The sequence below is a fragment of the Marinobacter flavimaris genome (assembly GCF_045057155.1).
Taxonomy (GTDB): domain Bacteria; phylum Pseudomonadota; class Gammaproteobacteria; order Pseudomonadales; family Oleiphilaceae; genus Marinobacter; species Marinobacter manganoxydans.
Genome location: NZ_CP171359.1, coordinates 740,147 through 855,489, shown reverse-complemented (window position 1 = coordinate 855,489; position 115,343 = coordinate 740,147). Strand labels below are relative to the sequence as shown.

98 protein-coding genes, 5 tRNA genes, 3 rRNA genes and 1 other RNA gene (2 of these 107 running past the window's edge) are annotated in these 115,343 nt (G+C 57.5%); 39 read left to right on the top strand and 68 right to left on the bottom strand.

Translation table 11 applies throughout. From position 1 onward, the window contains the following. The 3 genes from oadA to dbpA form a co-directional block, all read right to left on the bottom strand. On the bottom strand, positions 1 to 944 hold the 5' portion of the coding sequence (gene oadA / locus ACGK9W_RS04080) for a sodium-extruding oxaloacetate decarboxylase subunit alpha (protein WP_053114930.1). It extends 844 nt beyond the left edge of the window; only the first 944 of its 1,788 coding nucleotides appear in the window; its start codon is at positions 942 to 944; its stop codon lies off the left edge, out of view. 41 nt (positions 945 to 985) lie between these two features. Continuing rightward, complete coding sequence (locus tag ACGK9W_RS04075; protein WP_008172126.1) at positions 986 to 1,237, bottom strand: OadG family protein; 252 nt, start codon at positions 1,235 to 1,237, stop codon at positions 986 to 988. A 223-nt stretch (positions 1,238 to 1,460) separates the two neighbouring features. Beyond that, entirely contained in the window at positions 1,461 to 2,834 is a 1,374-nt protein-coding gene (dbpA, locus tag ACGK9W_RS04070; protein ID WP_008172127.1) for an ATP-dependent RNA helicase DbpA, read from the bottom strand. A gap of 106 nt (positions 2,835 to 2,940) precedes the next feature. Between dbpA and ACGK9W_RS04065 the strand changes: the two genes are divergently transcribed. Together ACGK9W_RS04065 and ACGK9W_RS04060 are read left to right on the top strand one after the other, a co-directional pair. Next, entirely contained in the window at positions 2,941 to 3,477 is a 537-nt protein-coding gene (locus ACGK9W_RS04065; RefSeq protein ID WP_008172128.1) for a DUF2058 domain-containing protein, read from the top strand. A 133-nt stretch (positions 3,478 to 3,610) separates the two neighbouring features. After that, a complete protein-coding gene (locus ACGK9W_RS04060; RefSeq protein ID WP_053114929.1) occupies positions 3,611 to 4,027 on the top strand; it encodes a hypothetical protein in 417 nt (138 codons plus the stop codon). A gap of 85 nt (positions 4,028 to 4,112) precedes the next feature. On the opposite strand, the gene ACGK9W_RS04055 is transcribed toward ACGK9W_RS04060, so the two are convergent. After that, positions 4,113 to 5,771, bottom strand: coding sequence for a choice-of-anchor F family protein (locus ACGK9W_RS04055; protein ID WP_405419150.1), 1,659 nt, complete (start codon positions 5,769 to 5,771; stop codon positions 4,113 to 4,115). A gap of 681 nt (positions 5,772 to 6,452) precedes the next feature. Between ACGK9W_RS04055 and ACGK9W_RS04050 the strand changes: the two genes are divergently transcribed. Beyond that, the gene (locus ACGK9W_RS04050) at positions 6,453 to 8,309 is read left to right on the top strand and encodes a methyl-accepting chemotaxis protein (protein WP_053114927.1); all 1,857 of its coding nucleotides are present in this window, start codon (positions 6,453 to 6,455) and stop codon (positions 8,307 to 8,309) included. Positions 8,310 to 8,325: 16 nt separating this feature from the next. On the opposite strand, the gene ACGK9W_RS04045 is transcribed toward ACGK9W_RS04050, so the two are convergent. The 9 genes from ACGK9W_RS04045 to alaS form a co-directional block, all read right to left on the bottom strand. After that, positions 8,326 to 8,835 carry a BCAM0308 family protein gene (locus tag ACGK9W_RS04045; protein ID WP_053114926.1) on the bottom strand — a complete coding sequence of 170 codons (510 nt, stop codon included), beginning with the start codon at positions 8,833 to 8,835 and terminating at the stop codon, positions 8,326 to 8,328. Between the two features lie 37 nt (positions 8,836 to 8,872). After that, entirely contained in the window at positions 8,873 to 9,064 is a 192-nt protein-coding gene (locus ACGK9W_RS04040) for an SPOR domain-containing protein (RefSeq protein WP_053114925.1), read from the bottom strand. A gap of 172 nt (positions 9,065 to 9,236) precedes the next feature. Further along, positions 9,237 to 9,379: non-coding RNA, RtT sRNA (locus ACGK9W_RS04035), on the bottom strand. A 49-nt stretch (positions 9,380 to 9,428) separates the two neighbouring features. Continuing rightward, a tRNA-Arg gene (locus ACGK9W_RS04030) sits at positions 9,429 to 9,505 on the bottom strand. A gap of 25 nt (positions 9,506 to 9,530) precedes the next feature. Further along, positions 9,531 to 9,607, bottom strand: a tRNA-Arg gene (locus ACGK9W_RS04025). Between the two features lie 63 nt (positions 9,608 to 9,670). Further along, positions 9,671 to 9,760, bottom strand: a tRNA-Ser gene (locus ACGK9W_RS04020). Positions 9,761 to 9,886: 126 nt separating this feature from the next. Next, positions 9,887 to 10,084: a carbon storage regulator CsrA gene (gene csrA / locus ACGK9W_RS04015; protein WP_008172808.1), complete on the bottom strand. Its 198-nt coding sequence runs from the start codon at positions 10,082 to 10,084 to the stop codon at positions 9,887 to 9,889. A gap of 189 nt (positions 10,085 to 10,273) precedes the next feature. Next, positions 10,274 to 11,512, bottom strand: a complete 1,239-nt coding sequence (locus tag ACGK9W_RS04010; RefSeq protein WP_014576751.1) for an aspartate kinase — start codon at positions 11,510 to 11,512, stop codon at positions 10,274 to 10,276. A gap of 105 nt (positions 11,513 to 11,617) precedes the next feature. Continuing rightward, a complete protein-coding gene (gene alaS, locus ACGK9W_RS04005) occupies positions 11,618 to 14,248 on the bottom strand; it encodes an alanine--tRNA ligase (protein WP_405419144.1) in 2,631 nt (876 codons plus the stop codon). 141 nt (positions 14,249 to 14,389) lie between these two features. On the opposite strand from alaS, the gene ACGK9W_RS04000 reads away from it, so the two are divergent. Next, the gene (locus ACGK9W_RS04000; protein ID WP_008172814.1) at positions 14,390 to 14,929 is read left to right on the top strand and encodes an RDD family protein; all 540 of its coding nucleotides are present in this window, start codon (positions 14,390 to 14,392) and stop codon (positions 14,927 to 14,929) included. A 29-nt stretch (positions 14,930 to 14,958) separates the two neighbouring features. Here ACGK9W_RS04000 and lptG read toward each other — a convergent pair whose 3' ends face one another. Beyond that, positions 14,959 to 16,020 (bottom strand): LPS export ABC transporter permease LptG, encoded by a 1,062-nt coding sequence (gene lptG, locus ACGK9W_RS03995; RefSeq protein WP_062784951.1) that lies wholly within the window; start codon positions 16,018 to 16,020, stop codon positions 14,959 to 14,961. After that, entirely contained in the window at positions 16,007 to 17,116 is a 1,110-nt protein-coding gene (gene lptF, locus ACGK9W_RS03990; RefSeq protein WP_405419141.1) for an LPS export ABC transporter permease LptF, read from the bottom strand. Before lptF ends, lptG begins: the two co-directional genes overlap by 14 nt. 242 nt (positions 17,117 to 17,358) lie before the next feature. Here lptF and ACGK9W_RS03985 point away from each other — a divergent pair, with 242 nt between their 5' ends. The 5 genes from ACGK9W_RS03985 (at position 17,359) to ACGK9W_RS03965 (ending at position 23,757) form a co-directional block, all read left to right on the top strand. Beyond that, on the top strand, positions 17,359 to 18,852 hold the full coding sequence (locus tag ACGK9W_RS03985; protein WP_405419138.1) for a leucyl aminopeptidase: 1,494 nt from the start codon (positions 17,359 to 17,361) through the stop codon (positions 18,850 to 18,852). Further along, on the top strand, positions 18,839 to 19,351 hold the full coding sequence (locus tag ACGK9W_RS03980) for a DNA polymerase III subunit chi (protein WP_053114924.1): 513 nt from the start codon (positions 18,839 to 18,841) through the stop codon (positions 19,349 to 19,351). Before ACGK9W_RS03985 ends, ACGK9W_RS03980 begins: the two co-directional genes overlap by 14 nt. 83 nt (positions 19,352 to 19,434) lie before the next feature. Continuing rightward, on the top strand, positions 19,435 to 22,287 hold the full coding sequence (locus tag ACGK9W_RS03975; RefSeq protein WP_273017865.1) for a valine--tRNA ligase: 2,853 nt from the start codon (positions 19,435 to 19,437) through the stop codon (positions 22,285 to 22,287). 5 nt (positions 22,288 to 22,292) lie between these two features. Then, positions 22,293 to 23,186, top strand: a complete 894-nt coding sequence (locus ACGK9W_RS03970; RefSeq protein ID WP_053114922.1) for a ketopantoate reductase family protein — start codon at positions 22,293 to 22,295, stop codon at positions 23,184 to 23,186. A gap of 13 nt (positions 23,187 to 23,199) precedes the next feature. After that, positions 23,200 to 23,757 (top strand): cob(I)yrinic acid a,c-diamide adenosyltransferase, encoded by a 558-nt coding sequence (locus ACGK9W_RS03965; RefSeq protein ID WP_014576743.1) that lies wholly within the window; start codon positions 23,200 to 23,202, stop codon positions 23,755 to 23,757. A gap of 46 nt (positions 23,758 to 23,803) precedes the next feature. On the opposite strand, the gene ACGK9W_RS03960 is transcribed toward ACGK9W_RS03965, so the two are convergent. The 4 genes from ACGK9W_RS03960 to ACGK9W_RS03945 all read right to left on the bottom strand — a co-directional run bounded on the left by ACGK9W_RS03960 (position 23,804) and on the right by ACGK9W_RS03945 (position 29,836). After that, entirely contained in the window at positions 23,804 to 25,834 is a 2,031-nt protein-coding gene (locus ACGK9W_RS03960; protein ID WP_405419130.1) for a methyl-accepting chemotaxis protein, read from the bottom strand. 120 nt (positions 25,835 to 25,954) lie between these two features. Then, entirely contained in the window at positions 25,955 to 26,842 is an 888-nt protein-coding gene (locus tag ACGK9W_RS03955; protein WP_008172824.1) for a hypothetical protein, read from the bottom strand. Continuing rightward, complete coding sequence (gene ampD / locus ACGK9W_RS03950; RefSeq protein ID WP_228732831.1) at positions 26,843 to 27,424, bottom strand: 1,6-anhydro-N-acetylmuramyl-L-alanine amidase AmpD; 582 nt, start codon at positions 27,422 to 27,424, stop codon at positions 26,843 to 26,845. A gap of 114 nt (positions 27,425 to 27,538) precedes the next feature. After that, positions 27,539 to 29,836, bottom strand: coding sequence for a DUF1631 domain-containing protein (locus tag ACGK9W_RS03945; RefSeq protein WP_405419127.1), 2,298 nt, complete (start codon positions 29,834 to 29,836; stop codon positions 27,539 to 27,541). Positions 29,837 to 30,059: 223 nt separating this feature from the next. Between ACGK9W_RS03945 and nadC the strand changes: the two genes are divergently transcribed. Then, positions 30,060 to 30,899, top strand: coding sequence for a carboxylating nicotinate-nucleotide diphosphorylase (gene nadC / locus ACGK9W_RS03940; RefSeq protein WP_219119829.1), 840 nt, complete (start codon positions 30,060 to 30,062; stop codon positions 30,897 to 30,899). Here nadC and ACGK9W_RS03935 read toward each other — a convergent pair whose 3' ends face one another. The 5 genes from ACGK9W_RS03935 to ACGK9W_RS03915 are packed head-to-tail and all read right to left on the bottom strand — an operon-like array spanning position 30,900 to position 34,660. Next, positions 30,900 to 31,235 carry a YqcC family protein gene (locus ACGK9W_RS03935; RefSeq protein ID WP_008172829.1) on the bottom strand — a complete coding sequence of 112 codons (336 nt, stop codon included), beginning with the start codon at positions 31,233 to 31,235 and terminating at the stop codon, positions 30,900 to 30,902. Positions 31,236 to 31,247: 12 nt separating this feature from the next. Continuing rightward, positions 31,248 to 32,045 (bottom strand): ParA family protein, encoded by a 798-nt coding sequence (locus ACGK9W_RS03930; protein ID WP_008172831.1) that lies wholly within the window; start codon positions 32,043 to 32,045, stop codon positions 31,248 to 31,250. 60 nt (positions 32,046 to 32,105) lie between these two features. Continuing rightward, the gene (gene hda, locus ACGK9W_RS03925; RefSeq protein WP_062784873.1) at positions 32,106 to 32,804 is read right to left on the bottom strand and encodes a DnaA regulatory inactivator Hda; all 699 of its coding nucleotides are present in this window, start codon (positions 32,802 to 32,804) and stop codon (positions 32,106 to 32,108) included. Continuing rightward, complete coding sequence (locus ACGK9W_RS03920) at positions 32,801 to 33,361, bottom strand: CDP-alcohol phosphatidyltransferase family protein (protein WP_169702144.1); 561 nt, start codon at positions 33,359 to 33,361, stop codon at positions 32,801 to 32,803. The genes hda and ACGK9W_RS03920 overlap by 4 nt, the downstream gene beginning before the upstream one ends. Before the next feature lie 21 nt (positions 33,362 to 33,382). Further along, positions 33,383 to 34,660, bottom strand: a complete 1,278-nt coding sequence (locus ACGK9W_RS03915) for a DUF2066 domain-containing protein (RefSeq protein ID WP_405419120.1) — start codon at positions 34,658 to 34,660, stop codon at positions 33,383 to 33,385. 219 nt (positions 34,661 to 34,879) lie between these two features. On the opposite strand from ACGK9W_RS03915, the gene purM reads away from it, so the two are divergent. The 3 genes from purM (at position 34,880) to ACGK9W_RS03900 (ending at position 37,428) form a co-directional block, all read left to right on the top strand. Beyond that, positions 34,880 to 35,944 carry a phosphoribosylformylglycinamidine cyclo-ligase gene (purM, locus tag ACGK9W_RS03910; protein WP_092031940.1) on the top strand — a complete coding sequence of 355 codons (1,065 nt, stop codon included), beginning with the start codon at positions 34,880 to 34,882 and terminating at the stop codon, positions 35,942 to 35,944. Next, on the top strand, positions 35,941 to 36,603 hold the full coding sequence (purN, locus tag ACGK9W_RS03905) for a phosphoribosylglycinamide formyltransferase (RefSeq protein WP_014576731.1): 663 nt from the start codon (positions 35,941 to 35,943) through the stop codon (positions 36,601 to 36,603). Before purM ends, purN begins: the two co-directional genes overlap by 4 nt. A 90-nt stretch (positions 36,604 to 36,693) precedes the next feature. Further along, positions 36,694 to 37,428: a DUF3108 domain-containing protein gene (locus ACGK9W_RS03900; RefSeq protein WP_008172842.1), complete on the top strand. Its 735-nt coding sequence runs from the start codon at positions 36,694 to 36,696 to the stop codon at positions 37,426 to 37,428. Here ACGK9W_RS03900 and ACGK9W_RS03895 read toward each other — a convergent pair. The 4 genes from ACGK9W_RS03895 to apbC all read right to left on the bottom strand — a co-directional run bounded on the left by ACGK9W_RS03895 (position 37,425) and on the right by apbC (position 41,320). Beyond that, positions 37,425 to 38,702, bottom strand: coding sequence for a valine--pyruvate transaminase (locus ACGK9W_RS03895; protein ID WP_053114916.1), 1,278 nt, complete (start codon positions 38,700 to 38,702; stop codon positions 37,425 to 37,427). The two genes, ACGK9W_RS03900 and ACGK9W_RS03895, sit on opposite strands and share 4 nt — an antisense overlap. Positions 38,703 to 38,776: 74 nt before the next feature. Next, positions 38,777 to 39,376, bottom strand: coding sequence for a YjaG family protein (locus ACGK9W_RS03890; RefSeq protein WP_008172846.1), 600 nt, complete (start codon positions 39,374 to 39,376; stop codon positions 38,777 to 38,779). Further along, positions 39,373 to 39,939 carry a dCTP deaminase gene (dcd, locus tag ACGK9W_RS03885; protein WP_008172848.1) on the bottom strand — a complete coding sequence of 189 codons (567 nt, stop codon included), beginning with the start codon at positions 39,937 to 39,939 and terminating at the stop codon, positions 39,373 to 39,375. The genes ACGK9W_RS03890 and dcd overlap by 4 nt, the downstream gene beginning before the upstream one ends. A gap of 280 nt (positions 39,940 to 40,219) precedes the next feature. After that, positions 40,220 to 41,320 carry an iron-sulfur cluster carrier protein ApbC gene (gene apbC, locus ACGK9W_RS03880; protein ID WP_053114915.1) on the bottom strand — a complete coding sequence of 367 codons (1,101 nt, stop codon included), beginning with the start codon at positions 41,318 to 41,320 and terminating at the stop codon, positions 40,220 to 40,222. A 198-nt stretch (positions 41,321 to 41,518) separates the two neighbouring features. Here apbC and metG point away from each other — a divergent pair, with 198 nt between their 5' ends. From metG to nth, 8 genes are read left to right on the top strand one after another with little or no spacing between them, the layout of a single operon-like run. Next, entirely contained in the window at positions 41,519 to 43,549 is a 2,031-nt protein-coding gene (metG, locus tag ACGK9W_RS03875) for a methionine--tRNA ligase (protein WP_405419114.1), read from the top strand. A gap of 45 nt (positions 43,550 to 43,594) precedes the next feature. Beyond that, on the top strand, positions 43,595 to 44,176 hold the full coding sequence (gene rsxA / locus ACGK9W_RS03870) for an electron transport complex subunit RsxA (RefSeq protein ID WP_014576726.1): 582 nt from the start codon (positions 43,595 to 43,597) through the stop codon (positions 44,174 to 44,176). Positions 44,177 to 44,205: 29 nt separating this feature from the next. Beyond that, positions 44,206 to 44,784, top strand: a complete 579-nt coding sequence (gene rsxB / locus ACGK9W_RS03865) for an electron transport complex subunit RsxB (protein WP_405419112.1) — start codon at positions 44,206 to 44,208, stop codon at positions 44,782 to 44,784. Next, a complete protein-coding gene (gene rsxC / locus ACGK9W_RS03860) occupies positions 44,784 to 46,613 on the top strand; it encodes an electron transport complex subunit RsxC (RefSeq protein WP_405419110.1) in 1,830 nt (609 codons plus the stop codon). The genes rsxB and rsxC overlap by 1 nt, the downstream gene beginning before the upstream one ends. A 21-nt stretch (positions 46,614 to 46,634) precedes the next feature. After that, positions 46,635 to 47,684, top strand: a complete 1,050-nt coding sequence (rsxD, locus tag ACGK9W_RS03855) for an electron transport complex subunit RsxD (protein ID WP_053114912.1) — start codon at positions 46,635 to 46,637, stop codon at positions 47,682 to 47,684. Positions 47,685 to 47,686: 2 nt separating this feature from the next. Beyond that, complete coding sequence (gene rsxG / locus ACGK9W_RS03850) at positions 47,687 to 48,388, top strand: electron transport complex subunit RsxG (RefSeq protein WP_014576722.1); 702 nt, start codon at positions 47,687 to 47,689, stop codon at positions 48,386 to 48,388. A 2-nt stretch (positions 48,389 to 48,390) separates the two neighbouring features. Beyond that, positions 48,391 to 49,107 carry an electron transport complex subunit E gene (locus ACGK9W_RS03845; RefSeq protein WP_008172865.1) on the top strand — a complete coding sequence of 239 codons (717 nt, stop codon included), beginning with the start codon at positions 48,391 to 48,393 and terminating at the stop codon, positions 49,105 to 49,107. 28 nt (positions 49,108 to 49,135) lie between these two features. Further along, the gene (gene nth, locus ACGK9W_RS03840; RefSeq protein WP_008172868.1) at positions 49,136 to 49,774 is read left to right on the top strand and encodes an endonuclease III; all 639 of its coding nucleotides are present in this window, start codon (positions 49,136 to 49,138) and stop codon (positions 49,772 to 49,774) included. A 60-nt stretch (positions 49,775 to 49,834) separates the two neighbouring features. Here nth and ACGK9W_RS03835 read toward each other — a convergent pair whose 3' ends face one another. The 17 genes from ACGK9W_RS03835 to ACGK9W_RS03755 form a co-directional block, all read right to left on the bottom strand. Further along, complete coding sequence (locus ACGK9W_RS03835; protein ID WP_338355055.1) at positions 49,835 to 50,410, bottom strand: chalcone isomerase family protein; 576 nt, start codon at positions 50,408 to 50,410, stop codon at positions 49,835 to 49,837. A gap of 204 nt (positions 50,411 to 50,614) precedes the next feature. After that, the gene (rpoS, locus tag ACGK9W_RS03830) at positions 50,615 to 51,610 is read right to left on the bottom strand and encodes an RNA polymerase sigma factor RpoS (protein WP_008172872.1); all 996 of its coding nucleotides are present in this window, start codon (positions 51,608 to 51,610) and stop codon (positions 50,615 to 50,617) included. 205 nt (positions 51,611 to 51,815) lie between these two features. After that, positions 51,816 to 52,706 carry a peptidoglycan DD-metalloendopeptidase family protein gene (locus tag ACGK9W_RS03825; protein WP_405419107.1) on the bottom strand — a complete coding sequence of 297 codons (891 nt, stop codon included), beginning with the start codon at positions 52,704 to 52,706 and terminating at the stop codon, positions 51,816 to 51,818. Positions 52,707 to 52,916: 210 nt separating this feature from the next. After that, entirely contained in the window at positions 52,917 to 53,906 is a 990-nt protein-coding gene (locus ACGK9W_RS03820; RefSeq protein WP_405419105.1) for a DUF368 domain-containing protein, read from the bottom strand. Positions 53,907 to 53,908: 2 nt separating this feature from the next. After that, positions 53,909 to 54,565, bottom strand: coding sequence for a protein-L-isoaspartate(D-aspartate) O-methyltransferase (locus ACGK9W_RS03815; RefSeq protein ID WP_014576717.1), 657 nt, complete (start codon positions 54,563 to 54,565; stop codon positions 53,909 to 53,911). Continuing rightward, positions 54,562 to 55,332, bottom strand: a complete 771-nt coding sequence (surE, locus tag ACGK9W_RS03810) for a 5'/3'-nucleotidase SurE (protein ID WP_008172880.1) — start codon at positions 55,330 to 55,332, stop codon at positions 54,562 to 54,564. Before surE ends, ACGK9W_RS03815 begins: the two co-directional genes overlap by 4 nt. An 11-nt stretch (positions 55,333 to 55,343) precedes the next feature. Then, on the bottom strand, positions 55,344 to 56,393 hold the full coding sequence (gene truD, locus ACGK9W_RS03805; RefSeq protein WP_092031911.1) for a tRNA pseudouridine(13) synthase TruD: 1,050 nt from the start codon (positions 56,391 to 56,393) through the stop codon (positions 55,344 to 55,346). Beyond that, the gene (gene ispF / locus ACGK9W_RS03800; RefSeq protein ID WP_008172883.1) at positions 56,390 to 56,869 is read right to left on the bottom strand and encodes a 2-C-methyl-D-erythritol 2,4-cyclodiphosphate synthase; all 480 of its coding nucleotides are present in this window, start codon (positions 56,867 to 56,869) and stop codon (positions 56,390 to 56,392) included. The genes truD and ispF overlap by 4 nt, the downstream gene beginning before the upstream one ends. A gap of 26 nt (positions 56,870 to 56,895) precedes the next feature. Next, positions 56,896 to 57,597 (bottom strand): 2-C-methyl-D-erythritol 4-phosphate cytidylyltransferase, encoded by a 702-nt coding sequence (gene ispD / locus ACGK9W_RS03795; RefSeq protein WP_062784901.1) that lies wholly within the window; start codon positions 57,595 to 57,597, stop codon positions 56,896 to 56,898. 6 nt (positions 57,598 to 57,603) lie between these two features. Then, positions 57,604 to 57,876, bottom strand: a complete 273-nt coding sequence (locus tag ACGK9W_RS03790; protein WP_008172887.1) for a septum formation initiator family protein — start codon at positions 57,874 to 57,876, stop codon at positions 57,604 to 57,606. A gap of 205 nt (positions 57,877 to 58,081) precedes the next feature. Further along, positions 58,082 to 59,377 (bottom strand): phosphopyruvate hydratase, encoded by a 1,296-nt coding sequence (eno, locus tag ACGK9W_RS03785; RefSeq protein WP_008172888.1) that lies wholly within the window; start codon positions 59,375 to 59,377, stop codon positions 58,082 to 58,084. Between the two features lie 124 nt (positions 59,378 to 59,501). Beyond that, positions 59,502 to 60,347 (bottom strand): 3-deoxy-8-phosphooctulonate synthase, encoded by an 846-nt coding sequence (kdsA, locus tag ACGK9W_RS03780; RefSeq protein ID WP_008172890.1) that lies wholly within the window; start codon positions 60,345 to 60,347, stop codon positions 59,502 to 59,504. A gap of 2 nt (positions 60,348 to 60,349) precedes the next feature. Beyond that, entirely contained in the window at positions 60,350 to 61,978 is a 1,629-nt protein-coding gene (locus ACGK9W_RS03775; protein ID WP_008172892.1) for a CTP synthase, read from the bottom strand. An 87-nt stretch (positions 61,979 to 62,065) separates the two neighbouring features. After that, complete coding sequence (tilS, locus tag ACGK9W_RS03770) at positions 62,066 to 63,415, bottom strand: tRNA lysidine(34) synthetase TilS (protein ID WP_288365775.1); 1,350 nt, start codon at positions 63,413 to 63,415, stop codon at positions 62,066 to 62,068. Further along, positions 63,399 to 64,352 (bottom strand): acetyl-CoA carboxylase carboxyl transferase subunit alpha, encoded by a 954-nt coding sequence (gene accA, locus ACGK9W_RS03765; RefSeq protein WP_008172897.1) that lies wholly within the window; start codon positions 64,350 to 64,352, stop codon positions 63,399 to 63,401. Before accA ends, tilS begins: the two co-directional genes overlap by 17 nt. A gap of 139 nt (positions 64,353 to 64,491) precedes the next feature. After that, positions 64,492 to 67,974 carry a DNA polymerase III subunit alpha gene (gene dnaE, locus ACGK9W_RS03760; RefSeq protein ID WP_053114905.1) on the bottom strand — a complete coding sequence of 1,161 codons (3,483 nt, stop codon included), beginning with the start codon at positions 67,972 to 67,974 and terminating at the stop codon, positions 64,492 to 64,494. A 45-nt stretch (positions 67,975 to 68,019) separates the two neighbouring features. Continuing rightward, complete coding sequence (locus tag ACGK9W_RS03755; RefSeq protein WP_008172901.1) at positions 68,020 to 68,487, bottom strand: TlpA disulfide reductase family protein; 468 nt, start codon at positions 68,485 to 68,487, stop codon at positions 68,020 to 68,022. Positions 68,488 to 68,555: 68 nt separating this feature from the next. Between ACGK9W_RS03755 and arsC the strand changes: the two genes are divergently transcribed. Genes arsC through ACGK9W_RS03735 form a run of 4 tightly spaced genes read left to right on the top strand, consistent with a single transcriptional unit; the run spans position 68,556 to position 71,825 of the window. Beyond that, positions 68,556 to 68,909 carry an arsenate reductase (glutaredoxin) gene (gene arsC, locus ACGK9W_RS03750; RefSeq protein ID WP_008172904.1) on the top strand — a complete coding sequence of 118 codons (354 nt, stop codon included), beginning with the start codon at positions 68,556 to 68,558 and terminating at the stop codon, positions 68,907 to 68,909. Between the two features lie 43 nt (positions 68,910 to 68,952). Continuing rightward, positions 68,953 to 69,558, top strand: a complete 606-nt coding sequence (gene wrbA / locus ACGK9W_RS03745) for an NAD(P)H:quinone oxidoreductase (protein WP_008172906.1) — start codon at positions 68,953 to 68,955, stop codon at positions 69,556 to 69,558. Positions 69,559 to 69,615: 57 nt separating this feature from the next. Next, positions 69,616 to 69,987, top strand: a complete 372-nt coding sequence (locus tag ACGK9W_RS03740) for a DUF2069 domain-containing protein (protein ID WP_008172908.1) — start codon at positions 69,616 to 69,618, stop codon at positions 69,985 to 69,987. 20 nt (positions 69,988 to 70,007) lie between these two features. After that, positions 70,008 to 71,825: a GspE/PulE family protein gene (locus ACGK9W_RS03735; RefSeq protein WP_288365776.1), complete on the top strand. Its 1,818-nt coding sequence runs from the start codon at positions 70,008 to 70,010 to the stop codon at positions 71,823 to 71,825. 7 nt (positions 71,826 to 71,832) lie between these two features. Here ACGK9W_RS03735 and ACGK9W_RS03730 read toward each other — a convergent pair whose 3' ends face one another. From ACGK9W_RS03730 to smrA, 9 genes are all read right to left on the bottom strand, one after another. Next, the gene (locus tag ACGK9W_RS03730; protein WP_108019089.1) at positions 71,833 to 72,888 is read right to left on the bottom strand and encodes a DUF3080 domain-containing protein; all 1,056 of its coding nucleotides are present in this window, start codon (positions 72,886 to 72,888) and stop codon (positions 71,833 to 71,835) included. A 36-nt stretch (positions 72,889 to 72,924) separates the two neighbouring features. Beyond that, positions 72,925 to 73,617, bottom strand: a complete 693-nt coding sequence (mtnC, locus tag ACGK9W_RS03725; RefSeq protein WP_219119814.1) for an acireductone synthase — start codon at positions 73,615 to 73,617, stop codon at positions 72,925 to 72,927. Then, the gene (locus tag ACGK9W_RS03720) at positions 73,614 to 74,174 is read right to left on the bottom strand and encodes an acireductone dioxygenase (RefSeq protein WP_008172914.1); all 561 of its coding nucleotides are present in this window, start codon (positions 74,172 to 74,174) and stop codon (positions 73,614 to 73,616) included. Before ACGK9W_RS03720 ends, mtnC begins: the two co-directional genes overlap by 4 nt. Beyond that, positions 74,171 to 74,797 carry a methylthioribulose 1-phosphate dehydratase gene (locus ACGK9W_RS03715; RefSeq protein WP_405419097.1) on the bottom strand — a complete coding sequence of 209 codons (627 nt, stop codon included), beginning with the start codon at positions 74,795 to 74,797 and terminating at the stop codon, positions 74,171 to 74,173. Before ACGK9W_RS03715 ends, ACGK9W_RS03720 begins: the two co-directional genes overlap by 4 nt. A 49-nt stretch (positions 74,798 to 74,846) precedes the next feature. Beyond that, positions 74,847 to 75,842: an XdhC family protein gene (locus ACGK9W_RS03710; RefSeq protein ID WP_405419095.1), complete on the bottom strand. Its 996-nt coding sequence runs from the start codon at positions 75,840 to 75,842 to the stop codon at positions 74,847 to 74,849. Continuing rightward, positions 75,835 to 78,039, bottom strand: a complete 2,205-nt coding sequence (locus tag ACGK9W_RS03705; RefSeq protein ID WP_405419093.1) for a molybdopterin cofactor-binding domain-containing protein — start codon at positions 78,037 to 78,039, stop codon at positions 75,835 to 75,837. The genes ACGK9W_RS03710 and ACGK9W_RS03705 overlap by 8 nt, the downstream gene beginning before the upstream one ends. Position 78,040: 1 nt before the next feature. Further along, complete coding sequence (locus ACGK9W_RS03700) at positions 78,041 to 78,526, bottom strand: (2Fe-2S)-binding protein (RefSeq protein ID WP_053114899.1); 486 nt, start codon at positions 78,524 to 78,526, stop codon at positions 78,041 to 78,043. 80 nt (positions 78,527 to 78,606) lie between these two features. Further along, positions 78,607 to 78,798 (bottom strand): membrane lipoprotein lipid attachment site-containing protein, encoded by a 192-nt coding sequence (locus tag ACGK9W_RS03695; RefSeq protein ID WP_008172919.1) that lies wholly within the window; start codon positions 78,796 to 78,798, stop codon positions 78,607 to 78,609. Positions 78,799 to 78,861: 63 nt separating this feature from the next. Then, positions 78,862 to 79,443: a DNA endonuclease SmrA gene (smrA, locus tag ACGK9W_RS03690; protein WP_008172920.1), complete on the bottom strand. Its 582-nt coding sequence runs from the start codon at positions 79,441 to 79,443 to the stop codon at positions 78,862 to 78,864. A 170-nt stretch (positions 79,444 to 79,613) separates the two neighbouring features. On the opposite strand from smrA, the gene ACGK9W_RS03685 reads away from it, so the two are divergent. From ACGK9W_RS03685 to ACGK9W_RS03650, 8 genes are all read left to right on the top strand, one after another. Beyond that, on the top strand, positions 79,614 to 81,530 hold the full coding sequence (locus tag ACGK9W_RS03685) for a putative nucleotidyltransferase substrate binding domain-containing protein (protein ID WP_014576697.1): 1,917 nt from the start codon (positions 79,614 to 79,616) through the stop codon (positions 81,528 to 81,530). A 16-nt stretch (positions 81,531 to 81,546) separates the two neighbouring features. After that, the gene (locus ACGK9W_RS03680; protein WP_008172922.1) at positions 81,547 to 82,254 is read left to right on the top strand and encodes a PolC-type DNA polymerase III; all 708 of its coding nucleotides are present in this window, start codon (positions 81,547 to 81,549) and stop codon (positions 82,252 to 82,254) included. 213 nt (positions 82,255 to 82,467) lie between these two features. Then, the gene (locus ACGK9W_RS03675) at positions 82,468 to 82,734 is read left to right on the top strand and encodes a DUF4212 domain-containing protein (RefSeq protein ID WP_008172923.1); all 267 of its coding nucleotides are present in this window, start codon (positions 82,468 to 82,470) and stop codon (positions 82,732 to 82,734) included. Between the two features lie 6 nt (positions 82,735 to 82,740). Then, a complete protein-coding gene (locus ACGK9W_RS03670) occupies positions 82,741 to 84,507 on the top strand; it encodes a sodium:solute symporter family protein (protein ID WP_092031935.1) in 1,767 nt (588 codons plus the stop codon). 97 nt (positions 84,508 to 84,604) lie between these two features. Further along, positions 84,605 to 85,111: a hypothetical protein gene (locus ACGK9W_RS03665; protein WP_405419089.1), complete on the top strand. Its 507-nt coding sequence runs from the start codon at positions 84,605 to 84,607 to the stop codon at positions 85,109 to 85,111. A 53-nt stretch (positions 85,112 to 85,164) separates the two neighbouring features. Then, a complete protein-coding gene (locus ACGK9W_RS03660) occupies positions 85,165 to 88,683 on the top strand; it encodes a PAS domain-containing hybrid sensor histidine kinase/response regulator (RefSeq protein ID WP_008172926.1) in 3,519 nt (1,172 codons plus the stop codon). Continuing rightward, on the top strand, positions 88,680 to 90,317 hold the full coding sequence (locus tag ACGK9W_RS03655) for a tetratricopeptide repeat protein (protein WP_405419086.1): 1,638 nt from the start codon (positions 88,680 to 88,682) through the stop codon (positions 90,315 to 90,317). The genes ACGK9W_RS03660 and ACGK9W_RS03655 overlap by 4 nt, the downstream gene beginning before the upstream one ends. Then, positions 90,314 to 90,994 (top strand): sensor histidine kinase KdpD, encoded by a 681-nt coding sequence (locus ACGK9W_RS03650; RefSeq protein WP_008172928.1) that lies wholly within the window; start codon positions 90,314 to 90,316, stop codon positions 90,992 to 90,994. The genes ACGK9W_RS03655 and ACGK9W_RS03650 overlap by 4 nt, the downstream gene beginning before the upstream one ends. A gap of 67 nt (positions 90,995 to 91,061) precedes the next feature. Here ACGK9W_RS03650 and rrf read toward each other — a convergent pair. From rrf to ACGK9W_RS03600, 10 genes are all read right to left on the bottom strand, one after another. Continuing rightward, positions 91,062 to 91,176 (bottom strand): 5S ribosomal RNA (gene rrf, locus ACGK9W_RS03645). A gap of 99 nt (positions 91,177 to 91,275) precedes the next feature. After that, positions 91,276 to 94,167: ribosomal RNA gene (locus tag ACGK9W_RS03640) — 23S ribosomal RNA — on the bottom strand. Positions 94,168 to 94,500: 333 nt separating this feature from the next. Beyond that, positions 94,501 to 94,576 (bottom strand) — tRNA-Ala (locus tag ACGK9W_RS03635). Between the two features lie 122 nt (positions 94,577 to 94,698). Continuing rightward, a tRNA-Ile gene (locus tag ACGK9W_RS03630) sits at positions 94,699 to 94,775 on the bottom strand. Positions 94,776 to 94,866: 91 nt separating this feature from the next. After that, positions 94,867 to 96,406 (bottom strand): 16S ribosomal RNA (locus ACGK9W_RS03625). Together the 16S, 23S and 5S rRNA genes with 2 tRNA genes alongside form the textbook arrangement of a ribosomal RNA operon. 201 nt (positions 96,407 to 96,607) lie before the next feature. Then, the gene (locus tag ACGK9W_RS03620; protein ID WP_405419084.1) at positions 96,608 to 96,814 is read right to left on the bottom strand and encodes a hypothetical protein; all 207 of its coding nucleotides are present in this window, start codon (positions 96,812 to 96,814) and stop codon (positions 96,608 to 96,610) included. 105 nt (positions 96,815 to 96,919) lie between these two features. After that, positions 96,920 to 98,110, bottom strand: a complete 1,191-nt coding sequence (purT, locus tag ACGK9W_RS03615; protein WP_008171482.1) for a formate-dependent phosphoribosylglycinamide formyltransferase — start codon at positions 98,108 to 98,110, stop codon at positions 96,920 to 96,922. Between the two features lie 18 nt (positions 98,111 to 98,128). Continuing rightward, complete coding sequence (locus tag ACGK9W_RS03610) at positions 98,129 to 98,317, bottom strand: DUF1289 domain-containing protein (RefSeq protein ID WP_008171481.1); 189 nt, start codon at positions 98,315 to 98,317, stop codon at positions 98,129 to 98,131. Continuing rightward, positions 98,314 to 98,847, bottom strand: coding sequence for a gamma carbonic anhydrase family protein (locus ACGK9W_RS03605; protein ID WP_008171478.1), 534 nt, complete (start codon positions 98,845 to 98,847; stop codon positions 98,314 to 98,316). The genes ACGK9W_RS03610 and ACGK9W_RS03605 overlap by 4 nt, the downstream gene beginning before the upstream one ends. Positions 98,848 to 98,849: 2 nt before the next feature. After that, positions 98,850 to 99,437: a CoA pyrophosphatase gene (locus tag ACGK9W_RS03600; RefSeq protein ID WP_008171474.1), complete on the bottom strand. Its 588-nt coding sequence runs from the start codon at positions 99,435 to 99,437 to the stop codon at positions 98,850 to 98,852. 97 nt (positions 99,438 to 99,534) lie between these two features. On the opposite strand from ACGK9W_RS03600, the gene ACGK9W_RS03595 reads away from it, so the two are divergent. Continuing rightward, positions 99,535 to 100,086, top strand: a complete 552-nt coding sequence (locus ACGK9W_RS03595; RefSeq protein ID WP_008171471.1) for an NUDIX hydrolase — start codon at positions 99,535 to 99,537, stop codon at positions 100,084 to 100,086. A 9-nt stretch (positions 100,087 to 100,095) separates the two neighbouring features. Here the strand turns inward: ACGK9W_RS03595 and ACGK9W_RS03590 are convergent, their stop codons facing one another. Beyond that, complete coding sequence (locus ACGK9W_RS03590) at positions 100,096 to 100,407, bottom strand: YqfO family protein (RefSeq protein ID WP_053114894.1); 312 nt, start codon at positions 100,405 to 100,407, stop codon at positions 100,096 to 100,098. A 416-nt stretch (positions 100,408 to 100,823) separates the two neighbouring features. After that, the gene (gene purL, locus ACGK9W_RS03585; protein ID WP_288365852.1) at positions 100,824 to 104,729 is read right to left on the bottom strand and encodes a phosphoribosylformylglycinamidine synthase; all 3,906 of its coding nucleotides are present in this window, start codon (positions 104,727 to 104,729) and stop codon (positions 100,824 to 100,826) included. Positions 104,730 to 105,004: 275 nt separating this feature from the next. Here purL and mltF point away from each other — a divergent pair, with 275 nt between their 5' ends. Beyond that, on the top strand, positions 105,005 to 106,525 hold the full coding sequence (gene mltF, locus ACGK9W_RS03580) for a membrane-bound lytic murein transglycosylase MltF (RefSeq protein WP_104272199.1): 1,521 nt from the start codon (positions 105,005 to 105,007) through the stop codon (positions 106,523 to 106,525). A 19-nt stretch (positions 106,526 to 106,544) separates the two neighbouring features. Here mltF and ACGK9W_RS03575 read toward each other — a convergent pair whose 3' ends face one another. After that, entirely contained in the window at positions 106,545 to 107,015 is a 471-nt protein-coding gene (locus ACGK9W_RS03575; RefSeq protein ID WP_053114891.1) for a regulatory protein RecX, read from the bottom strand. Between the two features lie 178 nt (positions 107,016 to 107,193). Between ACGK9W_RS03575 and ACGK9W_RS03570 the strand changes: the two genes are divergently transcribed. Continuing rightward, complete coding sequence (locus ACGK9W_RS03570) at positions 107,194 to 109,659, top strand: DUF349 domain-containing protein (RefSeq protein ID WP_273155976.1); 2,466 nt, start codon at positions 107,194 to 107,196, stop codon at positions 109,657 to 109,659. A 13-nt stretch (positions 109,660 to 109,672) separates the two neighbouring features. On the opposite strand, the gene ACGK9W_RS03565 is transcribed toward ACGK9W_RS03570, so the two are convergent. Then, a complete protein-coding gene (locus ACGK9W_RS03565) occupies positions 109,673 to 109,936 on the bottom strand; it encodes a late competence development ComFB family protein (RefSeq protein ID WP_008171465.1) in 264 nt (87 codons plus the stop codon). 188 nt (positions 109,937 to 110,124) lie between these two features. Here ACGK9W_RS03565 and ACGK9W_RS03560 point away from each other — a divergent pair, with 188 nt between their 5' ends. The 3 genes from ACGK9W_RS03560 to ACGK9W_RS03550 all read left to right on the top strand — a co-directional run. Beyond that, a complete protein-coding gene (locus tag ACGK9W_RS03560) occupies positions 110,125 to 111,333 on the top strand; it encodes an acetyl-CoA C-acetyltransferase (protein WP_092034067.1) in 1,209 nt (402 codons plus the stop codon). A gap of 29 nt (positions 111,334 to 111,362) precedes the next feature. Beyond that, complete coding sequence (locus ACGK9W_RS03555) at positions 111,363 to 113,513, top strand: 3-hydroxyacyl-CoA dehydrogenase NAD-binding domain-containing protein (RefSeq protein WP_008171463.1); 2,151 nt, start codon at positions 111,363 to 111,365, stop codon at positions 113,511 to 113,513. 248 nt (positions 113,514 to 113,761) lie between these two features. Further along, positions 113,762 to 115,343 carry the 5' portion of a carboxy terminal-processing peptidase gene (locus ACGK9W_RS03550; RefSeq protein WP_104272204.1) on the top strand. Its footprint extends 602 nt past the window's final position, so only the first 1,582 of its 2,184 coding nucleotides appear in the window; its start codon is at positions 113,762 to 113,764; its stop codon lies off the right edge, out of view.

The following is a 115,343-nucleotide window of genomic DNA, read 5'->3' as shown; positions in this document are numbered from 1 at the left end:
TGCTCACGCAGCTGGTTTTCCATGTTGGTGAGCATGCCACCTGGTACCTGGGCAATCAGGATGCGGGAATCGGTCCCACGCAGGCTGCCTTCGAATTTCGCGTACTTCTTGCGCACCTGGCGGAAGTAGCTGGCGATTTCTTCCAGCAGGTTGAGGTCCAGGCCGGTGTCACGGTCAGTGCCCTCCAGAATCGCAACGACGGCTTCTGTGGGCGAGTGACCGTAGGTCATGCTCATGGAGGAAATGGCCGTATCCACGTTATCGATACCGGCCTCCGCAGCCTTGATGGCGGTAGCGGTCGACATGCCGGTGGTGGCGTGACACTGCATGTGGATCGGAATATCCAGCTCTTTCTTCAGACGGCTGACCAGATCATAGGCCACGTACGGCTTGAGGATACCGGCCATGTCCTTGATCGCAATGGAGTCCGCACCCATGTCGGCAACTTCTTTCGCCAGCTCTACCCACATCTCGATGGTGTGCACCGGGCTGGTGGTGTAGGCAATGGTGCCCTGGGCATGCTTGCCGGTCTTGCGAACGGCCTTAATGGCACGATCCAGGTTACGGGGATCGTTCATCGCATCGAAAATACGGAATACGTCAACGCCATTTTCAGCGGCACGTTCACAGAAACGGTCCACCACATCATCCGCATAATGACGATAGCCCAGCAGGTTCTGACCGCGCAGCAGCATCTGCTGCTGGGTGTTGGGCATGGCTTTTTTCAGCTCGCGGATGCGCTCCCAGGGATCTTCGCCCAGGTAGCGAATGCAGGAATCAAAGGTAGCGCCGCCCCAGGATTCCAGGGACCAGAAACCGACCTTGTCGAGTTTCTCGGCAATTGGCAGCATGTCATCCAGCCGCATACGGGTGGCAAGCAGGGACTGGTGGGCGTCACGCAGGATAACGTCCGTAATCCCCAGCGGTTTCTTTGTGTCAGTCATCGTGTCAGCCTTCTGTTTAAAGGTTCTAGTCTTTTACCGGTTCACTTCTTGTGGCGGGACCGGAATTGTGCAATCGCCTTCTTGATGGCCTCGGCGGTGTCAGGGTCAACCGACGCGGGCGCCTTCGGCTTGGCACGTGGCGTTTTGGCCGGGGTTGCCGGCTCTGGCGGCGCAAACCGTCCTATGAGCTTGGACATGAGGAGTGTCGCGAACACCAGAATAATGAGGAACACGAATACAAACCCCATTCCGGCAATCATCAGATCGACGGCTTGTGACATCAGGTCATTCATATCGAACAGCTACCTGTATTGATTTATATTTCTCCCGATCTGTGCCCGGACTGACCAGTTAGACTAAGGTCTAACACGCTTCCGCGACAATTCGGGGGGCAAAATCCTGCGTAATTTACCGTTTTCAGGGTGCCCGGGCAACCTGAATGCAAAAATCTATACGGGGTTTCCGAGCGTCGCGGCCCGAAAAGACACGCATTTATACAGACGAAGCAATTCTCATTCAGGCATATCGAACGCGTATTTTCCGCCCCTTGACCTTGCCACTTTCGAGCCTGGCCAATGCCTTAGCTGCAAGCGACTTCTCTACCGCGACAAAACACTGATGATCAAACAGATCAATCTTGCCGACAGCTTTGCCAGGCAGGCCTGCTTCGCCCGTCAGGGCACCCAGGACATCGCCGGGACGAACCTTGTCTTTGCGACCACCGGCAATGCACAGGGTCTTCATGGCGGGCACGACCGGTTTCAGCGGCGTCGCCAGGAGTTTCTCTGTGTCTCCCCATGTCACGCTGCGGCCTCTTTCGGACTCGATGCGGGTAATCTTGTGCCCCTGGGCCGGCGTGCAGAAGGTAACAGCATGACCCCGCTCCCCTGCCCGGCCGGTGCGCCCGATCCGATGGGTATGCACTTCGGGATCCCGCGCGGGCTCGGCGTTGATAACCAGGGGCAGAGACTTTATGTCGAGGCCACGGGCAGCCACGTCGGTGGCAACCAGGATGGAGCAGCTCTGATTGCCAAACCGCACGAGCACGCTGTCTCGATCCCGTTGCTCCAGATCGCCATGCAAAGGCAGCGCAGAGAAACCCCGCTCACCAAGTTCCGCCGCCATGTCGTCACACTGCTGTTTGGTGGTGCAGAAAACGATGCAGGACTCGGGCTGACGCTCGGAAAGCAGCGCTACGATGGCATCCGATTTGGAATGTGGCGACACTTCGTAGAACAGCTCTTCAATGTCCGGGTTGTCACCGGCTTCCTCGGCCCGAACGTCTACCGGGCTTTTCTGGTACTGCTTGCTCAATTCACGGATGGGCGCCGGCCAGGTCGCCGAAAACATCATGGTCTGGCGTGATGGCGGAGTCTGGGACAGGATGTCTTCCATCGCTTCCTGAAAACCCATATCCAGCATTCGGTCCGCCTCATCAAGCACCACGGTTTTAAGCCGCGCCAGCGAGAGGGTCTGCTTGCGCAGGTGGTCCTGAATCCTGCCCGGGGTACCCACAACAATATGAGCGCCATGGCTCAGGGACCCGATCTGGGGGCCGATGGCAACACCACCACACAGAGTCAGCACCTTGATATTGTCCCGGGCCCGCGCCAGCTCACGGATAGCTTTGGCGACCTGGTCTGCCAGCTCACGGGTCGGGCACAGCACGAGCGCCTGAACCGCGAACAGTCGGGGATTGAGCCGCTCAACCAGGCTGATGCCAAACGCCGCCGTTTTTCCGCTACCGGTTTTGGCCATGGCAATGATGTCTTTTCCCGCCAGCCCCGGCGCAATGGCCTTCGCCTGAATCTCCGTGGGTTGGGCAAACCCCAGCTGGTTAAGGTTCGAGCACATGGCGGTAGACAGGCCAAAGTCGTTAAAAGAAGACATAGAAGAAAATCCCGGATTCAGCGGAAGCTGGTTATGAAGGCAATAATGAGGGCGTATACTAGGCCGAAATGATACCAGAATATGCAACGAAAGAACGGAGTTACTGATGGCATCCCTGCAGGATCAATTGCTGAAGGCCGGCCTTGCCGACGAGAAAAAAGCCAAGGCCATTCGCAGCGAAAAACGGAAGAAAAGAAAGCAGCAACCCAAGGGTGCTGTGGAAGTTAACGAGGCCGAGACCCGTGCACGTCAGGCCCGTGAGGAAAAAGCAGAGCGGGATCGCCAACTCAACCTGGAGCGTCAGCGCGCTGCCGAAAAGAAAGCCATCCAGGCCCAGATCCGGCAACTGGTAGAAACCAACCGGCTGGACCGGAGCCGCGGCGAAACCTCCTATCAGTTTGTTCATGACAAGAAGATCAAGAAGCTCTTCGTAGACGACACTATGGTCGATCAGCTATCCCGCGGCCGCCTGGCAATTGTTTTCGTGAACGATAACTACGAGATTGTGGCGGAAGGTGTTGCCCGAAAAATCATGGAGCGGGATGAGAGCGCCGTGGTGGTACTTCATGATCGCAAACAGGACGATGCAGGTGAGGATGATCCTTACGCAGGCTACGAAATCCCTGATGATCTGATGTGGTAACGCACTAATCAACCGCAGATCCACCCTTTTGGTCCTACATGCACCCGGGAAATACATAGGTACTACTCATAACCCCAAAACTTCTGACTTGACCTATACTTTAGTTATATCCATAGAACGAAGGGGATTAACTATGAGACTGAAAAAATCATTGAGCTTGATTGCTGGCGCCACGTTACTGGCGTCTTTGGCCAGTATGCCGGTTGCCGCCCAATCGGACGACCAGGTTTTCGGACGGGAACTGATGACCCAGCAAGAGCTGCAACAGCACCGGGAAACCATGCGCAACCTGAACACCGACGCCGAGCGTGCGAAGTACCGCCAGCTCCACCATGAACGGATGATGGAACGAGCCAGAGAGCGTGGCGTTGAGCTCAGGAACGGCATGGGACAGGGTTCCGGAAAAGGCATGGGTAAAGGCCAAGGCATGGGCCAGGGTATGGGGCAGAAAAACGGCCAGGGTATGGGCCAGCAAAATGGACAGGGCGCCGGGGGTGGCGGTAACGGCAAGAACCAGCAGTATAAGATGAAAGGCTCAAACAGCCAGTAGTCGGACATTGCTGTTCAGGGCCACAAAAAAATCGGGGCTGATTGTCAGCCCCGATTTTTATTTGCGCCTTTTACCTCGAGATTATTCAGGCATTGCGTAGACGCTTACGCGCCCACAAGCCGCCCATCGCCATCAGCACCAGGCCCGGCAGAACCGGATCGAACGGAGCACCTGGTTTGCCTGCGGTGCAACCAAAGATGGTACCGCCGCCACTACTGGACGCTGCAGTGGGCTCTTCAGGCTCGGGTTCAACCGGAGTATCTGGAATCATCGGATCATCAACTGCACCATTCAGACCGGTAACCCTGAACGTGAAGCTACAAGTCGTACTCACACCATCACCGGTACAGGTTGGCCAATTGGCAGCCGCGCCCACTGAAATTGTGGGGTTGATATTGACGTTGGCGAGATCTTCAATCGGGCCTTGAACATAACCGGCAACGCGTTCATATGCCGCTTCATCAGCCAGAATCGTCGCGTTTACAGCCTCAACAGTTTCGAACGAACCGTCTGCCAACTCATACAACCCATCCTCACCCTCATCAGACCTCCATGTAGCGTAGAGGGAGCCGTCTGAAGTATTGAGCACTTTCGGAGGTTGATTAGCCCACTCGGCGAAGGCATCAATGGCTACAGCCTCGCCATCGATCAGGACTTTGAAACCCTCGCCCGTATTGTTGTAATCGGCAACATACAGGCCAGCAGCAGAAGACTGATTCAATGAAATTGCATCAGGTACAGTATCTTGGGCATCCCCCTCACCCAAGGTATCCACAATTGGCCCTACATCGTCGGCTACGCTCGGGTCGAAGTTAATGCTGTTGGGATCCCATCGATCAGCGAGAGTATCTACCGTATTGTCGCCATTGGCATCTACCTCAACTGTCGTACTAAAGACTTTTTCATAAGTCTGCCAATCCGGCGCGGAAGCCGTTCCGGCGTTATAAGCCAGAAGGATCGAGTCGTTGGCCGGATTACCATCGTGATCAATAAACCATCCCGTGGGCGTTTCGCTCAGCGTCCGCCAATCACCAAACAAAGAACTGTACTGCGTGGCAATGGTGCCATTGGTTTCAAGCACATCTCCATCATCAGCCGTAGCAAGCGATTCAGTAAATGGAGCAACCTCGGTGCTGAAGAAAGGCAATCCCTCAACTTTACTACCGCCGAAAAGGCCGCCGGGGTACTTACCAACAGGCCCGATACTCAGTTTAGCGCCATCTGCAAAGCCGAAACCCAGACCATCACCAACAGATGAACGCATAAACTCGCTTCCAACCCCAAAACCGAGCTCGAAACGGATCGCATTCAAATCACCGCCAACCGAATTGGAGGCGTCGGTAAGATTGGAAAACTTGCCAATCACCCGATAGAGACTTACCGAATCATCGGCTGACACATCGACAACAATGTCGATGGGACCATTGGTTTCGGTTGTTTTAAGCTTGAAACGCTTTCCGGAATCAGGCGGGGCTGTACAGTTGTCGCCGGGGGCACGATCGGGCTGAGCCATCAGGCAACCGGCAAAATCGTATGTCTGCAGGGCGGTGAACGGCTCGTTATAGACCTTGATCCCCAACCCTACATTGCCAAAATCGTTAACCGGATCGAGCCACCCAAAGCTGGCAGTTCCCTCTGTATCGGTATACACCAAGGTTTTACCTTCAACCGGTGGAACCGCAAGGTTTTCTTCGTTCACTCCCTCCATCGTTGCCGCAACAGCCACACACGGCAGGCCAATCATGGAACAAAACACGGCGCTAGCAAGTCGATGTCTCGCAAAATCATTTTTTTAGTAGTCATAATGCTTTCCCTAATGCAGTTCAGAAAATCCAAAACATAGAGCAGTTCAAGATTACCGTTCATTCACAATCGTAAAGCACAAAAACCGATAAGCAAATGCTTTTTAGTTACAACTAGTAGAACAATCTAGCACGAACAGTTCTCATGCTTTTGCCAGAAGCGCAAAGCTGCAACATCGCGATCGGCCGTATACCCAGCCATGAGGCGCCCACGAACAGGAATCTCAAGACAATTACCTGTGAAAGAAAACTCCATTACACCGCTCGCAGTTGCAGCCAGTCGTTCCTGTCTAGCCACCGAATCGATAGGTGTGACTTTTTGTCGCACCCTCAAAGCCGAGCAGACCTGAATACCAATCAGGCAGTGTTCACCTTCGAGTCCTTGTAGGCTCACTGCTTAATGATTTTATATTTCGGAGAATTGCTGCATTTCCGTATCAAATAAACTCGTCCAGAAACTATCTGTTACGGTATGCCTCTGGATTCTTTTGATAAAAGCGGCCTTAATAGCTGCAAATAAAAGATTCCAAATTTCCTCGGTGTATCAATTTCGTTTGCTGCCTCGCGCTAAAAATGAGGCAAAACCACGCTTTGATGCTGCCCTCAAGCAAGTAAGGAAAACCATGACAGTCTCGAGCTTCCTCACCAACATGACCATCCGGACCAGATTGGCTGGCGGCTTTGCGGTTCTCCTGCTGCTGACCATCGTAGTGGGATTGGTAGGTGATCGGGCCCTGGAGAGCTATGGCCAACGTTCGAACATTGTTGCCATGCTCGGGCAGGTAAACACCAACCTGACCGAAGCCCGGGTTGAGGAGAAGAACTTTCTGCTGACCGGTGAGGCGCAGGCTGTTGCCCGGACTCAGGCCCAGGGCGACCGGGTTCTGGAGCTGACCAATGAGATCAAGCCGCTGCTCGCAGTCGCCAAGGATATTGAAACCTTGGGCCAGATCCAGGCAGACGTAAAACAATACCAGCGGCTCATGGGCGAGGTTGAAACCAACATTGGTGAACGGGAGGCAGCGCTCGAGCGCCTTGAAACCAGTGCCCGCATCTTCGGATCTTCTTTGAAGGCCCACAGCTCTCTGTTCTTCGCTTCAGCCATTTTCGAGGATATGCGTCGCTCTGAACGCAAGTTCCTGATCGAACATGATGACGCCAGCGTCAAGGCTTATCTCGATGATGCGAAAAGAGTCCAGGGCCCGCTGAAATCAGCGGCGATCACGACCGAGGAAAAAGACCAGATCAATGCTGCGCTGAAGACCTATGTCAATGAATTTCAAACGGTCGTGGATCTCACCAACTCCGGAAAACAGCTGTCGGATGATATGGTCAGCACAGCTCGCAGTGCCATCGAATCGGCAAATAACCTTCGGGCACTTCAGACTGAGAAAATGGAGGCTGATCGTGAGCAGGCTTCCTGGTTGATCTTCGGCGCGACCGGTATCGCCCTTATTCTTGGCATCCTGATGGCCCTACTCATTACCCGCGCCATCGTCTCCCCTGTTAACCAGGCAGTGAGCATCGCCTCCGAGGTGGCTTCTGGCAACCTGACCGTGGATATCAAGGCCAGCGGTACCAACGAGATCGGACGACTGATGGCTGCCCTGGCTACCATGGTGACCAGCCTCCGGGAATTGGTAAGAAGTATTGAGTCGGGGGCCTCCAATATTGCAGCCTCGGCAGAAGAACTCTCAACTGTTACCAGCCAGACCAGCGATGGCATCAATCGTCAGAAGCAGGAAACCGATCAGGTTGCTACCGCCATGAACGAAATGACCGCAACCGTTGGTGAGATCGCCCGCAGCGCCGAACAGGCCTTTTCCGTGGCCGCCGATGCGGCCAGCCAGGCCAGCGACGGTGAGCGGGAAGTCCGCGCGACCGTAGATCAGGTCAACAATCTGGCACGGGAAGTCAGCCAGAGCATGGAGACCATCCAGGGACTCCAGAAAGAAACCGCGAACATCGGCACCGTTCTGGATGTGATCAAATCCGTCGCCGAGCAGACCAACCTGCTGGCGCTGAACGCCGCTATCGAGGCAGCGCGGGCTGGTGAGCAGGGTCGCGGCTTTGCCGTGGTGGCCGACGAGGTGCGCTCTCTCGCACAGCGGACACAATCATCGGCCCAGGAAATCGAGACTCTGGTAACGTCACTTCAGAACAGCGCCGGTGACTCGGTGTCCGCGATGGAGTCCAGCACCACCATGGCCTCGAACACCCTTGAACGTGCCACGGCAACCGGAACGACCATTGAGCGCATTGCCCGTGCTGTAGAGGAGATCAAACAGTACAACAGTCAGATTGCCACAGCTTCCGAACAACAGACTTCGGTGGCCGAGGAAATCAACCAGAACATTACCAGCATTCGGGATGTTACGGATCAGTCCGCCGCCTCATCGAACCAGACCGCCAGCTCGAGCAGCGAACTGGCAAGGCTGGGCAGCGACCTGCAGAACCTTGTTTCACGTTTCAGGCTGTAATTGAACAGCCTGCTGCCTAATCATCCCGATTCCAGTACACCCGAACGAGGTTCGATTCCTTGGTGTACTGGATGTCCAGATTACCGTCGTACGCTCGCTCAATAGCCTCCCCGGTGCCCCGGGGTAGATGCAGATCGGTGAATTTCACCACCAGCTCTCCCTCTGGACCGTCTTCCACACTCATAAGACGTTTCATCGGGTGCTCGAGCTTTTCTTCCTCGACCTTGTTGTGGATGAGTTTCAGGATTGCATCTCGATGCTTACCCAGAAAGCCCCCGGAGAGAGTCAGTATTCCAGCTGGCATATTATCCCGGATTCGCTCACAAGCCGGACACATAAGCTCGTTAAGCTCGCCTGCGGGTGGCGTTGCCCACTGCCAGCGCCCTTTATGGAAAGCTGCACCGCACTCGGAGCATATCGCTGGCTCCTTGGGCTTGGATCTGGCTACGTATGGATCGTGAATCTCTTCTTTGAGAAGCCGGTCATCCCGTCCGTGGCCAGCTGCAACACTGTCTTTGCCGCTCATGCCCTCACTCCTTTCCCTGATGACGGAATCTGGTCGTTCATTGCAGCCCGTGACGGTCAAAAATTTCCCTGACCTCACGTTCGGTCTCTGCAGGCACGATGACCTTGACCAGCTTGGCGTCTTCGTCGATGTAGATGTTATCCCGGGGAATGCCGGTCGCAATCAAGTCATCCCAGGTATTCTTGGCCTGGTCGCGATCCCGATAGGCGCCGTTTACTGTTTTGCTCATGAGTGAAACCTCCTGTTTGATTTCGATTTCCTTACATCTGAAAGAATAGGCAGGGAGGGTGGAGCTGTGCAAATATTGATCAACCGGAAATTGACGGAGAGCAAGACTGGAAGGCTAAAGCAAAACGCCCCAGCCTGTGGGGTGCACAAACTGAGGCGCTTTGGACTTTATTTGGCACGGCTGGGAGGATTATTCGGGCCTTTGGCCCTCACCCCTTCGGGGTCGCCGTCGCATTGCTCCGGCGTTCCTCAACCCACTGCGTGGGTTTCGGTCGAACCTCTTATCGGTTCAAATCCTCCCAGCTATACAAAGCAAAACGCCTCAGCCTGTGAGGTTCACAAACTGAGGCGTCTTGATCTTAATATGGCGCGGCTGGGAGGATTCGAACCTCCGACCGCCTGGTTCGTAGCCAGGTACTCTATCCAGCTGAGCTACAGCCGCTTAAAACTTGTGGCAGGTTGATCGATGGCGCGGCTGGGAGGATTCGAACCTCCGACCGCCTGGTTCGTAGCCAGGTACTCTATCCAGCTGAGCTACAGCCGCACATTGATCACTTGCTGTGGTTGAGTGCTACTTCAACCTGTCTCTCTTTCCTCAAAAAGGAAATGGCGGAGAGGGAGGGATTCGAACCCTCGGTACGATTGCTCGTACGGTTCCTTAGCAGGGAACTGGTTTCAGCCACTCACCCACCTCTCCTTGAGAACGGGGCGTATACTACCATAATTTTTCTGTTTTCATAGGGTTGACACGAGATTTTTCGGGCCCGTTTCCCCACACCATCAAAAAAGCCGTTCAGGTTTCCCTTGAACGGCTTTCTGACTCTCAGCTGTTGCCGGGCTCGGGCTCTTCAGAGCCTTTTTCCGACTGAATCCGCTGGTAGATTTCTTCACGGTGTACCGCGACTTCTTTCGGGGCATTGACGCCAATGCGCACCTGATTGCCTTTCACTCCCAGGACGGTGACGGTGATATCGTCGCCGACCATCAGAGTTTCGCCCACGCGGCGAGTCAAAATCAACATATCCCTTACTCCCTATCCAGAGCTACCTGTTCCGATAAATGGTTTTTTGATCTATTTATTGCTTTTATAGTGGGATCACTTACTGATCTGTAGACGCACATTCCCTTATACGGTGCACGTTTGTCATAGGCTCAGTATATGACGCCCTTTTTTCGGAGGCCCCGCAGACCGACCTTTTATCTGCGGTTTTCAGGCCTCTTCCGATACCGCGGGCTTGTCCAGTTCAAATGCACTGTGAAGTGCGCGAACCGCAAGCTCAAGGTATTTCTCGTCGATCACCACGGAAATCTTGATTTCTGATGTGGAGATCATCTGGATATTGATTCCCTCGTTGGACAGCGCCTCGAACATCTGAGTGGCCACACCAGCGTGAGAACGCATACCGACACCCACGATACTGACTTTGGCAATCTTGCTGTCACCGGCCACTTCACGAGCACCCAGTTCGTCTGCAACACGCTGAAGCACTTCTTTCGCACGCTTGAAATCATTGCGATGGACGGTGAACGTGAAGGCTGTGCGGTTATCCTCACCCACGTTCTGCACGATCATATCCACTTCGATATTGGCGTCACTCACCGGCTTCAGAATACGCAGCGCGCTGCCCGGGGTATCCGGTACGCCGGCAATGGTCAGTTTGGCTTCATCACGGTTAAAAGCGATGCCGGAAACAACCGGTTGTTCCATGGCGTTTTCATCCTCAAGAGTAATCAGGGTGCCCTCGCCTTCCTGGAAGCTGGAAAGAACCCTTAATGGAACGTTGTATTTACCTGCAAATTCTACAGAGCGGATCTGGAGCACTTTCGAACCCAGACTCGCCATTTCAAGCATTTCCTCGAACGTAATCCGTTCAAGCCTGCGCGCAGTGTCGACAACCCTTGGGTCGGTTGTGTAGACACCGTCAACGTCAGTGTAGATCTGGCATTCGTCTGCCCTGAGCGCTGCCGCCAGAGCCACCGCTGTGGTATCGGAGCCGCCACGCCCGAGCGTAGTGATGTTTCCACTCTCGTCTATGCCCTGGAATCCGGCAACCACAACCACTCGACCAGCATCCAGATCTTCGCGCATGCGCTGCTCATCGATCTGTTTGATCCGCGCCTTGGTATGGCTGCTGTCGGTCAGGATGCGCACCTGAGAACCGGTGTAGGACCGTGCTTCACAGCCGAGCTTCTGCAGCGCCATGGACAGGAGCGCAATGGTTACCTGCTCACCGGTGGATACCAGCACATCCATCTCACGCGGTGTCGGCTCCTCCATGATGTTGTTGGCCAGGGCGATCAGCCGGTTGGTTTCACCGCTCATGGCGGAAACCACGACAACAACATCATGACCTTCCTTCCGAAAACGGCTCACCTTCTCGGCTACCGCTTCAATACGCTCGGTTGTTCCAACCGATGTGCCACCAAATTTCTGAACCAACAGAGCCATTATTTTCCCAATATCCGAAACGGGGACTCACAGCGGAGTGACACTCCGCCACTTAGAAGAAACGGGCGGGATTATAAACCCCAGCCCGCCGACAAAAACAGTTGCTTAAGCGATATTTTTCTCGACCCAGCCGGCAACACCCGCCAGGGCATCCTCCAGCTTGGATGGATCGTTGCCACCACCCTGAGCCATGTCGGGTCGCCCCCCGCCCTTGCCATCGACCTGCGCGGCCAGATGCTTCATGAGGTCCCCGGCCTTGATCCGGCCCGTGGCCGATTTTGTAACACCGGCAACCAGGGTCACCTTGCCATCTTCCACGCTGGCAAGAACCACAACGCCCTCGCCCAGCTTGTTCTTCAGCTGATCGGCCGTCTCCATCAGGGCCTTGCGGTCAGCACCTTCCAACTCGGAAGCCACCACCTTGAGCCCGCCGACGTCGACAGCGGTGCTGGCCAGATCGGTACCGGCCGAGGAAGCAAGTTTTGCCTTCAGCGCGTCCACTTCCTTCTCAAGCTGACGGTTCCGGTCAATCGTCTGCTGGACCTTTTCAATGACCGACTCGCGGGAGCCTTTCACCAGACGGGCCGCCTCGCGAAGGGTACGCTCGGTGCCGTCGATCCAGTCCAGCGCGCCCATGCCGGTAACGGCTTCGATACGACGGACGCCGGATGAGATGCCACTTTCGGAGGTAATACGGAAAAGACCAATGTCACCGGTACGGGAAACGTGCGTACCACCACACAGTTCAACGGAGTAATTGTCGGTACCCATGCTGAGTACCCGAACCACATCCCCGTACTTTTCCCCGAACAGCGCCATGGCACCCTTTTCCTGGGCCTTTTCCATGTCGGTAATTTCGGTCTGGACCGGGCTGTTTTCCAGGATCTGCTCGTTCACCTGGCGCTCAATCTCGCGAAGCTGCTCCGGAGTAACGGCCTCGAAATGGGAGAAATCGAAACGCAGTTTATCCGGGTCCACCAGTGAACCTTTCTGGCTAACGTGCTCACCCAGTACCTTGCGCAGGGCCGCGTGCAGTAGGTGCGTAGCGGAGTGGTTACGCTTGGTTCGCTCGCGACGGGCGTGATCAATCCGCGCATCGACTTCCAGCCCCGGAAACAGCTCGCCCTCGATCAGGGTGCCAAGGTGCAGGTGGTTATCCCCCTCCTTGCGGGTATCCGTTACCTTGAACCGGCCGCCGCTCCAGGTCAGCAGACCAGTATCGCCGACCTGGCCACCAGACTCGGCATAGAACGGCGTACGTTCGAGCACCACAACGGCCTCATCACCGGCTTCGGCGGTCTTTTCCTCGCCGTTCACGATGACTGCACGGATTTTCTCGTGGCCGTCAATGTGCTCGTAACCGGTGAACTCGGTCTTGCCCTCGAGCTGTAGGCCCGCGGCGTTGTAGTCGATGCCGAATTTGCTGGCTGCCCGGGCGCGCTCGCGCTGACCTTCCATCGCCTTCTCATAACCTTCGTAATCCAGCGTCAGGCCTCGTTCGCGAGCGATGTCGTTGGTCAGGTCGACCGGGAAACCATAGGTGTCATAAAGCGTGAAGATTGTCTCGCCCGGAATCTCGGCACCCTTGAGTTCGGCAATGTCCTGCTCAAGCAGACGCAAACCCTTGTCCAGCGTCTTGGCAAACTGCTCCTCTTCCTGCAGCAGAACCTTTTCAATCTGTTTGCGGCTGCTGACCAGCTGCGGGAAGGCCTCGCCCATCAGCTCGCACAGTGCACCGGTGAGTTTGTAGAAAAACGGCCCGGTTGCACCCAGCTTGTTGCCATGGCGTGCCGCGCGGCGAATGATACGGCGCAGCACAAAACCGCGCCCCTCGTTTGAGGGCATGACGCCGTCCGCGATCAGGAAGGCGCAGGAACGGATGTGGTCCGCGACCACACGCAAAGATGCTTCCGTGGTTGCGGCACCGCCCAGAATCTGTGAGGCGGCTGCCAGCAAATCCTGGAACAGATCAATTTCATAGTTGCTGTGAACACCCTGCAGAACCGCCGTGATGCGCTCCAGACCCATGCCAGTGTCAACAGACGGCTTGGGCAGCTTCAACATCTCACCGTCAGCGGTGCGGTTGTACTGCATGAACACCACGTTCCAGATTTCGATGTAGCGGTCACCGTCCTCTTCCGGTGATCCGGGGGGACCACCAGCAACATCCGGGCCGTGATCGTAGAAGATTTCGGTGCAGGGACCGCAGGGACCGGTGTCCCCCATCTGCCAGAAGTTGTCTGAGGCGTAACGGCCGCCTTTGTTATCGCCGATACGGACGATACGGTCTGCCGGCACGCCGATTTCCTTGTTCCAGATGTCGAAGGCTTCGTCATCTTCCGCGTAAACGGTAACCCAGAGTTTCTCCTGAGGCAGGTTCAGCCAGTTCTCGCCGGTCAGGAATGTCCAGGCGTAGTTGATGGCTTCCCGCTTGAAGTAATCACCGAAGCTGAAGTTGCCCAGCATCTCGAAGAAGGTGTGGTGACGGGCGGTGTAACCGACGTTTTCGAGGTCGTTGTGCTTGCCGCCAGCGCGGACACATTTCTGGGACGAGGTTGCCCGGGTGTAGTCGCGCTCTTCACGACCCAGGAACAGGTCCTTGAACTGGTTCATTCCCGCATTCGTAAACAACAATGTGGGGTCGTCCGCAGGTACCAGCGAACTACTTGGAACAATGGTGTGACCTTGCTGCTTGAAATAATCGAGGAATGCCTGTCGCAACTCTGCGGTTTTCATAGCCCTTTGATACCTTTCCAGAAACCCGGCGGAAATGCCGCCCGGTCCGCGATTGAATACGGATACTTACATGCTTGTGCAAATCCGCTACTCTAGCACACGCCGAGAACAGGAAAAACGTGAAACATCACAGGAGATTCCATGCCCCGACGCTTCCATGACGCCGAGGAACTATTCCCACCAGCCACCGCCCTCAAACGTGCCCTTGCCATTATTTACGACGGTTTGATCAGCATTGCCGTGCTGCTTGTCGCTACCTGGGGATACACCATGGTGGCTGGCTGGATCACCGGCTGGGACAGGTACGAACAGATGGCCGAGGCAGGCCAGCTTTCCGGGGACCCGGGGCTGACGTTCACGTTGTTCCTGATCCTTTACCTGTTCTTTGCCTATTTCTGGACGCGCATTGGCCAGACCCTGGGGATGCAGGTCTGGCGGATTCGAATTGAAAACATTGATGGTACTTCGGTGAGCTGGAGCAAGGCGCTCAGGCGTTACGTGACGGCGGCGGCTGTGATCTTCCTGACACTTCTGGGCAGCTACTACCTCGGAGCTGCCACCCTGTTTCTGGGCATCCCGGCTATTGTTGCGCTGTTCTATCCGATCAATGGTCTGTCCATTACCGACCGCCTCTCTGACAGCGTGGTTGTATCCATACCCAAAGAAGCGACCAAAAAGTAATGGTTTAGCCGGTGGGATAGCAGGGCTGGTCAACCAGCCCGCCGCATCAGGATGCCACCAGCCACGGCGCTTACCGCGATGGGCACCAGCACCGCAAGCATTGGGTTGAACCCGTATACAAGGCTCATTGGCCCAAGAAAATCCTGCATATATTTGAACAGAAGCCCCACCAACAGCCCGGTAAACACCCGGAATCCCATGGTTACCGAGCGCAACGGCCCAAAGATGAAGGATATTGCCACCAGCACCATGACCGCCGTTCCCAGAGGCATGAGCGCCTTCTTCCAGAACGCCAGCCAATAGCGGGAGGCGTTGAGGCTTTGCTCGCCAAGATAGGTGGCGTATGTGTAGAGTCCGGTCATCGAAAGATTCTCAGGCTTCACGATCAACACGCTGAGAACGCCGGGCGAGAGGCCGGTTTCCCAGCGCAGGGTCCGGTCGTCAACGCGTACTGTCCGATCATCCTCGAAGCTCGTGGTGCGAACATTCTCCAGCAACCAGTGGTCGCCCTGATAAATCGCTCGCTCCGCAAAACTTGCGGCCAGCAGCTGCCGATCATCATCAAACTGGAAACGCGACACTCCATGCAGGACGCCATTCGGTTGCACGGCATTCAGATGGATGTATGAATCCCCTTCCTTGTGCCAGACCCCCGAAGCCGACGCCACGTTGCTACCGGCGCCCAATGCCACCGCCTTGTAACTCTGGGCCACGCGCTCGGCAGGCGGAGCCAGATATTCGCCTATCAATACACCCATAACCACGATAACCAGCGCCGGCTTCATTGCGGACCAGACAATACGCTTGAGCGATACGCCGGCAGCCCGTACAACCGTCAACTCCGAGGAACTGGCCATAGAACCCAGGCCCACCAGGCAGCCCATGAAGGCACCCAGCGGCAGATAATCGTAGATTCGTCTTGGCAGGGTCAGAAAGACATACCAGAGTGCGTCCAGGATCTGGTAGTTGTTGCGGATGTCATCCAGTTCGGCGATGAACGCAAAAATGAGATCAAGGGACAACACCACCATCATCACGAGGAACATCGCACCGCCAACCGTGCGCATTACATACCCGTCAATCTTGCGCACGAGCACCCCCATCCCGAATCAGGCGCCGGCGGTACAACCACGCTGGGCCGAACTGAAGCCATAGCCCGAAGCCGAGGAACAACGCGTGGACCCAGAGCATGCCCAGCCATTCCGGGACCTTGCCGGCCGCCAGCCAGTCCCGGGCGACAATGAGCAGCCCGAGATAAGTAATGTAGACAAGCATTGCCGGTAACAGATGAAAGAACCGGCCCTGGCGTGGATTCACGCGGCTCAGCCTCACTGCCAGCAACGTCACAATTGGCACGATGAGCGGCAGCGAAAAACGCCAGTGCAGCAACGCACGATCTTCCAGGCGGTCTGACTGCATCAGGCTCCAGGTACTGGCGCCCTCTTCCCGCTGCTTGGTGCCAGCCTCGCCGCCCTCAATCTTCAGACCGTAGGCTTCGAAATCGATCACATTGTAATTCAGCTGGCCCGCGGCGCCCTCAAAGCGACCGCCGTTTTCCAGAATGAGAAAACGGCTGCCGGTTTCCGGATCGATCAGCTGGGAGCCGGAATCTGCGGTTATGATCGTCAGGCCACGCCCGTCCGGCGCGTACTCGGCGATAAAAACGCCCTGCAACTGGCGCTTGTCTTCACTCAAAGCCTCGGTATAGGTCACCCGTCCGCCAGAGGAAAAATCCTGGAAGCGCCCGGGCGCAAGCATTTCAAACTCGGTTGCCTTTCGTTGTTCGTTCAGAATTTCCTGAACCTGATTCATTCCCCAGGGCGACACGTAAAGACTCATGGCGCCAACAATAATCATCACCGGAAGACTGCCCAGAAGAGTTTTAGCCAACAAGGCCTTGTCGCTGACACCGCAGGCAAACAACACAGTCATCTCGCTTTCGAGGTACATGCGACCGTAGGCGAGCAGAATGCCAATAAAAAGACCCAGGGGCAGAATCAGCTCAAGAAAACCCGGAAACCGAAAGGCCATGATCTCCAGCAGCACACCGGCCGAAATGCTGCCCTGGGCCGCACTGTCGAGATATTTCAGGAAACGGCCACTCATGAACACCAGCAGCAGGATGCCCGAAACGGCAACCATGCTGATCATGATCTGGCGTATGAGGTAACGGAAAATGATGCTCAAATCGGTCTCTCTGGCGGTATCCGCTGAAACGTGGAGGTCGCTGGGAACTGCGCGTATTCTATGTAACCTTGGTGCCGAATGACAGAGTAGCGGTATTACACCGGCATAAAGGCACAGACAGGCACGGAAGCGGCGCCAATCGCTTGATAATTTCCCCGCAAGCCCCAATGCTAGACTAGATCACAATCAAGAACGATTCCCGCCGCCGGCGGGAGCCTCGTGAACAATCAACAGGAGTTGCCATGAATTTCAGCCTGAGCAGTAAAGCCATCGCCAGCACCAAAGCAGACTGTCTCGTAGTTGGCTTGCCTGAGAAAGGCACCTGGCCCGATTCGACGAATCAGGCCGATGAGGCTCTGGGCGGGATGATCAAGACACTCCAGAAGGCCGGTGACCTGTCCGGCAAGAATGCCACGACGCTGACCATTCCTCTGGCTGATCAGCCCTGGACTCGCCTGCTTGTGGTTGGCACTGGCAAGGATGAAGATCGCAACCCTGCCAACTACCGTAAAGCGTTGGTCGCGATGATGACCGCGCTCAAGGACGGTCCGTCCAAAAGCGTCGCGATCGCCCTCGCAGATACCCCTGTAACCGGCGAAGAAGCAGTGAGTTCTGAAGCAGCCCGTGTCAGTCTGATTGGCCGGACCCTTGAAGATCAGCTTTACACCTTCAGCGACTTCAAGAGCGAAAAACCCGCCGCCCGGAAGCTCAACAAAGCTATTGTGCATGCCTCCAGTGCCGGCAAGGCCCTCAAGGATGCCTTCAACCTCGGTCTGGCCACCGGCCGTGGTATGAATCTCACCCGGGATCTGGGCAACACGCCGCCCAACATCTGCCACCCGGAATGGCTGGCTCAGCAAGCCAAGAAGCTGGCCAAGGATTACGACTGCATCAAGACCGAAGTGCTTGACGAAAAGCAGATGGAAAAGATGGGCATGAACACCATCCTGGCCGTGGGCAAAGGCAGCACCCAACCGCCGCGACTGATCGTGATGGAATACCGTGGTGGCAAGGCCAAGGACAAGCCCCACGTACTTGTGGGCAAAGGTATCACCTTCGACACCGGCGGTATCAGCCTCAAGCCCGGCGAGGGCATGGATGAAATGAAGTACGACATGGGCGGCTCCGCCAGTGTCTTCGGCGCCATGAAAGTGCTCGCCGAAACCCAACCCAAGATCAACGTGGTGGCTGTGATTGCCGCAGCAGAGAACATGCCGGATGGCGGCGCTTCCCGCCCTGGCGACATCGTGACCACGCTCTCCGGCATGACTGTTGAAATCCTCAACACCGACGCCGAGGGGCGCCTGGTATTGTGCGATGCCCTCACCTACGTGAAGAAGTTTGACCCGGCCGCCGTCATCGATCTGGCGACCCTGACCGGCGCCTGCATCATTGCACTTGGCAATCACGCCACCGGCCTGCTGGCCAACAACGATGAACTGGCCAACGAGCTTCTTGCTGCCGGCGAGCGTGCCGGTGACCGGGCATGGCGCCTGCCGCTCTGGGACGAATACCAGAGCCAGCTCGACAGCAACTTTGCCGACATGGCCAACATCGGTGGCCGCCCTGCAGGGACCATAACAGCGGCCTGTTTCCTTTCCCGCTTTGCCAAGGACTATCGCTGGGCGCACCTGGACATCGCCGGCACCGCCTGGCACTCCGGCAAAGCCAAGGGCTCATCCGGTCGCCCGGTGCCCATGCTGGTCGACTACCTGATGTCCCATGCAGGAAAGTAAGCCCTCCAGCTCTTCGGAGACCGGCAGCCCGGCTGCCGGCCACTCCGGACAGGAAGACCGGAACCAGCGCTACTGGTTTCACATCCTTGCCCAGAACACGCCCGCCGCACGCAATCTCCACGCTGCAAAACTCGTGGACAAAGCCTGGCAGCAGGGCGACCGCGTGTGCGTCGTGTGCGATACCATGCAACACGCAGATGAGCTGGACGACCTGCTCTGGAACTTCAGCCCGGACGCATTCATCCCCCATAGCGTTGTTCCGGACTCCGCCACAACCTGCTCCGACCCCGTTGGCATTCTGCTTTGCCCGCCGGCGCCAGAGGATTGGGATACCGTGATCATTCTCTCCGCAACCTTGCCGGCGGATGCCGACCGGTTCAAGCGACTGGCCCTGGTTGCCCATAACGACCCGAATGTTCTTAATCAGGCGCGGTCACACTTCAAGCAATTGCGGGCACTGGGGATTGAACCCCGGGTGCATGATCAGAGGAAGCGTTAGGTTCGCCGCAAACAGGGCGACCATGTATAATCGTGCGTCTCAATTTTCCCTTGTGAATCAACCAACGGTCACTGCAGAACCCCATGGAAAAAACCTACCAGCCAGAAAACATCGAGCGCCAGTGGTACGAAAACTGGGAATCCAAAGGGTACTTCCGCCCCAGCGGTGAAGGCCAGTCCTACAGCATCGCGATCCCGCCGCCCAACGTAACCGGCAGCCTGCACATGGGCCACGCGTTCCAGCACACCATCATGGACACCCTCACCCGCTTCAAGCGCATGCAGGGCCGTAACGCACTGTGGACGGTTGGTACCGACCACGCCGGCATTGCCACCCAGATGGTGGTTGAGCGCAAACTCGCTGCGGAAGAGGACAAGACCCGCCACGATCTGGGCCGGGAAGAATTCATCAAGCGCATCTGGGACTGGAAAGAGCACTCCGGGGGCACCATCACCCGCCAGATCCGCCGCCTTGGCAATTCCGTGGACTGGGACAACGAACGCTTCACCATGGACGACGGCTTCTACAAAGCCGTTCAGGAAGTGTTTATCCGCCTGTACGACGAGGGACTTGTCTATCGCGGCAAGCGGTTGGTGAACTGGGACCCGAAACTGCACACCGCCATCTCCGATCTGGAAGTTGAAAACAAGGAAGAAAAAGGCTTTTTCTGGCACCTGCGTTACCCGCTGGCTGACGGCACGCAAACCCAGGATGGCAAGGATTACCTGATCGTTGCCACTACCCGGCCGGAAACCATGCTCGGTGACACGGCCGTGGCCGTGCATCCGGAAGACGAGCGTTATCAGCACCTGATTGGCAAGCACGTGATGCTGCCGCTGGTGAACCGCCGTATCCCCATCGTTGCCGACCATCACGCCGATCCGGAGAAAGGCTCCGGTTGCGTGAAGATCACGCCGGCCCACGACTTCAACGACTATGCCGTGGGCAAGCGCAACAATCTGCCGATGATTAACGTCATGACCCAGGACGCCAACATCCGGGACGTGGCCGAGGTGTTCAATGCCGACGGCACCGAAAACACCGAACTCGACGGCACCATGCCGGGCGCCTACGCTGGCCTGACCCGCGAAGCGGCGCGCAAGCAAATCGTTGCCGATATGGAAGCCGAGGGGCTGGTCGAGAACATCGAGGATCACGCACTCAGCGTTCCACGCGGTGACCGGTCGGGCCTGATTATCGAGCCCATGCTCACCGACCAGTGGTTTGCCGATGCCAAGACCCTGGCCAAGCCGGCCATTGAAGCGGTGGAAGACGGTCGTATCCAGTTCGTACCCAAGCAGTACGAGAACATGTACTTCGCCTGGATGCGCGATATCCAGGATTGGTGTATCTCGCGCCAGCTCTGGTGGGGCCACCGCATTCCGGCCTGGTACGACGCCGACGGCAATATCTACGTGGGCCGCAGCGAAGATGAAGTGCGCCAGAAGCACAACCTGGACGCCAATGTCGCCCTCGAGCAGGATGAAGACGTTCTTGATACGTGGTTCAGCTCTGCCCTGTGGACGTTCGGCACCCTGGGTTGGCCAGAGATCACCGAGCGCCTGAAAACCTTCCATCCGACCGACGTGCTGGTCACCGGCTTCGACATCATCTTCTTCTGGGTAGCCCGGATGATCATGATGACCATGCACTTTATGAAGAACGAAGACGGCAGCCCCCAGGTGCCCTTCCATACCGTCTATGTCACCGGCCTTATCCGTGATGAGCACGGCGACAAGATGTCCAAGTCCAAGGGTAACGTGATCGACCCGCTGGACATGATCGACGGCATCAGCCTGGATGACCTGCTGGAGAAACGAACCGGCAACCTGATGCAGCCCAAGCTGGCCGAGAAAATCGGCAAGCGCACCAAGAAGGAATTCCCGGAGGGCATCACCGCCCACGGCACCGATGCCCTGCGCTTCACCCTTGCCGCCATGGCAACGACCGGCCGCGACATCAACTGGGATATGAAGCGCCTGGAAGGCTACCGCAACTTCTGTAACAAGCTCTGGAACGCAGCCCGCTACGTGTTGATGAACACCGAAGGCGAAGACTGTGGCGTGAATGACGAGCCCGTGGAACTGTCTCTGGCAGACCGCTGGATCATCAGCGAGCTGCAGAGCTGCGAGCAGGACGTGATCCGTCACCTGGACCAGTACCGCTTCGATCTGGCGGCCTACGCGCTCTATGAGTTCATCTGGAACGAATACTGCGACTGGTATCTGGAGCTGTCCAAGCCTGTGCTCAGTGATGAAGACGCCAGTGCCGAAGCCAAACGTGGCACCCGTCGCACCCTGGTGCGCGTACTGGAATCCGTTCTGCGCCTGGCGCACCCGATGATGCCGTTTATCACCGAGGAAATCTGGCAGCGGATCGCGCCCCTGGCCGGCAAGACTGGCGACAGCATCATGCTGCAGGCCTACCCGCAACCGGATGCCACCAAGCAGGATTCAGCGGTTACCGCTGATATTGAATGGCTCAAGGGGGTGATCGTTGCCGTGCGGAACATCCGGGGCGAAATGAACATCTCGCCGGCGAAGAAGATCCCGGTATTGCTGCGTGGCAAAGACGCCGAGGATCAGCGCCGCATGAATGACAATCGCCAGTTCCTGAGCTCCCTGGCCAAGCTGGAGAGCCTGGACTGGTTTGAGGGTGACAAAGCCCCCATGTCTGCCACCCAACTGGTGGGAGACATGGAAGTACTGGTTCCCATGGCCGGCCTGATTGACAAGGAAGCCGAACTCAAGCGTCTGGACAAGGAGCTGGAACGCCTGCAGAAAGAGATCGGTCGCCTGGAGGGTAAACTGGGTAACGAGAAGTTCACGGCCAAGGCTCCGGCCGAGGTGGTCGAGAAGGAACAGGAAAAACTCCGGGACGCCCAAAGCAGCCAGGCCCGCCTGAGCCAGCAAAGGGCCGATATCGAGGCCATGTAACCGGCATGATCGGTATTCTCGGTGCAGGCTCTCTGGGAAGGCTCTGGGGCGCAATGCTACCCAACGGTTGCGTTGCCTTCGTCGCCAAACCGGGCGAGCCCACCGACTCAAGCGTCGATTACCGTTTCCGGCCCTTTGAGGGGCCGGAATCCTCCATACAGATTCCCTTCCTCACGACCGGCGACACGCCGGACCTGATGCTGGTGACAACCAAGGCCGGTGATACCCTGAGCGCTGTAGCAGGCGTGATCGACCAATTACCCGTTGATATCCCCATCCTGCTTTTCCAGAACGGACTGGGCAGCCAGCAAGCTGTCGCCGAGCGGTGGCCGGAGCGCCCGATCCTGGCCGCAACCACCACCGAGGGCGCAAATCGACCTGAACCGGGGCTTCTCGTCCATGCCGGTACCGGCGATACCTGGGTGGGTCCGCTGACGGAGCAGGCCAGATTCTCGGTGGACCGCGCGGTCGCCATGCTGGAAGACTCCGGCCTGGCCATCCATCGGGAGCCGGCCATCCTTCAGCGACTCTGGCAGAAACTGATCGTCAATGCGGGCATCAATCCCTACACCGCCATCCTGAACTGCCCCAATGGCGACATCCTGTCTGCAGGGCTATATCAGAACACCATCGACGAGCTTTGCCGGGAACTATCAGAGCTGATGAGCGCCGCCGCCCAGATCACGGAAACACCGGATTCCCTGCGCCAACGCATTGAACAGGTCGCTCAAAACACCGCGGGTAACACATCGTCCATGCGTGCCGATGTTCTCCGCAAACGCCAAACCGAGATAGACTTTATCAACGGGTATCTGGCAAAACTAGGAAAAGAACTCGGTATCGACACGCCGGTGAACCAAATGCTGACCGAACGGGTACAACAACTGTCGTCACATTAACAGGAGCAGACTGATGGGCAACCGCCTTTCCAAGATTTACACCCGTACCGGAGACGATGGCTCCACGGGCCTGGCCGATGGCAACCGGATTGCCAAGAATGCCCAGCGAGTTGAAGCCATGGGCACCGCTGATGAACTCAACTGCCATATCGGGTTGCTAATCGAAACCCTGGACAGCGACGACGAACTGGTGGAGAGCCTGCGCCGCATTCAGCACCATCTGTTTGACCTGGGGGGCGAATTTGCCATCCCCGGCAGCCGTGTGATTGGTGACGAACACATCGAATGGCTGGAGGGCACCCTGGACCGGCACAACGAAGGCCTGCCACCGCTGAAGAATTTTGTCCTGCCCGGAGGCAGTCCCGGCGCCGCCCAATGTCACCTTGCCCGGGCGGTCTGCCGTCGTGCAGAGCGGGTTGTCGTCGCCCTCGGCCATGAGGACTCTATCAACACCGCTTCCCGACACTACCTGAACCGTCTATCGGATCTGTTGTTTGTCATCGCCCGCGTACTGGCCCGGCGCGAGGGTGGCGAAGAGATTCTCTGGGAACAAAAAAAATCCGGCCTCTAAGGGCCGGATTTTTTATGCGCCTGATCGCGCGCAAAGGTCGCACCGATCAGACCTTGAAGGCTTCCACCAGACGCTGAAGCGACGCTGTCAGTTGCGACATTTCTCTGGAAGAACCCAGGGTTTCTTCAGCATTGGCGGCGGTTTTCTGGCCCAGCTCGCCAATCTGCTCAACGTTCGAGTTCACGTTTTTCGCGACGGCAGACTGCTCTTCGGCGGCCTGGGCGATCTGGTGACTCATATCCACGATCACGGAGATGCCCTTGGCGATTCTATCCAGGGCCTCTGTCACCTCTCCGGACTTCTGCACCGTTGCCTCGGTCACGTCCCGGCTGTTGGTCATGGCCGACACCGCGTCTTTGACGCCGCTCTGGAGCCGGGAAATCATGCCTTCGATTTCTTCCGTCGATTTGTGCGTGCGCTGTGACAGCGAGCGAACCTCATCGGCAACCACCGCGAAACCACGCCCCTGCTCCCCGGCCCGGGCCGCCTCGATCGCGGCGTTCAGGGCGAGCAGGTTGGTCTGCTCGGCGATGGCCTTGATCTCGACCAGCACCTGACTGATGTTGTCACTGTCCTTGCTGACCCGGTTGATCACTTCCACCGCGCCTGAGATTTCACCCGCCAGCTTGTTGATGGTTTCAACCGTGTCGGCCACCACGCCCCGGCCGGTTTCTGTGTCCTGTTCGGCATTGCTCGCGCTGTCCGCAACCCGGTGCGCGCTTTCGGTGACTTCATGAACCGCCTCAACCATCTGGTTCATGGCTTCATTGATCTGGCCGCTTTCTTCCATCTGACGCGCAACCGCTTCGCTATTGGCCGCAGCGGTGTCATTGACCCGGGTGGCCTGCTGGTCTACGTCCGCCGTCGTCCGGCTGACAGAGCGGATCAGCTCGGCAATCCGGTCGGTCATGTTATTGAATTCCGTCGTCAACTCGCCCAGCTCATCGCGGTTGCGCAAACTGATGTGCGTGGTCATGTCGCCGGCGGCAACGTTCCGTGCGGCTTCGCTGAAGCGGTTGATGGCGGTACGTACGGACATGAAGAAGCCGATGTAGAGATAGACAACCACAAGCAGCACGGCGATCAGGGCAACCACAATCAGGCGACGCTGGTTGATCTCACTCTCGAGCCGTGCGCGCAGGTTCGAGTCGACCACGCTGAAGGCAGCCGTCTTGACGTCGTCGTAGTGGGCCAACTGCCTGGACATCAGATCGTCGTATTCGGTCCAGGGCATTTCCAGACGCATTGGCGTTATCACGTTCAGATCCAGATGATCCCGAACCACCATCAAACTCTCGTCAACCCGTTGAATGGCGTTGCCCGCCTGATTGGCGAGGGCCGGCGATGCTTCAGAAGCAAGAGCCAAGGCCGGCGAAAGCAAGGAGGTGCGATTGGTCAACTGGTCATAGATTTCGTTCAGGGTTTCGCTCAGGGCGTAACCTACCTGCCCCTCGACCAGTGCGAAGATTCCGTAGGATTTTGCCCGACCGATCACGGTGCGTGCAGCCGGGAGAGAGTCCTGGACCAGGCCCAGAATCAACTGGTTTTCTCTTGAGGCCCCCTGCCCCAAACCAGAGATTTCAATGGTGGCCGAAAGCAGCGCCTGTGCCTTCTGGACGAATTCCTGATAATACTTGAACTGAGGATCGAAGCTGCCCTGATAATTGTCATCGGCCCGCAATGCTTCCCACTCCTGGCGAAGGCCTTCAACCTGATCGGCCCAGGAGCCAGTCGTATCGAACGAGCGCTCTTCTGCGGTCAGAGCCGCCAAAAGGCTATCAATCTCAGTGGCCGCTTCTTCGGAAACTGCGGTAATGGCACTCTCATCCTTGATGATCGCCGGTGAGCGATAGTCTCGATAATCCATCGCCGCATCCACCAGCCGATCCACTTGCTGGAGTTGCTCCAGCCCCTCGACACCCCGGGTCATGGTCTGAACCGAGCGATTCAGCTCGGAAATGGCAAGCCAGGACAGCCCACCAATTGGTAAAAGGAACAGAATGCTGATGAGACTGAACTTGTAGACCATCGGCAGCCGGTTCATCAGGGCAATGGCAGGATTAATGAGTTGCTTCACAGGGACCCTCGTGCTGGCAAATAACCACTGAACGTTAATTCTTTTCTTCCATTGTCGCCTAAAGTCTTAAAAACTTAAGCTTTATTTGTTGTTAAACTGTAATGTTTTATAAAATCCGGGCTAAACGACGCCGGAAATAACCAGCAGGGCGAGTATGCATATCCATACCAGCATGCTTCTGTTCAGCAGATCCCTTACCGCTCGCAGACTCCTTCCCCCAAACGCTGTCCACTCATCCGGGTGAATCCGGGAAAACCTCGCTGGATCCAGTGCATACCCGGTTAACGACCCGTTGGCCGAAATCATGAGTACCTCGCCCGCTTTTTTGGAGATTCCGGTCAGAGTCTGGCGAGTTTCACGCAGCCAGCCGGCCAGATCTCCGGCAATTCCGAACGTTAACGACAAAAGCCTGGCAGGAATCCAGCCGGCAAGGTCGGACATTTTTGCAAACCTGGGCCTGGCCGGCGCCTGCGGCCATTGCTCGGCGAGCGCTACCAGCCCACGCGCCAGGACCGCGAGACCGATACCGCCAACCACATACCAGAAAGCCACCAGAAAAAAGCGCTGGAACACCGAAACCATCAGTGCCTTGGACAGGGAGAGGTGCATGGCCTCGGGAGACACTGCGGCTCCCCGTTCATCGGCCGGAAGAAGGTCTTTCACATGATGCCAGGCCGACTGCATGTCTCCCCGGTGCCACGCCTCCGCATAGGCCCGCAGTACCTGTCGCCAGCCCGGCGTTCCCATAAGGACGACCAGCACCAGGAACTCCAGCGGGTAAGCCGCCATTCTCCAGCCAGAAGACACCAGCAGGTATTCCGCAAGCCCCAGTATCAGGGCCGGCAACAGGACCAGTGCCAGCCCGGTCGCTATCCCCGATTCATGGCCCGCCCTGACCCGGCTGCCGTAGCGGAACCAACGACGCCAGACCTCATCGCCAGACAGCATGTCCAGGGAATCCAGACGCCTGCGTACCATGTAGGCCAGAAGAAACACAACAAATACCATTCAGACGTTCCTCCCCGATCCTCGGACTATTTCCAGGGCTGACCGGAAATACCGCCAGTCAAAAGCCGGGCCGGGATCGCTCTTCCTGCCGGGCGCAATGTCGCAGTGCCCGGTAATCCGATTGGCCGTGATATCCGGCCAGGCCGTCATAATCAGGTCCGCCACTTTCGCCAGCATGCGATATTGCTCGGTGGTGTAAGGGGTGTCGTCGGTCCCTTCCAGCTCAATCCCGATGGAAAAATCATTGCATTCCTCCTGCCCTTCAAAACACGATCGGCCGGCATGCCAGGCCCGATCAAGCAGGCTGACAAACTGCACCAGCGCGCCATCGCGGCGAATCAGCAGGTGCGCAGACACCTGGACGCCCTCGATAGTCTTGAAGTAGGGGTGCGCAGAATGGTCGAGTTGGTTGCAGAAGAAGTCTTCTATTTCGCGGCCACCAAACTGGCCCGGAGGCAGGCTGATATTGTGGACGACCAGAAGAGAGATGCCCGCTCCATCCGGACGAGGCCCGAAATTCGGCGAAGGGGTCCAGCGGGCGAAGGAAATCCGCCCGGTTTCGCGAAGCGAATTTCCATCGATACCGGAGGCGGTAGGGCGTTCGGAAAAAACGTCTGAATCGGGCAAAGTAATTCCAAAAGTTTCAGAGCATTACAGCCTCTGATTGAATCACAAAGTTGCCACGGTTGCTACGAATCAGTCCTTGCGGCTGCTGCGCAGGTTGTCGATGATCGACTCCAGTGCCCGGTCGAAGATCAGACCATCATCCAGCATGCTGATTTTCCCGGATTCCATGTCGGCGGCCAGTTCCTGACGCAGATACTCTGCCACCTTCGCGCCACTGCGATTCACAAAGATATATTTGCCAGTAGCCTTGATAAAGGCCGCAAGCTTACAGCGCACCCGGGTTTCGTCGCGGGTAAGTTCAATCCAGGAACCCACACGCAGGCTTTCGGCCTTTGACAGCCACTCTGGAGATACTGAAGCAGTCTGCGTTTCAGCGTCCGCCTGGGAGGCAGCCTCGCTGACCACAGAAACAGGCACTTCAGGCTCGGCCGGCGCGGGCGTTGCTTTGACAGCGTCTTCGGCCGCCGGCTCAGGGGGCTCGACGGGCTGCTCAGCAGCGGGTTCCGGAACGAGCAGATCCTCTGGTTCCGAAGGTGATTCCGGCCTGGACGGAGCCGTCACCAATCGCTGGAAAACGTCCACATGGGCAAGTTCAAGGTCGCGAATGGCCGCATCGGTGGCAAACGGGTCCCAGGAAATATCCTGCAGTGCCTTGCGAAGGTCGTCCACAATGGCCGGTATTGCCCTTAGCAGATCTGACCTGGTGGTATCAGTGACCGGGCGCGGATCCACACTCCAGACCAACTGCTCGGTCAGGTTCCGGGCGTGCTGCCACCGGTCGCTTTCCTCGCCCTCCCGGAGGACAACCCATTGCAGGTACCGGGTCCAGGCTTCGCTCAGGAGGCCGGCAACCGGTTCGGGTACGTCCCGCTGCTCTGTCAGCTCCTTAACCAGGCCTTCCGCCGCCTGGGACGCCCGCTCCTGTCGAGCCCGCCCTTCTTCAGCATCCCGAAGACGTTGCTCGACGAGCTCACGACGTCGGCGATCGAGATCCATGAAGTGGCTGAAATCTTTCAACAACTCCTCAAACAGAGAGACGTTGGTAGTGAACTCTGTCAGAACCCGATCTACCACCGATTCGATTTTGTCCCGAAGCGGGTCTCTTTGCCCGGCCTTCTTCTCGGTCCAGCCAATGGCCGAAAGTGCCAGCTCGTTAAGCAGTTTTCGAACCGGGTGACCGCCCCGGTTGAAAAAGTTCTTGTCACTAAGCGCCACTTTCAGCACCGGAATCTGCAGGCGCCCGATCAATGCTTTCATCACCGGATGCAGTTGGCGATCTTCCAGAATAAAGTCGAACAGCATGGAAACCAGATTGATCACGTCACTGTCGACCTGCCCAACGCTCAGGCTATTGCCATCGCCGGAACGCAGGATGGGTTGAAGCTGCTCGTTCAGAGGTACAACGGTACCTTCACCCCATTGCCTGCTGCTCGACTGCGCTTCAGTCAAACGGGCCATGAGCCTGTCGGTATCAATGTAGCTTTCGCCGACCGGGGATCCGCCAGTGACAGCATTGGACTCACCGCGATGCAACAGCGCGCTGAGCTCCGAGAAAGTAGCCTGTGACTGAGACATACCCTGACCCTGGCTGGCAGAATCCGCCCGGCCGCTGGCACTGGTCGGCACTGAACTCTCTCCTGACCCACGCTGACCGGAGCGGGAGGGCACCTTGCCGGTGGGCGGTCGTTTCATGTCAGGCATTACGCCTTCACTGATCAAGGTGCGATTGGCTTCTTTGTAGAAATCACCGAGGGTATCGGCAAGCAGGCGATCAAACAGCTTCAGAACCACCAGCTTGGCCCGGATATCAATGTCGAGGTCTGCACAGGCCTCGGCAACACCGCCACAGATGATTTCAGGGCTCAGCGGCATTTGTGCGTCTTTCAGCTCGATGCCCGGCACCAGATGCCCGACCCGGACGGTAAGCAGACGGATCTGTTCGGTATAACGGTTCCGGAGTTTATTTATGAGATTGTCGACTGCCACCTGCTGCTCAAGCTGGGAATGGTCAACGAGGCTGAGAGAGTCCTCGTCAACTTCATCCAGGGACCTGGCACTTTGCTGGGGCTGGAACCTGCCGATTTCATTGAAAGCCTGGCTGACATACTGGAGGATCGAGACCACCATGGCCTTGCGACGAAGCCTGAGCTCCCGCATGGCATCAAAGTAGGCGGTCTGGTCGAGGTTGGAGCCGGCTCTGTCGGCGAGTTCAAACAGGGCATCATCGGCACGATCGAAAAAACTGGCAAGAACGGACTTGAGGGACTGACCCGATGCGTCACGCAGGCGCACAAGGGACGCAGGCAAAGAAAACCGGGCGGGCGGTTTCTGGCCTGAAAAGCTGACAACCTTGTTATCGTGCACCATCTCGCTGCTCCGCCTTGTATTACACAATTGCCTGTTTATTTCTCCACTTCACATGATACGAGCTGCCCACGTCAGGTTGTGTCAGAATTTGTCACCTTTTGTGTAGACCTGACGTGCATCACAGTTTAGCAGCCCTGCCCCAAGAGTTTGGCGATTCACCAGCGGCGCTTTAGAATTGGCAGCCTGAAACGCCGACAACCCACTGCACCGGACTTTTTGCCCTATGATTGCCCCTGAACTCCTCCGCCAGGCCAGAATTGAAAACGTTGCCCAGAGTCTGCGGGAGGACATCGGCGATGGCGACATCACGGCCAGACTGATACCCGCCGACAAACAGGCAACAGGGCGGGTAATTACGCGGGAAACCGCCATCGTCGCGGGCAGGGAGTGGGTGGACGAGGTTTTCCGACAGGTGGATCCGGCCGTTGAGCTCGACTGGCAGGTTGCCGATGGCGAGACCGTGTCGCCGGATCAGGTGCTGTTTACCATGCAGGGTTCGGCACGAAGCCTGCTAAGCTCCGAACGCGCGGCTCTGAACTGGCTCCAGTCCCTGTCTGGCGTTGCGACCGCCTGCGCAGGCTATGCCGCCCGGGTTGCACACACCGGTGTTCGACTGCTGGATACCCGTAAAACCCTGCCCGGTCTGCGCCTGGCCCAGAAATACGCTGTAACCTGTGGCGGCTGCTTCAATCACCGGATCGGGCTGTGGGATGCCTTCCTGATCAAGGAAAATCACATTGCCGCCTGCGGCTCCATTGCCCTGGCCATTGAAGCCGCCCACCGGATTGCACCGGGCAAACCGGTGGAGGTGGAAACCGAGAACCTTGACGAGCTGGAACAGGCCCTTCTAGCGGGTGCAGACATCATCATGCTGGATGAGTTCTCACTTGAAGACATGCGGACCGCGGTCGCTACCACGGGTGGCAAAGCAAAGCTGGAAGCATCCGGGGGAATCAATGCCGACACCTTGGTGCCGATCGCCGAAACCGGCGTGGACTTCATCTCGATTGGCGCGCTGACCAAGGATTTGAAGGCTGTCGACCTGTCAATGAGACTGGACTGATCACTCCCCGCTAAGCAGGCGGTCGATCACCTCCAGCTCCCGAACCAGCCTGCTACCGGACTCCGGTCGCCCCCGGAAATGCTCTTCGGCCATCGGCGCTATGCCGGAGGCCGAGGGCAACGGGTGGTCATTTTCGATAATGATCTTCATTCTTTCCACAAAAACAAATTGCAGCCACTGGGTAAATTCCAGCGTATCGATGCAAAAGGGCTGCGCACTCTGGAACGCCTCGTCCGGTGGCGGCTCTGACTCCCAGAGCCCCAGCTGCCGCAACTCCATCTCAATGTTCAGAAGGCAGTCCGCAACCTGCCCGACCGGGTTACCGGATTCGGTCATATCAGTCTCGCTTCAATCGTTAAGCGGCTCAAGCTCCACGGTTTCGCCATGCAGAACCCGGAACAGGTCCTCATACTGGCGCGTCAGCGGGTGCTTGGGTGCCATGTGAATCAGGGGCTGTCGGCTCTGGTGGGACTCTTTCATCTTCACGGAACTCGAGAGACGCACAGGCAGAACCGGCAAGCCCTCCTCGGTAAGCTCCCTGACCAGCTGCTTGGGCAGGCTGGCCCGCGGCTGGAACTGGTTGGCAACAATCCCTTCGACAACAAGATCCTCGTTGTGGTCTTCCTGCAGATCACGAATCTCGTTGAGGATGTTGTACAGCGCCTGACGGGAAAAATCGTCACAGTCGAAGGGTATCAGGCAGCGCTGGGCTGCAATCAGGGCAGACCGGGTATAGAAATTGAGCGCCGGCGCGGTATCGATGTAGATCGCATCGAAGGATTCACCCAGTTTTTTCAGGGCTTCCCTCAGCTTGTATATCTTGTGCTTGGCCTCCAGCTTGCGCTCGAGGAAATCCAGCTCCGGGCTGGAGGGCATCACAAACAGGTTCTTGAACGGTGAGGCATGGACAAATTCGTCCGGACGGCGATTGAACACGGTAAAGGCCACCGTCTGCTCCAGCATATCCGCAACGGTGTCCTTGAGCTCGCTGGCAGGCTTGCCCAGCAGATAATGGGTGGAGTTTCCCTGCGGATCAAGATCCACGACCAGGGTTCGCTTTCCACGAGCGGCGCTGATAGCTGCGAGATTGCACGTGATACTGGACTTGCCGACACCGCCTTTCTGGTTGAATACCACCCGTCTCATTTTGCCTCTCCCTTGATGAATCCGTTATCGATTTCTGCCCTGCGATGAACCCATTCCAACTCACCACCCCATCACTGTCTTCACAAACGGGATAGTAAGCCGTCGCTGTGCCTGAAGTGAATTTTCATCCAGTATATCCAGAATCCCCAGCAAATCACCGAGCCTTCGGGGCGCCCGGCGCATTATATAGCTGGCCACATCATCCGCCATCACCAGGCCACGTTTCTCGGCACGGGCTCTGAGAATGGTCAGGCGATCCTCATCCCGGTAAATACCCAACTGGATGATCAGCCCGTGACTAAATCTGGAGACCAGATCCGGCAACTCAAAGGCCGAACTGGCCGGCAAATCGGCCAGACTCACCAGTAAAAGGCCGCCTCGATCGAGAATCCGGTTATAAAGATGAAAAATGGCCTCTTCCCACACCCGCTGGCCTGCGATACGGTCGACATCGTCAAGACAGACGATCTCATGGGTCTCAAGCCCCGACAAGGCATCGGGACCAAAAGGCTCTAGCTCTGCGATGCTGATACACACCGCTGCCCTGCCCTGCTTTTCGCCCAGGTGGCACACAGCCTGTAGAAGATGGCTCTTGCCGGTATCGGCATCACCGCACAGAACAACGACAGGCATATCATCAGGTTGCTGACAAACGCTTTCAAGACGCTGGGCTGCGCTCGTGTTCCGGTCGCCATGGAAATTGTCGAATCGGGCGTCGTCACGCAGCTTGACCCCGAGCACCAACTGGGATGCGGTCATGGCCGGGTAGCCCTCCAGGCCCGCAAGCCCCACACAAACAGGTAATGCCCCCCGCTGAACACGGTGGAAACAGCCACCAGGATAATGCCGGCATCCACCACCCAGGGCTGCATCGGCAGGTCCGCCAGAAGCACGATGATGGCCAGGGCTACAAGAATCTGGATAAACGTATTGATCTTGCCGGGAATGCTGGGCTCCATATCGTATCGACCAACCTTATAGTGGTAGGCCAGAGCGCCGACCACAATCAGCAGGTCACGCCCCAACACCAGCAGAAACAGCCACACGGGCAGAACAGCGGTGAGAGTAAGCATCAGGTACGCGGTGATCAACAAGGCCTTGTCGGCGAGAGGATCTGCAATTGCACCAAGCCTGGAACGCCAATTGAAATGGCGGGCAAGGAAGCCGTCAACCGCGTCTGTGCCGGCGGCCAGAAAGAATATCAGCAACGCTCGGCGATAATCTCCGATCAGTAACGCTCCCGCGAAGGGAGCGATCAGAAGAATGCGCAGGAACGTCAGGGCATTGGGAATCCAGCGCCAGCGGTGCAAATTCAAAAGACTCCCTCCGGTTACACCTTATTCGCCGCCATCGCTCCCGATGACAGAAGACGGTTGCCAACGATAATACAGAACCTGGTACAGGGATTCGAACGCCTCCCTGGCATCTTCCTCATCGACGGGCACCGGCTGATAGGTAAACAGGGCAGTCTCTTCAGACGCCTCCGCAGAGGTTTGCTGATCCGGGCCAGCCAGCTGCGATACCTCGCTCTCGAGCGCCTCTTGCGGGTTCGGCCCAGACGAAGCCACCTGGTCCTCTGCTGTGCGGGCGGTAACCGGAGGTTCTGCCGGAACGTCGGCCTCCATTGGAACGAAGCGCGGATCCAGGGCGATGTACTCCCGCAGCTGGTCCAGCTCACCGGAGAAAGCCACCCGCAGGGTCAGTTGCTCGTCCCGTACCCGATGGGCACCAACGCTAACCACGGGGGTCAGTCCTTCCAGCACCTTATTGGCGCCGGCATAGTCTTCAAGCGACGTAACGCCACGCAGCACAATGTCCACCTGGGGCGAATCGCCCACTTCCGATGCAGCAACCGCGTATCGGCTGGCGTATAGCTCCGCCCAGCGGTTTATCGTCGCCTCCGCCAGCGCTTCCGGGGTATCGGCGGTTACCGACTCTTCCCCGGCATTCATGGCCATACCATCGAAGACCCAGCCGGCACGCCATTGCCCGCCAGCACGGCTGACCCGCACCAAAGCGAGCACATCATGGTCCAGATTCCCGGATGCAGACTTCACCCGACCAATAAACTGCCCCCAGATATCCGAGAGCAATTCGCGGTCAGAGCTGAAATCTGACGGGGGCAGCGCCACGGGCAAGCCACGCTTTCTGGCCGCCTCATCGAACGCAGCCCTCCAGGCTCCTGCGTCTTCCTGACCAGAGCCGGCCCCGGGCCGTGTTACGAGTGTTCTCGAGCCACGATCCTCGGCAGCAATCCAGGCCAGTGTGAGCGGTCTGTTGGCACCCCACACCGGCGCATCAATTGCAGCCAGCGCGCGATTCACGCCAACCGCTCCGAAGGACATGCTCAGAACACTCTGGCCGGACTCGCCACGGGCAACCTGATAGGAAAGAAGTAACGACTCGGCATCGGACAGCAGGGCTTCAACGCCCTCCATCGCCAGTACGTCTCGGGTACCGGAAACCCTTACCAGTACCTGGCTCAGCCCGTCTGCATATCCCTGGGCGAGTTGACCCGACGAGGACCCTTCCACTGGCACCTTTGCCGAATAGAGACCGGAAACCGTCACGGCACTCGCCTGGGCGGAAAACCCAGACAGCAGAACGGTGAACAACGCAACTACCCACGTCCCGGATAAAGACCTGTGTGCCGGCTTTTGCCCTGATACTGACATGAAACACCCTGCAATTCGCATGAATGGCGCATAGGATACACCATGCCCCAGGGTGTGAGTAGCGGCCCCGGATTTCGGAAAAGCAATATACATTTGGAGCGCCACACCGCACCTGTTAAAATCCGCCGCCTGACCCACTGGCCAACGGTTAAGTACACCATGAGCGAACAGAAGCCCTCCCTGACCTACCGCGATGCTGGCGTAGATATTGATGCCGGCAATGAACTCGTCAGCCGAATCAAGGACACCGCCGCGCGCACCCGCCGCCCCGAGGTTCTTGGCGGTCTCGGCGGCTTCGGCGCCATGGTCTCCATCCCCGCCGGATATAACGAACCGGTTCTGGTTTCCGGCACCGACGGAGTGGGCACAAAGCTCAGACTGGCCATGCAACTGGACAAGCACGACAGCATCGGCATCGACCTGGTCGCCATGTGCGTGAACGATCTGGTTGTCGGCGGCGCTGAACCGCTTTTCTTCCTCGACTACTACGCGACCGGCAAGCTGAACGTAGACGTTGCCACTCAGGTGGTTGCCGGAATCGGCGAGGGCTGCGAGCAGGCTGGCTGTGCGCTGGTCGGCGGTGAAACCGCTGAAATGCCGGGCATGTACGAAGGCGACGACTACGATCTGGCTGGCTTCTGCGTAGGCGTTGCCGAACGCAGCGAGATTATTGACGGCGGCCGCGTCCAGGCCGGAGACGTGCTGATTGCCCTGGGCTCTTCCGGCCCTCACTCCAACGGCTACTCCCTGATCCGGAAAATTCTGGAAGTCAGCAACGCTGACCTCGAGCAGCCAATCGGCGATACCACCCTGGCCAACGCCTTGATGGCACCGACTCGAATCTACGTAAAGAATCTTCTGCAGCTGATTCGCGAAGTCGACGTTCGTGCCCTCTCCCACATCACTGGTGGTGGCCTGCCGGAAAATATTCCCAGGGTGCTGCCGAACGGCACCATCGCTGCCATCGATACCAACAGCTGGTCATTGCCCCCGGTATTCCAGTGGCTCAAGGACAACGGCGGCGTTGCCAGTGAAGAGATGTACCGCACCTTTAACTGTGGTATCGGCATGATTGTCTGCGTGCCTGCCAACCAGAAGGAGCTGGCCCTGGATACCCTGAAAGCACTGGGCGAACATGCCTGGCAGGTAGGCCTGATCGAACGTGCCGATGACGAACAGGCAGATGCCTGCGTTCGCTATGCACCGGGGCTGCTGTCGGCATGAAGGCAGATCAGACCCCGTTACCGAAAATCCTGGTGCTCGCATCCGGAAGCGGCACCAACCTTCAGGCACTGATTGACGCCAGCCGGGAGCGGGATTTTCCCGGGCAGATCATTGCCGTTGGCTGCAACCAGCCCGGCGCGTTTGCCCTTGAGCGCGCGGCCCAGGCAAATATCGAGACCTTTGTGGTAAACCACAAGAATTTCGAATCCCGGGATGAGTTTGATGCCTCCCTGATGGCGGAAATCCTCCGATACAATCCGGATCTGATTGTCCTGGCAGGCTTCATGCGCATTCTGACCACGGATTTTGTTCGGGCATTCCGGGGTAAGATGCTGAACATTCACCCGTCCCTGTTGCCGAAGTACACCGGGCTGAATACTCACCGTCGTGCACTGGAAGCGGGCGATACCGTACATGGCGTTTCCATCCACTTCGTTACCGAAGAGCTGGATGGTGGCCCCGTGATTGCCCAAGCAGAAGTGGCGATTGTTTCCGATGACACGCCAGAAAGCCTCGCGGAGAAGGTGCAGGCCAAGGAACACATCCTCTACCCCATTGTTGTGCGCTGGTTCTGTGAGGGCCGGATTCAACTGGGTAGCGATTATGTGTTGTTCGACGGCGAACCCTTGAACGCTCCGATGCGCTTGCCGGACAACTGAGGCATCGCCTGAACGAATTGTCATCCCCGCATCCTGCCCGAGCAGCTACACTGTCGCCATTGATGACGGTAATTGTTCGGGTTTAACAAGATGCTTTCACGACGTCTCATCAGATTTGGTTGCGCCGCACTGCTGGCCTGTCTCGGCATTCTCGCCGGACCGGTCACACTGCATGCCGAGACCGAAGCGGACCTGACCCCCTTCGAGGCCAGCTATACCGCAGCCATGGAGAAGGGTCTCTCTCTCAATGGCACCGCAAAACGCACACTCTCCTCCCAGGGCAACGATGTCTGGCTGTACCGCACGGATGTCGACTCCTTCATTGTCAGCATCGATGAATCGCTGGTATTCCGCTGGGAGGACGGGCACGTCATACCCATGCGATACCGATACCGCTTATCCGGTTTCCTGATCAGCGACCGCAAGAACTCTATCGACTTCGACTGGTCCGCAGGCGTCGCAACCGGGGAATACAAGGGAAAGCCCTTCGAACTGGCGCTGGAAGAAGGCCTCCTGGATCCGCTGGGCTACCAGCTTCAGCTGCACCAGGACATCAAGAATGGCAAGCGGGAAATGACCTATCGGGTGCTCGACGGTAATTCTATCGACACCGATCGCTTCGCGGTGATCAATGGCGAGAATATGAGCACCGGCAACAAACAGAGCGCCACCCTGAAGGCGGAGAAGGTTCGCGAGGATTCCAAGCGCCAGACGCTGATGTGGTTCTCGCCGGAGCAGAATTTCCTGCTAGTCCGCCTCAGGCAGGTTGAGCCGGACGGCAGCACCTACGAATTGAAACTCAAGGAAGCAGAGTTCGAGCGCTAGACCTCACGCCCGGCCTCGCGCCACACGGCCTTGACCTCATCGGCAATGATCCGGAGGCCCTCGGCAACCCGATCGTCGTCCTGGGAGTAGGTCACGCGCAGACACTCATGCCGGTGCCTCCAGCCATCTTCCGGTAATCCGGGAAAGAAATAGTGTCCGGAAACGACCAGAACCCCTCGGCTCTTCAACCGCTGATACAGCTCAAGGCTGCAGATCGGCAGATCCGGGAACCAGAGCCACAGGAACATGGCGCCCTCGGGCTTGTGCACATACCAGCGGCAGCTGTCCTCTCCCATGGCCTCCCGGAACGCGGATACCGCCCGTTCCATCTTCGCCTTGTAGAACGGGCAAACCACATCCCTGCTCAGGGACAATATTTCGCCGGAACGAACCAGAGGCTCGGCCAGCATGGCGCCAAAACTGCCCGTGGCCAGGTTCATAATGGCATTAATGCCTGACAACGCCTTGATCACCGGCTCGGCGGCAATCACGATTCCGGTCCGCGCTGCCGGCAAACCAAGCTTCGAGAGGCTCAGGCAGAGGATGATCTGGTCGTTCCAGGTGGGTGTTGCATCAACGAACAGCAAGCTCGGAAATGGTGTGCCATACGCGCCATCGACGATCAGTGGTATGTCGTGTTGGCGGGCGAGCTCTTCAAGCCGGGCAAGCTCTTCGTCAGTAACGACGTTACCGGTCGGATTGGTGGGACGTGACACACAGATAGCGCCGGTCTCACCGGTAACCTCTACGGCATCAAAATCCACCCGGTATTTGAACTCGTGGGCGTCGGTGAACGAGATGTCCGGCTGCACCGCATGGAACAGGCCCGGTTCAATGCCAGCGTCAGCGTAGCCGATGTACTCGGGCGCAAGCGGCAAAAGAATATGCTTGCGGTTACCGTCGCCGTAGTCTCCGCCAAACATGTTGAACAACATGAAGAAGGCCGCCTGGCTGCCGTTGGTCAGGGCGATATTCTCAGGTTTCAGGCCCCAGCCATATTCGCGGTTGAGCAGCTCGGCGAGCGAGGCGATAAACTGCTTTTCCCCCTGAGGCGGATCGTAGATGCCGACCAGACGGCGAACATCGCCCTCGTTACGACTCATATCCGCGAGAATTTCCTGTACTCTCTGCTGGATCTCGGGAATATGCCCGGGATTTCCCCCGCCCATCATGATCATGTCGTCGCCGGATGCCATGGCGTTACCCAGGTCATCCATGAGGGACGTGATACCGGCATCGGCGGTGAACTTGCGACCAAAAGCAGAGAGTTTCATGGGATAAAATCCATCTGACCTATTCTGAATACAACGGGTAATACCGAAAGTGTAGCTTGCTCGCTCCCCAACGTTTATTCGGTGAGCGAAATGCCAAGGTTACTGACGCCCTCGTTGGCTGCATCCTCCCGGAGACGGGCCACGAACTGATCGGTTGGCGTGCGTTGGCGCTTCAGCTCCAGGATCAGGTCCCGCTGGAAGGTTTTGTCTTCTTTCATCAACGGGTGATGATCAAGCAGACGGACGAGCTCGTCTTCCTCGAGGTCTTCCCCTTCGGACAGCTCAATAAAGTTCATCACGGTTCCGGTCGCCATCTGTGACGCATCGGTAGCGCGGTGTTTGGAGGGGTTCAGGCGGTTCAGCAGCGCCTGCTCCAGTAGCTGACAGAAGTCGAAGGCCGGGTAAACACCGTAGGCGTCGTAGGCGTCCACGTCCGGCGACAGGGTTTCCAGTTTGGCGAGCAACTGCGGGATCGCCGATTCGGAGACGTCTTTTTGGAGCAAGTCCCAGCCAAGATCGAGAAGCTGGCGCATTTTGGCACCGGTCTTCAGGCCCATGGCATCGGCAAACAGGGCGTAGTTCGGGAATGAGCGCTCAGCCAGAGCGAGCAGGAAGGCGCATTCGCGCCATCCCTGCAGTTGTGAAACGGCTTTCAGGAACTGGTTGGCGTTCATGTCCTGGGCAGGGTCACGCCGGTCTGGCCAAGATATTTGCCACCCCGGTCTTTGTAGCTGGTTTCACAGATCTCGTCGGATTCAAAGAAGAGCATCTGGGCGACGCCTTCGTTGGCGTAGATCTTCGCCGGCAGGTTGGTGGTGTTAGAGAATTCCAGCGTAACCTGGCCTTCCCATTCTGGTTCCAGCGGGGTGACGTTGACGATGATGCCGCAACGCGCATAGGTGGACTTGCCCAGGCAGATGGTCAGGACGCTTCGTGGAATGCGGAAGTATTCAACGGTGCGGGCCAGTGCAAAGGAGTTCGGCGGGATGATGCAGACGTCGCCGGTGTAGTTGACGAAGCTGTTTTCGTCGAAGTTCTTCGGGTCCACGGTGGCGGAGTGGACGTTGGTGAAGATTTTGAATTCGTTGCTGCAGCGTACGTCGTAGCCGTAGCTGGAGGTGCCGTAGGAGATCACGCGGCCTTTTTCGGTTTCACGAACCTGTCCGCTTTCGAACGGTTCGATCATGCCGTGTTGTTCGGACATCCGGCGAATCCACTTGTCGGATTTGATGCTCATTGGCGAAGTCTCGTATCCACTGGGAAAATTGGGGCGTAGTTTACCTTTTCCCTTGGGGTCTGTCGAAGGCTGTCGAGTCTTTACTTCTGGGGGCTGCGGCTGGGTGCTCGGACCTCAGAATTGGCGGGCTGCGCTCATAGGAGCAGCCTTCCAAAAACCGCTACGAGCACATCCATGTGCGCTTGGCGAAGGCCATCCATGGCCTTCGACATTTTTGGAAGGCTGCCCCTAAGACCGCGAACTAACATCGGAGTGAAACGCCGCAAACCTTGAGACGTTGTCAGTGCTCCGTCACTGAAACGCTTGAGATCGAACCGGAAAGGTTCCGCTCCCGAGTGGACAGTTCAGCCCCTACCCTTCTCGCGATATCGCGGTAACGGCGGGCCACTTCGGAGTCCGGTTCGGCGATTACCGAGGGGGTGCCGCCGTCGGTCTGTTCGCGGATGGTCATGTGCAGGGGCAGCTGGCCGAGGAGTGTGGTGTCGTATTCCTGGGCAATGCGCTCACCGCCGCCGTGGCCGAAGAGGGGCTCTTCGTGGCCGCAGTTGCTGCAGATATGGACGCTCATGTTTTCGACCACGCCAAGCACCGGGATATCGACTTTGCGGAACATTTCGATGCCTTTCTTGCCGTCCAGCAAGGCAATGTCCTGGGGTGTGGTGACGATGACGGCGCCGGTTACCGGGACTTTCTGGGCCAGGGTGAGCTGGATGTCTCCGGTGCCGGGGGGCATGTCGACGATGAGGTAGTCGAGTTCGTTCCAGAGGGTCTGCTGGAGCAGTTGCATCACGGCGCCGCTGACCATGGGGCCGCGCCAGACCATGGGGGTTTTCTCGGTAACGACAAAAGCCATGGAGTTGGCCTGGAGGCCGTGGGCGTCCATGGGGACGAAGTATTTGTTTTCGCGGGTGTCCGGGCGTTTGCCTTCGGGCACGCCGAGCATCATGCCGATGCTGGGGCCGTAGATGTCGGCGTCCAGGATGCCGACCCGTGCGCCTTCGGCCTGGAGTGCGAGGGCCAGGTTGACGGCAGTGGTGGATTTACCGACGCCACCCTTGCCCGACGCGACAGCGATGATGTTTTTCACGCCGGGTACTGCGGGCAGGTCTTTCTGGACTTTGTAGGAGTGGATTTTCTGGCCCACGTGGACGTCCACATTTTCGACACCGGCGACGTCTTCCAGAGCATTACCGACAAGCTGCTTGAGGGCACCTGCAATGCCTTTCGAGGGGTATGGCAGCTCGACCATGAGGGTGACGTTTCCGCGCTCGTCGGCGTTCAGGGATTTTACGGCACCCAGTTGGTAGAGGTCCTTGTTGAGGTAAGGATCACGGTACTCGCGAACCGCTGATTGCAGGGCCTGCTCAGAAATCTGTGTCATCGGGTTCTCCGGAATAAGCTCATGCTCGATTTTAAGCACGGAAACAGGTGATTCGGGTGAAAATTATCTGCTCGGAAGGTATCATCTGTGCCCGTTTCTGACCATATGGGGTCTTTACCTGGGGCAATCAATCAAGACAGCCACCAGTTCCCCGTTTTGTCTTTCCAACCCGTGTCAACATAAGGTTCGGACATCACCATGACGCAAGCGAGCAAACAACAGCGCGATATTCTGGTTACCAGCGCCCTGCCGTACGCCAACGGCCCTATTCATCTGGGGCACCTGCTGGAATACATTCAGACCGACATCTGGGTGCGTTATCAGAAGATGCGTGGCCAGAATTGTTACTACGTTTGCGCCGATGATGCCCATGGCACTGCCATCATGCTTCGTGCCGAGCGGGAAGGCATTACCTCCGAGCAGTTGATCGACCGGATCCGCGAGGAGCATCAGGAGGACTTCGCCGGGTTCCACATCCGGTTCGACAACTATTACACCACCCATTCCGAAGAGAACCGTTATTTCTCGGAATATATTTACCGTCAGCTTCAGGAAAACGGGCACATTGCCACGCGCAAGATTACCCAGTCCTACGACCCTGAAAAGAACATGTTCCTGGCGGACCGGTTCATCAAGGGCACCTGCCCCAAGTGCAAGACCGAGGACCAGTACGGGGATAACTGCGAGGCCTGTGGCGCAACCTACACGCCGGCCGAGCTGATCAATCCGCGCTCGGCGGTTTCCGGCGCCACACCGATCGAGAAAGAGTCCGAGCACTATTTCTTCAAGCTGCCGGATTTCCAGGACTTCCTCGCCAAGTGGACCCGCAGCGGCACGCTGCAACCCCAGGTGGCCAACAAGCTGGCTGAATGGCTGGACGCAGGCCTTCAGGAGTGGGACATCAGCCGTGATGCACCCTACTTCGGTTTCGAAATTCCGGACGCGCCCGGCAAGTACTTCTACGTGTGGCTGGATGCGCCGATCGGCTACCTTGCCAGCTTCAAGAACCTTTGCAACCGGGAAGGCATCGATTTCGAGCACTTCTGGAAGGCCGATTCCACCGCCGAGGTCTACCACTTCATCGGCAAGGACATCATCAACTTCCACGCGCTGTTCTGGCCGTCCATGCTGCACGATGCGGGCTTCCGCACACCAACCGCAGTCTGGGCTCACGGCTTTGTCACCGTTAACGGGAAGAAAATGTCCAAGTCCCGCGGCACGTTCATCATGGCGCGCACTTACCTGGATCATCTGAACCCCGAATACCTGCGCTACTACTTCGCCGCCAAGCTGACCGGCAACGTGGATGACATGGACCTGAACCTGGAAGACTTTGCTGCCCGGGTGAACTCGGATCTGGTGGGCAAGGTGGTAAACATTGCCAGCCGCAGTGCCGGTTTCATTACCAAGCGCTTCGACGGCCAGCTTGGCCAGGTCACCGAGCACGCCAAACTGAAGGAATTCATCGAGGCCGGCAAGGAAATCGAGGAATACTACGAGTCCCGCGAATTCGGCCGCGCGATGAGACGGATCATGGAACTGGCAGACATTGCCAACCAGTACGTCAATGATGAGCAGCCTTGGGTGATCGCCAAGCAGGAAGGCCAGGACGAGAATCTCCAGGCCATCTGCACCAACGCCATCAACATGTTCCATCTTCTGATGACCTATCTGGCACCGGTGCTGCCGGAGACCGCCAAGGCCTCCGAGGCTTTCCTGAATGCACCGCTGGACTGGAACAATCGGAGCGAACGCCTGGAGAACCACGGCATCAACAAGTTCAAGCCGTTGATGAACCGTGTGGATATGGCCCAGATCGAGAAAATGCTGGATTCCTCCAAGGAGGAGTTGCCCGCAGCGACCGGAAAACCGGCACCCGCTGCCAATCTTGAACCCATCGCCGATGAAATAGAATTTGGCGATTTCGCGAAAGTGGATCTTCGGGTCGTTAAAATTGTCAAAGCAGAGCATGTGGAAGGTGCCGACAAGCTTCTTCGCCTCACCCTTGACATAGGGCATGGCGAGCGCTACGTGTTTGCTGGTATCAAGTCAGCCTACAAGCCGGAAGATCTCGAGGGACGCCTGACCGTCATGGTCGCCAACCTCAAGCCGCGGAAGATGAAGTTCGGAATGTCCGAGGGTATGGTTCTGGCGGCCGGCCCGGGAGGCAAGGACATCTTTATCCTGTCCCCGGATTCGGGCGCCACGCCCGGCATGCGGATTATGTAAGGGCGACCGGGCCGAGCGCTGACAGGTGCCAATGGAGCAAGGTAAATGACCGAATATCTGCTGATTCTGGTCAGCACCATTCTGGTGAACAATTTTGTACTGGTTCAGTTCCTGGGCCTGTGTCCCTTTATGGGCGTATCCGGAAAACTGGAAACGGCCATGGGGATGTCCCTGGCCACCACGTTCGTGCTGACCCTGGCTTCGGTGTGCAGTTACCTTGCCTATACCTACCTGCTCGAGCCGCTGGACCTCGCATTCCTCAGAACCATCACCTTTATCCTGGTGATTGCCGTGGTGGTTCAGTTCACCGAGATGGTGGTGCGTAAAACCAGCCCGCTGCTTTACCGGGTATTGGGCATCTTCCTTCCGTTGATCACCACGAATTGCGCGGTGCTGGGCGTCGCCCTGCTTAACATCAACAAGAACAACAACTTCGTTGAGTCCGTGTTGTATGGATTTGGTGCAGCAGCGGGCTTTTCGATGGTTCTGGTGCTGTTCGCTGCCATGCGTGAGCGCATCGCCGTGTCCGATGTGCCGGTGGCCTTTCGCGGTGCTGCCATCGGGCTGGTGACAGCCGGGTTGATGGCTCTGGCTTTCCTGGGCTTTGGCGGCCTAGTCAGCGTTTGATCGGCCGGCGGGATTAGGAGTAACAGGTTATGTGGACAAGCGTTCTTGTTGCCGTTGTGGTGCTTCTGGCCCTGGCCGTTGTTTTCGGCGGCCTGCTCGGATTTGCGGCCGAACGGTTCAGGGTGGAGGGCAACCCGCTGGTGGATCAGATTGACGCCCTTCTTCCCCAGACCCAGTGTGGCCAGTGCGGCTATCCCGGTTGCCGGCCCTACGCCGAATCCATTGCCGAGGGGGGACCGATCAACAAATGCCCGCCGGGCGGCGAGTCTACCATCAAGGCACTGGCAGACCTGCTGGATGTGGAACCGGAACCCCTGGATGCCGAACACGGCGTTGAACAGGTCAAACGGGTTGCGGTGATTCGTGAGGACGAATGCATTGGTTGCACCAAGTGCATCCAGGCCTGCCCTGTGGACGCCATTCTTGGCGCCGCCAAGCAGATGCACACGGTCATTGAGAGCGAATGCACCGGCTGCGATCTGTGTGTTGATCCCTGCCCGGTGGACTGCATCGACATGGTGACGGTGGAACCCGATATTCGTACCTGGACCTGGACACCGCCCAAATCCGGACTCATTGCCACCGATCGCCAGGGAGCCAGTGCCTGATGACTCAACTCTGGGACTTCTCCGGCGGTATCCATCCTCCGGAACACAAAGACATCTCGACCGCGCGTCCGATTCGCGATGCGGGCATGCCTGCCCAGTTGGTTCTGCCACTTCAGCAGCACATCGGTGATCCGGCGGAGGCCATTGTTGAGATCGGTGAGCGGGTCTTGAAGGGCCAGAAAATTGCCGACGTTAAAACCGGCATGGGCGTTCCCGTTCATGCACCGACATCCGGAGTGATCGAGAGCATCGCCGACTTCCCTGTCCCCCATCCCTCAGGTATGGCGGACCGGTGCATCACCCTGAAACCGGATGGCGAGGACCAATGGTGCCAGCGCAGTCCAGTGGCGGATTATCGTTCTCTGGAGCGCGACGAGGTTCTGCAAATTATCCGTGATGCCGGTATTTCCGGTATGGGTGGAGCCGGCTTTCCCACCAATATCAAACTCCGGCCACCAAGGGATCGCAAGGTCAGCACGCTCATTCTGAACGGCGCAGAATGCGAGCCCTATATCACCGCTGATGACATGACCATGCGGGAAAAGGCCGACGAGGTGGTTGCCGGGCTGAAAATCATGGCGTGGATTCTGCGCCCCGAGCGTTGCGTGATCGGTATTGAGGACAACAAACCCGAAGCCATTGCCGCGCTGCGAAAAGCCACCGAAGGCACCCAGACCGAAATTGCGGTTGTTCCTACCAAGTATCCCTCCGGTGGCGAGAAACAGCTGATCCAGATACTGACCGGCATGGAAGTGCCCAGCGGCGGAATTCCCGCCGATATCGGCGTGATGTGCCAGAACATCGGAACCGCCGTTGCCGTGGCAAATGCGGTCCTGGAGGGTACGCCGCTGATTTCCCGAATCGTTACCATCACGGGGGAAGCCGTTCGGGAACCGGGCAACTTCGAAACGCTTATTGGCACACCGATTGAGCATCTGCTCGGGCAGGCTGGTGTTAACCAGGATGCGGTCAGCCGCCTGGTGCTTGGCGGCCCCATGATGGGTTACACACTCACGACCGAAGCGGTACCGGTCATCAAGACCACCAACTGCGTGATTGCGGCAACGGCAGCTGAACTGCCGGCACCACCACCGGAACAACCCTGCATCCGGTGTGGCCAGTGCGCCGAAGCCTGCCCCATGGAGCTGTTGCCGCAGCAACTTTTCTGGCACGCCAAGGCCACCGAATTTGAAAAGGCGGAGCACCTGAACCTGTTTGACTGCATAGAATGTGGCGCCTGTTCCTATGTTTGCCCGAGTTCGATTCCGCTGGTTCAGTACTATCGGTTCGCCAAGGGTGAAATCCGTGCCCAACAGGCAGAACAGTTGAAAGCCGACCGGGCCCGGGAACGCTTCGAGGCACGCCAGGCACGCCTCGAGCGCGAGCAACAGGAGAAAGAACTGAGGCGCAAGGAGCGGGCGCAGGCCGCAGCCGAAGCAGCCGCGAAGAAACAGGCAGAGGCGGAGAAAGCGGCCGCCGAAGGTCAGGCTGTTGACGAACGTGCCGCCAAGTCGGCGCTTGTGGAGCAGGCCCTGGCCCGTAAGAAAGCAAAGGCACAAGCGTCCCAGTCGCCTGCCCCCAGTGCACCGCCGACCGAAGAAAAGCCCGACATCGAGGCCCTTGAGAAGCAGCTGGAGCAGGCCAGGTCCAAGCTGGAAACCATGCAAGGCATGCTTGATGACGCCAAAGCCCAGCAGGCAGACAACGTCGAGAAGCTGGAGAGGGCCGTGGCCAAGAATCACGATCGGGTGCAAAGAGCGGAAGAGGCGCTGTCTGAGGCCAGAGAAAAGCTGGCCGCCGGTCCGACTGAATCCCAGACAACCCACTAAACGAGATCAGGCAACACATCCATGGCATTTGTTCAGCAGTCATCGCCACACGCCCACAAGGCCCGGCCAACATCCCGCGTGATGTTGTGGGTTCTTATTGCGGCATTGCCTGGCCTGTTGGCCCAGACGCTATTCTTCGGCTGGGGCAACCTGATCAACGTGGTCTTCTGTATTGCCCTGGCGATCGCCTCTGAAGCTGCCCTGCTCAAGCTCAGAAAAAAGCCGGTCGCCTTCTTCATCAAAGACAATACGGCCGCCGTCACCGGCCTTCTGTTAGGTCTGTCGCTGCCACAGTTTGCGCCCTGGTGGGTATCTGCGGTCGCAGTGATCTCGGCTATCGTTGTGGCCAAACAACTCTATGGCGGGCTGGGCTCAAATCCTTTCAACCCTGCCATGGTTGGTTACGCCCTGGTTCTGGTGTCTTTTCCAGTGGCGATGACGACGAACTGGGCAGAGCCCGCCATGCTCTGGGACGGTGCTCCGGGCTTTGGCGAGACCCTGGCAACCATAGCCTCCGGCCACCAAACAGCGGTCGATGGCTGGACAATGGCAACGCCTCTTGACGAGTACAAACACAAGATAACAACCCACACAGCAACCGAGGTGCTGAACCACCCGACGTTTGGTGAGGGTATCGCCAGAGGCTGGGAATGGGTCAATGCGGCATTTCTGGCAGGAGGCCTTCTGCTCATCGCCCTGCGGATCATTACCTGGCACATTCCGGCAGGATTTCTTGGTGGGATGATCGTAATGAGCCTGGCCTTTGGCAACAATGCCGACCTCTATGCACCACTATCCCTGCATCTGCTTGCAGGCGGGACCATGCTCGGTGCCTTTTTTATCGCTACCGACCCGGTGTCAGCAGCTACGAGCCACCAGGGGAAACTCATCTATGGAGCGGGAATTGGCATTCTGATCTACCTGATCCGCACCTGGGGCAATTATCCCGACGCCGTGGCGTTCAGCGTTCTGCTGATGAATTTTGCCGTTCCTTTCATTGATCATTACACACCTCCACGCACTTATGGCCACCACAAGGCCCGTCGGGGTGTACCGGGGAGCCAGGGGTAATCATGGCTGCAGTTGCACAGTCCATCCGCCGCAGCGCCATCGGGCTCGGCCTGTTCGCCGTGATCACCGGCGGCACCATTGCCGTAACCCAGGTGGCCACGGAAGAGCGAATTCGTGAACAGGCCGCCCGCGCAGAGGCCCAGGCCCTGTATGAAATCATTCCCGAAAGCCGGCACAACAACGACCTGCTCAGGGATACGGTACAGTTGCCTGCCAGTGAGCGCCTGGCACAGCCCGGCCCTCTGAACGTCTGGGTAGCTCGACAGAACGAGCAGCCCATTGGCATGATAATGCCCGTAGTGGCACCCGACGGGTATTCCGGCAAGATTCATCTCCTCGTGGGAGTGGACATGACGGGGACCATTCTCGGAGTGAGGGTAACCAGTCACAAGGAAACGCCGGGGCTGGGAGACCAGATCGAAACCCGCAAATCCGACTGGATCAAGAGTTTCGATGGCCGCTCGCTGGGCAAACCGCCGCATCGGGAATGGAACGTTAAAAAGAATGGTGGAGAATTCGATCAGTTCACAGGCGCAACGATCACGCCAAGGGCTGTAGTGAAAGCGGTTCAGAAAGCACTGATCTATTTTCGGGAAAACCGTCAGATTATCCGGGAGCGGCTCAACGAAGAGCCGTCACCGAGAGACAAGATCCTGAACCCTGAAGCGATTGCCGGCGAATCGTCCAATACGGAGCATTCCTGATCATGGCAACCAAATCATCGAGCGAAATCATCCGCGACGGGCTCTGGGACAACAACCCGGCCCTCGTCCAGGTGCTTGGGCTCTGCCCGCTTCTGGCCGTGACCAGTACCGTTGTTAATGCCATCGGGCTTGGGCTGGCTACACTCATGGTGCTCATGGGGTCCAATCTTGCGGTGTCACTGATTCGCAATTTCGTAAGCGAGTCTGTGCGCCTGCCCGCATTCGTTATGATCATCGCTTCATTCGTAACCTGCGCCGAACTTCTCATGCAGGCCTTTACCTATGAGCTTTATCTGATTCTTGGCATCTTCATTCCACTGATCGTCACCAACTGCGCCATCCTCGGCCGGGCTGACGCTTTTGCTTCCAGAAATCCACCACTTCCGGCACTGCTGGATGGCGCCATGATGGGCCTTGGCTTTCTGGCGGTGCTGGTTGTCCTGGGCGGCCTTCGGGAACTCATCGGACAGGGCACCCTGTTTGTGGACATGCACCTGCTGCTGGGCCCCGTTGCTGCCGACTGGGTGATCCGCCCCTTCGACAACTACCCGGATATGCTGTTCATGATTCTTCCGCCCGGCGCCTTTATCGGGCTAGGACTGCTGATCGCGCTCAAAAATGGTATCGACAACCATCTGGAAGAGCGCCGCAAGGCACATGAACCAGCGCCTGTAGCAGCAGGCAGCAAGCGGGTCCGGGTTACCGGGAACGTATCCTGAGTCCGCACTTGCACAAGACTGAGAGCTGATGAACAAACAGAAACGCATTGAGATCTTCACCCGCCTCAGGGAGGCCAACCCCAACCCGACCACCGAGCTGAACTATTCCAGCCCGTTCGAGTTGCTGATTGCCGTTATTCTTTCGGCCCAGGCCACGGATGTGGGTGTCAACAAGGCTACCGACAAGCTGTTCCCGGTCGCCAACACCCCAGAGGCCATCCTGGCCCTGGGAGTCGATGGCCTGAAGGAGTACATCAAGACCATTGGCCTGTTTAACAGCAAGGCCGAGAACGTGATCAAGACCTGTCGAATCCTGATTGAGAAACACGGCGGCCAAGTGCCGGAGCGGCGGGAGGATCTGGAGGCGTTGCCCGGGGTCGGTCGCAAAACCGCAAACGTGGTCTTGAACACCGCCTTCGGCCACATGGCCATGGCGGTGGACACTCACATCTATCGCGTGTCGAACCGCACCGGCATTGCGCCCGGCAAGAACGTTCTGGAGGTGGAGAACCGGTTGATGCGCCTGGTGCCAAAAGAGTTTCTGCTGGACGCGCACCACTGGCTCATTCTGCACGGGCGCTATACCTGTACCGCCCGCAAACCGAAATGCGGCGCCTGTATCATTGAGGACCTGTGCGAGTTCAAGCAGAAACGGGATTATCTCTGAATCCGCGGCGTAAAAAAGCCGGCATCTTGCCGGCTTTTTGTTTCAGATGCCAAGCCGCGGTTAGCGCTGACCCAGCATTTTCTCCTTCAGATCCTTCTGAGCCGGCTTATCGGACAGCCAGATTCCGAACAGGGCCTTTTTAAAGGCCAGATCGCCAACCGTGTCCTTGTGCTCGCCGTTCTTGAGAACCCGCACGCCTTCGCCCGGCAGATACACCAGATCGAAAACGTCACCCTCGGTGATTTCTTCCTGGAAGACCGCCATAAACTGGTCCACATCCTCCTGGATAGAAGCCATATCGCCGTCGGTGGAGGCCTCGAAACCTTCCAGGGTGGCCTCTGTCATGCGTTCGCTGGTAATCATGCCGGAGATGATGTGCAGAGTGATGGCCTGGGGCTCATCTGCGTTAATCACGGCCTCACCATCGTCGATGGTCTCGGGAACGTACAGACCGCCGACATACAGGTCCATGAACCATTTGGAACGGGTACCTGCGCCATTAAGCGTCAGTTCGGTATCCATGGCGGAATAGGTATCCGGAACATCAACACCTTCCACGGTGAGTGCTGCGGCTGGAGCAGACAGCAGGGCCGTCAGCGTCAGAGACGCAAAACCGGTTGTAAGAGCCTTCTTCATAGTCCTTTCCTTTTCGATCGTTATTATTGACGTGTTTCATTCGTGCACCGGGTTTCGACACCCTTATCCCCGCCCGGTCACGGCATTCTATCAACGGCGCTGGCGGGCGGGACGCGCCCTGGTTCTCATTTGGGGCGATCCTGAAACACAAAAAGCCGGCCAGGGATTCCCTGGCCGGCTTTGGATCGAAAGAAAAGAAAGACGTTACTTGAACAGCAGGTTTCCTGACAGGCCTTCCTTCTCCAGGATCTCACGAAGACGACGAAGCGCCTCGACCTGGATCTGTCTTACTCGCTCGCGGGTCAGACCTATCTCCTGGCCGACTTCCTCCAGCGTGCTCACCGGGTAGCCCCGCAGACCAAAACGGCGTGACAGAACTTCCTGCTGCTTGTCGCTAAGCTGGTCAATCCACTTCTCCAGGCAGGAACACATATTGTTGTCCTGCAGGAGATCCGCCGGATCCGAAGCCCCTTCATCCGCTACGGTATCCAGAAGCGATTTTTCGCCACCGGCACCAATGGGAGTGTCCATGGAAGCGACGCGCTCATTGAGACCCAACATCCGCTTAACGTCGGCCACGGGCTTATCGACCATTCTGGCGATTTCCTCCGCCGAGGGCTCATGATCCAGTTTCTGGGTCAGTTCCCGCGCTGCACGGAGATACAGATTGAGTTCCTTGACCACATGAATCGGCAGACGGATGGTGCGGGTCTGGTTCATGATGGCCCGCTCAATGGTCTGGCGAATCCACCAGGTGGCGTAGGTGGAGAATCGGAAACCCCGCTCCGGATCAAACTTTTCCACCGCCCTGATCAGGCCAAGGTTGCCCTCTTCGATCAGGTCCAGCAGGGTCAGCCCGCGGTTCACGTAACGTCGTGCGATCTTCACCACAAGGCGAAGGTTGCTCTCGATCATCCGTTTGCGGCCGGACTCCTCTCCCTTGCGTGCCAGACGGGCAAAATAGACCTCTTCTTCCGGCGTAAGCAGGGGGGAAAAACCAATTTCGTTGAGATACAGCTGAGTGGCATCCAGCTGCTTTTGACTGGTGAAATAACGTCCCTGGGTGGGGATGTCCTCTTCTACTTCGGCCACTTCTTCGGTGGGCTCTTTTTCAACTTTCTCTTCTGCTAACAATTGATCCTCGGCATCGTCCATGTCCGATACACGATCAATGATGATGTCTTCTTGCTCTGCTGACATTTGTCTTGCCCCGCCTCTCAATAATCCTGGATGTTCGCCCGATACTTCTTGTTATTGCGGACGTCTTTGTCTTCACACTTTTTTCTTCAGGACATTTTGTTGGTCGGCCTGTCATGGCCTTTACCGTTCTTGTTTTTCTTGCGAACGCGGTGTTTTGTCAGTGCCAGGGTGTGCGATCAGGGCAGCCTGCTGACTGCGTCATTCATTAGCGCGGCGGCAGATAATGGACTGGGTCAACCGGATTGCCATTTTTACGAATCTCAAAATGCAACATGGGTCGTTCAGCGCCACTGCTACCGAGCTCTGCGATCACCTGCCCGGCTTTCACATCCTCCCCTTCCTGCACCAGAATCTTCCGGTTGTGAGCGTAAGCACTTAAATAGTGCTCGTTGTGATTCACGATAATCAGGTTGCCGTATCCAAGCAACCCGTTGCCGGCATAGACCACATTCCCGGTGGCCGCAGCTCTTACAGCATCCCCGGCTTGCCCGGCAATATCAATACCTTTATTGACTTTTCCGGATGTTGAGTATCCAGCAATTACAGTGCCAACGTGAGGCCAGCGCCATTCAATCCGGGCCACGGTCTGGGTCTGGGAAGCCAGCGGCGCGCCCTTGTTAGCTGCTCTCGTCACCGCAGGTTTGGGTGCCGTGGCGGCTGTCTGTTTTGGAGGCGAAGCACGACTTGCCGTTCTCGGCGGTTGCGATCCAGAGGGCTTTTTGGCTGCTGTAGTCTGACTGCCCGAGGTTACACTTCCGCGAAGATCCAGACGAATCACCTGACCCGCTTTGAGATTCCAGGGCGGACCAATGCCATTGGCGTCGCCAAGCTCGCGGTAGTCCCGACCATACCGCCAGGCTATGCTGTAAAGGGTTTCGCCGGGTTTGACGACGTGGCGGCCCCAATAGACCGGGGGATTGTAAATGTCGTCCTGGTAGAGTGCCGGCGTGTTACAGCCGGAAAGTAGCAGCAGGGCCATGAGGGGCAGGAGTGCAAGGCGGCTGGCCAGCACCTTTTTCACGGGGCGATCAGGCTCTGAGGCACCGGACGGGAACCGCGGGGACGCCGGTAAAACGGCATTGATGAGCCCACGCATGAATCTCACAGGAATAAAACTGACCCAGTTATGAAAAATCCGTATAACCGCTGTCGGTTGTCGAAGCAGTTTCTAAAGTTTTTATAGTAACTTGCTAATATATTGCACATTTTTCTCGGGAAGCCAAGTTACTGACCGACCTCCCTTGTTACCTCCAGAAACACCCGTTTTGTGCGTTAGGTAACACTCTTCGCACACAGTCGCCTCAAATTACCTCGATGGTGCGACCTCTCCATGCCGGGAACCGAGCCACTCCACCAGCAGAACGAGGGCGAAACCGGCCGCCGCCATGAGCAGGGCAAATAGCACCTGGGGATCCTGGCCGGCCTGCTCTGCAAAGGTAGAAGGCCAGATACTCGTCTCATTCAGGGGAACTTGTTCACCGGAGCTGTTGGTACGCCAACTGAGAGTCTCCTTCCAGGGCCAAACCTTGTTGAGCGCTCCGATCATGAAGCCGGTGAGCAAGGCGAGCACGAGATCATGAAAATGATGGAACGCCCAGGTGATCAGGCGGGCGATGGATAAAAGACCCACCACGCAACCTGCCATAAACAGAAGCAGAATGCCCGCGTCTAACGATTTGATCGCGGCGAGCACAGGCGCATACATACCAATAATCACCAGGATAAAGCTGCCCGAGATGCCAGGAAGAATCATGGCGCAGATGGCCAGCGCGCCGGCACCAAAGAACGCCAGAGTGGAAGGCGCAACCTCGCTGGCAGACAGGGTGGTTATCCACCACGCGATAACAATGCCGAATAACAGCGGAACCAGCAGTGCGGGCTTGTAGTGTCGCACCTGACGCCCGACATGCCACACCGAAGCGACGATCAATCCAAAGAAAAAGCTCCAGATCAGGATCGGGTAGGCTACCAGCATATAGCTGATCCCAGATGCCAGGGTAGCAATACTGGTCAGGACGCCCGCCAGCAAGGCGACCAGAAAAGTTCCGTCACAGGCGTCCCAGAACCGACTGAACCGGCCTCGAATCAAGTCATGGAAAACTGCTCCGGGAACCGCGTTGATAGCCTCCAGGAGGCGGAAATAGATACCGGTGATGAAGGCAATGGTGCCACCGGAAACCCCTGGAACGATATCAGCGGCGCCCATGGCGATTCCCCGAAGAAACACGGCTGCAGGGTGGTGGCTGCGTGCAATATCGTTGTCCGGGTTTGGTTTACTTTCTGAAGAGTCGACCATGATTATCGGACAACCCCGCCCAGAAGCGGCACAAACCGGACCGGTTCCAGCTCCTTGTGATCAAAGCGATCTCCCCGCCGGGTTACCTGCACCAGCACCTGGTTCTCCTCACCGACAGGGGCAATCAACACGCCACCGTCTGCCAGTTGGGCGAGTAATTCGGCTGGAACTTCAATGGGTGCTGCGGTCACGATAATGCCGTCGAAAGGGCCACGTTCAGGCCAGCCCATGCCACCATCAGCATGTTTCAGGAACACGTTTCTGGCGTTCAGTTGTCGCAACCGGTCCCGGGCCCTGTCCTGAAGCGCCTTGATACGCTCGACGCTGTAGATTTCGGCGAACAGGCGGGAGAGCACCGAGGTCTGGTAACCGGACCCGGTGCCAAGCTCCAGGACCCGTGAGGGCCCGTGGGCAAGCATTAATTCAGTCATGCGGGCCACTATGTAGGGCTGTGACAAGGTTTGGCCGTAGCCAATCGGTAGCGATGTATCTTCGTAGGCTCTATGGGAAAGCGCCTCATCCAGGAAAATGTGCCGTGGCACCTCTCCCATAATCTCAAGTACCCGGTCCGACTCGATGCCGGCTTCCCTGAGGCGCTGAACCAGTCGCATCCGGGTGCGTCGGGAGGTCATCCCGATGCCTTCGAGCTGCGCTGTCATCCCCGCCCCTCCAGCGAAACCTCCAGGGTATCGACCCAATCCCGGAGCCGTGAGAGCGCCTCATGCCGGGTCATGTCGATGTGAACCGGGGTAACCGAGACATAACCTTCACGTACGGCATTGAAATCAGTGCCGGGACCGGCGTCACCGCCGACACCTGCCGCCCCGATCCAGTAACGCTCTTTGCCGCGAGGACAGGTCATCGGGACGGCACCCTCTGCCCGTTCCCGGTGGCCCAGGCGCGTCACCCGAATGCCAGCCAGTTCCTCCCAGGGAACATCCGGGACATTCACGTTGAGAATGGAGCGAGGCCCCAGCACCAGGGGACGCTCGTTCTCTAGCAGCACCCGGACAACCCGGGCGGCGGTCTCGTAGTGAAAGTGGCCATCGTTGACAAGGGAGACGGCAATGGCGGGAAGTCCGAGGTGGCGACCCTCGGTTGCCGCAGCAACGGTACCGGAGTAGATAATGTCGTCGCCTAGGTTGGCGTGGGTGTTGATACCCGACACCACCCTGTCGAACGGCTCACGGAACAATCCGTTCACCGCCAGATGGACGCAGTCGGTCGGTGTTCCATCGACCGAACGAAAACCGTTGGGATGTTCCTCAACCGTCAGGGGGCGATTGAGCGTCAGGGCGTTACTGGCGCCGCTATGATCCCGGTCAGGCGCCACGACCTCAAGCTCACCCAGTCCTTTTAAGCCATCAAACAGGGCTATGAGCCCCGGTGAATGAACGCCGTCATCATTCGACAACAGAATACGCACAGTGTTCTCCGCTAGCCTTGTTGTTCGTTGTGTCGGCCGAGGCTCATGTCCTCAAGCTCGAAAATATCACTCAAAATCGTTGTCGCGTACTGGCCGGGCGAAAGAAAAAACGCCAGCTCCAGACAGTCCTCAGCGACCCACTGCCAGGAGAGGCTCTCCGGTTTTACCGCCAATGGCCTTCGCTCCGGTTTCATCCGGCTGACCGAAAAAAGGGCGGCCAACTCCGGGGTTTGCTCGACAATGCCCCGCTCGAAGGTTTCCAGGGGCCCGGAAGCGGTGGTGCCGCCGTCACCCCACAGTGGACCTGTCGCTCCTGCCTCGGCCCAGCTGCCATCGTCTACCCGAGCTGCCAGCACCTCATTGAACAGCCAGGAGCGCGCTGCCGAAAAATACAATACGTTTTTCGAGCCGTCGCTGCCAGCTCGCTTTTTGCCACCCCGGCCTTTTCCGCCGGACCGGCCACGTCGGTTCAGGGTAGCGGGATCGAGATGCACCGCACGGTCAAGGTTAGCGCCATCATTGCCAAACCGTTGGGGGCCAAAGTAGTTTGGAGCCCCAATATCGCCCAGACGCTCCAGCGCTCGGTCAATAACCTGGTGCTCACCGGAGACGGCCCTCAGGGTAATCGTGAAGCCATTACCCCTGTGCTCCCCGCGCCGCAATTTCCGCGCCTGCCGCGAAACCGCCAGAACCGGCCAGCGTAGGCCAATCTCCCGGATCAGAGCGGTGTCCTGATCCTCGTTTCCGGGACGGTACAGACTGAACCACTGGCGGGTCACAGCATGCCTATCCTTGAGCCCACAGAAACCGACATCAAAGTGACGACACCCGGCGATCCTGGCCAATTCGCGGGCAACATACTCTGTGTTATCACCCACTTTCTCCAGTTTCAAACAAAGATGCTCGCCACTGCCTGCGATTACATCTCCCTCGACGGCCGGGCCGCTTTCCGGCAGCTCCAGCAATTCGTCGACAATGAAATCGCCCGGGGCGGTTTTCAGGCGGCCAGAGGCAATACGACTGCCGCCGGAGGTTGGCCAGTCAAGGCGCCAGTTGCTCAAGATTCCACCGGTTCAAGCAGGCAGATCGCCTGGCAGGCAATGCCTTCGCCGCGCCCGGTAAAACCCAGCTTTTCCGTGGTGGTGGCTTTCACGCTGACACGACTGGCCGGCACACCCAGATCTTCGGCAATGTTCAAACGGATGGCATCGATATGGGGCGCCATCTTGGGAGCCTGGGCAATGATTGTGGTATCCACGTTAACGACGGAGAAACCCTCGTCCCGGACCCGGTTCACAACCCGACGCAAAAGGTCCCTGCTGTCGGCCCCTGCCCACTCGTCACTGGTGTCCGGGAAGAAATGCCCGATGTCGCCAAGCGCGGCAGCGCCCAGCAATGCATCTGCCAAAGCATGCAGCAGGACATCACCATCAGAATGAGCCTTGAGCCCGTGGGAATGCGGAATGCTTACGCCGCCAATAATCACAGAGTCGCCTTCGCAGAAGGCGTGGACATCGAAGCCCTGACCAATACGCATAATGTGCTCCGGAACACTCCGAAAGTTCAGAATTGGCTCAGAATGAAGCCTGCCAGTGCCAGATCGGCGGGCACGGTGATCTTGATATTGTCCGGCCGCCCTTCAACCAGCACCGGCATGTTACCGGAAAACTCCACCGCGGAGGACTCATCGGTCACCGGAAGGTCCCGGGCAAGAGCTGCCTCCAGAGAATCAACAAGAACACGATAGCGAAACATCTGGGGCGTCAGAGCCCGCCACAACCCCGTGCGATCAACGGTCTCAATCACTTCCGGAAGCTCAGCAGTAACGGCTTTCTTTAAAGTGTCGGCAACCGGCGAGGCAAGCAGCCCCCCGACAGGATGGCTGTAGAGCCGGTCAATCAGATTTGAAAGATCCCGGGTATCAAGGCAGGGCCTCGCCGCATCGTGCACCAGAACCCAGTCGTCATCTTTCACCTGTTCCGCCATGGCGTGCAGCGCCGACAACACCGAACCAGCTCTTTCGGAACCGCCGGTACAGGTCTGGATTCGGCTATCGCCGCTGGCTTCGGTATCCGGCCACCAATGGTCGGCCGGGTGCAATGGCACCATGCAGCCGGAAAAAGGCGCGGAATCCATGAGTCGGGAAAGGGTGATGTCGAGAATGAAACGCTCGCCAATCCGAAGGTACTGTTTCGGTTGCTCAGCCTGCATACGCTGGCCGATGCCGGCGGCAGGAACAATCAGCCAGAGTCTCGGGGAAGGCATAGACAATCAGTTTTCAACAACCAGGAAAAAGGTCTCGTCGTCTCTTATCAGGCCGAGGTTCATTCTGGCCCGTTCTTCAACGGCGCCCTGCTCGTTACGCAGATTCCTGACTTCCGCATAGAGACGTTCATTGCGGGTAGCCAGCTCGGCATTTTCTTCACGTTGCTCGGCAATGGACTGCTCCAGAGCCCATACCTGCGCAAAGCTGCCCTCCCCGACCCACAGGCGCACCTGCAGCAGGAGAATCACAACCACCATTAAGGTCCAGAGCAACTTCATTGCCGATTCCGTTCAAAATTCAATCAATCAAAATACCAACGCCGGACGTTGAGTATAGACCTTAGAGTAGATTAGCAACAAATTCTTCTAACTGCCTGTACAAAAAGGCCATCATGTCCGGAATTTCGCCCAGAACACGATGGCCTTAACAGTTTTTCGCCAATTACCGGCCAGACACTCTGCCAGAACCGGTGGGATCAGTCGATCAGCCCTGCCCTTTGATTTCGCTCAGGCCGCGGTAAGGCGCCTTACCGTCCAGCGCTTCTTCGATGCGCAGCAGCTGGTTGTACTTGGCAACACGATCCGAACGGCACAGGGAACCGGTCTTGATCTGGCCGGCGCAGGTCGCCACCGCCAGATCGGCAATGGTGGTGTCCTCGGTTTCACCGGAACGATGTGAAATCACGGCAGTGAAACCGGCATCCTGGGCCATCTTGATGGCATCGAGGGTTTCGCTCAGGCTGCCGATCTGGTTGAACTTGATCAGGATGGAGTTACCCACGCCCTTCTCGATACCCTGCTTCAGGATTTTGGTGTTGGTCACAAACAGGTCGTCACCGACCAGTTGAACCTTGGCGCCCAGTTTGTCGGTCAGCACCTTCCAGCCATCCCAGTCGCTCTCGTCCATGCCGTCTTCAATGGAGACAATCGGATATCGCTCACACAGACCTGCCAGGTAATCGGCAAAGCCCTCGGAATCGAAGCTCTTGCCTTCGCCGGACAGCTGGTACTGGCCATCCTTGTAGAATTCGGAAGATGCACAGTCCAGGGCGAGGGTCACATCGGTACCAAGCTTGTAACCGGCCTTCTCGACCGCTTCCTGGATAACCGCCAGCGCCGCTTCGTTGGAGGGCAGGTTGGGAGCAAAACCACCCTCATCACCAACCGCTGTGTTCAGGCCCTGGGCCTTCAGCACTTTTTTCAGGCTGTGAAAAATCTCCGCGCCAACCCGCAGGGCTTCAGAGAAGCTCTTGGCGGAAACCGGCTGAACCATGAACTCCTGGATATCAACGTTGTTATCCGCGTGCTCACCACCGTTCAGAATGTTCATCATCGGCACCGGCATGGAGAACTGGCCAGAGGTGCCGTTGATGTCTGCAATGTGCGCATACAGCGGCTTGCCCAGGGAGATAGCTGCAGCCTTGGCCGCCGCCAGGGAAACTGCCAGGATGGCGTTGGCGCCCAGGTTGGCCTTGTTCTCGGTACCGTCGAGGTCCAGCATGATCTGATCCAGGGCACGCTGATCAGCTGCATCTTTGCCTACCAGTGCATCACGGATCTTGCTGTTCACGGCTTCCACAGCCTTCAGAACACCCTTGCCAAGGTAACGGGATGCATCACCATCACGCAGTTCCAGGGCTTCCCGGGAACCCGTGGAGGCACCAGAAGGCGCGCAGGCGCTGCCGACGGTGCCGTCTTCCAGGATAACGTCGGCTTCTACTGTCGGGTTACCGCGGGAATCCAGAACCTCACGGCCCTTGATGTTGGCAATCTTGGTCATTCTTCTCTGTCTCCAAGTTCATGTTCAAATTCGGGAGTCAGAGCGAGAGGGAACGGCCCTCTACATTTTCGCAGGGCCGTTCCCGCTCGCTCCCATAGTCCGCGTAAAACGCCAACACCGCCAATCAGGCGGTGTCGATAGGTTTAAAGCTTTTTACCAGATCATCCACAGCTTTCACCCGCTGCAGGAAGGGCTCAAGCTGGCTCAGCCGCAAAGCACAGGGGCCATCGCACTTGGCTTTGTCCGGGTCCGGATGGGCCTCAAGGAACAATCCGGCCAACCCCTGGGACATACCCGCCAGCGCCAGGTCAGTCACCTGGGCACGTCGGCCACCGGCCGAATCCGCGCGTCCGCCGGGCATTTGCAGGGAGTGGGTCACATCGAACATCACCGGTACGTTCATGGCTTTCATGATGCCAAAGCCCAGCATGTCGACAACCAGGTTGTTGTAGCCGAAGCTGCTGCCCCGCTCACACAGGATCACCTTGTCATTGCCGGCTTCCTCGCACTTGGTGATGATGTGCTTCATTTCCTGGGGAGCCAGGAACTGGGCCTTCTTGATGTTGATCACCGCACCGGTTTTCGCCATGGCGACCACCAGGTCGGTCTGGCGGCTCAGGAAAGCCGGCAGCTGGATGATGTCGCATACCTGCGCTGTGGGAGCGGCCTGGGCCGGCTCGTGGACGTCCGAAATAATGGGAACACCAAACTTGCTTTTGATGTCCGCCAGAATCTGCAGCCCTTTCTCAAGGCCTGGACCACGAAACGAATTCACCGACGAACGGTTGGCCTTATCAAACGACGCCTTGAAAACGTAGGGAATGCCGAGTTTACCTGTGGCCTCAACGTAGGCCTCGGCAACCTCCATGGCCAGCTCCGGCGACTCGAGGACGTTCATGCCACCAAAGAGCACAAACGGCTTGTCGTTGGCGACGTCGATTCCCGAAACGTTTACAGTGTTCTGCGCCATGCTCAGGATCCTTTCTTGCAGGCCAGTGCTGCCTCAACAAAGCCTTTGAACAACGGGTGGCCGTCCCTGGGCGTGGAAGTAAATTCCGGATGGAACTGACAGGCGACAAACCAGGGATGATCCGGCGCTTCAACCACTTCGACCAGACGACCATCGGTCGAACGACCTGAGATCTGAAGACCGGCCTCTTCCAACTTTGGCAGGAAGTGGTTGTTGACCTCGTAACGATGGCGATGACGCTCGCGAATGGTTTTCTTGCCATAGCAGTTGGCAATGGTGGAACCTTCGGTAAGCACGCAATCCTGGGCGCCGAGACGCATGGTCCCGCCAAGATCAGATTCTTCCGTACGCTCTTCGCGCTCTCCGGTGGAATCCAGCCATTCGGTGATCAGGCCCACCACCGGCTCCGGCGTGTGCTCGCGGAATTCTGTGCTATGAGCGTCGGTCAGGCCGGCCACGTTCCGCGCGTATTCAATTACAGCAACCTGCATACCCAGGCAGATGCCAAGGTAAGGCACCTTGTTCTCACGGGCATACTGAACCGTGCGGATCTTGCCTTCCACGCCGCGCTCACCGAAACCGCCCGGCACCAGAATCGCGTCGGCACTGGCCAGCGCACCGGTGCCATCACGCTCGATGTCTTCGGAATCGATGTAGTTGATATTGACCTTGGTGCGGGTCTTGATGCCGGCGTGCAGCAGGGATTCGATCAGCGACTTGTACGCGTCGAGAAGCTCCATGTACTTGCCAACCATGGCAATGGTCACTTCCTGCTCGGGATTCATCAGTGATTCAACAACGTTGTCCCACTCACTGAGGTCCGCAGGACGTGCATCCAGGCCGAATCGTTCGATAACGAGCTGATCCAGGCCATGCTCATAGAGCATGCGAGGAATGGCGTAAATGGATTTGGCATCCTGGAGAGGAATAACGGCCCGCTCTTCGACGTTGGTGAACAGGGCAATCTTGCGACGTGAACTGGCGTCCACCTCGTGCTCGGAGCGGCACAGCAGGATATCCGGCTGCAGACCGATAGAGCGCATTTCCTTGACCGAGTGCTGGGTGGGCTTGGTCTTGATCTCACCCGCAGTGGCAATGTACGGAACCAGGGTCAGGTGCATGAAAAGTGCACGTTGGGGACCGACTTCAACCTTCAGTTGCCGGCAGGCTTCGAGGAACGGCAGGGATTCAATATCGCCTACCGTGCCACCAATCTCGATCAGCGCTACGTCGGCGCCAGCGGCACCTTCAACGACCCGGCGCTTGATCTCGTCAGTGATGTGGGGGATTACCTGCACAGTTCCGCCCAGGTAGTCGCCACGGCGCTCCTTGCGGATTACTTCCTCGTACACCCGACCGGTGGTGAAGTTGTTGCGCTTGCTCATCGGGGAGCGGATGAAGCGCTCGTAGTGGCCCAGATCGAGGTCTGTTTCCGCGCCATCCTCGGTGACAAAAACCTCACCGTGCTGGAACGGGCTCATGGTGCCGGGGTCCACGTTGATGTACGGGTCCAGCTTGAGAATAGTGACCTTCAGGCCGCGTGCCTCGAGGATCGCAGCCAGAGAGGCTGATGCGATACCTTTCCCCAAGGAGGACACGACACCGCCGGTGACGAAAATATAACGCGTCATGCAGATTCCGTGATTGTCTGGTTCGGTGAAGGAGGGAGATTGTCATCTCAAGATGGGACGCCAGACTACCAGAAAGGCCCCATTGACTCAATCACATTCCCGCTCTATGACCAGCCGCCAACCGGCGGCATGGGCGCCTCCCGAGTATTGTTCAGAACACCATAAATCGCCAATGGCAATGAGCTCTGCTGCGTCCCCGGAACCCGCGAAAACCAGCGGCAGACGGGCCCTTTCCCAGGGTGGAACGCCGACTTCCTGCAGCCATTTCTTGAGCGAACGGGACGGCCCATCGGGACGGAAACGGACCCGCTCGCCACCCTGCCTCGTAAATATCCGTATTGGCGGCAACGACTGTTCCGGGGTAACGACAGATTCCAACCTGAGGGACCACTCTCCCCACGCGACACCATCCCCCGGCTCGAGATCGACCGGAGCGTCCGGTAAAGGGCCGCGGTCGGGAACGAGGCAAAGATCACCCTGGAAACGCCGCAGACTGAAACCGTCGGACCGGAACTCCGGCTCCCGATCCTCTGCGGCAAACAGCAGGTCCCGAATGACCTGCTGCCAGTCACCAGGGGTGGGCGCATGAAACCCGCGTTCCCGTGCCCACCAACGTAGCAGATTCTTCTGCTCCGCCAGAGGCAGTGTTTTCAGGCCATCAACGGGGAGACGGTCCCGGTCGCCGCCGATTGCCTGCCACTGCAAAGCGGCCAGTTTGCGGTTCAGCGCTTCGCTCTCGCCACAGGATTCCGCCGTGTGCCGCAGCCTGCGATTCAACCCCGGCCAGCGATCCCGCAAGAGCGGCAACACAGTGTGACGGAGAAAATTCCGGTCAAATCGCTGGTCGGTATTGCTGGGGTCATCAACCCATGACAGGCCAGCGACCCGGGCCCAGCGCTCGAGTTCGGCCCTCTCAAACCCGAGCAGGGGCCGGACGAGGGTCGCGGTGCCCAGCTCACGACTGGCCGGCATGCCCGCGAGCCCGGCCACACCGCTGCCCCTGAGCATCCGGAACAGAACGGTTTCCGCCTGGTCATCCCCATGGTGAGCCATCAAGACCAGGTCGCCCTTCCCGACCAGCGCCTCGAGGGCGGCATAGCGGGCCTTGCGGGCAGCTTCCTCTATACCCGCACCCGAGCTACGACCACCATCGACGGTTACCCGCTCAACCACAAGCGGCACGCCAAGTCGCTCACATTCACCGCGACAGAACGACTCGGTATCCGATGCATTGGGTTGAAGCTGATGATTGATATGGATCGCCCGGACAGCGCCGGAACAGCCATGGCAGTGGGCTGCCAGGTGCAATAACAGGGTGGAATCGAGGCCGCCGCTCAGGGCGACCCAAAGACGGGTGTGATCGGGGAGTTCTCTGACCGGGGCACACAGGGCCTCCGGCCAGTGGAATCCGGAACCGGGCTCAGCGCCCGGTGTCATAGCGGGTCAGCCGCTCGTAGCGGCGGGATACCAGCTCATCCAGTGGCAGGCGGCTGAGCTCAGCGACGCCTTTCGCCAGAACCTCTTTGAGGGATTCCGACATTTTTTCAGGGTTGCGGTGAGCACCGCCGAGGGGCTCGGTTACCACGTTATCCGCCAGCCCCAGATCTTTGAGCCGGTCAGCCGTAACACCCATGGCCTCCGCCGCCTGGGCAGCGTATTCGGCACTTTTCCAGAGGATCGACGCACAGCCCTCTGGGGAAATCACCGCGTAGGTGGAATACTGCAGCATGTTCAGCTGGTCACAGACACCGATGGCCAACGCGCCACCGGAACCGCCCTCACCGATCACCGTGGAGATAATGGGTGTCTTGAGGCGGGACATCACGGCCAGGTTGAAGGCAATGGCCTCACTCTGCCCACGCTCTTCCGCACCAATGCCGGGATAGGCACCCGGCGTGTCGATGAACGTGAGAATGGGCATCTTGAACCGCTCGGCCATTTCCATCAGGCGCAGGGCCTTGCGATAGCCCTCAGGGCGCGGCATACCAAAGTTGCGCTTTACCTTGTCCCGCACTTCCCGGCCCTTCTGATGACCAATCACCATTACCGGCTTGTCGTCCAGCCGGGCAGTACCCCCTACGATCGCCAGGTCGTCTGCATAACGGCGATCACCGTGCAGTTCATCGAAATCCTCAAACATGGATTCGATGTAGTCCAGGGTGTAGGGCCTGCGGGGATGGCGAGCCAGTCGGGCAACGTCCCAGGGCTTGAGATCGGAGAAAATGCTCTCTGTGAGGCTGACGCTCTTTTTCTTCAGCCGGGTGATCTCGTCGGTGATATTGATGTCGGTGTCATTGCCAACCATCCGAAGCTCTTCAATCTTGGCTTCCAGGTCGGCGATTGGCTGTTCGAAATCCAGATAGTTAGGGTTCATGATGTTCCATCATTTTTTGCCAGGCGGGAAAATGCTCCGCCAAACCAGAATTTACACAAAGATAGCAGCGCCCGGTCAGTGGCTAAAGCGGACATTGGTATGAGTCCGCTATCTGACAAACTTTTAATTTTCAGCTTACTCAATCATAGACCAGTTCTACCGACTGGTCGCCTACGAGGTAACGGAGCTCCAGTAGCAGGTTGTCATCCGGCTGCACCCGCCAGGATTCACCCAGCTCGATCCGGGTGGACGCCTCCGGGCTGCTGTACTCAATCCAGACCGGACTGCCATCACAGCGGAACGGCCTCAGGGTGGTGTCCAGTTTCTCCAGCAGTCCGTTCTGCAGCTGATCGGCGTGCAGGTTGAGCTTCAACCCTCGGCTAAACTGCTGACGAGCGCTCGCGACATCCATCACCGAGCTCACCCGCATCTTCATCTGGCCGGAATAGTCGTCGTGGCTAACCTGCCCTTCCACGACAATCACCTGATCTGACTGCAACAGTTCCCGGTTCTCAAAGAAGGCTTCCGAGAACAGGGTCGCCTCTATCCGCGCACTCCTGTCGTCCAGGGTGATGAAACACATGGTGGAACCGGTGCGGGTTTTCATGGTGCGCTGGGCAACCACCAAACCGGCGACGCGCTGGGGTGACTTGTTCGGCTTCAGATCGGCGATGGAGGACCGGACAAACCGCCGAACCTCTTTCTCGTATTCATCAAACGGGTGGCCGGTGAGGTAAAGCCCCAGGGTATCTTTCTCCCCTTTCAGCCGCTGTTTTTCGGGCCACTCGCGCATGCCGGCCACGTCCTCGTAGGGATCGCCACCATCACCGGCCTCGAGCATTTCGCCGAACATATCCATCATGCCGACGGACTCGTTACGGGATTGCTGGCCGGCCTGCTGCACGGCCTTATCGATGCTGGCCATCAACTGAGCCCGGCTGGCGCCAAGCTTGTCCATGGCGCCGCACCGGATCAGCGCTTCCATGGCGCGCTTGTTGACCTTTTTCAGGTCAATGCGTCGGCAAAAATCGAAAATATCCTGATAGGGCTCGCCATCGCCACGACCTTCCACGATGCTCTGAATCGGGCCCTCGCCCAGGCCTTTGATAGCACCGAGGCCATACACAATCTGGCCTTCGTCGTTGACGGTAAAGGTGTATTCCGAACGGCTGACGTCTGGCACCAGAAGATCCAGTTTCATGTTCCGGCACTCTTCTACCAGCGTGACCACCTTGTCGGTGTTCTGCATATCGGCAGTCAGTACCGCGGCCATGAATTCTGCCGGGTAATGGGCTTTCAGCCAGAGTGTCTGGTAGGACACCAGTGCATAGGCGGCGGAGTGGGATTTGTTGAAGCCGTAGCCGGCAAACTTCTCTACCAGGTCAAAGATGTTTTCGGCCAGGGTCGTGTTGATCCCGTTCTGCTCACAGCCATCCAGGAAAAACTGCTTCTGCTTGGCCATTTCCTCGGGCTTTTTCTTACCCATGGCGCGCCGCAGCATGTCCGCATTACCAAGGGTATAACCGGCCATCACCTGGGCGATCTGCATGACCTGCTCCTGGTACAGGATAACCCCGTAGGTGGGCTCCAGAACCGGCTTCAGGCCTTCATACTGGTAATCCGGATGCGGGAAGGACATGGGTTGGCGGCCGTGCTTACGGTCGATAAAGTCGTCCACCATGCCCGATTGCAGCGGCCCCGGCCGGAACAGGGCCACGAGGGCGATCATGTCTTCCAGTGAGTCTGGCTGCAGACGGCGAATCAGGTCCTTCATGCCCCGGGATTCCAGCTGAAACACCGCCGTGGTTTCCGCTTTCTTGAGCATGTCGAACGAGGGCACGTCATCCAGCGGAATCTCGTTGATGTCGAGCGGCTGCATGCCCTTCTTTTCCCGGCGTGGATTGATCATGTTCAGCGCCCACTTGATGATCGTGAGCGTCCGCAGGCCCAGGAAGTCGAACTTCACCAGCCCGGCGTCTTCCACGTCGCCCTTGTCGAACTGGGTCACCAGGCTTCCGCCCTCGTCGTCGCAGTACAGGGGCGAAAAATCGGTGATCTTGGTGGGCGCGATCACCACGCCGCCGGCGTGTTTACCGGCGTTCCGGCAAACGCCCTCAAGCTTCAGGGCCATTTCCCATATTTCCTGGGCTTCCTCGTCGTTCTCGAGAAATTCGACCAGCTGTGGTTCCTGCTCCAGAGCCTTTTCCAGGGTCATGCCCGGCTCGAAGGGAATCATCTTGGAGAGTTTGTCAGCCAGACCGTAGGATTTGCCCTGAACCCGGGCAACGTCCCGCACAACCGCCTTCGCCGCCATGGTGCCGAAGGTAATGATCTGCGACACCGCCTCTCGCCCGTACTTCTGGGCGGTGTACTCGATTACCCTGTCCCGGCCTTCCATGCAGAAGTCGACGTCAAAGTCGGGCATGGAGACCCGTTCCGGGTTCAGGAAACGCTCGAACAGCAAGTCATACTCTAGTGGATCCAGGTCAGTAATCAGCTGGGCGTAGGCCACCAGCGAGCCGGCACCGGAACCCCGGCCTGGCCCCACGGGCACACCGTTGTTCTTGGCCCACTTGATGAAGTCCATCACGATCAGGAAGTAGCCCGGGAACCCCATCTGGATGATGATATCCAGCTCGAAGTTCAGGCGCTTGTAGTAGGCCTCGCGTTTGGCATCGTATTCCGGATCGTCCTTGCTGAGGGTCTTGGCCAGCCGCTCTTCCAGCCCCTCCTCGGAGACCTTCCGGAAATAGTCGTCCATGGTCATGCCATCGGGAATCGGGTAATTGGGCAGGAAATACTCACCCATCCGAACCTTCACCGAGCAGCGCCGGGCAATCTCCACGGTGTTCTCGATTGCTTCTGGAATGTCGCTGAACAGCTCGATCATCTCATCGGCGCTGCGCAGGTACTGCTGGTCACTGAAGCGGCGATCACGGCGCGGATCATCCAGGGTACGACTCTCACCGATACAGACCCTGGCCTCGTGAGCCTCAAAGTCTTCCGCCTCCAGGAAGTGCACATCGTTAGTGGCAACCACCGGAAGGCCAAGAGCACCGGCCAGCTCAACACTCAGGTGCAGGCAGTCTTCGTCTCCTGGACGACCGGTGCGCTGTAACTCGAGGTAGTAGCTATCCGGGTACAAATCCATCCAGTAACGGGCGCGCTCGCGGGCCAATTCCGTTTTGCCCGCCATCAAAGCCTTGCCCACATCGCCCATTCTCGAACCAGAGAGCGCAATCAAACCGTTCGGCCGAGCCTCAAGCCATTTGCGCTGGATGATCGGCTTGCCAAACCGCTGCCCCTCGGTATACCCCAGGGAAATGATTTCGGTGAGGTTGAGATAACCGTCGTTATCTCGCGCCAACAGCGTGATGCGGAACGGATTCTCGGGCTCGTCGGGATTTTCCAGCCACAGATCGGCGCCAATGATGGGTTTGACGCCCGCGCCCATGGCCGCCTTGTAAAAGCGAACCAGCGAGCACATGTTGGATTGCTCGGTAAGGCCAACAGCCGGCATGCCCAGCTCGGCAACGCGCTTTATCAGCGGTTTAACCCTGACCAGGCCATCCACCATGGAGTATTCGGAATGGACGCGGAGGTGTACAAAAGTCTGCGACATAACGTCAGGTTATTCCTGCTGTGTAATTCAGTTGGGGCGGCCGGCTCAACCGCCGATCACGGCCCGGAGTTCTTCTTCGGTCTGGGGTCCAAAACGGGTCTCGACCAGATCGCCGCCCGGATTAACCAGAAAAGTGGCAGGCAGCGCGACCGGTAACTTCCAGCCGAACCCCGGCCCTGGATCGTCCGCCAGCATGGTAAATTCAATCCCCATACGCTCGCCCAGTTCGACCAATGCGTCGCCCCGCACCCCATCAAAATTGACGGCTAGTACGGTAATGTCGGGCGCCTTGTCCAGCTCATTGAGCTCGGGAATTTCTTCGAGGCACGGTTTGCACCATTCCGCCCAGTAGTTAACCAACACCCACTGGCCGCGCAAGGTGTCCCAGTTCAGTTTTGTGCCTTCTGCCCGCTCAAGCTCGATTTTCTGGCAGCCGGACATCGCCAGAATGAGCAGCGCCACGGCCAGAACATGCAGGCCGGAACGCCTACGGACAGAATCAGGGTACTGCACTGGAAAACCTCCTGTTAGACTACCGGCCACAGAAATCGTGGACTCCATTCAGACAATCAGGCACGAAGATGACAGAACCCACCCGGATTTTCCACAACCCTCGCTGCTCGAAATCCCGCCAAACCCTTGAACTGCTTACCGAACGGGGAATTGAGCCAGAGATTATACGCTACCTGGAAACACCACCGACAGAGCAGGAGCTCAAGGATATCCTGAACGCACTGGATCTTCGCCCCCGCGAACTGATGCGCACGAAAGAAAAAGAGTATAAAGAACAGGGCCTGAACAGCCCCGACCTGAGCGACGAACAACTCATCGCCGCGATGGTAGCAACACCGAAACTGATTGAACGACCGATTGTGACCGCCAACGGCAAAGCAGCACTTGGCCGGCCACCGGAAAACGTTCTCTCGATCCTGTAACGCCCAACAATCTCCTCCAGCCAGATCAGAAGGATCTCTGAAGATGTCCGATCAATTGCCCTATGTTCTCGTGCTATTTTACAGCCGCACAGGCCAGACTGCGGAGCTGGCCAGCCAGATTGGTCGTGGCGTGGCCCGGGTAACAGGCATGGAAGCGAGGTTGCGGGCGGTACCGCCGGTTTCACCGGACACGGAAGCGTCCCTGCCCGCAGTTCCGGACTCTGGAGCGCCTTACGCCAGCAAATCCGATCTCGCAAATTGCGCCGGTCTGGCCATCGGCAGCCCCACCCGCTTTGGCAACATGGCAGCGCCCCTGAAGCATTTCCTCGACACGACCGGCGACCTCTGGCTGAGCGGAACCCTGGAAGGCAAACCGGCGGGCGCGTTTACCTCTACCGGCAGCCTCCATGGCGGGCAGGAAACGACTCTCATGACCATGATGATGCCGCTGCTGCATCATGGCATGGTGGTCTGTGGTCTCCCCTACTCGGAGAAGAGTCTCGGCGAAACGGACACCGGTGGCACACCCTACGGCCCTACCCACTGGGCCGGAACCGGCGAACAGCAACCCCTGAGCACGCATGAGAAAGCCCTGTGCCAGGCCTTCGGCGAACGTCTGGCGCGACTGGCGCTGAAACTCGCTGACTGATACGCGACCGGGCGCAGGACGTACTTTGCTTTACACTTACCGACTCCGGAACACACTATGCTGAACAACCCGAAGGCCCGCATCACTGTGCGGGCGACGATCGCCCTTTACATCGGCGTGCTTGCCACCCTGCTGATTACCACGTTCTACCCGGCTCCCGTCGAGGGTGTTTCAATACCCCTGATGCTGGCGGTGAAACTGGTCCCGCTTCTGCCCTTTGCGGTCACGGTCTTTCGCGGTCACAATCGGGGCTATATCTGGATGTCCTTCGTGGTGATCTTCTACTTCACTCAGGCCGTTGTTTCGGCATGGCTGAGCGAAGGCGCCCCGGGGCCGGTCATTTTGACGGTACTGACCTTCCTGTTGTTCACTGTTGCCATGATTCACCTGAAGGTGAACCGGCCGGTGGCAGACGGAAACACACCCTGAAGACCTGGAACTGACCCTCTATGGCTGACACAAGCAACTCCGGAACGGTGCAGCGGCCACCCGCGCCGCCCAGAAGTACCCTGACCCTGAGAGATGTTTGCACCGCGCTTGTTACCAGCGGGGAAATCAGCCAGGAAGACGCAGAGCGGGTGTTGTCGGCCAACCTGGGCGCGGCAACCGGCGACGGACAGAAAGGCAGGCGCCACCCGCTGGAACTGGTGGCGATTGCCGCGCTGACCAGCCAGAAGAGCGGTCGTACCCTGGATCTGGATCGGCTGACTCACTGGCTGGCCGACTGGGCGGGGCAACCCTATTACCATATTGATCCCCTCAAGATCGACACACCCGCCATTGCCCGGGTGATGTCTTACGCCTTTGCGCAGCGCCATGGCATCCTGGCCGTTGAGATCGGCGCCGATGAGGTGCTGATCGCCAGCGCAGAACCTTTCAAGAGCGATTGGGTGCAGAACCTTCAACAGGCCGTTCGCAAGGATATCCGGCGAGTTGTCGCCAATCCCGAGGATATCCGCCGGTACACCGTGGAGTTCTACCAGCTCGCCAATTCCGTCAGCAAGGCCAGCGGCAGCCAGGGCCCGGGTGTTGCCGGCAACCAGAATTTCGAGCAGCTGCTCGATCTTGGCGCCAGCGAACATCCGGACGCCAATGACCAGCACGTCGTCAAGATTGTCGATTGGTTGCTCCAGTACGCCTTCGACCAGCGCGCCTCGGATATTCACATCGAGCCCCGCCGCACGGTCACCCAGGTCCGGTTCCGGATCGACGGCGTTCTGCACAACGTTTATGAGTTCCCCGAGCATGTAGGCGTGGCGGTGACCAGTCGCCTCAAGATCCTCGGTCGCCTGAATGTGGCGGAAAAACGCCGCCCCCAGGACGGTCGTATCAAGACCCGCAAACCCGACAACCGGGAGGTGGAACTGCGTCTGGCCACCATGCCGACTGCCTTTGGCGAAAAGATGGTCATGCGGATCTTTGATCCAGATGTGCTTTTGAAGTCCTACGAGCAACTGGGATTCGGCAAGGAAGACCGCCAGCGCTGGCAGGAAATCACATCCCGCCCGCACGGCATCGTCCTTGTCACCGGGCCCACTGGTTCCGGCAAGACCACGACCCTGTATTCGACCCTGAAACAGATTGCATCGCCCGAGCTAAACGTCTGCACCATCGAGGATCCCATCGAAATGGTGGAGCCGGCGTTCAACCAGATGCAGGTTCAGACCAATATCGACCTGACCTTTGCAGCCGGCGTAAGGGCGCTGCTGCGTCAGGACCCGGATATCATCATGATCGGCGAGATCCGCGATCTGGAAACGGCGGAAATGGCGGTTCAGGCCGCCCTCACTGGCCATCTGGTGCTCTCGACCCTGCATACCAACGACGCTCCGAGTGCGATCACCCGGATGATGGAACTGGGCATTCCGCCTTACCTGATTCGGGCCACGGTACTGGGCGTGATGGCACAACGGCTTGCCCGAACGCTCTGCCCTCACTGCAAATCCCCTGGCCCCGCTGATGAGCAGGCCTGGCAAACTCTCACCCGGCCCTGGAAAGCGCCCGTTCCCAAGCAGTTCTATCAGCCTGTGGGGTGCCTGGAGTGCCGGAACACCGGTTATCTTGGGCGTGCAGGCGTGTACGAAATCATGACGCTATCTGGCGCATTGCTCAGACAGATCACCGACCATTGCGAGCTGGAGCAGCTGAGGCTGGATGCCTACAAGGAAGGCATGAAATCCCTGCGCTTGAGTGGTGCACAGAAAGTGGCCGCCGGCCAGACAACGGTGGAAGAGATTCTGAGGGTGACGCCGGAAAGCCAGCGCTGAATGAGGGTCAGGCTCCCGGGCGCAATCCGCACTGGCCCAGTAATTCCTGCCAGGCTTTGGTGTGGGCCATCATGGCCACGTCCAGTTCCCGCCACAGGCTGGCCTCGGCGCTCTGTGAGAGATGCCGCTCATACCAGCCGGCGAAACTTTCTGGCATGACCGCCCGCTGCATTTCCGCCAACTGCTCGAACGGCTCGATGAGCGCCACCCGTCCCTGGGTCACAGTGCTCATATAGGGTTGGATCTTTTCGATATAAACACTGAAAAACATACTCTGAACAATATCCGACTGGTTGTTCGGCTGGCCGTTAATACACAGAGGCTTGCCTTCAATTCTCTGCTTGAGCAATGCCGTCCCGTCCTTCAGCCTTGCAGTCAGAAGAAGCGCACTGTTGATCAACTGACCGGCGCGGTATTCTGCCTGCCAGCGCTGATGAACGTCGCCGGCAAAGTCGAGGGAAACCGCCAGATCTTCAGAGTACAAACGGGCCACTGCTGCGTTCAGGCTGTCGATATCAAGGGCGAGATCAGACACCGGATTGCCCTCTGGCGCTACGGGATAGTAGCCCTTGGCCAGGGTAAACAGCTTTTCGATTTCTTCGACGCCCCAGGTGGCATTCCAGATAGCAATGGGCAGGGATTCAAGCTTGCTGTCGATACCACCGGCAAGCTCTTCGGCAAATTCTTCATCTTCTATATCCGGCAGACAGTCCCTGGCCGCTTCGATAAACCGGATTTCATAACGAAGGCGGTTCAGGGGTTGCATAACCCGCCCCATCACCGAGTTTTTCTCACCAACAACGTACTGGAGTTCACAGCCGTAGAGCGATAGAAAATCGAGCATTCCCATGTCTAGTTCGGGCATGGTCAGCACACGGTCACGGCGGCGGGGAAGCTGGCTGGCGGAGGGAATGTCAGAAAACTCGGGATCGGCTTCCAACACGCGGGCCACCCGCTCCACATACTCGTCCATCATGGGACGCGCATCCGAGAACGGGTCGCAACCGGCAAGAAGCACGGCGAGAACCGGCGCAAAGATTCTGCAAATTCCGGTTCCGGGCATTCATTCCTCCTGCGATGGCGTTAAAAAGCCCTGGGCCTAGCGCTTTTGCAGCAGGGTATCGACCTCCGCAAAATCACGGGCAACGAAACGTTCGGTTTCCGGCAGATCTCCCTCGCGAACAAGCCAGGCAGTTTGCATGCCGGCTTCTTCGGCTGCCTCCAGTTCAGCTTCCACATCAGACAGGAACAGCACCGTGCAGGCCTCGACGCCCAACTCAGACAGAATATTCCGGTATGAAACGGTCTCTTTCTTGCCACCGATACGGGTATCGAAGTAGCCCGAGAAAAACGGCGTAAAATCGCCTTCCGTGGTAAAACCGAAAATCAGCTTCTGGGCTTTCACCGAACCTGATGAATATACGAACAAACGCAGCCCCCGATCATGCCAGCGTTGAAGGTAGTCGGCTGCGTCAGCATAGATGTGCCCTTTCAACTCTCCCTGCTGATATCCCTGCTCCCAGACCATGCCCTGCAGCGTCTTTAGAGAGGTTTCCTTGCGGTCTTCCCTGATCCAGGTTTCAAGCACTTGGATTAGCCCTTCGACATCCTCACGCGCAACGCCTGAAACCTCGGCCACTGCGTCCAGTTGCTCAGACACAGCCGGGCTGTCCTGATGCTGGTCACGGACAAAACGCGGCAGGTGCTCGCTGGCATAGGGAAACAGGACATCGTGCACAAACGAAATAGAGCTGGTGGTGCCTTCGATATCCGTGAGCACAACCCGGATCATTCGGCCGCTCCTGCCAGCGCCTCATAGCGAGGCAGGCGACCGGCGATGTCTTCACCGGTAAAGTCCGCCACCCAGCCCTCGGGGTTGGTGAACAGGCGAATGCAGGTAAACGCAGGTTCCGGGCCCATATCAAACCAGTGACGAGTGCCATCGGGCACACTGATCAGATCGTTTTTCTGGCACAGCACGGCGAAAACCTCGTTGCCGAAGTGCAGGTAAAACAGACCCTGGCCACGGACAAAGAAACGAACTTCGTCTTCACTATGGGTGTGCTCATCCAGGAACTTTTGCCGGAACGCGTCTTTCTGCGGATTGTCCGGGTTCAGGCTGATCACATCTGCGGTCTGAAAACCACATTCGTGCTTCAGTTTCGAGACTTCCTCGCTGTAGGCCTCAAGGATGTCTTCCTGGGAGGCGTCAGCCGGTAGATCTTTCGTTGGCCACTGCTCATAGCGCACACCGTGGCGGGCCAGAAGCTCCCGTATTTCTTCAGGATTCCCGGTCACTTTGCGTGCCTTTTCGGGCTGGCTCTGGTCGAAGATACTCAGGGTAGTCATGGGCGAACCCTCATGGTTTCAAGCTCACATTCAAACAGGAATTCAAAGGCCTCGACATGGCGCAGGCAATCGGCCATGGTTTTGCCCCAGGTGTACAGGCCATGGCCACGAATCAGGTAGCCTGGCTGTTCCGGATGCTCCCGGAACCATTCGCGAGTGTGCTCCGCCAACGCGTCAATGTCCTGGGTGTTGTCGAACACCGGAACCGTCAGAACTGATTCGTGGGTCTCAACGCCGGTAAACGCCTTCTGCAGCTCATAGCCTTCCAGCACCAGTGGCTGGCCGGGCTCAAGCAGACGACTGAGCACCGTTGCCTTCACCGAGTGGGTGTGCAGAACCGCGCCCACCTCGGGAAAGACCTCATACAGCACCGTATGCAGCCTTGTTTCTGCAGAGGAGCGACAGTCGCTCTGTACCGGCCGGCCGGCCAGATCGACCACCATGACATCACCCGCCCCGAGCTGTCCCTTGTGACGGCCTGAAACAGTAATGGCGATGTGTTCGGCATCAATGCGGGCAGAATAGTTACTGCTCGTTGCGGGCGACCAACCCTGCTGGTAAAGGAATCGACCGGCTTGCACAATCGCATCCGCGGCGACGGCGTATCGGGTTACATCAAACACGAGTTCTCTCCCGGGGTTCAGAGCGCTTGGGACACTCCCATGGGCGCCATTATAGGGACGAACCAGCTCCTCGCAAATGATGCCGTGCGGCAATCAGATCGGCGACAATGGAGACAGCAATTTCTGCCGGTGTCTTACTCGGAATATCGACGCCAATGGGGGCTCGCAGGCGCTCCAGTGCGTCTTCTTCCAGCCCCAGACAGGCGAGCCTCTCGCGCCTGGCTTCTGAGGTCCTTCGGGATCCCATGGCGCCAACGTAAAAGGCTCTGGAGTTAAGAGCGGCCAACAGCCCCATATCATCGACGCGCGGATCATGGGCGAGGGCCAGAATACCGGACCAGGCGTCGCCAAACTGTGTCGAAATCAGATCATCGGGCAGGCGCCGGTCCAGGGGAATCCCTTCAAAACTCCAGCCGGCGGCGAAGGCCTCCCTCGGCTCACAGAGGGTGACAGCAAAATCCGCCGCGGTCGCGAATTCAAAAACGTAACGGGCGACTTCGCCGGCACCAATCAGCAATAGCCGGCACTCAGGCTGCAAAGTGTGAAGGAGCTGTTCGCCGTCGAAGTGGACCGTATTACCGGCCCGGGAGGCAGAATGCTCCAGCGTCGCAGCCCCGTTTATCGGCACGCGACGAACCACCGGTTCGCGATCGCGCAAGGCAGCCGCCAATGCCTGAACGTGATCGAGACCCGTCTGACCCCGGAAGGGTTCAATCAGAAGCCGTATCCGGCCACCGCAAGGCAGCTGGAAATGATCCCGGTCATCATCGGTGATTCCATAATCAACGAAAACCGGATGGTCCGGACCGTCTTCCGCTGTGCGCCGGAGCAGATCCTCTTCCAGACAGCCACCGGACACCGACCCGCTCCAGTGACCGGATTCTGCAATCGCCAGCCAGGAGCCAACCGGACGCGGCGAGGAGCCCCAGGTGTCCACTATGGTGCAAAGCCAGGCTCTCTGACCTTCCTCCAGCCAGTGAGACATTCTGTCTAATACGGTCTGGCGGCCAGTAGCGACCGAATAGGCGACGCTTGAATCAGGCATTGGCTCTCAATGGCAGGCTACGCTGCCGCTTTCCATTGAGCGCAAACAGGGCATTACCCAGGGCCGGGATCACCGGCGGCACGCCCGGCTCGCCGACTCCGGTCGGCGACTCGCTGCTTGCAACAATATCCACCAGTACCTCAGGACGCTCGTACTGCCTCATTAGGGGGTAGTCGTGGAAATTGCTCTGCTGGACCTCGCCATTCTCCAGCGTGATTTCTCCATAAAGTGCCGCAGTCAGCCCAAACAGGATACCGCCCTCGATCTGGTCCTCCACGATACGGGGGTTAACGACCTGGCCGCAGTCCACCGAACAGGTGACCTTGTATACCCGGATCGCACCATTCTCGACTCCGGCTTCCACCACCTGGGCAACGTACGTTCCGAAACTCCGGAACAGGGCGAGCCCCCGGGCCCGCCCTTCTGGCACAGGCGACTGCCAGTCGGCCAGCCTGGCAACCCGGTCAAGCACTTCAAGGTGCCTCGGCTCGTGGGCAATAAGGCGACGACGGAACTGGTAAGGATCCTCACCTGCCTCATGGGCAAGTTCGTCCATGAAAGTTTCGACGGCAAACCCGTTGTGGGAAAAACCTACCGAACGCCACCAGGTAATCGGAATGCCGGGATCGGTGTGGGTATGACGGATATCAATATTGGGGACCCGGTAGGGGTATTCGATAGCCCCCTCAATCGCGGAGTGATCTTTCGGCGTGGCAATGCCTTCGGCCATTAGCCCGACTGAGCCAAGTGTGTCGTACATGAATTTTGGCGCCCAGGGATACTGGGCAGGGGCCGCATTGCGGACATACCAGTCCAGGATCTGAGGACCAACAATCTGGTGATGCCAGCCCGTCAGCTCAGCACCAGACAGGCTGGCTTTCATACGGTGCAGCATGGCAGGGCGATAGAGATCGTGACGGGTGTCCTCTTCACGGGACCAGATGACCTTAACCGGCCGTCCGACCCGATAGGCCACTGCCGCCGCTTCTTCGATATAGTCCTGAGTCAGTCGACGGCCAAAACCGCCGCCGAGAAAGGTCGTATTGATAGTGATATCGTCGGGGCCAAGATTGGTCACCCGGGCTGCTGCTATCCGGCCAAGGTCCGGCGCCTGTGTAGGGGCCCACACCTCCATGCCGTCCTCTCGGTACCAGGCCGTGGCACTCATGGGCTCCAATGTCGCGTGGGCCAGGTAGGGCTGGGCATATTCCGCTTCCACCACCCGGTCGCCCTCCTCCATGGAACTGGCAAAACTGCCCTCACTACGCTCGGACTCTCCGGGATCGTCATCGGCGGCGGCGCGGTAGGAGTCGAACACGTCGCCCGTAGACAGAGACACGGCATCCGAAAAATCCCAGTCTATCTTGAGCGCGTCCTGAGCCTTCCGGGCACGCCAGTATTTGTCGGCAACAACGGCCACGCCACGCTCGATCTCAAAAACATCAAGCACACCCGTCATTGCACGGACCTGATCAGCGTTGAAGTCCCGAACGCGGCCGCCGCGTCGGGGAGAGCGTGAAACAACGCCGTACACCATGTCCGGAAGATCGACATCAATCCCGTAAACTGCGGTTCCCGTGGACTTCGCCCGGGCATCGAGTTTGCCTCGCTGCTTGCCAATGTATTTCCATTCGCTCTGCGGCTTGAGCGCTATGTCACCACGCAGCACTTCTTTGGCGGCCAACTCAACCAACTGGCCATAGGCCATGGAGTCGATACCGTTCGGGTGCACCACCCTGCCTTCACTGGCGCGACATTCGGTTGCTTCGACGTTCCATACACGTGCTGCCGCCATAACCAGCATTTGCCGGGCTTCCGCTCCGGCCGTTCGAAGCGGCTCCCAACTGGTCGCAACACTGGTGCTACCGCCTGTCAGTTGAAGCTTGTACAGAGGATTTCGATACTCCGGCGCCACAGGTGCAAAGCGTGGGGTGATCCGCTCCGGCTGGATTTCCAGCTCTTCGGCAATCAAAGTGGTCAACCCGGTGTAAGTTCCTTGCCCCATTTCGACCCGGGCCAGGGTGAAGAAGACTTCATCATCGGCAGTCAGTTCCAGCCAGGCATCGGGACGCCATTCGCCCGTGTCCGGCTCATACCCCGTCTGGATTCCCGCGCAGCCCGGCAACGTTATTGAAACCATGAGGCTCCCGGAGGCCCCGGCACTGACCTTGAGGAAATTTCGTCGATTCATCGCCATGTTATGCGGCCCCTCCCTGAGCGCCGTCTGACGTATCAGCGACGACGGATTCCACGGCTGCAATGATCCGCGAGTAGGTGCCGCATCGGCAAAGATTGCCTGTCATGGCCGCAACAATTTCCTCACGTGAAGGCGCCGGATTGCTGGCCAGAAGGTGGGCCGCACTCATGATCTGGCCCGACTGGCAGTAGCCGCATTGAGGAACGCCGTGTTCTATCCAGGCATCCTGCAGTGCATGAAGACGACTTCCCTCCCCCAGGCCTTCAATCGTAACCACATCACCACCCGCGGCCATTTCGACCGGTGTCGAGCAGGAGCGCACAGGCTGCCCGTTCAGGTGAACTGTGCAGGCACCACAGAGGCCCGCGCCGCAACCGAATTTAGTTCCCTTGAGCCCCAGCTCATCACGCAATACCCATAGAAGAGGCGTATCCCCTTCAATGTTCAGCGACCGCTCGTCGCCATTGACTGTCAGGCTCACGGCCATCCCAACCCTCTCCTTTACCTGTCTCCGGTGTTGTTTCCGGCTTTATTATTGTCGCTACCCCTATGGCAGATACCAGAGTCCTATCTGACGACTTCTTCGCCATCCTTGTTAACCCAGATCTTGCGTTCGCCGGACTCCATCTTGCCGTTTGAGTCCCAGACCTCCCGATCCGTTGTGGCCTCTTCAACCTTGCCGTTGTCGTTCCAGATAACTCGATCCTTACAGCCCGCCAGTGCCAGTACGGCGAATACAACCAATACAGCTTTTTTCACGACGATAACCTCCGTTCAGCCGCCACCGCGGCTCGTGTTAAGGAATACCTGGGATTGGCAGCCCTAACGGCTGCCGTGGAGTTCACGATTATGCTGCTTATCCCGGTCACTCTTTCGCACCATGACATAAACAGCCCCCGTACCACCATGGTGTTTCTGGGCCGAATGAAAGGCCAGGACATCGTCCAGCTCCGGCAACCATTTGGCGAGGTAGCTTTTCAACTGGGCGATACCATCAGGATTACGCTCGCCCTTGCCATGAAGAATGATGACCGACCGCAGGCCATAGCGCACGCAATCACCGATGAACCTGAAGACTTCGCGACGGGACTGCTCAACGGTCATACGGTGCAGATCAAGGCGCGCTTCGATCGGATACTGGCCCAGCCGGAGCTTTCGAAATACGCCGTGCTGGATGCCTGGCCGCTGCCAGCTCAGGATATCGTGGGCCGTAAGCGGCTCTACCATGTCGGAAGTCAGGGGATTGGTGTCCCGCGCGGGCTTTTCAACAGCCGCCCGCTGACGTTCCAGATGACCTGGCGTCAGTTCCCGGGGCGTTGTCACCTCGGCCCGGTTGGGCTTGCGGATACGCCGGACGTCTTTCATTTCCTCAAGGAAGCTGAGGCGCTCTTCTTTGGTAGTCATGGCGTTACAATTAATGACCTGTTTCAGAGACCGACTTTACCACCTGGGTAACCGGCCTTAAAGAAAACTGATCTATGTCAGACTTATTGCGACCAAAATCGTAGGGCAACAGATGCTTTGGCTACACTACACTTCAGACGGACAATAATAACCAGCGAGTGACGACGGACATGGCCTCAGCGCACCAGGAAAATGACCGCCCGCAGAACATCCGCGCCATCATGACGTTTTTGCGGGAACACGCGCCTTTCTCCAGCATGGATGACTCCCATCTTGCGCATTTCGCGGAGAACGCCTCCATCCAGTTCTACGCCGATGGCGATATCGTGCTGTCTCCGGATCAGGATGTCGTTAAACGATTTTACGTGGTCAAACAGGGGCGGATTCGTGGCGAGCGCCACAACGACAAAGAAGACCGCACGGAAACGACCTTCGAGATCAGCCAAGGCGAGTGCTTTCCCCTCGCCGCCATGATCGGCGAACGGCCAACCAGAACCCTGCATCGGGCAGACGGCGACACCTTCTGCCTCAGCATCGGGCAGACAGCGTTCGTTACACTCTTTGCTGAAAGCGAACCTTTCCGGGATTTTTGCCTGCGGGGCGTCAGCAGCCTGCTCGATCAGGTGAACCGGCGCATACAGTCAAGTGCCATGGCCTCAATCGGGTCCAGCACGTCCCTCGATACGCCACTTGAACGCTATGCCCTGCGCAATCCGATTGTCTGCTCGCCCGATCTGCCGGTGCGTAAAGCCGTGGCCCGAATGCACGAAAACAACGTCGGCAGCATTATCGTTACCGATGAAAACCGTATCCCGACCGGCATTTTCACACTGCGGGACCTTCGCACCATGATCGCCGAGGGCACCGGCCCCCTGGATACACCCATACAGCAGGTAATGACCAAGAATCCCTGCTGCCTTCCCTCCCATGCGGATGCGTTCGAAGCTGCCATGCTGATGGCGGAGCATCATTTTGCGCATCTTTGCGTCATCGACGATGACCGTAAACTGATTGGCGTGGTTTCGGAACGAGACCTGTTCTCCCTGCAGCGCGTGGACCTGGTAAACCTTGCCCGCACCATTGGCACGGCCACCCACCTGCGCACCCTGGTCAGCCTGCGAACAGACGTATCACGCCTGGTGGATGCGATGCTCGCCCACGGCGCCGACTCCGGGCAGGTGGTCAAGATCATCACCACGCTCAATGATGTAACCGTCAGACGGGTCCTGGAACTGAACATCAAGAAGAACGACCCGGGCATTCCCTTCACCTGGCTGACGTTTGGCAGCGAGGGCCGCCAGGAGCAGACCCTGCTGACCGACCAGGACAACGGCATACTGTTCCAGACGCCGGAAGGGATGACCGCCGAACAGGTCCGGGAAAAGCTGTTGCCCTTTGCGCGAAAGGTAAACGACGAACTGGCCGAATGTGGCTTCACCCTGTGCAAGGGCAACATCATGGCCAGTAACCCGAAACTCTGCTTGAGCGACAAGGAGTGGGACGACTGGTTTATCCGGTTCATTGATGCCTCCACACCCCAGAACCTGGTGTATTCCTCAATTTTTCTTGATATGAGGGCTATCTACGGTCCAACCGAGCCGCTGAACGATCTTCTGGACAAGATCCTCACGCGGATCCGGAAAAACGCCCTGTTCCAGAAAATGCTTGCCGGGAATGCGTTCCAGCGGAAGCCGCCGCTCACCATGTTCCGCAATTTCCGCTATATATCCGAGGGCAACAAGCACTCACTGGACCTCAAGCGTCAGGGCCTGGCGCCGTTTGTTGAGGCAGTGCGGGTTTTCGCCCTGGCGAATGGCGTTGAGACCGCGAACACGCTGGAGCGCATGGATGAGCTGGCGAAAAAGGGCGTCTTCGATCCGAAAGATGCCAACGCCTGGAAGGAAGGTTATAGCCTGATCCAGGCGATCCGCATGCGGGCCCACCAGGAAATGCTGGCAAAGGGAGAGGAGCTCACCAACTACATCGATCCCGACGATCTGAACCCACTCGACCGTCGAATCCTGCGGGAATCTTTCAGGCAGGCGCAGCGGTTGCAACAAAAACTCGAAGTTACCTACCAACTCTGACCTTCAGGCGCGAGACATGCTGGAACAGATCAAACAATGGATTGAGCATCGCCGGGGCGGAAAAATCGGCAGCCACGATCCTGGCAATCTGCCCAACCCGAAAACGCCAGGAGAACAGTTGCTTACGGACTGCCGTCTGATCGTGCTGGATCTTGAAACCACGGGACTGAACCCCTCCAAGGACGAGGTGATCGCTATCGGGGCCGTCGCCATCCGCGGCGGCATTATCCATCTGGGCGACCAGTTCGACCTGATCCTCAGGCGTCCGGAGCTCGACATCCGCGAAACCGTGCTCATTCACGGGATCGGGCCCGAGGCGCTGACCCAGGGGCACGAAATCGAGGATGCCCTTCTTTATCTTCTTGAGTGGATGAACGGCGACCCTATCCTGGCCTACCACTCGGCGTTCGATCAAAAATTTCTGGAAAAGACCCTGAAGGCGCAGCTTGGCTATACCCAGCCTCATACCTGGATGGACGTGGCCGACTTGATGCCTGCATTTTTTCCAAACACCAAGACCGGTGGCAAAGGACTCGACAACTGGGCCGATTATTTCGGCCTTGAAGTCAGCGAACGTCACCACGCCGCTTCCGATGCTCTCGCTACAGCCGAACTTACCCTGGTCGCACTTAATAAGGCGCGGTCGGAAGGGGTAAAAACTCTCAAAGGGCTTTACGACAAGCTCCATTACCATCGGCGCCTGCAAAACATGCATCGTTTCTGAATCGATGCCTGGCGGAACATCGCATTTATAGACCGACGTCACGCCAAATTACTGAGAATTAGACCTTTTGCCAATATCTATAAATCGCTTGACCAGTAAAGTCAGTAGGGACAACTAGTCGGAGAAGTACTTATATGAATAATAAATTCTCTAATCGAAGTGCCTCACCAAAAACCCACCCAACCTCCACAACAACAAAACAGGAGTGATCCTATGTCAGCAGGTCATAGCTACGATGCTGAAGCGTACTGGAAGGCGAATCTACGCCTGATATTCGGGAGCCTGATTGTCTGGGCCCTGGTATCTTACGGCTTTGCAATTCTGCTCCGTCCGATGCTCGCGGGCATTCCAATTGGTGGCACCGATCTGGGCTTCTGGTTCGCCCAGCAAGGTTCCATCCTCACGTTCATCGCTCTGATCTTCCACTACGCGTGGCGCATGAACAAGATCGATGAAAAATTCGGCGTGCACGAGGAGTAAGAACGAATGAGCCAATTTGCCATTAACATCATTTTCGTAGGGGGCTCATTCCTCCTCTACATCGCAATTGCTATCTGGGCCAAGGCCGGAAGCACGAGTGACTTCTACGTTGCCGGCGGCGGTGTTCATCCGATCACCAACGGCGCAGCAATCGGCGCCGACTGGATGTCCGCGGCATCGTTTATCTCCATGGCAGGTCTGATTGCTGCCGGTGGCTACGCCAACTCCACCTTCCTTATGGGCTGGACTGGCGGTTACGTTCTGCTGGCCATGCTGCTGGCTCCGTACCTGCGGAAGTTTGGCAAGTTTACGGTTCCCGAGTTTATCGGCGACCGTTTCTACAGCAAGAATGCCCGCCTCGTAGCGGTTATCTGCCTGATCGTAGCGTCTGTTACCTACGTTATCGGCCAGATGGCTGGTGCTGGTGTTGCCTTCTCCCGCTTCCTGGAAGTTGATTCCACCGTTGGCCTCATGATCGCGGCTGTCGTGGTCTTCATCTACGCAGTTATGGGTGGCATGAAGGGTATCACCTACACCCAGGTGGCACAGTACTGCGTGCTGATCATTGCCTACACCATTCCTGCTGTGTTCATCTCTCTGCAGCTGACCGGTAACCCGATTCCAGGTCTGGGTCTGTTCTCGACTCACGTGGATTCCGGCATGCCGATCCTCAGCAAGCTGAACCAGGTTATCACCGACCTCGGCTTCAATGAGTACACCGCCGATATCGACAACAAACTGAACATGGTTCTGTTTACCCTGTCGCTGATGATCGGTACTGCAGGCCTGCCACACGTTATCATCCGCTTCTTCACCGTACCCAAGGTGGCTGACGCACGCTGGTCCGCAGGCTGGGCTCTGGTATTCATCGCCCTGCTGTACCTGACTGCGCCGGCGGTTGCTTCCATGGCTCGCTTGAACCTGATGACCACCATCTACCCGGACGGCACCTCAGCGGAGCCCATCCAGTACGATGAGCGTCCGAACTGGATCAAGGAGTGGGAAGTAACTGGTCTTATCCAGTTCACCGACAAGAACGAAGACGGCCGTATCCAGCTTTACAACGACAGCGAAGCCTTCGCGCCTACGGCTGAAGCCCGCGGCTGGAACGGCAATGAGCTGGTCGTTAACCGGGATATCCTGGTACTGGCCAACCCGGAAATCGCCAACCTGCCAGGCTGGGTCATCGGTCTGATCGCAGCGGGTGGTCTCGCAGCAGCACTGTCCACAGCGGCCGGTCTGTTGCTGGCGATCTCCTCGGCGGTCAGTCACGACCTGATCAAGGGTTCCATTAATCCGGCGATTTCGGAGAAAGGCGAGCTGCTCGCAGCACGGATATCGATGGCCGTTGCGATCGTTGTTGCCACCTACCTTGGGGCGAACCCTCCAGGCTTTGCGGCACAGGTCGTTGCCCTGGCCTTCGGTATCGCGGCAGCATCCCTGTTCCCGGCGCTGATGATGGGCATCTTCTCCAAGCGCGTGAACAATACCGGTGCCATCGCTGGTATGCTGAGCGGTCTGACGTTCACCCTGGTATACATCTTCGTGTACAAGGGCTGGCTGTTCATCCCGGGTACAGCTAACCTGCCAGACACTCCTGAAAACTGGGTGCTGGGCATCTCCCCGCTGTCAATCGGCGCGGTTGGTGCAATCGTCAACTTTGCGGTAGCCTTCATTGTATCCAACGCAACTGAAGAACCGCCCGTTGAGATTCAGGAACTGGTTGAAAGCGTCCGTTACCCACGTGGTGCCGGTCAGGCTCAAGACCACTAAGCAACATCTCAGCCTGATTTGTTCGATGAACTGACAGGTTGATACTGAACGGGCTTCCTCAATGAGGAAGCCCGTTCTTTTTTGAGGAAGTCATAATATGCTCTGGACATTTGTCGCTACTGTAGTTTGCGGCCTTGGCGCTGCTGGTATTGCACTGGGTATTCGCGCCGCCACTCGAAACAAAGCCCCGAAGTGGATCATCCCCGTTTTTGCCGGCGCGGGCATGCTCGGCTATCTCATTTACATGGAATACACCTGGTTCGACCAGAAAGAAGCACGTCTGCCGGACGAAGCGGTGGTTGTGAGCACCGAATCCGACGGCATCCTGTGGCGCCCATGGACCTTCGTGCTCCCTTACGTCACCGCATTTTCCACGGTCGACACCAAAAGTATCAGCCGTGATACCAGCAGCGAAGACATCGTCCGGTTTACCCTCTATCGCTTCGAGCAGAAGATGACAGACGCGGTTTCTCATCGCGTTCACATCATTAACTGTGCGACCCGGGAACTGGTACCTCTGGGATCTGACGGAAGCCCGCGAGTGGATAACCTTAAACTGCTCGAGCCCGGAGACCCCCTGTATGAAACCGTCTGCGCCGAGTGATAACTCGTTAGCGTGATGCACCAACCTGCTGATACTGTCGGGAACGCGTAACCATGATTAGTGCCTGGCTGCTGGTCCTCATTTCCATCACCTACATCTCGATCCTGTTCGTGATCGCCTGGGCCGGCGACAAACACCCCGGGTTATATCGCAGGCGCCTGGCACGCACGCACATATACGCACTCTCCCTGGCAGTCTACTTCACCTCCTGGACTTTCTACGGCGCCGTTGGACGCGCCACCCAGGAGGGTCTGGGGTTTCTCCCCATCTACCTCGGGCCCTTGCTGGTCTTCGTGTTCGGTGCGCCCTTGCTGCGCCGGATCATCTATATCAGCAAGCGCAATAACAGTACCTCCATTGCCGACTTCATCGCCTCCCGGTATGGCAAATCCCAGCTCCTGGCCGCAATGATTGCAACCTTTGCCCTGATCGGCAGTGTTCCCTACATTGCGTTGCAACTGAAAGCCATTGCAATGGGCTTCAACGTGCTCTCGGCTACCGGAACAGGCTATGAAGAGCTGAGCACGGCGGCCTGGAGTGACTCCGCGTGGTACATCACCCTTGCCCTGGCGGTCTTTACCGTTCTGTTCGGTACCCGACACCTGGAATCCACCGAGCATCATCGGGGCATGATCCAGGCCGTGGCCTTCGAATCACTGATCAAGCTCGTGGCTTTCGTCGCTGTGGGGCTGTTCGTTGGCTACGGGCTCTATGGCGGGTTTGGCGATCTGTTTGAACGGGCTCGGGACGCCGACCTGATCGGCACCCTGACCACCGATGGTATCGAAGCGCCGGCATTCATTACCCAGACACTCATTGCCATGCTCGCGATCATCTGCCTGCCCCGGCAATTTCATGTCATGGTGGTTGAAAATACCGATCATCGGGACTTCGAGATTGCCCGCTGGGCTATGCCGATCTACCTGATCGTAGCCAGCGCCTTTGTGCTTCCTATTGCCGCTGCGGGCCTGCTGTCGCCCGAGGCCTCTGCTGGAAATCCTGACATCCTGATACTGCAGCTGCCGATCATGGCAGGCGAGGAATGGCTGGCCATACTGGCGTTCCTCGGTGGCGGGTCAGCGGCTGCAGCCATGGTAATCGTGTGCTCAGTGGCGATTGCCACCATGGTCAGCAACGAGATCATCATGCCGGCCCTGCTGAAATTTTTCCGACCAGGCATGAACCGGCGCACGGACCTCAGCTACCTGCTCCTGAGTATCCGCCGGGTCGCTATCTTTGTGGTGCTGCTCACCGCCTATGGTTTTTATCGGATGGCCGGCGAAGACTACAGCCTGACGGCCTTCGGCCTGCTGTCATTTGCGGCAGCGGCGCAGTTCGGGCCGGCGCTGGTAGGCGGCATTATCTGGCGCCGGGGCAATTACATGGGCGCCGTCTGGGGCCTTGGCCTTGGTTTCCTGATGTGGTGTTACACCCTGCTACTGCCGGCACTGGCCACCACCGGTTGGGTCAACGACACACTGATTGAGCAGGGAATCTGGGGACTGAACTGGACGCGCCCCACTGCCCTGTTCGGGTCCGAGCTGGACCAGACCAGTCACGGCATTATCTGGAGCCTCGGCATCAACACTTTGGTGTACATCGTACTTTCGATGCTGACCCGTCAACGTGTCCGAGAGAAGATCCAGATTGCCTCCTTCTTCCACGATCCGCAGCCCAAAGCGGAGACCGCGCAGCATCAGAGCTGGCAGGGCGAAATACTGACATCCGACCTCCAGGCGCTAACCGACCGGTTCATGGGTGAAGAACGCTCGGAAACCATTTTCCGGAATTACGAACGCCGCAACGCCATCCGTTTGCACCCGCACCGCCCGGCATCGGCGCACCTGATGAAATACATCGAGCGCCAACTGGCCTCGGTGATCGGCGCCTCCACCGCCAGGGTGGTCCTGGAATCGACCCTCACCGGCCGGGACATGCAGATCGAGGATGTGGTCAGCATCGTCGACGAAGCGTCCCAGGCCATGACCTTCAGCCGGGAGTTGCTCCAGTCAGCGATTGAAAATATCAGTCTGGGCGTGTCTGTGGTTAACCACCAGCAGCAACTGGTGGTCTGGAACCACCGATATCTGGAACTGTTCACCTACCCGAAGGGCTTCGTCAGGGTCGGTCGGCCTGTTGAAGATCTGATGCGCTATAACCTTACCAATGCCAATCTATCTGCCCGCCGGATTGATGAGATCGTCGTCGATCGCTGCACGAGCATGCGGGAGGGACGGCCGATGTCCTACGAGCGCCAGAGACCGGATGGTACGGTGTTACGCATCGATGGCAGCCCGATACCTGGTGGTGGCTATGTCACCACGTTCCAGGACATCACGGCCATGCGCAGAACCGAGCAGGCCCTCAAGGAGACCAACATCTACCTCGAGCAGCGGGTCAAGGAGCGCACCCAGGAGCTTCAGGTCATCAATGAGCAGATGCTGAAGGCCAAATCGGTGGCAGAACAGGCGAACCAGAGCAAGACACGCTTCCTAGCCTCTGCCAGCCACGACCTTCTCCAGCCCCTGAACGCAGCCAGACTGTTTACCTCTGCTCTCGCCGGGAAAGCAGATGACGGCGAGATGAAAGATCTCGTGGACCACATCGACAGCTCTCTCGGGGCTGCCGAGGAAATCATCAGCACCCTGCTGGATATTTCAAAGCTGGACGCGGGTGCGTTGGAGCCCGATATCGGGGTCTTCCCCGTGAACGAGATCATGCGCCACCTGGCAACCGACTTTTCAGCAATCGCCAAGGACCAGAACCTGGAGCTGCACGTTGTGCCCAGCACGGCCTGGATCCGATCCGATTCCAAATTGCTGCGTCGTGTGGTCCAGAATTTCCTGTCCAACGCCATACGTTACACGCCGGAAGGCAAGATTCTGCTCGGGTGCCGGCGTCTGAAAGGCTATATTCGTATAGAAGTCTGGGATACCGGTCCCGGTATACCCGAGGACCAGCTGGCACACATTTTCGAGGAATTTCGTCGGTTTCAGCATGGCCGGGATAAAAAGGGCCTGGGGCTCGGTCTCGCCATCGTTGACCGTATCAGCGGCATGCTGAACCACCCGGTCAGCGTCCATTCCGTCCAGGGCCGAGGCAGTGTCTTCGGTATCACCGTGCCAACAGCGGCTCCGGAACAGAACGAGACCACCGCTGCCAAGCCCGCATCGGGCTCACGCAGGGTATCCAACCTCGGAGGCCTGCATTTCCTGTGCATCGATAACGATCCGGCTATCCTGCAGGGCATGGTCGCGTTGCTTGGGAACTGGAAATGTGACGTAACGGCCGCCGAAAGCCTGGAAGACGCCATGGAAAAACTGGAAGGGAATCGGCCTGATATTATACTTGCCGATTATCAGCTAGATGATAACAAGAACGGCCTCGATGCCATGGACAGCATTCGCGGTGCTCTTAATGCCAACATCCCGGGCATACTCATCACCGGTTATATGGCGCCTGAAGTTCGGGAGGATGCCATCAACCGGGGCTACCAGATTCTCTACAAACCGGTGAAACCGGCTGCACTGAGGGCACTGGTTAACAAGCTACTGAAACAGAAGCGCTCATGACCGACACCAAAGCGGACGCCAATCCTTTCGGCAAACTCAACTATCTCGTGATCGATGACTTCGAAAATTTCCGGTTGTCCATTCGCCAGATGTTGCGCAGTTGTGGCGCTGACTCTATCGAGCTGGTCTCCAATGCCAGTCAGGCCATCCAGCACTGTACCTACAATCACGTGGATGTCGTGTTGTGCGACTTCAACCTGGGAGAGGGCAAGAATGGCCAGCATATCCTCGAGGACCTCCGGTATAAAAAATTACTGAAGCGCTCATCCCTGTTCCTCATGGTAACAGCGGAGACTTCCAAGGAAATGGTCATGGGGGCGAGGGAGTACCAGCCCGATGCCTATCTGACCAAGCCCATCAACCGGGCTGTACTCGAGAAACGTCTTAGCGCCCTGATCAGCCAGCGCAACACACTCATGCCCATCAATCGGGAAATCGACCGGGAAAACTACCCGGAAGCCATTTCGCTCTGTCTCCAAATGCTGCCCCGGCAGCCACGTTACAAGACCTGGTTAATGAAAACCCTGGGCGACCTGTATTTCCAGCTCGGGGACCTGGCGCACGCGCTCAAAACCTTCGATGACGTTCTTGCACAACGGGAATTGTCCTGGGCAAGGCTCGGACGCTGCAAAGTCCTGCTCGCCAATCGAAGCTTCGACCAGGCTGTTGAAGGCCTGCGAGAGCTTATTGCAAATCATCCGGACTACATGGAGGCCTATGACCTTCTGGCAGAGGGGTTCGAACGGCAGGGCCGGCCGACACAGGCACAGCAGGTACTGGAGAAAGCCATAGAGCATTCCCCCAATGCCCTACTTCGGCAAAAGCATCTTGCACAGCTGGCCGGCTCCAACCAAGATCTCGAAACATCATCCGAGGCCTGGCAGCGCACAATAGAGCTTGGCACCCACTCGATTCACGACAATTCAGAGCATTACCTCGCCTTGGGCCAGGCACTTTCCGACCTCAGCGAGGGCAATCTTGAAGAAGAAGGCAAAGAAAAAGCCAGGGAAGCACTGACCGTTCTCAAGAAGATGGAAAAACGATTCGAGGCCGAGGAAGGTATCAGTTTGCGGAGCCAGATCGTCCAGTGCCGGGTTTATGCGGGACAGAGTCAGGATAAAGAGGCGACCGAAATCCTCGAGAGGATCAGACCGAAACTCGACAATGCCGCAGCCCTGGATGCCGCAACGGGTCTTGATTACGCCAAGACCCTGTTTCGACTCGGACATGAAAGCGACGCCAAAGCGCTATTACGAGAGATGTCAGAGCGGTTCAGCAACGAGCCTGACATACTTCAGAAGATTGAAAGCCTCCTTGATGAGCCCGTAGGGTTCCGGCAGAAAATCAAAGCCCGAACCCTCAACCGGGATGGCATAAAAGCGTTCGAAGCCGGGAACCTGCAAGAAGCCGTGGAGATCTTTTCAAAGGCTCTGGAAATCGTCCCGGACCACGCTGCCCTGAACCTTAACCTGGTTCAGGTGCTGATGAAGGAGAATGACAACAGTCCCGGTAACGCTGAGCTCCTCAAACGCTGCCAGACTTGCCTGGATCGCCTTGCAGGACTGCCGGAGCAACACCGCCAACATCGGCGCTATATCGCCTTACAACAAAAACTGAAGGGGCTGATGGTATGAAAGACCAGAATATCGATTTTTCCATGGTGCTTGCCTCAGCCGTTCACGATATGAAGAACTCGCTTGGCATGCTCCTTAATTCCCTCGACGAGCTTCGCAGCGAGCACGAGGAAAGCCTCGGGGAATCTTCCCGCTTCAATACCTTGCAGTACGAAGCCGAACGGATGCACAACGATCTGGTGCAACTCCTTGGTATCTACCGGCTTGGCGAGAACAACCTCTCGGCACACATTGAGGAGCACTTTGTGCCGGATTTCCTCTCGGAACACCTGGCCAGACACAACCCTCTTCTGCAAGGGCTCGGCATTGATGTTTCCGTGGACGCTGAGGACATAAACGGCTTTTTCGACGAGGATCTGTTGACCGGTGTACTCAATAACACCATCAACAATGCCATCCGCTATACCCGCAGCAGAATCCGGCTTACCGCTGGTGAGAGAGACGGTTATCTGGTGATCGGTGTTGAAGACGATGGCAAGGGCTATCCCGACAGCATGCAGCACACGGGAACACTCAACTTCAAATCCCTTGATTTCAAGAGTGGCAGTACCAGCCTCGGGCTGTTCTTCGCCTCATCCGTTGCCAGACTGCACAGTGAGGGAAAGCGAAGTGGGTCGATAAAACTCCACAACGGTGGAAGCCTCGGTGGTGGTGTGTTTGAGATCTGGCTGCCCTGATCCAGGTCTTTTCTGAAGGCAATAAAAAACCCCAGCATCGAGGATGCTGGGGTTTTTGGTATTAGGAGCCTGACGATGACCTACTCTCACATGGGCAACGCCACACTACCATCGGCGCTGGTCTGTTTCACTTCTGAGTTCGGGATGGGATCAGGTGGTTCCAGACCGCTATGGTCGTCAGGCAAAACGGTTGATCACTGGGGGACGAGAAGGAACTGAGTGAAGTTGATTTCGTTTGAGCGGTTAGGCTCTGCGTTATCCGCAATTGTCTTGGGTGTTATATAGTCAAGCCGCACGAGCAATTAGTATCGGTTAGCTCAACGCCTCGCAGCGCTTACACACCCGACCTATCAACGTCCTGGTCTTGAACGGCTCTTCAGGGACCTCGAGGGTCCAGGGAGATCTCATCTTGGAAGGGGCTTCCCGCTTAGATGCTTTCAGCGGTTATCCTGTCCGAACATAGCTACCGGGCAATGCGACTGGCGTCACAACCCGAACACCAGAGGTTCGTCCACTCCGGTCCTCTCGTACTAGGAGCAGCTTTCCTCAAATCTCCAACGTCCACGGCAGATAGGGACCGAACTGTCTCACGACGTTCTAAACCCAGCTCGCGTACCACTTTAAATGGCGAACAGCCATACCCTTGGGACCGGCTTCAGCCCCAGGATGTGATGAGCCGACATCGAGGTGCCAAACACCGCCGTCGATGTGAACTCTTGGGCGGTATCAGCCTGTTATCCCCGGAGTACCTTTTATCCGTTGAGCGATGGCCCTTCCATACAGAACCACCGGATCACTATGACCTACTTTCGTACCTGCTCGACGTGTCTGTCTCGCAGTTAAGCGGGCTTGTGCCATTACACTAACCGCATGATGTCCGACCATGCTTAGCCCACCTTTGTGCTCCTCCGTTACGCTTTGGGAGGAGACCGCCCCAGTCAAACTACCCACCACACAGTGTCCTCATCCCCGATAAGGGGACCAAGTTAGAACCTCAAACATGTCAGGCTGGTATTTCAAGGTTGGCTCCATGAGAACTGGCGTTCCCACTTCAAAGCCTCCCAGCTATCCTACACAAACATGCTCAAAGTTCACTGTGAAGCTATAGTAAAGGTTCACGGGGTCTTTCCGTCTAGCCGCGGATACACCGCATCTTCACGGCGATTTCAATTTCACTGAGTCTCGGGTAGAGACAGCGCCCCCATCGTTACGCCATTCGTGCAGGTCGGAACTTACCCGACAAGGAATTTCGCTACCTTAGGACCGTTATAGTTACGGCCGCCGTTTACCGGGGCTTCGATCAAGAGCTTCGCGCAAGCGCTAACCCCATCAATTAACCTTCCGGCACCGGGCAGGCGTCACACCGTATACGTCCACTTTCGTGTTTGCACAGTGCTGTGTTTTTAATAAACAGTCGCAGGGGCCTGGTATCTTCGACTGGCTTCAGCTCCACCCGCAGGGATTTCACTTACCACCAGCGTGCCTTCTCCCGAAGTTACGGCACCATTTTGCCTAGTTCCTTTACCCGAGTTCTCTCAAGCGCCTTGGTATTCTCTACCTGACCACCTGTGTCGGTTTGGGGTACGGTCTCGAATAGCCTGAAGCTTAGAAGATTTTCCTGGAAGCAGGGCATCAATGACTTCCCGCTCTAAGAGCAGTCGTCGTCGCGTCTCGAGATTGTGGACCCGGATTTGCCTAAGTCCACTCCCTACTCGCTTAAACCGGGACAACCGTCGCCCGGCTCACCTAGCCTTCTCCGTCTCTCCATCGCAGCTATCCAAGGTACGGGAATATTAACCCGTTTCCCATCGACTACACCTTTCGGTCTCGCCTTAGGGGCCGACTCACCCTGCGCCGATTAGCGTTGCGCAGGAACCCTTGGTCTTCCGGCGTGCGGGTTTTTCACCCGCATTGTCGTTACTCATGTCAGCATTCGCACTTCTGATACCTCCAGCATGCTTCTCAACACACCTTCGCAGGCTTACAGAACGCTCCCCTACCCCGCATACAAAGTATGCAGCCGCAGCTTCGGTGACCAGTTTGAGCCCCGTTACATCTTCCGCGCAGGCCGACTCGACTAGTGAGCTATTACGCTTTCTTTAAAGGATGGCTGCTTCTAAGCCAACCTCCTAGCTGTCTGAGCCTTCCCACATCGTTTCCCACTTAACTGGTACTTGGGGACCTTAGCTGGCGGTCTGGGTTGTTTCCCTCTTCACGACGGACGTTAGCACCCGCCGTGTGTCTCCCGGATAGTACTCACAGGTATTCGGAGTTTGCATCGGGTTGGTAAGTCGGGATGACCCCCTAGCCGAAACAGTGCTCTACCCCCTGTGGTATTCGTCCGAGGCGCTACCTAAATAGCTTTCGGGGAGAACCAGCTATCTCCGGGCTTGATTAGCCTTTCACTCCGATCCACAAGTCATCCCCTGGCTTTTCAACGACAGTGGGTTCGGTCCTCCAGTGCCTGTTACGGCACCTTCAACCTGCTCATGGATAGATCGCCCGGTTTCGGGTCTATGCCCAGCGACTAAATCGCCCTATTCAGACTCGGTTTCCCTACGGCTCCCCTAAACGGTTAACCTCGCCACTGAACATAAGTCGCTGACCCATTATACAAAAGGTACGCCGTCACGGAACAAGTCCGCTCCGACTGCTTGTACGCATACGGTTTCAGGATCTATTTCACTCCCCTCACAGGGGTTCTTTTCGCCTTTCCCTCACGGTACTGGTTCACTATCGGTCAGTCAGGAGTATTTAGCCTTGGAGGATGGTCCCCCCATGTTCAGACAGGATATCACGTGTCCCGTCCTACTCGATTTCACCAGACTCAGGTTTCGGATACGGGGCTATCACCCACTATGGCGGCACTTTCCAGAGCCTTCTCCTACCAGTTGTCTAGCTTAAGGGCTAATCCCCGTTCGCTCGCCGCTACTTAGGGAATCTCGGTTGATTTCTTTTCCTCGGGGTACTTAGATGTTTCAGTTCCCCCGGTTCGCCTCTTACACCTATGTATTCAGTGCAAGATACCGACCCGAAAGTCGGTGGGTTTCCCCATTCAGAAATGCCCGGATCACAGCTTGTTTGCCAGCTCCCCGAACCTTATCGCAGGCTTCCACGTCTTTCATCGCCTCTGACTGCCAAGGCATCCACCGTATGCGCTTAGTTGCTTGACTATATAACCCCAAGACAACTGATCACGAATCCACACCCATCACCAGGCAAGCCTGATTCAGAGGTTTCTTCGAGACAGCCACTTGAAGCAATAGAACAACCACTTCAACGACAACACCGGATAACGCTTGAAATCGTTATCACTCTGATCAATGAATTCCGGAGATAATGGAATCCATCAATCGTGTTCTATCTCGTCCAATTTGTTAAAGAGCAAATCTGACCCAGTGATCAGAAAGAAGGGCTTCGAACTTTTTCATCAAGTTGAAACACTTGTTTCTGCACACTGCTAACCGGAGTTAGTCAGTTATGTAAGCATCGATCGTTCAGGCTTTTGGTGGAGCCAGGCGGGATCGAACCGCCGACCTCCTGCGTGCAAGGCAGGCGCTCTCCCAGCTGAGCTATGGCCCCTCGATCTTCCACACAAGCCAGGTCGTTTAACCTTAGCTATAGAATTGTGTGGATCTAGGCGCTTGCAAGCGTAGCGTGCGAGTCGCACGTGAGCTTGGAAGCAACGACGAGCCACGCAATTCTGGTGGGTCTGGGTGGACTTGAACCACCGACCTCACCCTTATCAGGGGTGCGCTCTAACCACCTGAGCTACAGACCCAAAAACACGGGCCTGCAACGACCCATCTGCTCTCTTTATTCAGCTAACCAAGTAATTCGTGTGGACTCTGACCGAAGCGTTCGGCTTCGTTTAAGGAGGTGATCCAGCCGCAGGTTCCCCTACGGCTACCTTGTTACGACTTCACCCCAGTCATGAACCACACCGTGGTGATCGTCCTCCCGAAGGTTAGACTAACCACTTCTGGTGCAATCCACTCCCATGGTGTGACGGGCGGTGTGTACAAGGCCCGGGAACGTATTCACCGTGACATTCTGATTCACGATTACTAGCGATTCCGACTTCACGCAGTCGAGTTGCAGACTGCGATCCGGACTACGATGCGTTTTGTGAGATTGGCTCCCCCTCGCGGGTTTGCAGCCCTCTGTGCGCACCATTGTAGCACGTGTGTAGCCCTGGCCGTAAGGGCCATGATGACCTGACGTCATCCCCACCTTCCTCCGGTTTGTCACCGGCAGTCTCCCTAGAGTTCTCAGCCGAACTGCTAGCAACTAGGGATAGGGGTTGCGCTCGTTACGGGACTTAACCCAACATCTCACGACACGAGCTGACGACGGCCATGCAGCACCTGTGTCAGAGTTCCCGAAGGCACCAATCCATCTCTGGAAAGTTCTCTGCATGTCAAGGCCAGGTAAGGTTCTTCGCGTTGCGTCGAATTAAACCACATGCTCCACCGCTTGTGCGGGCCCCCGTCAATTCATTTGAGTTTTAACCTTGCGGCCGTACTCCCCAGGCGGTCTACTTAGTGCGTTAGCTGCGCCACTAAGACTTCAAGAGTCCCAACGGCTAGTAGACATCGTTTACGGCGTGGACTACCAGGGTATCTAATCCTGTTTGCTCCCCACGCTTTCGCACCTCAGTGTCAGTATTGGTCCAGGTAGCCGCCTTCGCCACTGGTGTTCCTTCCTATATCTACGCATTTCACCGCTACACAGGAAATTCCACTACCCTCTACCATACTCTAGCCTGACAGTTCGAAATGCCGTTCCCAGGTTAAGCCCGGGGCTTTCACATCTCGCTTACCAAACCACCTACGCGCGCTTTACGCCCAGTAATTCCGATTAACGCTTGCACCCTCCGTATTACCGCGGCTGCTGGCACGGAGTTAGCCGGTGCTTCTTCTGTGAGTAACGTCAAGCCCTACGAGTATTAGTCGCAGAGTTTTCCTCCTCACTGAAAGTGCTTTACAACCCGAAAGCCTTCTTCACACACGCGGCATGGCTGGATCAGGGTTGCCCCCATTGTCCAATATTCCCCACTGCTGCCTCCCGTAGGAGTTCGGGCCGTGTCTCAGTCCCGATGTGGCTGATCATCCTCTCAGACCAGCTACGGATCGTCGCCTTGGTAGGCCTTTACCCCACCAACTAGCTAATCCGACATAGGCACATCCAATAGCGCAAGGTCCGAAGATCCCCTGCTTTCCCCCGAAGGGCGTACGCGGTATTAATCCGGGTTTCCCCGGGCTATCCCCCACTACTGGGCAGTTTCCTATGCATTACTCACCCGTCCGCCGCTCGTCAGCGGGGTGCAAGCACCCCCTGTTACCGCTCGACTTGCATGTGTTAAGCCTGCCGCCAGCGTTCAATCTGAGCCATGATCAAACTCTTCAGTTTAAATCATACAAGAATCCGAAGATTCTCTATTCTTGCTCAAGACAAAACTCAATTTCGACGAGTCACTGTCCTGATATTTCATATCCGAAATACCTCGGCCAGCGCCCACACGAATTACTTGGTCAACTTTTTAAAGAGCGTTTGAGCTGTTGCTCAATCAAGGCCGCGTATTCTACATCGTAACGCCGCCTTGTCAACCGTTTATTTTTCGATGTTTTCCGTCTCCGGAAAGCGCCGAAAAATGACCCGGCTTACTGCTTGTTTCGAGGCGCGCATTCTACAGTGAATCGCTTGCCTGTCAACTGCTTTCTGAAGAACTTTGAAACTCATTTTCTTCAGCGCTTTCAAACAGTTATCTTTCGATTTCTGAGCCGCCTCAGCGGTGCCCCCCTCGAAAGAGATGCGCATTCTACAGACCTGCCTGAAGGTGTCAACGGTTCGTTCCGAATTTTTTCGGAAATCGTCATCAAACCTTCATAAGCCTGGCTGATCAGAGCCAGGCCTGGGTGAACCTCACAGTTCAACGGTAATCGAATTTGCCGAGTCGCGAGCTTTCTTGCGCGCTTCATCCACCGTTGCGCCCTTCGCCAGGGCAACGCCCATTCGACGGCGCCCCTTCAACTCGGGCTTGCCGAACAAACGCAATTGAGTATCCGGCTCGGAAAGCGCTGTCTCAAGACCGGAATACGATACGGACGCCGAATCGCCCTCAGGAAGAATCACGGCTGATGCCGAGGGACCAGTCTGCCGTATCGCGGGAATGGGCAAACCCAGAATGGCTCGGGCATGCAGAGCAAATTCGGACAGGTCCTGTGAGACCAACGTAACCAGGCCAGTATCGTGCGGACGCGGCGAAACCTCGGAGAACCAGACATTGTCTTCCTTAACAAACAGCTCCACACCGTAGATGCCATAGCCACCGAGGTTTTCGACCACAGCGCGGGCAACTTCGGCCGAACGCTCGTAGGCCAGCGGGGCCATTGGCTGTGGTTGCCAGGATTCCCGATAGTCTCCATCTTCCTGCCTGTGCCCGATGGGCTCACAAAAAGATACGCCATCACGGTGCTTGACGGTGAGCAGGGTAATCTCATAGTCAAAGTCCACAAAGCCTTCGACAATCACCCTTCCCTTACCGGCACGCCCGCCAGACTGGGCATATTCCCAGGCCGCTTCAATATCATCCTCGGTCTTGACGGTACTCTGCCCCTTGCCCGACGAGCTCATGACCGGCTTTACCACAAGTGGCAGGCCTATTTCGTTCACGGCGGCAAGGTATTCTTCCCGGGTACCCGCAAAGCGGTAGGGTGAGGTAGGCAGCCCGAGCTCTTCAGCCGCGAGCCTCCGGATTCCTTCACGGTTCATGGTGAGGTTCACCGCTCTGGCGGTGGGGATGACGCGATAGCCTTCCTCTTCGAGCTTTACCAACTCCGGCGTGGCAATCGCTTCAATCTCCGGAACAATCAGATCCGGCTTTTCCTGTTCGATAACACTGCGCAGGCTGGCGCCGTCCAGCATGTCGATGACATGGCTCCGATGCGCCACCTGCATGGCAGGCGCATCCGCATATCTGTCGACAGCGATCACTTCGACGCCATAGCGCTGAAGTTCAATGACAACTTCCTTGCCAAGCTCACCGGATCCACAAAACAAAACCCTGAAGGCATTACCTTTAAGGGGAGTACCAATTCGAACTGAGTCAGTCATGATTTACCAACACCTATGTTAGCCGTGAATCAGGGAACCTTTTTCGCGCTCCGCCACTTTCCGGAGCACCTCGCGCCGTTCGTCGTCATCCATCCTGGTCCAGAGGGTGATCTCATCCCCACTTCGATGGCAGCCCACACAGATGTCATTTTCATCAAGCGCGCAGATGCTTACGCAGGGCGATCGGACCTTGTCAGCAACACTCATTTTTTCGGCTCGCAGGGCTTGAGCTCATCGGCGTAGCGAGCAGCATTCTGAACATAGTGCTGCGCACTCATTTCCAGCATCTTCTTCTGGCTATCGTTGAGCTCCCGCTTGATCTTGCCCGGCGAACCGACAACCATGGAGCCGTCAGGCACCTCCATTCCTTCGGGAATGAGAGCATTGGCGCCAATCAGGCAGTGCTTGCCAATCTTTGCTCCGTTCAGAACCACAGCATTTATGCCAATTAAAGAGTAGTCACCAATCTCGCACCCATGGAGCATTACCTTGTGACCAACCGTTACACCCTTACCCAGAGTAAGAGGCATACCCGGGTCTGTATGCAGTACCGAACCGTCCTGAACATTTGTTTCAGGCCCAATGGTGATCCACTCGTTGTCACCACGTAGAACGGCATTGAACCAGACGCTGGCCTTATCCATCAGCCGGACACGGCCTATCACCGACGCGTTCTCGGCCACAAAGTGACCCTCACCTTCCAGTTCCGGCGTTCGGTCATTCAACTGGTAAAACATTCTCAGCCTCCTTCAGGCGGTTCAAGCAGATCGATTCCGGCATCGTACACAGCGTTCAGGAAGTCAACCAGAACCACTGCCGACAGGCCCCAGATCTCGTAGCGTTCCCAACGGTAGCAGGGTACGTAAAACGTATGGTTCAGGAAATCCAGAGCATCTGTGCGCTCCCGCCTGTCTTCCAGAAAAAACGATAGAGGCACGCGGAATACACTTTCGATTTCATGGGGGTTTGGCTCCAAAGGATGATCTCCGGGAATCACACCAACGTAAGGTGTAACTAGAATTCCGTAGCGGGACATCACCTGACTGAGCGGCGCAATTAGTTGTACTTGATCCGGCGGCAATCCGATCTCTTCATGGGTTTCACGTAACGCCGTTGCTGCCAGAGACGGATCTTCCGAATCCCTTTTGCCGCCGGGATAGGCGACCTGCCCGCGATGGGTGCTCAGATTCTCGGACCTGAGCGTAAAGATCATCTCCGGGTTTTTCAGATCGTCGGTTACCGGAACCAGTATGCCTGCCTCAGGATAATCCAGGGCCAACTGGCGCGGTGCATAGCCGGCCAGGCGCTCGGCAAGTAAATCACGCAATGTTCATCTCCACGGTACATCCGGAGGTTGGATGAGACAGAGGCAGCCGGGATCGTTAAACTGACTACCAAACCAATTTAAGTATACGGGGAAAATCATGAAGTACTGCAGCACATGCGGCCATCCGGTTGAACAACGCATCCCCGAAGGCGATAACCGTCACCGCTATGTCTGTGTCAGCTGCGATACCATACATTACCAGAACCCACGCATTGTCGCCGGCACGGTGCCCGTGTGGGAGGGCCAGATACTGCTGTGTCGCCGCGCTATCGAACCTCGCTATGGTTACTGGACGCTGCCTGCGGGTTTCATGGAGAACGCCGAAACCACCATCGAGGCCGCGGAGCGGGAAACGATGGAAGAGGCGCTTGCAGAGGTTAACATTGAAGGCCTCTATTCCATCATCGACGTCCCGCACATCAATCAGGTTCACATGTTCTACCGGGCCACACTGAAAGACGGTCAGTTTGGTGCAGGTGAGGAGTCCCTCGAATCCAGACTGTTCGGCCTGGACGAGATTCCCTGGGAAGAAATCTCGTTCCCGACCGTCAAGCGAACCCTGGAACTTTTCCTGTCTGACTACAGCCGCGAATCCTTCGGGGTTCACGTGAGTGATATCCGCCACCCCATGGCGAAAGACCGCAAGTAGCGCGGGCGACTACAATTCCTCCATTCGATAGATTTCGTAAGCGGGCTCCTCGTATGGGTGGGCCTGCTTGAGTGCCGCGAGAGCATCCTTTATCAGCTCGTCGGCGCAAACCAGCTCAACCTTGTATTCATCCACCGCTTCAATCTCCCCGGCATGACCGAGAAACGGATCGCTTCCTTCAAGCGGACGAAACTGCCCTCTTCCAAGACATTGCCAGGCACAGGAATCGTAATCACCGATTCGACCGGCGCCGGCATCGAACAATGCCTGTTTGGTTTTTTCGACGTGAGTCTCCGGAACGAAATAACACATCTTGTACATCGAAAAACCTCCTTCAGGTCGGATATTTTTTGTACAGATTAATAGCTTAGATACTTACCCACAGAATCTGTGGATAACTCTGGGGAAAGTTTTTGGGAACACGCCCTCAAACCCCGTAATCACTGCACTTCCGTTAAATTGGCGACAAAATCACCTGATTCATTTATTCTATATTTTTCAATTGGTTATGACTTTTGAGCAAAAGTTGAACCAAATTCCCGCTCTTTGTGCACAGAACAAACAGGGAGGCACCAGCAATGTGCATAAAAATACTGAGTCAAGGGGATTTTTGCCATTTTTGCCGATTTTTTCCCTTGAAAAACGCCCAAAAAAAGGGCGCAAAACAAAAAAGCCGGCTTTGGAATAAACACTCATGTTGAGCGCACCCAAAACCGGCTTGTCACTGGAACGGAAAATCAGCCGAACCAGCGTCTCGCATTTCGGAACATGCGAATCCAGGAACCATCTTCCTGCCATTCTGAGGGGCGCCAGGAATGCTGGACAGCCCTGAACACTCGCTCGGGATGCGGCATCATGATGGTGACCCTGCCATCGCGCGTCGTCACACCAGTAATACCGGCTTCGGATCCATTCGGGTTGTAGGGATAGCGTACGGTCGCCTGCCCCCGATTATCCACATAGCGCAGCGCCACCAACTCGTTCTCGGAGAGAGCTTCTGCCGAGGTGCCGCTGGCAAACTCAACCCTGCCCTCGCCGTGAGCAACGGCAATCGGCATACGGGAACCGGCCATGCCATCCATGAACGCCGACGGTGACGGCATCACCTCAGCCATAACCAGGCGCGCCTCAAACTGCTCGGACTGGTTGCGTACGAAACGTGGCCAGCCCTCACTTCCCGGAATCAGTTCGTGAAGATTGGAGAGCATCTGACAGCCATTGCACACACCCAGCGCCAGCGTGTCCTGGCGATTAAAGAACGCCGCAAACTGGTCCCTGACGCGATCGCTGAACAGAATCGACTTGGCCCAACCCTCGCCAGCGCCCAGAACGTCACCGTAGGAGAAACCGCCACAGGCAACCAGGCTGTTAAAGCCTTCCAGCGTAACCCGGCCGGAGAGCAGATCGCTCATATGCACGTCGACAGAATCGAAGCCGGCACGGTCGAATGCGGCTGCCATCTCAACCTGACCATTGACACCCTGCTCCCGCAGAACCGCAACTTTTGGACGGGCTCCCTTGTTGATATAAGGGGCAGCCACGTCGTCGTTGATGTCGTAAGAGAGTTCGGCGTGGAGACCGGGATCCTCTGCGTCAAGCAGGTTATCGAATTCTTCACGAGCGCAATCGGCGTTATCCCGGAGCGACTGAACACGGTAACTGGTCTCGGACCACAGGCGCTGGAGCTCCACCCGGGATTCATCCACCACAGTGCTACCTTCGAAGGTCAGGCGAAGGTTGTCAGTATCATTCGGGCTACCGATAACACTGATGTAATCCCCAAGACCCGCGGCAGAGAACTGCTGCAGGACAAAACCGGTGTCTTCCCTGCGTACCTGGATGACGGCACCCAGCTCTTCATTAAAAAGTTCCCGGGCAAACTGACTGCGATCCTCGGCGAGGCCATCCAGCTTGATATCAACCCCACAGTGGCCGGCGAAACACATTTCAGCAAGGGTGACGAACAGGCCGCCGTCTGAACGATCGTGATAGGCCAGGAGCTTACCGTCGCTGTTCAGACCCTGAATAACCGCAAAGAAAGCCTTGATGTCCTCCGGGTCATCCAGATCCGGTGCAACTGCACCGACCTGACGGTAAACCTGAGCCAGAGCGGAGCCCCCGAGGCGGTTCTGGCCAGCAGCAAGATCCACGAGGATCAGATCTGTCTCGCCAGCATCCTTGACCAGCTGGGGAGTCAGCGTCCTTGCAACATCAATAACCGGTGCAAAACCACTGACAATCAATGAAAGCGGTGCAGTCACGCTTTTCTGTTCGCCGCTGTCTTCTTCCCACATGGTCTTCATGGACATGGAGTCCTTGCCCACGGGGATCGTGATTCCAAGCTCCGGGCACAATTCCATGCCTACGGCGCGAACGGTCTCGTAGAGATTCTCATCTTCACCCGGGTGGCCAGCAGCGGCCATCCAGTTTGCAGAGAGCCGGATATCGGCCAACTTGCCGATCGGCGCTGCCGCCATATTGGTAATCACTTCACCGACGGCCATGCGACCGGACGCGGGCGCATCGATCGTGGCGACCGGCGTGCGCTCGCCCATGGCCATTGCTTCACCGGTGCGAACATCGAAGGAGGTGGCCGTCACAGCCACATCAGCCACCGGAACCTGCCAGGGCCCAACCATCTGATCCCGAGCAACCAGGCCGGTAATGGTCCGGTCACCAATGGTGATCAAAAAGCTCTTGGAGCCAACAGACGGCAGACGCAGAACGCGGCGAATGGCATCATCCAGATCGATTTTGGTGGAGTCGAAAATGGGCTTCGTAAAGGAAGCGCGGCTGACACTCCGATGCATGCGCGGCGGTTTGCCGAACAGCACTTCCATCGGCAGATCAACCGGCTTGTCGTCGAAGTAGGAATCGCCCAATTCCAGATGATGAGCTTCTGTCGCCTCGCCTATCACGGCATAGGGGCAGCGCTCGCGGCGGCACAGGGCGTCAAATTGCTCCAGGTTTTCCGGAGCCACTGCCATCACATACCGTTCCTGGGATTCGTTACACCAGATTTCCAGCGGAGACATTCCCGGCTCGTCACTGGGAATGTCGCGAAGCTCGAATTTACCGCCGCGACCGCCATCTTTGACAAGCTCAGGCATAGCGTTGGACAGACCACCGGCGCCCACATCATGGATGAACGCAATAGGGTTCCTGTCGCCCATCTGCCAGCAGCGGTCGATAACTTCCTGACACCGACGCTCCATCTCGGGGTTGTCCCGCTGCACTGACGCAAAGTCCAGATTTTCGTTACTGGAGCCCGAGTCCATGGACGAAGCCGCACCACCGCCCAGACCGATCAGCATGGAGGGCCCACCCAACACGATGAGTTTCGCGCCCACCGGGATATTGCCCTTTTCAACATGCTCCTCACGAATATTGCCAAGACCACCGGCAATCATGATCGGCTTGTGGTAACCGCGGACTTCTTCGCCGGCGGCTCCGGGCACTTTCTCCTCAAAGGTCCGGAAGTAGCCCGCCAGGTTGGGACGTCCGAATTCGTTATTGAATGCCGCGCCACCAATAGGCCCTTCAATCATGATGTCGAGCGGTGAAGCGATGCGTTCAGGTTTGCCGTAGTTGATTTCCCATGGCTGGGGATCGTCCGGCAGATTCAGGTTTGAGACTGTGAAACCAGTCAGACCCGCTTTGGGCTTGGAACCCCGGCCGGTAGCACCTTCGTCGCGAATTTCGCCGCCGGAGCCCGTGGCGGCGCCGGCGGCAGGAGCAATCGCCGTCGGGTGGTTGTGCGTTTCCACCTTCATCAGAATATGGATTTCTTCTTCGTTATATCCGTAGACACCCGTCTCGGGGTCCGGGAAGAAGCGGCCACCACGACTACCCCGAATAACCGAGGCATTGTCCTTGTAGGCCGATAGCACGCCCTCGCTGTTCATTTCGAAGGTATTCCGGATCATGGCGAACAGGGATTTTTCCTGACCCTCGCCGTCAATATCCCAGGACGCGTTGAATATCTTGTGGCGACAATGCTCGGAGTTCGCCTGGGCGAACATCATGAGTTCCACGTCGGTCGGATCCCGTTCAAGATCCGTGAAGGACTTAACCAGGTAGTCAATTTCATCTTCGGCAAGCGCCAGCCCCAGGCGCGAGTTGGCTTCCACCAGGGCATCGCGGCCACCGGCGAGAACTGGCACCCTCCCCAGGAGCCGAGGCTCTTCATGGCTGAACAACAGCTCTGCGCCGCCCATCTCATGAAATACTTTCTGAGTCATGCGGTCATGCAGCAGCGCTGCGATTTTCTCGCGTTGTTCCAGGCCAAGCTTGCGCCCCGAACGAATGTAATAGGCCGTGCCCCGCTCAATCCGATGTATCTGCCGCAAGCCACAGTTCCGGGCGATGTCCGTTGCCTTGCTGGACCAGGGCGAGAGCGTGCCGGGGCGAGGCACAACCAGGAAAAGCACGCCGTCAGGCTCTTCCACCGGCACACTCGGGCCATAGGTCAGGAGCCGGTCCAGAATAGCTTGCTCCGCGTCCGAGAGGTCTGCCTCCAGGTCAACAAAGTGCATGAACTCAGCATAAACATGCTCGATTTCAGGCACGATATCCTGAATCCGGGAATGCAATTTGCGGGAGCGGAATGGCGAGAGCGCGGGAGCGCCGCGAAGTTCAAGCATGATATCAACCTGTATCGCGCGAAACGGGGAAGTCTGGGTGCAATTTGAAAGGCCGACATGATACTCGAAAGCGGGGTCAGGATACAGCGCTTGAGGCGTTAATCCCGGGCTGTACAATTAACATTGTTTTGCACATTAATTAACCAGCTTTATTGACCAGGCCTCCGACACCAAGGATCATTGAATGTGTGGAAAGGAATTCCACGCTCAGGATAGACAAGGTTGCGTGGCTTTATGCGACGCTACAACCAGATGATCCAGCAGTGACGGAGTCCATGGACTTGCCAAAGATATTTGCTGCTTTCAAAAGCGCATCCGCCGGGATTGTTTTCTTCCTCGGCACTGCCCTGATACTGACCGGATGCTCACAGCCCAGCACTCTCCAGGAAATCCGTGATGAGGGGGTGCTGCATGTGATTACCCGGACGGCGCCGTCTATCTATGTGGAAAGTGAAGACGGCCCCACCGGCTATGATTACGAACTGGCAAAACTGTTCGCCGAGGAACTTGGCGTAAAGCTCCGGGTCCGCGTTGCCGATAACAACACAGAAATCCTGTCCGTTCTGGAAAAGAACTACGCCCACTTCGGGATGCTCGGGCTCTCCAGGCAACCCCATACTGCCAATCAGTATCGCACCGTAGCGACCGGCATCACCGCCCAGTCGATCCTGGTTTATAACCGCGATGTCGAGCGGCCTGAATCATTACAAGACCTGATCGGGAAAACGGTGCACGTGGTATCCGACAGCAACCACGAGCACCGCCTGAATGAAGCCCGCCGGGAAAACGCAGAGCTTGAATGGGAGGTGCATCCCGGACTGGACGCCGCGGGCGTTCTGTCCCGCGTTGAAAGCGGCGAATTCCCCTACGCAATGGTTTCCTCCAACGAGCTCGACCTTAACCACGTATTCTACCCGATGGTGAAGGAGGCCTTTACCCTTGGAGAACCCGGTGAACTGGCCTGGTTTTTCCCGTCAGCGCAGGATGATTCCCTGGCAAAAGCGGCCCGCCAGTTCCTGGAAAGTCTCGAGACCAACGGAACATTGGCCCAGATTTCCGAGCGCTTCTATGGCCACCTTGATCGACTGAATTACGTGGGTGCCCGAACCTTCATGCATCATGTGGAGAACCGGTTGCCCAAATACGAGTCGCTGTTTCGCGACTATGCCCGCGAGTTCAACATGGACTGGCGACTGCTCGCAGCCATTGGTTACCAGGAGTCCCACTGGCGCCCCAATGCGGTATCGCCCACCGGGGTCCGTGGACTGATGATGCTGACCAGGAACACCGCCAGCCATATCGGCATCAATAACCGCCTGGACGCCGAAGAAAGCATTCAGGGCGGCGCCAAGTATTTCCGGATCGTGCACGAAAAAATCCCGGAACGAATCCCGGAGCCAGACCGCACCTGGTTCGCCCTCGCCTCCTACAACGTGGGTTTCGGGCATCTGGAGGACGCCCGACGACTTACAGAAGGCGCGGGACGAGACCCTGACCGGTGGATGGACGTAAAGGAATTCCTGCCGTTACTGGCCGAGAAGGAATGGTATACCAAGACCCGCTTTGGCTATGCCCGGGGCCACGAACCGGTGATCTACGTCCAGAATATACGGCGCTATTACGATGTACTCGCCCGGCTCAACCAGCCGGGTATCCCGGCGACCGAAGCAGAGGAACAGATCGTACAGATGGAGGAAAGCCGGGCGCCGGAAGGCCGATCAGGCGAGCTGCAAACGGACGGAAAGCTCAGGGCCGGCCTGCCCGCAGAACTGGGCATGATACCGCCAACCCTTTGAAGAATCTGACTTCCGCCGGCTATTCGCTACGAGCCTCGAGCGCGCGCTCCACCTGACTGGCGGAAAAGCCCCTACGATTCAGAAAACGCGCCTGCCGCACTTTTTCGTCCCAGTCGTCACTCAGATCCGCCAGGCCAAAACGCTTATCGCGGATACCGATAGCTCGCTGACACCAATCCTCCTCCGCCATCTCGGCAACACACTCCGGAGTCTTGTGGACCCCGCGCTGCTGAAGTTCGCCAAGAATCCGTAGCGGTCCGTAACCAAGGTCCATTCTTTGGCGGGCGTAGACGTCAGCAAACCGATCATCGTCTAGCCAACCCTCTTTCTCGTAATCATCCAGAACAGCGTTAATAATGTCGCCCGGCAGCTTTCTTTGGCGGAGTTTAAGGCTTAACTCGAGGCGACTGTGCTCGCGCCTGGCAAGCAACCTGAGTGCCGTTGCCCGGGCCTTGTAATCCTGATCGTTGTCATTTTCCTGTTTTGCCATACAGACCCTTTCCGCACACGCATACAAAACGCTAGACTAGCCGCGAATTTTTCCTGCTGGCCAGCACCTCAGGCTGACCAGTCAAACTACCCGGTATCCCTGACCGGATGCCGACGGCCGGTGGCGGCACAACTTTGCCCGACACCGTGAACTGGTTTCAACACCCAAGGATACTCTTATGGCCGCGTTCATCCAGAAACTGTTCAAATCCCGCAAGACAACCGAGGCAACGCCAAAACAGCGGAAAGCCACCCAGCCAGAGCCTGTCGAACAGGAAGATACCCGGACTGACCGGAGGGAAGAACAGCTCAAAACACTGGAGAGCGCACCATCCCAGGATGTCCTGGCCAAGCTTGCCATTGAGGGCGTTACCGCGGATATCCGGCAGTCCGCTGCAGGCAGACTGACCGACGAAGCCAGCCTGCAGGACGTGCAGAAACAGGCCAAAGGCCGTGACAAAGGTGTCTACCAGATCGTTAAACTGGCACTGCAGCAGCGGCGCGAAGAACAGGCCCGGCTGGACAGCATCAGCCAGACCATCGCTACCCTTACCCGCCACGCGCAGGATCAGGCGAAGAGTGACGATACCAAGCTTTATGGGGCCCGGCTCGATGCCCTGCTGAAACAATGGACAGAGGTGGAAACACACGCCTCACCGGAACAGGCCCAGGCCTTTCTCGAAGCGGTTCACCTGTGCAAAGAGCGCATTGCGGCCCTGCAATCTGCGGCGGAAGATGAAAAGCGCCAGCGCGAGCAGAAGCTGCAACGTCAGGAAACCCTGGATCTGCTGACCCGCACACTGGACGAGCTCAAGTCTCAACCGCCTGAAACACTGCCCTCACTGGCGTCCCTGGATGCACTCCAGAAAACCCAGGAAAACCGCTGGCTGGAAGCAACCCGGGATACGGCAGTGGAGAAGCAGGAACAGAAAGCCTACGAAAACGCCATGCTGGCACTGCGCAATTACCTGAGCTCTGTCCGTCGGATTACCCAGGAACGGGAAACCATCGTCGAACTTGGCGCACTGCTCGAGCGCGCAGACGATGCCACCGACGAGCAGCGTGCCCAGGCAAAGACACTGGTTGCCGAGATCAACTGGCCGGAAGGCTATCCCATCCCGGCACTACTGGAGCCATTGCGGAAGCTGGCCGGCAAACGCAAGAAACCGGCAGAGCCCCGAGTTGATCAGGAGCAACAGAAAGCTCTGACGACTCGCCTCGAGGCCGAAATCAGGCAACTGGAGGAGGCTCTGGAGGCCAAACAGCTGAAAGAATCCAAACAGCTCTTCAAAACGGCACAACAGCACTTCCGGGATCTGGACCAGCGCCACGCAAAACCCTATCAGGCGCGCATGCAGCTGCTTACCGGGCAATTGCGTGAACTCTCGGACTGGCAGGGCTTCGCCACGGAACCCAAGCAGATTGCCCTGTGCGAGCAAATGGAATACCTGGCAGAGCAGCCAATGGATCCGGAAGCAAAGGCCGAGCGAATCAAGGAGTTGCAGAATGAGTGGCGCGATCTCGGCGGCTCTTCAGATCGCTCGCTGTGGTCCCGGTTCAAAGCTGCCTCGGACAAGGCTTACGAGCCCTGCAAGGCCTACTTCTCTGCCAAGTCCGGCCTCAAACAGGCCAATCTGGAAAAACGGTCCGCCATTTGCCAGCAGCTCGAAAGCTTCCTGGACAATGCCGACTGGTCTTCCATCGACTGGAAAGCCGCGGAACGAATCCACCAGACCGCTCGCCAGGAGTGGAAAGAGGCCTGGCCAGTGGAATTCCGCGACAATCGGGGCGTTCAAAAGCGCTTCGATGAACTGCTCAAGAGGCTGGAAGCACCCCTGGACGAGGAACGGCGCAAGAACGAAGGCCTGAAACAGACGATCGTGGACAAGGCCCAGGCCCTGGTCGAACACGAGCCGCTTCAGGAGGCCATGAACCAGGCCAAGGCCCTCCAGGGAGACTGGCAAGCCATCGGAATCACCCGCCATCGGGAAGACCGCAAACTATGGCAGGCGTTCCGAAAGGCCTGTGACCAGATCTTTGCCCGCCGTGATGCCGAGCGCTCGGAACAGCAGCAGGCATCACGGGCCGCCGACGAGACGGCGCAAGCAGGCCTGAATCAGGTTTCAGGAATATCCCCGGAAAGTGACGAACAGGCAGTCACTGCGGCCCTGGCGACGCTCAAGGATATTGATGCCGCTACGCTCTCAAAAGGCGTCAGGGAACAGGTCCAGCAAGAAAAGCAGCGGCTGAGCAAGATTCTCTCGGCTCTGAGATTGCAGGCAAAAATGGCTTCCTGGCAGTCTCTGGTGATGGCGGCCACAGCGGGCCAGTCCGGGAGTGAATCAGCGCCTCAGCACTGGGCTGCGCTGGCCGAAACGTCAGACGCCAGCGATCCGGTCGAGCTGGTGATTCGCGCAGAAATCCTTTGCGGCGTGCCCTCCCCCGAAGCCGATCAGCAGCGCCGCATGGAAATCCAGGTTCAGCGCCTTGCCAATGGCATGGGTTCCGCCGACAACAGCACGGATCAAATGCAGGATGTAGAGAAACTGCTGGCAGCCTGGTGCCTGGGTGGCACTGGCAAAAACGCGGACACGGAGCTCGCTGAGCGACTGAACAGGGCCATCGCCAATCTGAACGAGGCCTGAGGCGCCCAGCGGTCTACTCCCGCTGATGTTCCCTGACGAATTCCCTGGCTTCCTTTACGGCGGCCAGGGATTTCTGTTTCATCTCCTTGAGTTCCTCGTCCGCCAGGTAAAACATCATATCGATTGAATGCCGGTAATACCGTGTGGGCAGTCGGTTGAGAGCCACGCACATAACATCGGTCAGATAGTCCGCTGTGTCAGACTCCTCCCGCGTTGCCTCGATGGCATCCACCACCAGCCGCTCGTAGAAATTGTCGATTGCATCTCGCAGAGACATGGCTTCCGCCTCCCGAATTCGTCTGCGGTTTCTAACACCATAGAAGCTAGCCCCCTCCTTGTCATGGTTCATGAGCAATTTCGCCAATGCGATTGGCAGCCCGCGTCATTACCCCCTGCAACCGCAACCGGCTATGGTTGTGTCATCGGTAAATCAAACCCGAAAACAATATGACCAGAGGACAAGCAATGACCACCGAGGCTTATATCTTCGATGCAGTCCGCACCCCCAGGGGGCGCGGAAAAAAAGACGGATCACTTCACAGCGTCAAACCCATCTCGCTGTTGACCACGGTGCTCCATGCGCTGCAGGAGAGGAACAGCCTGGATACCGCCCAGGTGGACGACATTGTGATGGGCTGCGTGACCGCCGTGGGTGACCAGGGTGCGGATATCGCCAAGACGGCAGCGCTGGCCGCTGACTGGGATGAAAAAGTGGCGGGCGTCACCCTGAACCGTTTCTGCGCCTCCGGATTGGAAGCCGTGAATCTGGCGGCCATGAAAGTTCGCTCTGGCTGGGAAGACATGGTGGTTGCCGGCGGCGTGGAGGCCATGTCCCGTGTGCCCATGGGCTCCGACGGCGGAGCCTGGGCCACAGATCCGGAAACCAATCTGCATACCGGTTTCATGCCCCAGGGCATCGGCGCAGACCTGATTGCCACCCTCGAGGGCTTCAGCCGTGAAGACGTTGATGGCTTTGCCGTGAAATCCCAGCAGAAAGCGGCCAATGCCTGGCAGAACGGCTACTTTGCGAAGTCCATCATTCCGATCACTGACCAGAATGGCGTGGTGATCCTTGATCGCGATGAGCATGTGCGTGGCAACACTTCCCTGGAAAGCCTTTCCGGCCTGAAACCCTCCTTCCAGATGATGGGCGAGATGGGCTTCGACGGTGTCGCCCGGGAGAAATACCACTACGTGGAGAAGATTAACCACGTTCATCATGCCGGCAACTCCTCAGGTATCGTCGACGGTGCCACCGCCATGCTCATCGGCAGTGAAGCCAAGGGCAAAGCCATGGGGCTGACGCCGCGCGCTCGCATCATCGCCACGGCCGTGACCAGCACAGACCCCACCATCATGCTCACCGGCCCCGCCCCGGCAGCGCGCAAGGCACTGGAAAAGGCGGGCATGACTGCCGATCAGATCGATCTGTTTGAAGTGAACGAGGCCTTCGCCTCTGTGGTTATGCGCTTCCAGCGGGAACTCTCGGTTCCCGGCGAAAAAGTGAACGTGAACGGCGGGGCTATCGCCATGGGCCACCCGCTGGGTGCCACCGGCGCCATGATCCTTGGCACCCTGCTGGATGAGCTGGAGCGGCGCGAGCTGCGCTACGGCCTGGCCACACTGTGCGTCGGTGGCGGCATGGGCATTGCCACCATCATTGAGCGCGTCTGAACCCGTCCACTTTTCCAGGAGAACCAATTATGAGTGCTATTCGTTACGAACTGGGTTCAGACCAGATCCTGACCCTCACCATCGATATGCCCGGCCAGTCCGCCAACACCATGAACGCTGCTTTTCGGGACGCCCTGTCGGAAACCGCCGCAAAAGTGAAGGAAGACCTGGATAACATTCGCGGCATCATCATTGCCTCCGCCAAAAAGACGTTTTTTGCCGGCGGCGACCTGAAAGAACTGCATAAGGTCACGCGCGAAGACGCCGGGACTTTCGAGGATATGGTCAACGGCCTGAAATCGCACATGCGGTTTCTGGAAACCACCGGAAAACCCGTGGTGGCAGCCATCAACGGCTCCGCCCTGGGTGGCGGCCTCGAGATTGCCCTCGCCTGTCATTACCGTGTCGCCATCAATGACGACAGCATTCAACTTGGACTGCCGGAAGTGACTCTGGGCCTGCTGCCAGGTGGCGGCGGCACCCAGCGACTGCCTCGAATGATTGGCCTGGAGGCAGCCTTCCCGTTCCTGATGGAAGGCAAAAAGGTAAATCCGAAAGCTGCGCTCAAGGCCGGCATTATCAACGAACTGGCAGATTCTGCCGACGATATGATCACGAAAGCCCGAGCGTTCATTGAGGCCAACCCGAAATGTCAGCAGCCGTGGGACCAGAAAGGCTTCAGGTTCCCGGGTGGCGCGCCCCACCATCCTGCCATGGCGCAGAAGCTGGCGATCGCTCCGGCCATGCTGAAGCAGAAGACCAAAGGCTGCTATCCGGCCCCGGAGCGCATACTTTCTGCTGCCGTTGAAGGCGCTCAGGTCGATTTCGATAACGGCAGCCTGATCGAGACCCGGTATTTTGCGGAACTGGTGATCGGCCAGGTTGCCAAGAACATGACCGGCACCTTCTGGTTCCAGTTGAACGCCATCAAGGCGGGCGGCAGCCGCCCCGAGGGCGTTGAGAAAGAAACCTTCCGCAAGGTGGGTGTTCTGGGCGCAGGCATGATGGGCGCAGGTATCGCCTATTCAACGGCGACACGGGGTATCGATGTGGTGCTGAAAGACGTCTCCGTTGAAAATGCCGAAAAAGGCAAAAGCTACTCGGAGAACCTGCTCGCCAAGAAGGTCAGCCGTGGCCGAATGACGGAAGAACAGAAGGCAGACATCCTGAGCCGCATCAAGGCCACCGATTCGTCAGACGATCTGGAAGGCTGTGACCTGGTGATCGAGGCGGTCTTCGAGGACAGTGGACTGAAGGCAAAAGTGACCCAGGAAGCGGAACCCAAACTGGTGGCAAACGGGATTTTTGCGTCCAACACCTCAACCATCCCCATTACCCAGCTCGCCGGAGCCTCTGCGAACGCCGAGAACTTCATTGGCCTGCATTTCTTCTCACCGGTCGACAAGATGCAGCTGGTAGAAATCATCGTCGGCGAAAAAACCTCGGATGAAACCCTGGCGCGCTCGTTTGACTACGTTCAGCAGATCGGAAAGATTCCCGTGGTGGTCAACGACAGTCGAGGGTTCTTTACCTCGCGGGTCTTTGGGACCTTCGTCAACGAGGGCATCTGCATGCTTGGCGAAGGTATTCATCCAGCGAGCATTGAAAACGCGGGGGTGCTGGCCGGTATGCCCGTCGGGCCACTGGCGATTTCCGACGAAGTCAGCATGACCCTGATGCAACACATCCGGGATCAGAGCAGGAAGGATACCGAAGCCGCCGGCGGAACCTGGAATCCCCACCCAGCGGAGGCCGTCACTGATGCGATGGTCAACGAACATGGACGCAAGGGCAAGGCTGCGGGCGCGGGCTTCTACGAGTACCCTGCCAACGGCAAGAAACACCTCTGGCCGGAGCTGGAAACTCTGTTCGTGAACGCGGAGAAGGCAAGAACGGTCAAACTGCAGGAGCTGAAAGACCGGATCCTCTTCATTCAGGCCATCGAAACCGTTCGTTGTCTGGAGGAAGGCGTATTGCGAACGGTAGAGGATGCGAATATCGGCAGTATCTTTGGCATTGGCTATGCGCCGTGGACCGGTGGCGCGATTCAGTTCATCAATCAGTATGGCGTGAGAGCATTCACGGAGCGGGCATCGGCGCTCGCCGAGACCTATGGTGAACGCTTTGCACCACCCAGACTGTTGCAGGAAAAGGCGGAAACGAACACACCGTTCGCCTGATTCAGCCTCTGCACGTCTGCTGCCGGGAGGATTTACCGATTCTCCCGGCAGTTTCCCCGTGTGCAACACGCCTCAACCCCGATGATCCCTCAGTTACGAACGTGGCGTCTTCATGGACAGATTGTCACGATCCGATACGCCCTGCCTATGGCATCGGGTGTAGTGCTTGCCTACAATAAATTTAATAAGTCACGGGTAGACACTCCCTCGCAAACCGAGGGGCTACCAACACCGTCGGGTAAGCATTTATGACCATCGCGGAAAGAATTATGGCTCGTCGCTCTTCGGCCGGATCTGTTCGGTTCGGGGTGTGCAAGGCAATGACTGTAGCATTGCTGCTGTCTGCGCCACTGGGGCTTCATGCGAACGTTGAAACTCCAGACGTGTACGAGCCAGTTGCACCGACGATTGATCAGGCGCGAGCCAATATCCTGATCGCCCGTCAACTGCAGTTTACCCACTTCCGGGACCTCGGAATCAGCGATGAACTCTCCGGAGATGTGTTTGATGCCTACCTGGATTACCTCGACGGGCAGAGAATCTATCTTTCGCAGGACGACATTGCGAAGTTCGACAAAATCCGCACTCAACTCGGCTCTGCCCTGAAAACAGGTCAGCTTCAGCCCGGATTCGATATTTACAATCTGGTTCAGCAACGGATTATCGAGCGCCTCCAGTTTGCTCTGGAAACAATCGACAAGGGCATCGACACGCTGGATTTCTCGGCCAACGAAAGTATTCTGGTCGACCGCTCGAAAGCGGACTGGGAATCGAACGCCGAGGCCCTGGACGATCTCTGGGTCAAGCGCATTAAAAATGCGGTGCTGGCTCAGCGCCTGAACGGGGCAGAAGACGAAGCCATCGTTGAAACCCTGCGCCGCCGCTACGAAGGCCAGTTGAAGCGCGCGTACCAGGCCCGCAGTGAAGATGCCTTCCAGGCCTATATGAATGCGTTTACCGGCATGTGGGACCCGCACACGTCCTACTTTTCGCCGCGCACCTCAGAAAACTTCAATATCAACATGAGCCTTTCACTGGAAGGCATCGGTGCTGTGCTTCAGTCGGACAACGAATACACCAAGGTGGTGAGACTGGTACCCGGCGGGCCCGCCTCCAAGCAGGGTCAGCTTGAGCCCGCAGATCGCATTGTTTCTGTCGCACAGGAAGACGAAAAGCCGGTGAATGTGATCGGTTGGCGTCTGGACGAAGTGGTGGATCTGATTCGTGGGCCGCGCAATTCGACCGTCACACTGGAAGTGATTCCGGCCAATGCCTCCGACGAGACCATTACCGAGACCATCGCCATCAAACGCGATGAAGTAAAGCTGGAAGAGCAGAGCGCCAGCAAGGACACCATACGTCTTGAACGTGGTGGCAAGGAATATACGATTGGCGTCATTACCATCCCCACGTTCTATGCGGATTTCCAGGCCATGCAGGCTGGTGACCCGAATTACAAGAGCACGACCCGCGATGTCCGCAACCTGATTGCGGAGCTCGAAGCCGACGGCGTTGACGGCCTGGTGATGGATTTGCGAAACAACGGCGGTGGTGCGCTGCACGAAGCCAATGATCTGGTCGGCCTGTTTATTGACAAGGGCCCCACCGTTCAGATTCGCAACGCCAATAACGATGTGCAGGTACTCAATGACGAGGATCCTTCCGTGGCCTACAACGGGCCTCTGGTGGTACTCACCAACCGCATGAGTGCGTCAGCGTCCGAAATTTTCGCCGGCGCCATCCAGGACTATGGCCGCGGACTGGTTGTCGGTTCCCAGACCTTTGGTAAGGGCACCGTTCAGGCTGTGCGTCCCCTGAACCACGGGCAAC

What these genes read in the sequence shown, in the direction of transcription:
- apbC (WP_053114915.1), bottom strand. Translation starts at nt 41,320, where the DNA reads ATGACACAGATTTCTGAGCAGGCCCTGCAATCAGCGGTTCGCGAGTAC.
- ACGK9W_RS03575 (WP_053114891.1), bottom strand. Translation starts at nt 107,015, where the DNA reads ATGGCAAAACAGGAAAATGACAACGATCAGGATTACAAGGCCCGGGCA.
- ACGK9W_RS04060 (WP_053114929.1), top strand. Translation starts at nt 3,611, where the DNA reads ATGAGACTGAAAAAATCATTGAGCTTGATTGCTGGCGCCACGTTACTG.
- ACGK9W_RS03650 (WP_008172928.1), top strand. Translation starts at nt 90,314, where the DNA reads ATGAAAGACCAGAATATCGATTTTTCCATGGTGCTTGCCTCAGCCGTT.
- ACGK9W_RS04010 (WP_014576751.1), bottom strand. Translation starts at nt 11,512, where the DNA reads ATGGCTCTGTTGGTTCAGAAATTTGGTGGCACATCGGTTGGAACAACC.
- ACGK9W_RS03735 (WP_288365776.1), top strand. Translation starts at nt 70,008, where the DNA reads ATGGCTGACACAAGCAACTCCGGAACGGTGCAGCGGCCACCCGCGCCG.
- dbpA (WP_008172127.1), bottom strand. Translation starts at nt 2,834, where the DNA reads ATGTCTTCTTTTAACGACTTTGGCCTGTCTACCGCCATGTGCTCGAAC.
- ACGK9W_RS03660 (WP_008172926.1), top strand. Translation starts at nt 85,165, where the DNA reads ATGATTAGTGCCTGGCTGCTGGTCCTCATTTCCATCACCTACATCTCG.
- ACGK9W_RS03610 (WP_008171481.1), bottom strand. Translation starts at nt 98,317, where the DNA reads ATGAGTGTTGCTGACAAGGTCCGATCGCCCTGCGTAAGCATCTGCGCG.
- csrA (WP_008172808.1), bottom strand. Translation starts at nt 10,084, where the DNA reads ATGTTGATTTTGACTCGCCGCGTGGGCGAAACTCTGATGGTCGGCGAC.
- ACGK9W_RS03970 (WP_053114922.1), top strand. Translation starts at nt 22,293, where the DNA reads ATGATCGGTATTCTCGGTGCAGGCTCTCTGGGAAGGCTCTGGGGCGCA.
- kdsA (WP_008172890.1), bottom strand. Translation starts at nt 60,347, where the DNA reads ATGGCGCAGAACACTGTAAACGTTTCGGGAATCGACGTCGCCAACGAC.
- rsxG (WP_014576722.1), top strand. Translation starts at nt 47,687, where the DNA reads ATGGCTGCAGTTGCACAGTCCATCCGCCGCAGCGCCATCGGGCTCGGC.
- nth (WP_008172868.1), top strand. Translation starts at nt 49,136, where the DNA reads ATGAACAAACAGAAACGCATTGAGATCTTCACCCGCCTCAGGGAGGCC.
- purL (WP_288365852.1), bottom strand. Translation starts at nt 104,729, where the DNA reads ATGCTTGAACTTCGCGGCGCTCCCGCGCTCTCGCCATTCCGCTCCCGC.
- ACGK9W_RS03675 (WP_008172923.1), top strand. Translation starts at nt 82,468, where the DNA reads ATGTCAGCAGGTCATAGCTACGATGCTGAAGCGTACTGGAAGGCGAAT.
- ACGK9W_RS03665 (WP_405419089.1), top strand. Translation starts at nt 84,605, where the DNA reads ATGCTCTGGACATTTGTCGCTACTGTAGTTTGCGGCCTTGGCGCTGCT.
- ACGK9W_RS03890 (WP_008172846.1), bottom strand. Translation starts at nt 39,376, where the DNA reads ATGAACGCCAACCAGTTCCTGAAAGCCGTTTCACAACTGCAGGGATGG.
- hda (WP_062784873.1), bottom strand. Translation starts at nt 32,804, where the DNA reads ATGACCGCATCCCAGTTGGTGCTCGGGGTCAAGCTGCGTGACGACGCC.
- arsC (WP_008172904.1), top strand. Translation starts at nt 68,556, where the DNA reads ATGACAGAACCCACCCGGATTTTCCACAACCCTCGCTGCTCGAAATCC.
- ACGK9W_RS03555 (WP_008171463.1), top strand. Translation starts at nt 111,363, where the DNA reads ATGAGTGCTATTCGTTACGAACTGGGTTCAGACCAGATCCTGACCCTC.
- ACGK9W_RS03605 (WP_008171478.1), bottom strand. Translation starts at nt 98,847, where the DNA reads ATGTTTTACCAGTTGAATGACCGAACGCCGGAACTGGAAGGTGAGGGT.
- ACGK9W_RS04050 (WP_053114927.1), top strand. Translation starts at nt 6,453, where the DNA reads ATGACAGTCTCGAGCTTCCTCACCAACATGACCATCCGGACCAGATTG.
- ACGK9W_RS04075 (WP_008172126.1), bottom strand. Translation starts at nt 1,237, where the DNA reads ATGAATGACCTGATGTCACAAGCCGTCGATCTGATGATTGCCGGAATG.
- ACGK9W_RS03930 (WP_008172831.1), bottom strand. Translation starts at nt 32,045, where the DNA reads ATGAGACGGGTGGTATTCAACCAGAAAGGCGGTGTCGGCAAGTCCAGT.
- ACGK9W_RS03560 (WP_092034067.1), top strand. Translation starts at nt 110,125, where the DNA reads ATGACCACCGAGGCTTATATCTTCGATGCAGTCCGCACCCCCAGGGGG.
- ACGK9W_RS03595 (WP_008171471.1), top strand. Translation starts at nt 99,535, where the DNA reads ATGAAGTACTGCAGCACATGCGGCCATCCGGTTGAACAACGCATCCCC.
- dnaE (WP_053114905.1), bottom strand. Translation starts at nt 67,974, where the DNA reads ATGTCGCAGACTTTTGTACACCTCCGCGTCCATTCCGAATACTCCATG.
- ACGK9W_RS03975 (WP_273017865.1), top strand. Translation starts at nt 19,435, where the DNA reads ATGGAAAAAACCTACCAGCCAGAAAACATCGAGCGCCAGTGGTACGAA.
- ACGK9W_RS03740 (WP_008172908.1), top strand. Translation starts at nt 69,616, where the DNA reads ATGCTGAACAACCCGAAGGCCCGCATCACTGTGCGGGCGACGATCGCC.
- ACGK9W_RS03935 (WP_008172829.1), bottom strand. Translation starts at nt 31,235, where the DNA reads ATGACCGAATCCGGTAACCCGGTCGGGCAGGTTGCGGACTGCCTTCTG.
- purM (WP_092031940.1), top strand. Translation starts at nt 34,880, where the DNA reads ATGAGCGAACAGAAGCCCTCCCTGACCTACCGCGATGCTGGCGTAGAT.
- ACGK9W_RS03705 (WP_405419093.1), bottom strand. Translation starts at nt 78,039, where the DNA reads ATGGCGATGAATCGACGAAATTTCCTCAAGGTCAGTGCCGGGGCCTCC.
- ACGK9W_RS03985 (WP_405419138.1), top strand. Translation starts at nt 17,359, where the DNA reads ATGAATTTCAGCCTGAGCAGTAAAGCCATCGCCAGCACCAAAGCAGAC.
- ACGK9W_RS03835 (WP_338355055.1), bottom strand. Translation starts at nt 50,410, where the DNA reads ATGAAGAAGGCTCTTACAACCGGTTTTGCGTCTCTGACGCTGACGGCC.
- ACGK9W_RS03775 (WP_008172892.1), bottom strand. Translation starts at nt 61,978, where the DNA reads ATGACGCGTTATATTTTCGTCACCGGCGGTGTCGTGTCCTCCTTGGGG.
- rsxD (WP_053114912.1), top strand. Translation starts at nt 46,635, where the DNA reads ATGGCATTTGTTCAGCAGTCATCGCCACACGCCCACAAGGCCCGGCCA.
- metG (WP_405419114.1), top strand. Translation starts at nt 41,519, where the DNA reads ATGACGCAAGCGAGCAAACAACAGCGCGATATTCTGGTTACCAGCGCC.
- ACGK9W_RS03685 (WP_014576697.1), top strand. Translation starts at nt 79,614, where the DNA reads ATGGCCTCAGCGCACCAGGAAAATGACCGCCCGCAGAACATCCGCGCC.
- ACGK9W_RS03980 (WP_053114924.1), top strand. Translation starts at nt 18,839, where the DNA reads ATGCAGGAAAGTAAGCCCTCCAGCTCTTCGGAGACCGGCAGCCCGGCT.
- eno (WP_008172888.1), bottom strand. Translation starts at nt 59,377, where the DNA reads ATGACCAAGATTGCCAACATCAAGGGCCGTGAGGTTCTGGATTCCCGC.
- mltF (WP_104272199.1), top strand. Translation starts at nt 105,005, where the DNA reads ATGGACTTGCCAAAGATATTTGCTGCTTTCAAAAGCGCATCCGCCGGG.
- ACGK9W_RS04045 (WP_053114926.1), bottom strand. Translation starts at nt 8,835, where the DNA reads ATGAGCGGCAAAGACAGTGTTGCAGCTGGCCACGGACGGGATGACCGG.
- ACGK9W_RS04065 (WP_008172128.1), top strand. Translation starts at nt 2,941, where the DNA reads ATGGCATCCCTGCAGGATCAATTGCTGAAGGCCGGCCTTGCCGACGAG.
- ACGK9W_RS03965 (WP_014576743.1), top strand. Translation starts at nt 23,200, where the DNA reads ATGGGCAACCGCCTTTCCAAGATTTACACCCGTACCGGAGACGATGGC.
- purT (WP_008171482.1), bottom strand. Translation starts at nt 98,110, where the DNA reads ATGACTGACTCAGTTCGAATTGGTACTCCCCTTAAAGGTAATGCCTTC.
- ACGK9W_RS04055 (WP_405419150.1), bottom strand. Translation starts at nt 5,771, where the DNA reads ATGATTGGCCTGCCGTGTGTGGCTGTTGCGGCAACGATGGAGGGAGTG.
- dcd (WP_008172848.1), bottom strand. Translation starts at nt 39,939, where the DNA reads ATGAGCATCAAATCCGACAAGTGGATTCGCCGGATGTCCGAACAACAC.
- ACGK9W_RS04040 (WP_053114925.1), bottom strand. Translation starts at nt 9,064, where the DNA reads ATGAGCAAAACAGTAAACGGCGCCTATCGGGATCGCGACCAGGCCAAG.
- ACGK9W_RS03565 (WP_008171465.1), bottom strand. Translation starts at nt 109,936, where the DNA reads ATGTCTCTGCGAGATGCAATCGACAATTTCTACGAGCGGCTGGTGGTG.
- purN (WP_014576731.1), top strand. Translation starts at nt 35,941, where the DNA reads ATGAAGGCAGATCAGACCCCGTTACCGAAAATCCTGGTGCTCGCATCC.
- ACGK9W_RS03570 (WP_273155976.1), top strand. Translation starts at nt 107,194, where the DNA reads ATGGCCGCGTTCATCCAGAAACTGTTCAAATCCCGCAAGACAACCGAG.
- ACGK9W_RS03815 (WP_014576717.1), bottom strand. Translation starts at nt 54,565, where the DNA reads ATGACAGCGCAGCTCGAAGGCATCGGGATGACCTCCCGACGCACCCGG.
- ACGK9W_RS03730 (WP_108019089.1), bottom strand. Translation starts at nt 72,888, where the DNA reads ATGCCCGGAACCGGAATTTGCAGAATCTTTGCGCCGGTTCTCGCCGTG.
- alaS (WP_405419144.1), bottom strand. Translation starts at nt 14,248, where the DNA reads ATGAAAACCGCAGAGTTGCGACAGGCATTCCTCGATTATTTCAAGCAG.
- ACGK9W_RS03655 (WP_405419086.1), top strand. Translation starts at nt 88,680, where the DNA reads ATGACCGACACCAAAGCGGACGCCAATCCTTTCGGCAAACTCAACTAT.
- rsxB (WP_405419112.1), top strand. Translation starts at nt 44,206, where the DNA reads ATGTGGACAAGCGTTCTTGTTGCCGTTGTGGTGCTTCTGGCCCTGGCC.
- ispF (WP_008172883.1), bottom strand. Translation starts at nt 56,869, where the DNA reads ATGCGTATTGGTCAGGGCTTCGATGTCCACGCCTTCTGCGAAGGCGAC.
- rpoS (WP_008172872.1), bottom strand. Translation starts at nt 51,610, where the DNA reads ATGTCAGCAGAGCAAGAAGACATCATCATTGATCGTGTATCGGACATG.
- ACGK9W_RS03700 (WP_053114899.1), bottom strand. Translation starts at nt 78,526, where the DNA reads ATGGCCGTGAGCCTGACAGTCAATGGCGACGAGCGGTCGCTGAACATT.
- smrA (WP_008172920.1), bottom strand. Translation starts at nt 79,443, where the DNA reads ATGACTACCAAAGAAGAGCGCCTCAGCTTCCTTGAGGAAATGAAAGAC.
- nadC (WP_219119829.1), top strand. Translation starts at nt 30,060, where the DNA reads ATGATTGCCCCTGAACTCCTCCGCCAGGCCAGAATTGAAAACGTTGCC.
- ACGK9W_RS03710 (WP_405419095.1), bottom strand. Translation starts at nt 75,842, where the DNA reads ATGCCTGATTCAAGCGTCGCCTATTCGGTCGCTACTGGCCGCCAGACC.
- ACGK9W_RS03620 (WP_405419084.1), bottom strand. Translation starts at nt 96,814, where the DNA reads ATGCGCATCTCTTTCGAGGGGGGCACCGCTGAGGCGGCTCAGAAATCG.
- ACGK9W_RS03720 (WP_008172914.1), bottom strand. Translation starts at nt 74,174, where the DNA reads ATGACTACCCTGAGTATCTTCGACCAGAGCCAGCCCGAAAAGGCACGC.
- ACGK9W_RS03845 (WP_008172865.1), top strand. Translation starts at nt 48,391, where the DNA reads ATGGCAACCAAATCATCGAGCGAAATCATCCGCGACGGGCTCTGGGAC.
- accA (WP_008172897.1), bottom strand. Translation starts at nt 64,352, where the DNA reads ATGAACCCTAACTATCTGGATTTCGAACAGCCAATCGCCGACCTGGAA.
- ACGK9W_RS03895 (WP_053114916.1), bottom strand. Translation starts at nt 38,702, where the DNA reads ATGAAACTCTCTGCTTTTGGTCGCAAGTTCACCGCCGATGCCGGTATC.
- ispD (WP_062784901.1), bottom strand. Translation starts at nt 57,597, where the DNA reads ATGCCTTCCCCGAGACTCTGGCTGATTGTTCCTGCCGCCGGCATCGGC.
- tilS (WP_288365775.1), bottom strand. Translation starts at nt 63,415, where the DNA reads ATGACACCGGGCGCTGAGCCCGGTTCCGGATTCCACTGGCCGGAGGCC.
- ACGK9W_RS04000 (WP_008172814.1), top strand. Translation starts at nt 14,390, where the DNA reads ATGCCCCGACGCTTCCATGACGCCGAGGAACTATTCCCACCAGCCACC.
- rsxA (WP_014576726.1), top strand. Translation starts at nt 43,595, where the DNA reads ATGACCGAATATCTGCTGATTCTGGTCAGCACCATTCTGGTGAACAAT.
- ACGK9W_RS03955 (WP_008172824.1), bottom strand. Translation starts at nt 26,842, where the DNA reads ATGGTATTTGTTGTGTTTCTTCTGGCCTACATGGTACGCAGGCGTCTG.
- ACGK9W_RS03945 (WP_405419127.1), bottom strand. Translation starts at nt 29,836, where the DNA reads ATGGTGCACGATAACAAGGTTGTCAGCTTTTCAGGCCAGAAACCGCCC.
- ACGK9W_RS03670 (WP_092031935.1), top strand. Translation starts at nt 82,741, where the DNA reads ATGAGCCAATTTGCCATTAACATCATTTTCGTAGGGGGCTCATTCCTC.
- mtnC (WP_219119814.1), bottom strand. Translation starts at nt 73,617, where the DNA reads ATGATCCGGGTTGTGCTCACGGATATCGAAGGCACCACCAGCTCTATT.
- ACGK9W_RS03900 (WP_008172842.1), top strand. Translation starts at nt 36,694, where the DNA reads ATGCTTTCACGACGTCTCATCAGATTTGGTTGCGCCGCACTGCTGGCC.
- ACGK9W_RS03790 (WP_008172887.1), bottom strand. Translation starts at nt 57,876, where the DNA reads ATGAAGTTGCTCTGGACCTTAATGGTGGTTGTGATTCTCCTGCTGCAG.
- ACGK9W_RS03590 (WP_053114894.1), bottom strand. Translation starts at nt 100,407, where the DNA reads ATGTACAAGATGTGTTATTTCGTTCCGGAGACTCACGTCGAAAAAACC.
- ACGK9W_RS03680 (WP_008172922.1), top strand. Translation starts at nt 81,547, where the DNA reads ATGCTGGAACAGATCAAACAATGGATTGAGCATCGCCGGGGCGGAAAA.
- rsxC (WP_405419110.1), top strand. Translation starts at nt 44,784, where the DNA reads ATGACTCAACTCTGGGACTTCTCCGGCGGTATCCATCCTCCGGAACAC.
- ACGK9W_RS03820 (WP_405419105.1), bottom strand. Translation starts at nt 53,906, where the DNA reads ATGGTCGACTCTTCAGAAAGTAAACCAAACCCGGACAACGATATTGCA.
- wrbA (WP_008172906.1), top strand. Translation starts at nt 68,953, where the DNA reads ATGTCCGATCAATTGCCCTATGTTCTCGTGCTATTTTACAGCCGCACA.
- ACGK9W_RS03825 (WP_405419107.1), bottom strand. Translation starts at nt 52,706, where the DNA reads ATGCGTGGGCTCATCAATGCCGTTTTACCGGCGTCCCCGCGGTTCCCG.